The sequence below is a fragment of the Pseudoalteromonas sp. UG3-2 genome, from assembly GCF_037120705.1.
Classification (GTDB): Bacteria; Pseudomonadota; Gammaproteobacteria; order Enterobacterales; family Alteromonadaceae; genus Pseudoalteromonas.
Map to the genome: position 1 here is coordinate 2,802,843 of NZ_JAWLJU010000002.1, position 115,343 is coordinate 2,918,185.

The 115,343-nt window shown below is 45.8% G+C and carries 107 protein-coding genes, 1 tRNA gene and 1 riboswitch (2 of these 109 cut by a window edge); of the genes, 65 read left to right on the top strand and 43 right to left on the bottom strand.

The genetic code is table 11. The annotated features are described in order from the left end of the window. The 6 genes from R3P39_RS15635 to R3P39_RS15660 all read left to right on the top strand — a co-directional run. Positions 1-466 carry the 3' portion of an ornithine carbamoyltransferase gene (locus R3P39_RS15635; RefSeq protein ID WP_336568620.1) on the top strand. 455 nt of this gene lie to the left of the window's left edge, so 466 of the gene's 921 nt are visible here — the last part of the coding sequence; its start codon lies off the left edge, out of view; its stop codon occupies positions 464-466. 9 nt (positions 467-475) lie between these two features. After that, positions 476-1,687, top strand: coding sequence for an argininosuccinate synthase (locus R3P39_RS15640; protein WP_336568621.1), 1,212 nt, complete (start codon positions 476-478; stop codon positions 1,685-1,687). A 14-nt stretch (positions 1,688-1,701) separates the two neighbouring features. After that, positions 1,702-3,567, top strand: coding sequence for an argininosuccinate lyase (gene argH, locus R3P39_RS15645; protein ID WP_336568622.1), 1,866 nt, complete (start codon positions 1,702-1,704; stop codon positions 3,565-3,567). Between the two features lie 156 nt (positions 3,568-3,723). Beyond that, complete coding sequence (locus R3P39_RS15650; RefSeq protein ID WP_336568623.1) at positions 3,724-3,879, top strand: hypothetical protein; 156 nt, start codon at positions 3,724-3,726, stop codon at positions 3,877-3,879. A 23-nt stretch (positions 3,880-3,902) separates the two neighbouring features. Next, positions 3,903-4,415, top strand: coding sequence for a hypothetical protein (locus R3P39_RS15655; RefSeq protein ID WP_336568624.1), 513 nt, complete (start codon positions 3,903-3,905; stop codon positions 4,413-4,415). 12 nt (positions 4,416-4,427) lie between these two features. Further along, positions 4,428-4,994 carry a hypothetical protein gene (locus R3P39_RS15660; protein ID WP_336568625.1) on the top strand — a complete coding sequence of 189 codons (567 nt, stop codon included), beginning with the start codon at positions 4,428-4,430 and terminating at the stop codon, positions 4,992-4,994. Here R3P39_RS15660 and R3P39_RS15665 read toward each other — a convergent pair. Both R3P39_RS15665 and coaD read right to left on the bottom strand, forming a co-directional pair. Beyond that, on the bottom strand, positions 4,966-6,324 hold the full coding sequence (locus tag R3P39_RS15665; protein WP_336568627.1) for a capsule assembly Wzi family protein: 1,359 nt from the start codon (positions 6,322-6,324) through the stop codon (positions 4,966-4,968). The genes R3P39_RS15660 and R3P39_RS15665 overlap by 29 nt on opposite strands. Then, positions 6,321-6,803, bottom strand: coding sequence for a pantetheine-phosphate adenylyltransferase (coaD, locus tag R3P39_RS15670; protein WP_336568628.1), 483 nt, complete (start codon positions 6,801-6,803; stop codon positions 6,321-6,323). The genes R3P39_RS15665 and coaD overlap by 4 nt, the downstream gene beginning before the upstream one ends. A gap of 191 nt (positions 6,804-6,994) precedes the next feature. Between coaD and R3P39_RS15675 the strand changes: the two genes are divergently transcribed. Next, positions 6,995-7,651 carry a TetR/AcrR family transcriptional regulator gene (locus R3P39_RS15675; RefSeq protein WP_336568629.1) on the top strand — a complete coding sequence of 219 codons (657 nt, stop codon included), beginning with the start codon at positions 6,995-6,997 and terminating at the stop codon, positions 7,649-7,651. Between the two features lie 336 nt (positions 7,652-7,987). Then, positions 7,988-9,445, top strand: a complete 1,458-nt coding sequence (thiI, locus tag R3P39_RS15680; RefSeq protein ID WP_336568630.1) for a tRNA uracil 4-sulfurtransferase ThiI — start codon at positions 7,988-7,990, stop codon at positions 9,443-9,445. Here the strand turns inward: thiI and R3P39_RS15685 are convergent. Then, positions 9,426-10,337, bottom strand: a complete 912-nt coding sequence (locus R3P39_RS15685; RefSeq protein WP_336568632.1) for a ketopantoate reductase family protein — start codon at positions 10,335-10,337, stop codon at positions 9,426-9,428. The genes thiI and R3P39_RS15685 overlap by 20 nt on opposite strands. Next, a complete protein-coding gene (locus tag R3P39_RS15690) occupies positions 10,330-10,680 on the bottom strand; it encodes a VanZ family protein (protein WP_336568633.1) in 351 nt (116 codons plus the stop codon). Before R3P39_RS15690 ends, R3P39_RS15685 begins: the two co-directional genes overlap by 8 nt. Before the next feature lie 157 nt (positions 10,681-10,837). On the opposite strand from R3P39_RS15690, the gene R3P39_RS15695 reads away from it, so the two are divergent. Then, positions 10,838-11,320 carry a YajQ family cyclic di-GMP-binding protein gene (locus R3P39_RS15695; RefSeq protein ID WP_336568634.1) on the top strand — a complete coding sequence of 161 codons (483 nt, stop codon included), beginning with the start codon at positions 10,838-10,840 and terminating at the stop codon, positions 11,318-11,320. Positions 11,321-11,415: 95 nt separating this feature from the next. Continuing rightward, positions 11,416-11,580, top strand: a riboswitch (cobalamin riboswitch). 47 nt (positions 11,581-11,627) lie between these two features. Beyond that, the gene (locus R3P39_RS15700) at positions 11,628-13,490 is read left to right on the top strand and encodes a TonB-dependent receptor domain-containing protein (RefSeq protein WP_336568635.1); all 1,863 of its coding nucleotides are present in this window, start codon (positions 11,628-11,630) and stop codon (positions 13,488-13,490) included. A gap of 36 nt (positions 13,491-13,526) precedes the next feature. Here the strand turns inward: R3P39_RS15700 and msrA are convergent, their stop codons facing one another. The 3 genes from msrA to R3P39_RS15715 are packed head-to-tail and all read right to left on the bottom strand — an operon-like array spanning position 13,527 to position 18,214. Then, a complete protein-coding gene (gene msrA, locus R3P39_RS15705) occupies positions 13,527-14,057 on the bottom strand; it encodes a peptide-methionine (S)-S-oxide reductase MsrA (protein WP_336568637.1) in 531 nt (176 codons plus the stop codon). Further along, positions 14,058-17,156, bottom strand: coding sequence for an efflux RND transporter permease subunit (locus R3P39_RS15710; RefSeq protein WP_336568638.1), 3,099 nt, complete (start codon positions 17,154-17,156; stop codon positions 14,058-14,060). A gap of 5 nt (positions 17,157-17,161) precedes the next feature. Continuing rightward, the gene (locus R3P39_RS15715) at positions 17,162-18,214 is read right to left on the bottom strand and encodes an efflux RND transporter periplasmic adaptor subunit (RefSeq protein WP_336568639.1); all 1,053 of its coding nucleotides are present in this window, start codon (positions 18,212-18,214) and stop codon (positions 17,162-17,164) included. 228 nt (positions 18,215-18,442) lie between these two features. On the opposite strand from R3P39_RS15715, the gene R3P39_RS15720 reads away from it, so the two are divergent. The 5 genes from R3P39_RS15720 (at position 18,443) to R3P39_RS15740 (ending at position 22,598) form a co-directional block, all read left to right on the top strand. After that, the gene (locus R3P39_RS15720) at positions 18,443-19,144 is read left to right on the top strand and encodes a DUF2982 domain-containing protein (RefSeq protein ID WP_336568640.1); all 702 of its coding nucleotides are present in this window, start codon (positions 18,443-18,445) and stop codon (positions 19,142-19,144) included. Positions 19,145-19,168: 24 nt separating this feature from the next. After that, the gene (locus tag R3P39_RS15725; RefSeq protein ID WP_336568641.1) at positions 19,169-19,501 is read left to right on the top strand and encodes a hypothetical protein; all 333 of its coding nucleotides are present in this window, start codon (positions 19,169-19,171) and stop codon (positions 19,499-19,501) included. Between the two features lie 17 nt (positions 19,502-19,518). Further along, positions 19,519-21,210 (top strand): Lcl C-terminal domain-containing protein, encoded by a 1,692-nt coding sequence (locus tag R3P39_RS15730; RefSeq protein WP_336568642.1) that lies wholly within the window; start codon positions 19,519-19,521, stop codon positions 21,208-21,210. A gap of 9 nt (positions 21,211-21,219) precedes the next feature. Then, positions 21,220-21,723, top strand: a complete 504-nt coding sequence (locus R3P39_RS15735) for an Lcl C-terminal domain-containing protein (protein ID WP_336568643.1) — start codon at positions 21,220-21,222, stop codon at positions 21,721-21,723. Positions 21,724-21,827: 104 nt separating this feature from the next. Then, positions 21,828-22,598 carry a YggN family protein gene (locus tag R3P39_RS15740; RefSeq protein ID WP_336568644.1) on the top strand — a complete coding sequence of 257 codons (771 nt, stop codon included), beginning with the start codon at positions 21,828-21,830 and terminating at the stop codon, positions 22,596-22,598. On the opposite strand, the gene R3P39_RS15745 is transcribed toward R3P39_RS15740, so the two are convergent. The 7 genes from R3P39_RS15745 to R3P39_RS15775 form a co-directional block, all read right to left on the bottom strand. Then, complete coding sequence (locus R3P39_RS15745) at positions 22,593-23,426, bottom strand: amidohydrolase family protein (protein ID WP_336568645.1); 834 nt, start codon at positions 23,424-23,426, stop codon at positions 22,593-22,595. The genes R3P39_RS15740 and R3P39_RS15745 overlap by 6 nt on opposite strands. A 12-nt stretch (positions 23,427-23,438) precedes the next feature. After that, positions 23,439-24,167, bottom strand: a complete 729-nt coding sequence (locus tag R3P39_RS15750; protein WP_336569334.1) for an SDR family NAD(P)-dependent oxidoreductase — start codon at positions 24,165-24,167, stop codon at positions 23,439-23,441. A gap of 2 nt (positions 24,168-24,169) precedes the next feature. Next, the gene (locus tag R3P39_RS15755) at positions 24,170-24,658 is read right to left on the bottom strand and encodes an FKBP-type peptidyl-prolyl cis-trans isomerase (RefSeq protein ID WP_336568646.1); all 489 of its coding nucleotides are present in this window, start codon (positions 24,656-24,658) and stop codon (positions 24,170-24,172) included. A gap of 82 nt (positions 24,659-24,740) precedes the next feature. Continuing rightward, positions 24,741-26,261 carry a LysM peptidoglycan-binding domain-containing protein gene (locus tag R3P39_RS15760; RefSeq protein ID WP_336568647.1) on the bottom strand — a complete coding sequence of 507 codons (1,521 nt, stop codon included), beginning with the start codon at positions 26,259-26,261 and terminating at the stop codon, positions 24,741-24,743. A gap of 20 nt (positions 26,262-26,281) precedes the next feature. Next, positions 26,282-27,253 carry a hypothetical protein gene (locus R3P39_RS15765; protein ID WP_336568648.1) on the bottom strand — a complete coding sequence of 324 codons (972 nt, stop codon included), beginning with the start codon at positions 27,251-27,253 and terminating at the stop codon, positions 26,282-26,284. After that, positions 27,250-27,531, bottom strand: coding sequence for a cell division protein ZapA (locus tag R3P39_RS15770; protein WP_336568649.1), 282 nt, complete (start codon positions 27,529-27,531; stop codon positions 27,250-27,252). The genes R3P39_RS15765 and R3P39_RS15770 overlap by 4 nt, the downstream gene beginning before the upstream one ends. Continuing rightward, complete coding sequence (locus R3P39_RS15775; RefSeq protein WP_336568650.1) at positions 27,531-27,758, bottom strand: DUF904 domain-containing protein; 228 nt, start codon at positions 27,756-27,758, stop codon at positions 27,531-27,533. Before R3P39_RS15775 ends, R3P39_RS15770 begins: the two co-directional genes overlap by 1 nt. A gap of 238 nt (positions 27,759-27,996) precedes the next feature. On the opposite strand from R3P39_RS15775, the gene R3P39_RS15780 reads away from it, so the two are divergent. Next, on the top strand, positions 27,997-28,839 hold the full coding sequence (locus R3P39_RS15780; protein WP_336568652.1) for a 23S rRNA (adenine(2030)-N(6))-methyltransferase RlmJ: 843 nt from the start codon (positions 27,997-27,999) through the stop codon (positions 28,837-28,839). 29 nt (positions 28,840-28,868) lie between these two features. Here the strand turns inward: R3P39_RS15780 and R3P39_RS15785 are convergent, their stop codons facing one another. Beyond that, complete coding sequence (locus R3P39_RS15785; protein WP_336568654.1) at positions 28,869-29,582, bottom strand: substrate-binding periplasmic protein; 714 nt, start codon at positions 29,580-29,582, stop codon at positions 28,869-28,871. 191 nt (positions 29,583-29,773) lie between these two features. On the opposite strand from R3P39_RS15785, the gene R3P39_RS15790 reads away from it, so the two are divergent. Beyond that, positions 29,774-31,054 carry an EAL and HDOD domain-containing protein gene (locus R3P39_RS15790; RefSeq protein WP_336568656.1) on the top strand — a complete coding sequence of 427 codons (1,281 nt, stop codon included), beginning with the start codon at positions 29,774-29,776 and terminating at the stop codon, positions 31,052-31,054. Here R3P39_RS15790 and R3P39_RS15795 read toward each other — a convergent pair. From R3P39_RS15795 to R3P39_RS15805, 3 genes are all read right to left on the bottom strand, one after another. After that, the gene (locus tag R3P39_RS15795) at positions 31,051-32,529 is read right to left on the bottom strand and encodes a Ppx/GppA phosphatase family protein (protein WP_336568657.1); all 1,479 of its coding nucleotides are present in this window, start codon (positions 32,527-32,529) and stop codon (positions 31,051-31,053) included. The genes R3P39_RS15790 and R3P39_RS15795 overlap by 4 nt on opposite strands. 16 nt (positions 32,530-32,545) lie before the next feature. Next, the gene (gene ppk1 / locus R3P39_RS15800; RefSeq protein ID WP_336568659.1) at positions 32,546-34,633 is read right to left on the bottom strand and encodes a polyphosphate kinase 1; all 2,088 of its coding nucleotides are present in this window, start codon (positions 34,631-34,633) and stop codon (positions 32,546-32,548) included. A 119-nt stretch (positions 34,634-34,752) separates the two neighbouring features. Next, on the bottom strand, positions 34,753-35,259 hold the full coding sequence (locus R3P39_RS15805; protein WP_336568660.1) for a glycine cleavage system protein R: 507 nt from the start codon (positions 35,257-35,259) through the stop codon (positions 34,753-34,755). Between the two features lie 306 nt (positions 35,260-35,565). On the opposite strand from R3P39_RS15805, the gene R3P39_RS15810 reads away from it, so the two are divergent. The 10 genes from R3P39_RS15810 to R3P39_RS15855 all read left to right on the top strand — a co-directional run bounded on the left by R3P39_RS15810 (position 35,566) and on the right by R3P39_RS15855 (position 46,472). Continuing rightward, the gene (locus tag R3P39_RS15810) at positions 35,566-37,800 is read left to right on the top strand and encodes an ABC transporter permease subunit (RefSeq protein WP_336568661.1); all 2,235 of its coding nucleotides are present in this window, start codon (positions 35,566-35,568) and stop codon (positions 37,798-37,800) included. Between the two features lie 15 nt (positions 37,801-37,815). Then, a complete protein-coding gene (pstA, locus tag R3P39_RS15815; RefSeq protein WP_336568663.1) occupies positions 37,816-39,465 on the top strand; it encodes a phosphate ABC transporter permease PstA in 1,650 nt (549 codons plus the stop codon). A 27-nt stretch (positions 39,466-39,492) separates the two neighbouring features. Continuing rightward, on the top strand, positions 39,493-40,320 hold the full coding sequence (pstB, locus tag R3P39_RS15820) for a phosphate ABC transporter ATP-binding protein PstB (RefSeq protein ID WP_336568664.1): 828 nt from the start codon (positions 39,493-39,495) through the stop codon (positions 40,318-40,320). 24 nt (positions 40,321-40,344) lie between these two features. Continuing rightward, positions 40,345-41,046 carry a phosphate signaling complex protein PhoU gene (gene phoU / locus R3P39_RS15825; protein WP_336568665.1) on the top strand — a complete coding sequence of 234 codons (702 nt, stop codon included), beginning with the start codon at positions 40,345-40,347 and terminating at the stop codon, positions 41,044-41,046. Positions 41,047-41,188: 142 nt separating this feature from the next. Beyond that, positions 41,189-41,866 (top strand): TIGR00153 family protein, encoded by a 678-nt coding sequence (locus tag R3P39_RS15830; protein ID WP_336568666.1) that lies wholly within the window; start codon positions 41,189-41,191, stop codon positions 41,864-41,866. Between the two features lie 37 nt (positions 41,867-41,903). After that, the gene (locus R3P39_RS15835) at positions 41,904-43,172 is read left to right on the top strand and encodes an inorganic phosphate transporter (RefSeq protein WP_336568667.1); all 1,269 of its coding nucleotides are present in this window, start codon (positions 41,904-41,906) and stop codon (positions 43,170-43,172) included. A gap of 263 nt (positions 43,173-43,435) precedes the next feature. After that, complete coding sequence (locus tag R3P39_RS15840; RefSeq protein ID WP_336568668.1) at positions 43,436-44,344, top strand: hydrogen peroxide-inducible genes activator; 909 nt, start codon at positions 43,436-43,438, stop codon at positions 44,342-44,344. Positions 44,345-44,477: 133 nt separating this feature from the next. Further along, positions 44,478-45,017 (top strand): RNA polymerase sigma factor, encoded by a 540-nt coding sequence (locus R3P39_RS15845; RefSeq protein WP_336568669.1) that lies wholly within the window; start codon positions 44,478-44,480, stop codon positions 45,015-45,017. Then, positions 45,010-45,585: a hypothetical protein gene (locus R3P39_RS15850; RefSeq protein ID WP_336568670.1), complete on the top strand. Its 576-nt coding sequence runs from the start codon at positions 45,010-45,012 to the stop codon at positions 45,583-45,585. The genes R3P39_RS15845 and R3P39_RS15850 overlap by 8 nt, the downstream gene beginning before the upstream one ends. Beyond that, positions 45,582-46,472, top strand: coding sequence for a hypothetical protein (locus R3P39_RS15855; RefSeq protein ID WP_336568671.1), 891 nt, complete (start codon positions 45,582-45,584; stop codon positions 46,470-46,472). Before R3P39_RS15850 ends, R3P39_RS15855 begins: the two co-directional genes overlap by 4 nt. A gap of 54 nt (positions 46,473-46,526) precedes the next feature. On the opposite strand, the gene R3P39_RS15860 is transcribed toward R3P39_RS15855, so the two are convergent. After that, on the bottom strand, positions 46,527-46,724 hold the full coding sequence (locus R3P39_RS15860; protein ID WP_336568672.1) for a hypothetical protein: 198 nt from the start codon (positions 46,722-46,724) through the stop codon (positions 46,527-46,529). Positions 46,725-46,899: 175 nt separating this feature from the next. Further along, positions 46,900-49,389: a GGDEF/EAL domain-containing response regulator gene (locus R3P39_RS15865; RefSeq protein WP_336568673.1), complete on the bottom strand. Its 2,490-nt coding sequence runs from the start codon at positions 49,387-49,389 to the stop codon at positions 46,900-46,902. 303 nt (positions 49,390-49,692) lie between these two features. Between R3P39_RS15865 and queA the strand changes: the two genes are divergently transcribed. From queA to R3P39_RS15905, 8 genes are all read left to right on the top strand, one after another. Further along, positions 49,693-50,730, top strand: coding sequence for a tRNA preQ1(34) S-adenosylmethionine ribosyltransferase-isomerase QueA (queA, locus tag R3P39_RS15870; RefSeq protein ID WP_336568674.1), 1,038 nt, complete (start codon positions 49,693-49,695; stop codon positions 50,728-50,730). Between the two features lie 199 nt (positions 50,731-50,929). Further along, positions 50,930-52,069 carry a tRNA guanosine(34) transglycosylase Tgt gene (tgt, locus tag R3P39_RS15875; RefSeq protein ID WP_336568675.1) on the top strand — a complete coding sequence of 380 codons (1,140 nt, stop codon included), beginning with the start codon at positions 50,930-50,932 and terminating at the stop codon, positions 52,067-52,069. A gap of 20 nt (positions 52,070-52,089) precedes the next feature. Then, positions 52,090-52,428 carry a preprotein translocase subunit YajC gene (gene yajC / locus R3P39_RS15880; RefSeq protein ID WP_336568676.1) on the top strand — a complete coding sequence of 113 codons (339 nt, stop codon included), beginning with the start codon at positions 52,090-52,092 and terminating at the stop codon, positions 52,426-52,428. Positions 52,429-52,452: 24 nt separating this feature from the next. Continuing rightward, on the top strand, positions 52,453-54,312 hold the full coding sequence (gene secD, locus R3P39_RS15885) for a protein translocase subunit SecD (protein ID WP_336568677.1): 1,860 nt from the start codon (positions 52,453-52,455) through the stop codon (positions 54,310-54,312). Between the two features lie 9 nt (positions 54,313-54,321). After that, on the top strand, positions 54,322-55,266 hold the full coding sequence (gene secF, locus R3P39_RS15890; RefSeq protein ID WP_336568679.1) for a protein translocase subunit SecF: 945 nt from the start codon (positions 54,322-54,324) through the stop codon (positions 55,264-55,266). Between the two features lie 108 nt (positions 55,267-55,374). Then, positions 55,375-55,902 (top strand): hypothetical protein, encoded by a 528-nt coding sequence (locus tag R3P39_RS15895; protein ID WP_336568680.1) that lies wholly within the window; start codon positions 55,375-55,377, stop codon positions 55,900-55,902. A gap of 120 nt (positions 55,903-56,022) precedes the next feature. Then, on the top strand, positions 56,023-57,801 hold the full coding sequence (locus R3P39_RS15900; protein ID WP_336568681.1) for a bifunctional diguanylate cyclase/phosphodiesterase: 1,779 nt from the start codon (positions 56,023-56,025) through the stop codon (positions 57,799-57,801). Positions 57,802-57,872: 71 nt separating this feature from the next. Further along, positions 57,873-58,673 (top strand): substrate-binding periplasmic protein, encoded by an 801-nt coding sequence (locus tag R3P39_RS15905; protein ID WP_336568682.1) that lies wholly within the window; start codon positions 57,873-57,875, stop codon positions 58,671-58,673. Here R3P39_RS15905 and R3P39_RS15910 read toward each other — a convergent pair. From R3P39_RS15910 to R3P39_RS15925, 4 genes are all read right to left on the bottom strand, one after another. Further along, positions 58,670-59,290, bottom strand: coding sequence for a hypothetical protein (locus R3P39_RS15910; RefSeq protein ID WP_336568684.1), 621 nt, complete (start codon positions 59,288-59,290; stop codon positions 58,670-58,672). The genes R3P39_RS15905 and R3P39_RS15910 overlap by 4 nt on opposite strands. A gap of 390 nt (positions 59,291-59,680) precedes the next feature. Then, positions 59,681-61,312: a methyl-accepting chemotaxis protein gene (locus R3P39_RS15915; protein WP_336568685.1), complete on the bottom strand. Its 1,632-nt coding sequence runs from the start codon at positions 61,310-61,312 to the stop codon at positions 59,681-59,683. A 138-nt stretch (positions 61,313-61,450) separates the two neighbouring features. Then, on the bottom strand, positions 61,451-62,161 hold the full coding sequence (locus R3P39_RS15920) for a pseudouridine synthase (RefSeq protein ID WP_336568686.1): 711 nt from the start codon (positions 62,159-62,161) through the stop codon (positions 61,451-61,453). Between the two features lie 23 nt (positions 62,162-62,184). After that, positions 62,185-62,514 carry a 5-carboxymethyl-2-hydroxymuconate Delta-isomerase gene (locus tag R3P39_RS15925; protein WP_336568687.1) on the bottom strand — a complete coding sequence of 110 codons (330 nt, stop codon included), beginning with the start codon at positions 62,512-62,514 and terminating at the stop codon, positions 62,185-62,187. 83 nt (positions 62,515-62,597) lie between these two features. Here R3P39_RS15925 and R3P39_RS15930 point away from each other — a divergent pair, with 83 nt between their 5' ends. From R3P39_RS15930 to R3P39_RS15950, 5 genes are all read left to right on the top strand, one after another. Continuing rightward, positions 62,598-63,392 carry a hypothetical protein gene (locus R3P39_RS15930; RefSeq protein WP_336568688.1) on the top strand — a complete coding sequence of 265 codons (795 nt, stop codon included), beginning with the start codon at positions 62,598-62,600 and terminating at the stop codon, positions 63,390-63,392. Continuing rightward, the gene (locus tag R3P39_RS15935; RefSeq protein ID WP_336568689.1) at positions 63,373-63,996 is read left to right on the top strand and encodes a LysE family transporter; all 624 of its coding nucleotides are present in this window, start codon (positions 63,373-63,375) and stop codon (positions 63,994-63,996) included. The genes R3P39_RS15930 and R3P39_RS15935 overlap by 20 nt, the downstream gene beginning before the upstream one ends. Beyond that, complete coding sequence (locus R3P39_RS15940; RefSeq protein ID WP_336568690.1) at positions 63,996-64,496, top strand: gamma-glutamylcyclotransferase family protein; 501 nt, start codon at positions 63,996-63,998, stop codon at positions 64,494-64,496. Before R3P39_RS15935 ends, R3P39_RS15940 begins: the two co-directional genes overlap by 1 nt. A gap of 65 nt (positions 64,497-64,561) precedes the next feature. Beyond that, entirely contained in the window at positions 64,562-66,124 is a 1,563-nt protein-coding gene (locus tag R3P39_RS15945) for a serine hydrolase (RefSeq protein ID WP_336568691.1), read from the top strand. Between the two features lie 98 nt (positions 66,125-66,222). Further along, positions 66,223-67,143, top strand: a complete 921-nt coding sequence (locus R3P39_RS15950; protein WP_336568693.1) for a histone deacetylase family protein — start codon at positions 66,223-66,225, stop codon at positions 67,141-67,143. Between the two features lies 1 nt (position 67,144). On the opposite strand, the gene R3P39_RS15955 is transcribed toward R3P39_RS15950, so the two are convergent. Further along, entirely contained in the window at positions 67,145-67,447 is a 303-nt protein-coding gene (locus tag R3P39_RS15955; protein ID WP_336568694.1) for a DUF4144 family protein, read from the bottom strand. Positions 67,448-67,524: 77 nt separating this feature from the next. Between R3P39_RS15955 and R3P39_RS15960 the strand changes: the two genes are divergently transcribed. Further along, positions 67,525-70,041: an EAL domain-containing protein gene (locus R3P39_RS15960; protein ID WP_336568696.1), complete on the top strand. Its 2,517-nt coding sequence runs from the start codon at positions 67,525-67,527 to the stop codon at positions 70,039-70,041. Here R3P39_RS15960 and R3P39_RS15965 read toward each other — a convergent pair. The 4 genes from R3P39_RS15965 to purH form a co-directional block, all read right to left on the bottom strand. Continuing rightward, positions 70,014-70,835, bottom strand: a complete 822-nt coding sequence (locus R3P39_RS15965) for a DUF2797 domain-containing protein (RefSeq protein ID WP_336568698.1) — start codon at positions 70,833-70,835, stop codon at positions 70,014-70,016. The two genes, R3P39_RS15960 and R3P39_RS15965, sit on opposite strands and share 28 nt — an antisense overlap. Positions 70,836-71,095: 260 nt before the next feature. Further along, positions 71,096-72,379, bottom strand: coding sequence for a phosphoribosylamine--glycine ligase (purD, locus tag R3P39_RS15970; protein WP_336568699.1), 1,284 nt, complete (start codon positions 72,377-72,379; stop codon positions 71,096-71,098). A 15-nt stretch (positions 72,380-72,394) separates the two neighbouring features. After that, positions 72,395-73,231 (bottom strand): class I SAM-dependent methyltransferase, encoded by an 837-nt coding sequence (locus R3P39_RS15975; protein WP_336569335.1) that lies wholly within the window; start codon positions 73,229-73,231, stop codon positions 72,395-72,397. Between the two features lie 99 nt (positions 73,232-73,330). Beyond that, a complete protein-coding gene (gene purH / locus R3P39_RS15980) occupies positions 73,331-74,917 on the bottom strand; it encodes a bifunctional phosphoribosylaminoimidazolecarboxamide formyltransferase/IMP cyclohydrolase (RefSeq protein WP_336568700.1) in 1,587 nt (528 codons plus the stop codon). Between the two features lie 540 nt (positions 74,918-75,457). Between purH and R3P39_RS15985 the strand changes: the two genes are divergently transcribed. From R3P39_RS15985 to R3P39_RS16000, 4 genes are all read left to right on the top strand, one after another. Continuing rightward, entirely contained in the window at positions 75,458-75,634 is a 177-nt protein-coding gene (locus R3P39_RS15985) for a hypothetical protein (protein ID WP_336568701.1), read from the top strand. Between the two features lie 67 nt (positions 75,635-75,701). Beyond that, a complete protein-coding gene (locus R3P39_RS15990) occupies positions 75,702-76,697 on the top strand; it encodes a hypothetical protein (RefSeq protein ID WP_336568703.1) in 996 nt (331 codons plus the stop codon). Next, a complete protein-coding gene (locus R3P39_RS15995) occupies positions 76,687-77,952 on the top strand; it encodes a hypothetical protein (RefSeq protein WP_336568704.1) in 1,266 nt (421 codons plus the stop codon). The genes R3P39_RS15990 and R3P39_RS15995 overlap by 11 nt, the downstream gene beginning before the upstream one ends. A 759-nt stretch (positions 77,953-78,711) precedes the next feature. Then, complete coding sequence (locus R3P39_RS16000; RefSeq protein WP_336568706.1) at positions 78,712-79,146, top strand: hypothetical protein; 435 nt, start codon at positions 78,712-78,714, stop codon at positions 79,144-79,146. A gap of 176 nt (positions 79,147-79,322) precedes the next feature. On the opposite strand, the gene fis is transcribed toward R3P39_RS16000, so the two are convergent. The 8 genes from fis to rsmD form a co-directional block, all read right to left on the bottom strand. After that, positions 79,323-79,613: a DNA-binding transcriptional regulator Fis gene (fis, locus tag R3P39_RS16005; RefSeq protein WP_010374122.1), complete on the bottom strand. Its 291-nt coding sequence runs from the start codon at positions 79,611-79,613 to the stop codon at positions 79,323-79,325. Positions 79,614-79,659: 46 nt separating this feature from the next. Next, entirely contained in the window at positions 79,660-80,625 is a 966-nt protein-coding gene (gene dusB, locus R3P39_RS16010) for a tRNA dihydrouridine synthase DusB (protein ID WP_336568717.1), read from the bottom strand. Positions 80,626-80,926: 301 nt separating this feature from the next. Then, positions 80,927-81,799: a 50S ribosomal protein L11 methyltransferase gene (prmA, locus tag R3P39_RS16015; RefSeq protein WP_336568719.1), complete on the bottom strand. Its 873-nt coding sequence runs from the start codon at positions 81,797-81,799 to the stop codon at positions 80,927-80,929. Positions 81,800-81,880: 81 nt separating this feature from the next. Further along, entirely contained in the window at positions 81,881-83,728 is a 1,848-nt protein-coding gene (rpoD, locus tag R3P39_RS16020) for an RNA polymerase sigma factor RpoD (RefSeq protein ID WP_336568720.1), read from the bottom strand. 122 nt (positions 83,729-83,850) lie between these two features. Continuing rightward, a complete protein-coding gene (dnaG, locus tag R3P39_RS16025; RefSeq protein WP_336568721.1) occupies positions 83,851-85,590 on the bottom strand; it encodes a DNA primase in 1,740 nt (579 codons plus the stop codon). 195 nt (positions 85,591-85,785) lie between these two features. After that, a complete protein-coding gene (locus R3P39_RS16030) occupies positions 85,786-86,232 on the bottom strand; it encodes a GatB/YqeY domain-containing protein (protein WP_336568723.1) in 447 nt (148 codons plus the stop codon). Between the two features lie 20 nt (positions 86,233-86,252). After that, positions 86,253-86,468 carry a 30S ribosomal protein S21 gene (gene rpsU, locus R3P39_RS16035; RefSeq protein ID WP_010362466.1) on the bottom strand — a complete coding sequence of 72 codons (216 nt, stop codon included), beginning with the start codon at positions 86,466-86,468 and terminating at the stop codon, positions 86,253-86,255. Positions 86,469-86,637: 169 nt separating this feature from the next. After that, complete coding sequence (gene rsmD / locus R3P39_RS16040; protein WP_336568727.1) at positions 86,638-87,225, bottom strand: 16S rRNA (guanine(966)-N(2))-methyltransferase RsmD; 588 nt, start codon at positions 87,223-87,225, stop codon at positions 86,638-86,640. 258 nt (positions 87,226-87,483) lie between these two features. On the opposite strand from rsmD, the gene ftsY reads away from it, so the two are divergent. The 7 genes from ftsY to R3P39_RS16075 all read left to right on the top strand — a co-directional run bounded on the left by ftsY (position 87,484) and on the right by R3P39_RS16075 (position 95,129). Beyond that, positions 87,484-89,508 (top strand): signal recognition particle-docking protein FtsY, encoded by a 2,025-nt coding sequence (gene ftsY / locus R3P39_RS16045; protein WP_336568729.1) that lies wholly within the window; start codon positions 87,484-87,486, stop codon positions 89,506-89,508. Positions 89,509-89,638: 130 nt separating this feature from the next. Further along, positions 89,639-90,316 carry a cell division ATP-binding protein FtsE gene (ftsE, locus tag R3P39_RS16050; RefSeq protein WP_336568730.1) on the top strand — a complete coding sequence of 226 codons (678 nt, stop codon included), beginning with the start codon at positions 89,639-89,641 and terminating at the stop codon, positions 90,314-90,316. Continuing rightward, positions 90,313-91,299, top strand: coding sequence for a permease-like cell division protein FtsX (gene ftsX / locus R3P39_RS16055; RefSeq protein WP_336568732.1), 987 nt, complete (start codon positions 90,313-90,315; stop codon positions 91,297-91,299). The genes ftsE and ftsX overlap by 4 nt, the downstream gene beginning before the upstream one ends. A gap of 266 nt (positions 91,300-91,565) precedes the next feature. Next, positions 91,566-92,423, top strand: a complete 858-nt coding sequence (rpoH, locus tag R3P39_RS16060; RefSeq protein ID WP_336568733.1) for an RNA polymerase sigma factor RpoH — start codon at positions 91,566-91,568, stop codon at positions 92,421-92,423. Between the two features lie 175 nt (positions 92,424-92,598). Next, positions 92,599-93,312 (top strand): 1-acylglycerol-3-phosphate O-acyltransferase, encoded by a 714-nt coding sequence (locus R3P39_RS16065; protein WP_336568734.1) that lies wholly within the window; start codon positions 92,599-92,601, stop codon positions 93,310-93,312. Continuing rightward, positions 93,312-93,647 (top strand): ribonuclease E inhibitor RraB, encoded by a 336-nt coding sequence (gene rraB / locus R3P39_RS16070; protein ID WP_336568735.1) that lies wholly within the window; start codon positions 93,312-93,314, stop codon positions 93,645-93,647. The genes R3P39_RS16065 and rraB overlap by 1 nt, the downstream gene beginning before the upstream one ends. A gap of 213 nt (positions 93,648-93,860) precedes the next feature. Next, entirely contained in the window at positions 93,861-95,129 is a 1,269-nt protein-coding gene (locus tag R3P39_RS16075; protein WP_336568737.1) for an HD-GYP domain-containing protein, read from the top strand. Between the two features lie 390 nt (positions 95,130-95,519). Here R3P39_RS16075 and R3P39_RS16080 read toward each other — a convergent pair whose 3' ends face one another. Then, the gene (locus R3P39_RS16080) at positions 95,520-95,834 is read right to left on the bottom strand and encodes a hypothetical protein (protein WP_336568738.1); all 315 of its coding nucleotides are present in this window, start codon (positions 95,832-95,834) and stop codon (positions 95,520-95,522) included. A gap of 446 nt (positions 95,835-96,280) precedes the next feature. On the opposite strand from R3P39_RS16080, the gene R3P39_RS16085 reads away from it, so the two are divergent. Continuing rightward, positions 96,281-97,540, top strand: a complete 1,260-nt coding sequence (locus R3P39_RS16085) for an OmpP1/FadL family transporter (protein ID WP_336568739.1) — start codon at positions 96,281-96,283, stop codon at positions 97,538-97,540. A 75-nt stretch (positions 97,541-97,615) separates the two neighbouring features. Here R3P39_RS16085 and mutS read toward each other — a convergent pair whose 3' ends face one another. Further along, the gene (mutS, locus tag R3P39_RS16090) at positions 97,616-100,213 is read right to left on the bottom strand and encodes a DNA mismatch repair protein MutS (RefSeq protein WP_336568741.1); all 2,598 of its coding nucleotides are present in this window, start codon (positions 100,211-100,213) and stop codon (positions 97,616-97,618) included. Between the two features lie 24 nt (positions 100,214-100,237). Here mutS and R3P39_RS16095 point away from each other — a divergent pair, with 24 nt between their 5' ends. From R3P39_RS16095 to R3P39_RS16110, 4 genes are all read left to right on the top strand, one after another. Continuing rightward, positions 100,238-100,729: a CinA family protein gene (locus R3P39_RS16095; RefSeq protein WP_336568744.1), complete on the top strand. Its 492-nt coding sequence runs from the start codon at positions 100,238-100,240 to the stop codon at positions 100,727-100,729. 65 nt (positions 100,730-100,794) lie between these two features. After that, positions 100,795-101,853 (top strand): recombinase RecA, encoded by a 1,059-nt coding sequence (gene recA, locus R3P39_RS16100; RefSeq protein ID WP_336568746.1) that lies wholly within the window; start codon positions 100,795-100,797, stop codon positions 101,851-101,853. Between the two features lie 303 nt (positions 101,854-102,156). Continuing rightward, positions 102,157-103,473: an adenylosuccinate synthase gene (locus tag R3P39_RS16105; RefSeq protein ID WP_336568748.1), complete on the top strand. Its 1,317-nt coding sequence runs from the start codon at positions 102,157-102,159 to the stop codon at positions 103,471-103,473. A gap of 239 nt (positions 103,474-103,712) precedes the next feature. Further along, entirely contained in the window at positions 103,713-104,309 is a 597-nt protein-coding gene (locus R3P39_RS16110) for a tetratricopeptide repeat protein (RefSeq protein WP_336569336.1), read from the top strand. A 43-nt stretch (positions 104,310-104,352) separates the two neighbouring features. On the opposite strand, the gene R3P39_RS16115 is transcribed toward R3P39_RS16110, so the two are convergent. Further along, positions 104,353-106,212, bottom strand: coding sequence for a cation:proton antiporter (locus tag R3P39_RS16115; RefSeq protein WP_336568750.1), 1,860 nt, complete (start codon positions 106,210-106,212; stop codon positions 104,353-104,355). A gap of 746 nt (positions 106,213-106,958) precedes the next feature. Here R3P39_RS16115 and proB point away from each other — a divergent pair. Together proB and R3P39_RS16125 are read left to right on the top strand one after the other, a co-directional pair. Next, the gene (proB, locus tag R3P39_RS16120; RefSeq protein ID WP_419147032.1) at positions 106,959-108,065 is read left to right on the top strand and encodes a glutamate 5-kinase; all 1,107 of its coding nucleotides are present in this window, start codon (positions 106,959-106,961) and stop codon (positions 108,063-108,065) included. Between the two features lie 3 nt (positions 108,066-108,068). Continuing rightward, positions 108,069-109,316, top strand: coding sequence for a glutamate-5-semialdehyde dehydrogenase (locus tag R3P39_RS16125; protein WP_336568754.1), 1,248 nt, complete (start codon positions 108,069-108,071; stop codon positions 109,314-109,316). Positions 109,317-109,443: 127 nt separating this feature from the next. Here the strand turns inward: R3P39_RS16125 and R3P39_RS16130 are convergent. Then, positions 109,444-109,519, bottom strand: a tRNA-Ala gene (locus R3P39_RS16130). A gap of 129 nt (positions 109,520-109,648) precedes the next feature. On the opposite strand from R3P39_RS16130, the gene R3P39_RS16135 reads away from it, so the two are divergent. Next, positions 109,649-110,047, top strand: coding sequence for a hypothetical protein (locus R3P39_RS16135; RefSeq protein ID WP_336568756.1), 399 nt, complete (start codon positions 109,649-109,651; stop codon positions 110,045-110,047). Next, entirely contained in the window at positions 110,044-110,550 is a 507-nt protein-coding gene (locus R3P39_RS16140; protein WP_336568758.1) for a prolyl-tRNA synthetase associated domain-containing protein, read from the top strand. The genes R3P39_RS16135 and R3P39_RS16140 overlap by 4 nt, the downstream gene beginning before the upstream one ends. On the opposite strand, the gene R3P39_RS16145 is transcribed toward R3P39_RS16140, so the two are convergent. Then, positions 110,515-111,648, bottom strand: coding sequence for an MFS transporter (locus tag R3P39_RS16145; protein WP_336568760.1), 1,134 nt, complete (start codon positions 111,646-111,648; stop codon positions 110,515-110,517). The genes R3P39_RS16140 and R3P39_RS16145 overlap by 36 nt on opposite strands. A gap of 188 nt (positions 111,649-111,836) precedes the next feature. Here R3P39_RS16145 and R3P39_RS16150 point away from each other — a divergent pair, with 188 nt between their 5' ends. The 4 genes from R3P39_RS16150 (at position 111,837) to R3P39_RS16165 (ending at position 114,871) form a co-directional block, all read left to right on the top strand. Continuing rightward, a complete protein-coding gene (locus R3P39_RS16150; RefSeq protein WP_336568761.1) occupies positions 111,837-112,373 on the top strand; it encodes a DUF2058 domain-containing protein in 537 nt (178 codons plus the stop codon). 72 nt (positions 112,374-112,445) lie between these two features. Continuing rightward, on the top strand, positions 112,446-112,769 hold the full coding sequence (locus R3P39_RS16155; RefSeq protein WP_336568762.1) for a c-type cytochrome: 324 nt from the start codon (positions 112,446-112,448) through the stop codon (positions 112,767-112,769). A 150-nt stretch (positions 112,770-112,919) separates the two neighbouring features. Next, a complete protein-coding gene (locus tag R3P39_RS16160) occupies positions 112,920-113,687 on the top strand; it encodes a class II aldolase/adducin family protein (protein WP_336568763.1) in 768 nt (255 codons plus the stop codon). A gap of 8 nt (positions 113,688-113,695) precedes the next feature. Beyond that, on the top strand, positions 113,696-114,871 hold the full coding sequence (locus R3P39_RS16165; RefSeq protein ID WP_336568765.1) for a mandelate racemase/muconate lactonizing enzyme family protein: 1,176 nt from the start codon (positions 113,696-113,698) through the stop codon (positions 114,869-114,871). A gap of 73 nt (positions 114,872-114,944) precedes the next feature. On the opposite strand, the gene suhB is transcribed toward R3P39_RS16165, so the two are convergent. Next, positions 114,945-115,343 carry the 3' end of an inositol-1-monophosphatase gene (gene suhB / locus R3P39_RS16170; protein WP_336568767.1) on the bottom strand. It continues 405 nt past the right edge of the window, so only the last 399 of its 804 coding nucleotides appear in the window; its start codon lies off the right edge, out of view; it ends in the stop codon at positions 114,945-114,947.

The following is a 115,343-nucleotide window of genomic DNA, read 5'->3' on the forward strand; positions in this document are numbered from 1 at the left end:
CTATTTAGGTGAAGGCAATAATGTCACCCACTCATTAATGCTACTGGCTGCAACTCTTGGCACTGACTTTGTTGCCGTTTGCCCTAAAGGGCACTCGCCTGATGCACAAATTGTTAAGCAAGCGGAGCAAATTGCCGCTGTTAATGGTGCATCTGTGTTGGTAAGCGATCGAGTGGAAGCGGCGGCAGGTGCCAATGTGCTGTATGCCGATACTTGGGTATCTATGGGCGACCAAACGCCATTGGAGCTGGTGAAAGACACCTTTATGCCCTACCAAATAAATCAGCAGCTGGTGGATGCTAGTGGTGCGCAAACCATATTGCACTGTCAGCCAGCCCACCGTGAATTTGAGATCACCTCTGAAGTCATGGATGGGCCTAAGTCAAAAATTATCCAACAAGCCGAAAACCGCATGCATGCGCAAAATGCATTGCTGGTATCGCTGTTAAACCAAGATTACGTTTGAGGTAAACACATGAGCAAAATTAATAAAGTGGTACTGGCTTACTCTGGTGGACTCGACACATCAGCTATTGTGCCCTGGTTAAAAGAAAACTATGAATGCGAAGTGGTGGCATTTGTGGCCGATGTTGGCCAAGGCGAAGAGGAGCTGGCTGGGGTGGAAGAAAAAGCCATCGCTTCGGGCGCCAGCGAGTGTTATATCGTTGACCTGAAAGAGCAAATGGTAAGCGATTACATTTACCCCACGTTAAAAACCGGCGCGGTGTATGAGGGCACCTATTTATTGGGCACCTCAATGGCGCGACCCATTATCGCTAAAGCGCAAGTGGAAATTGCTAGAAAAGTAGGTGCCGATGCTCTGTCTCACGGCTGTACTGGTAAGGGCAATGATCAGGTGCGCTTTGAGTCTTGTTTTTCGGCTCTCGCGCCGGACTTAAAGGTAATTGCGCCTTGGCGTGAATGGTCATTAACCAGCCGGGAGTCCTTGTTGGCTTATCTGGCTGAGCGTGACATTCCTTGTGCGGCGTCAGCAACCAAAATTTATAGCCGTGATGCCAATGCTTGGCATATTTCTCATGAAGGCGGAGAGCTTGAAGACCCTTGGAATGAGCCCAGCGAACAGGTGTGGACGATGACCAATTCGCCAGAAGCGGCGCCGGATCAACCTGAGTACGTTTCAGTGGTGATTGAACAAGGCGAAATCATTGCCATTAATGGTGAGCAATATACGCCGTATCAATGTTTATTAAAGCTTAATGAGTTAGCGGCGCCTCATGGGGTTGGACGGGTCGATATTGTTGAAAACAGGCTGGTGGGCATGAAGTCTCGGGGCTGTTATGAAACCCCTGGAGGCACCGTCATGATGGCGGCATTACAGGCCATTGATGAACTGATTTTGGACAAGTCTTGTCGCAAATGGAAAGAGTCATTAAGCAGTGAGTTTGCTCACCTGGTTTACGATGGCCGCTGGTTTACGCCACTGAAAGACTCTATTTTAGCGGCGGCAGAGTCCCTCGCTACGCAAGCCACTGGCGAGGTGGTACTGAAGCTCTATAAAGGCCAAGTGCAGGCGGTGAAAAAGCAATCGGTTAACAGCTTATACAGTGAAGACTTTGCGACCTTTGGTGAGGACGATGTTTATGACCAGTCCCATGCCGAGGGCTTTATTCGGTTATTCTCGCTTTCCAGCCGCATTGCGGCACTGAACAAGCAACAGCAATCTTAAGGTAGGAGGATAAAATGGCATTATGGGGCGGCCGTTTTTCATCTGGTCCAGATGAGGCATTTAAACAATTTAATGATTCGTTACCCTTCGACTACCAGCTGGCGGAGCAAGATATTATTGGCTCGATTGCTTGGGCCGGAGCACTGCGTCAAGTTGACGTATTAACTGAGTCGGAGCACCAAACACTCACTGGGGCGTTGCAGCAACTATTAGATGAAGTCATCGCTGAGCCACAGAAAGTGGCGAGCGCTGGGTATGAGGATATTCACTCTTATGTTGAAGTAAAGCTGATAGAAAAAGTCGGTGATTTAGGTAAGAAACTGCACACGGGGCGCAGTAGAAACGACCAAGTGGCGACCGACTTTCGGCTTTGGAGCCGGAAAACGGCGCAGCAACTGCTTGGTGCTTTGGCGAGTCTGAAACAAGCGCTAGTGCAACTCGCTGAGCGGGAGTTAGGCACGATTTTACCAGGCTATACCCATCTGCAACGTGCTCAGCCGGTGTTGTTTAGCCATTGGTGTATGGCGTATGTGGAAATGCTAGAGCGGGATGAGTCGCGTTTAAATGATGCCCTGGCGCGATTAAATGTTTGCCCATTGGGATCAGGAGCGCTCGCTGGTACCGCCTATGCTATCGACCGAGAAAAACTAGCTGCCGATTTAGGGTTTCAACGTGCTTCGCGCAATAGCCTAGATGCTGTTTCAGACCGTGATTTTGTTGTCGAATTGTTAAGTTGTGCCTCAATTTCCATGATGCATTTATCCCGTTTTGCTGAAGACTTAATCTTTTATAACTCCGGCGAATCGGGTTTTATTGAGTTGGCTGATAGCGTAACTTCTGGTTCTTCGCTGATGCCACAAAAGAAAAACCCCGATGCTTTAGAGCTGATCCGAGGCAAAACCGGCCGGGTGTTTGGCGCCTTTAGCGCCATGATGATGACGCTAAAAGCACTGCCACTGGCTTACAATAAAGACATGCAAGAGGATAAAGAAGGCTTGTTTGATGCTATGCCTACGTGGCTAGCCTGTATTCATATGGCTGAGGCGTGTGCCAAAGGCATTAAAGTTAACGCTGAAAAAACCTTAGCTGCTGCCAAAGGTGGACACGCTAACGCCACTGAGCTGGCCGATTACTTAGTGGCGAAGGGAGTACCGTTTCGGGAAGGCCATCATATTGTTGGTGAGCTGGTGCAGTTGGCCATTAGCAAAGGAGTCAATCTTGAGGAGTTAAGCTTGGCAGAGTTTCAACAGGTGAGTCCAGTGATTGCCGCTGATGTTTATCCGGTATTAGAAATCGACGCTTGTATTGCCGCTCGCAAGGCATTGGGGGGCACCTCTTTGCCGCAGGTTACTCAGGCCATTAAAACGGCAAAAAAAAAGCATAAAATTCTAGTGCGGGATGCCAACCTTGATGACGTGGAGGCCATTGCTGAGCTGATCCAATACTGGGCTCGGGTCGGGGAGAACCTTCCGCGTGCTAAAAGCGATATGATCCACAGCATTAATGAGTTTGCTGTCACTGAAGTGGATGGCAAGGTAACCGGCTGCGCCTCTTTGTACATCTATGACACTGGCCTTGCCGAGATCCGCTCCCTTGGGGTCGACCCTAAGAGTGAAGCAAAAGGGCAGGGACAGCTGCTGGTAGAGCATTTGCTCATTAAAGCCAAAAAATTGGCACTGAACCGCGTGATTGTACTCACTCGGGTACCAGGCTTTTTCACTAAGCAAGGATTTAGTAACTGCACCAAGGACAGTCTGCCGGAAAAAGTGATGAAAGATTGCGAGCTCTGCTTAAGAAAAGATAACTGCGATGAAATAGCAATGGATTTTATTATCAATCAAGTGGTTAGCCTTAAAATTCCGTGCAAATTTGTTGCCTGATTAAATTGTTTTTAAACAACATAAAGCGCCAATTTGGCGCTTTTTTTATATTTTTTAAAGGATGTAGAGAAAGTTGGCATAGGGTGTGCTTATAAATTCACCGTTAATTTAAAGGACTACTTTCGCGTAGTCAGACACTTTATTGAGGGAAACACAATGCTAACTAAAATTTTATATAAAAAGAGTGCAGCGAAAACCGCTGGTCAAGATAAGTCGCTTTCTGGTAAGGTTATTCTAACTAAAAGTAACCTAGAGATGGTATCAGGTGCTCGTGGTAGTGGCTACGTTCCTAAAGAAAGAGGAAAAGACTAGCACCCTGGCCAACATGATGTGTAATGTTTGTATATGACATTTTTGGTATGAGTATCGGAGCCCTAGTTATCTGGGGCTTCTTAATGGCAACTTTACTTCATTTTTTCTTTAACTATTTGAAGCTTAAAAGAACCCCTCAGCTTCTTTCTTCTGCATTGATTTTATTCATTTCATATTTTACAAGCGACATGCTCGTTATGTCATATGAAAACTCATCTATTATATTTGGAGTTTTTTCTTTGTTTGATTTGGTGACTTTAACTCTAGTTATTTTGGTTGCTAAGTGGTTAAGCAAAAGCGATGGTTATGAAACTGGAACAGTATATGTCTTTGCTGGTTTAGCTATCAACACCAGTCTATTCTTTTTTATGTTTTTAGACACCTACCTACTTGAGAATGTTGAGCCATGGTTTCTTTGGTATTTCTATTCATACACTGTCGTTATCGTCGACTTTATAATGGTTGCGGCATTACTTCTTAATAAAGATTTTCTAAGGATTAGATACACGGTTAATAGAATGATGGCCCCAAGCTAGAGGGGGGAAGTTTTGTTATCATTTGATGTATCACTGTCGCTGGCAAATTTGCAGATATGGCTGCTGTTGCTTACGTCGTTGTATTATTGGGTAAAGTATACCAGTGGCGATGACTGTGTTGATGCCTTAAAGCTTACGGCGCTTGTGACCGTTTCTTATAGTTTAACTATTTTTGTCCACCCCATACTGGCAAAACTGAATATGCTCAGTGTGATGTATGGCAGTGTCTTCTACCTTATTTATTTACTGATGGATTTGGTGACTTTAGCGCTAGTGATTCGTTTTAGCCGTAAGCTAGTCGCTCGAGCTGATAAGGTGAGTAATGCTTATGTGGTGTTGGTATTGGTGGTCAATAGTGCGTTATATAGCTTACTGTTATTTGAACTGTACTATTATTTTTACCTACAAGATAGAGGTTATAGTAATTGGGTGGTTATGCTGTATCAATATGGCATCAATACTATGGATATGATGTTGGTAGTGGCGCTACTAACAAGAAAAGACTTCCTAGGCTTTTACGCCATGATAAAAGAGCGGCGTTGGCCGCTCGTTAAAACTGATACTCCAAGCTCATCGTAAGAGCTGCGTGGGTATCATCCTCGCTTTGCGATTGTTGTTGCCAAGCAATCACTCCGGCTTTCGCCAACAGCCCAAATACACCACGTTGATAACCAAATTCTAGTTGATTACGCTGGGCGTCTTGGTCTTCAAACTCAACACGTTTTAGCTTGGCATAGGCACCAACGCCTTGAGTACTAAAATAATCAACGCCTAGGGTGTAGCTTTTAGCTGCCAGGCCCATACTGGCTCCTAACCATAAATCACGCTCGCGGTAGCCGTTACTATCGAGGCTGTTATCACGTGGACATAGGCTGACTGTGGTTTCATCTTGGCAGTCGATGGTGGTATCAGAGTACTCAACGAAGCCTTTTAAGCGGTAATTATGGCTGCCCCAAAAGCTTTCCATACCCAAGGTAAACATGGGGGCTTGTGGCAGTGCGCCACTGTCGTTACTGCCAGCGGCTTCGGCATACACGGCAATAGGGCGACTGGCCAGTCGAGTGGAATACTTAGCATCGATACTGGTTAAGCGTTGCTGGTGTTGTTCGGCGTCTGAGTTCGTTTGTTGATAGACAAAGTCGCTGTAGCTGGTGCTAAATCCAAGTTCTAAACCCGGAAGTGGAAAAGCCGCGGCGCGAAAGCCCCAAAAATCACCATTTTTATTACTGTTTAAAGAGGGGCGCTGTTTCGCCATCATGGCATTGATTTGCCAAGGCCCAATAAACGAGAAAAAGCTGGGACCACTGTAGTTATTATTTGCGCGGCTCAAGCGTACGGCTGTCATAGGCGCAGCATTATTAGACAGCAATAATGCGTTCTCGTTACCTGGCCCCCACCAGTAGCTTAAGCGCTCAGCACTTAAAGACCAGTTACCAAACAGCACCGCAAGGTGACTGCCGTGATGATTTATTTGTTTGCCATCTTGGCTATCGTCGGCGTAATTTACGGCCACTTTGGCACTCACCGAATCACCAGTAATAACACCATAACTTTTGAGGCCGGAGCGTTGTTGGCGGCGCTCACCAAAACCATTGCTGCGCACATCAGCGCCATTAAAATGGGCTTTTACGCTGCTGTAGCGGCCGCGCTTGGCTTGTTTTAAGGCGTGACGTAGATGCGCTAGGGCAAAACTGGCTGATGGCGACAGAGTTTGTTCCTCTATGGCCGCCAAATCATTGACGATGCCACTCCACAGCAGTGGATATTGATTGACTGGGCGGTTAATCACTCCCTCAGCAACCAGCATATCGATACTGTGTTTGATTTCGCTTTGTGCCACGTCTATCCATGGTGAAGCGTGCACTTGCGCGCTCAATAAGGTGGCAAGGGGAAATAGCAGTTTTTTCATCCGTGTAGTTTTTCCTCTAGGGCGCGTGCCACCAATGGGTGGACAAATTCACTGACATCGCCGTTATGTATGGCGACTTCTTTTACCAAGGTGGATGAAATAAACGAGTTGCGTTCAGAAGGCGTCAAAAATACGCTTTCTAACTCGGGGTGAAGGCGGCGATTCATGTTGGCTAGCTGAAACTCGTAGTCAAAATCGGATACCGCGCGAATACCGCGGATCAACACATTGGCATTTTGTTGTTTCGCCAGATCGACGAGCAATCCCGAGAAACCGATGACTTTGACGTTTTTTAGCGGCTGTAAAATTTCTTCAGCTAGGGCAACGCGCTGCTTTAAATCAAAGCAGGGTTGTTTACTTGGGTTATGCGCAATCGCTAAAATAACCGTATCAAACATTTTTGCTGCGCGTTTGATCAAGTCCTCATGGCCATTGGTGAGCGGATCAAATGTACCTGGGTATAGGGCAACAACCTTCATATTAATTTCTTTGTTGGAATTTTTTTGTATGGTAACAAGGTTTTTTTCAAAAAACACTGGTCAGCTTTGTCTGACTTGCGCTTATATCTCATCGTGTTTAGTGTTATTTTGAAGCCTCGTTCCAACACTTGCCAAGTCAAGGGCTCTGCAGCATCAGTGTGTCATCAAACCAACAGCAATAGAGAATCGCAATGAATACCAAGGAAAAAATCATCCGCACCAGTATCGCGTTATTTAATCTGCATGGAGAGCGAGCGATTACTACCAATCATATCGCGTCGAGTTTGGGGATAAGCCCTGGTAATTTGTATTATCACTTTAAAAATAAAGAAGACATCATTCGCCAGATTTTTTCACTCTACAGTGAGCATTTGAATGAGCACTTTAAGCCAATGGCGCAGCAGCAAGGTGCGTTAGAGCAGTTAACGCAATATCTCGACTCTTTATTCGATTTAATGTGGCGTTACCACTTTTTTTACGACAATCTCACCGACATTCTGGCCCGTGATGAAGAGCTAAAAAAACAATACATCGCTTTTCAAGCGAGGTTATTAGAGCAGGTTAAAGCGGTGGTTCTAGGTCTTAGAGACAGTGATATTATCGCCATCTCTGATGCCGATGCCATGGAAGTGGCGCATATGCTGAAGATGACCGTAAGCTTTTGGACACCTTACGTAAAAGCGCGCAGAATGACTGGGGTGCTGGAGCAGCAAGATATATACAATGGCATCGTCAAAGTATTAATGTTGTTTAAGCCCTACGCCACGCCATCTAGTGCGCCTGAGATTGCGCGTTTGCAAGCACATTACCAAAATTTAGCAGAAACCAGCCTACCCAGTATTGCTTAGTTATACCAATCCACATTAATACTTGCTCAATTTGAGGGAGCAAATTCGACGCTAACTGCGTTAAAAATTTCTTATTTAGAACAACTAAATAGCAAAGTTTTTGCCTAGTTATCGACAGAGTTTTCTTGCCTCAAATAGACCACTTAATTAAGCGAATTGGTATTAATGACGCTGCGTTTGCGGCTCTACAAACTGTTTATTTCCTAATCGCCCGCTAATTTGCTATACTCGCGCGCCCGAACTGTCTTTCGGTCTGTGTGTGCGTTGTTGCTGTCTTTTGCTGGCTAGCAGCTGTGTTATCGCGAGCCGACAATCGAACCAACTAGAGTAACTTGTATGTTGAAATTTATCGTCAAATTGCACCCTGAAATTGCAATTAAAAGCAAATCCGTCCGTAAGCGTTTTACCAAGGTACTAGAAAAGAACATCAAAATGCTACTGGTGCGCGTTGACGAAAAAGTAAAAGTCAAAAACAACTGGGATAATATCTCAGTTGTGAGCCAGTTGGATGACGAGAAAACGCGCTTAGCGCTTATCGATAACCTTAAGCGCACGCCAGGTATTGTGCAGTTTATTGAGGTACAAGAAACTCAGTTCGAAAGCTTAGACGATATTTACCAACAAACCATTGCTTTAGTTGAGCCGCTGATCACCGGCAAAACCTTTTGTGTGCGTGTAAAGCGTCAGGGCAACCACGACTTTACTTCCAGCGATGTTGAGCGTTACGTCGGTGGGGGCCTGAATCAGCACGTAGCTGGTGCCAGCGTAAGACTGAAAAAGCCCGATGTCACCGTTAAAATTGAAATTAAAGACGACAAAGCCTACATCGTCCGTCACCAACATTTTGGTTTAGGTGGCTTCCCGTTGCCAACTCAAGAAGACGTACTCTCTTTGATCTCGGGTGGTTTTGACTCGGGAGTGGCAACCTATCAAATGATGCGTAAAGGCGCCCGCACGCACTTTTTATTCTTTAACTTAGGTGGTGCGGCCCATGAAATCGGCGTAAAGCAAGTTAGCCATTATTTGTGGAAGCAATTTAGCTCAACCCATAAAGTAAAATTTATTACGGTTGACTTTGAACCTGTGGTGGCTGAAATTCTCGAAAACGTTGAAAGCGGCCAGATGGGCGTAGTGCTTAAGCGTATGATGATGCGTGCAGCCGCAACCGTGGCGGAGCGCTTAGGGATCCCAGCGATTGTAACCGGTGAAAGCATTGGTCAGGTCTCAAGTCAGACGCTAGCAAACCTCAATGTTATTGACCGGGTGACCGAAATGCTGATTTTGCGCCCACTTATTCAACACGATAAAGAAGAGATTATTCGTATTGCCAGAGCCATTGGCACCAATGAGATGGCGGAGTCGATGCCAGAATACTGTGGTGTGATCTCGAAAAAGCCTACGGTAAAAGCACAGTTAGATAAAATTCAGGCTGAAGAAGCTAAATTCGACTTTGATGTTTTAGATACTGTGGTTGGCAATGCCACGGTGAAAGACATACGTGATATTGAAGTAGAAGCAAAAGAGGAAGTCAAAGAGGCGGAATCGGTTAGTGAACTGCCGGCGAATGCTGTGGTATTGGATATTCGCTCGCCAGAGGAAGAAGATGCAAACCCCTTGGAGTTAGAAGGCACAGAAGTGATCCACCTACCATTCTTTAGACTGGCCACCAAGTTTGGCGACTTACCACAAGATAAAGAGTATTTCTTATATTGTGCCCGAGGGGTAATGAGTCAGTTGCAAGCCTTGATCTTGCACGAAAATGGCTACGCCAACGTTAAGGTGTATCGCCCTTAAGCTCACCACTCACCTTCATTACTCGCTGTAACAGTGCTTCATTTTGTGGGGCGCTGTTACCTTGTTGCCGCGCTTTGGCGACAATAAAGCCACACATGGCATCGATTTCAGTTTGCCGCTGCTTGGCGACATCTTGTGCCATAGAAGAAAAGTTGGCCGCGGTTTGCGCCATCACGGTGTAGGCCAAATGTAAAATATCGGCTAAAGGTAAGTTGACCCCTGAACTTGCCGCCACCACTTGCACTTCATTTAATAACGCTAAAATCTGGCGACTATACTGCGGCTGGAGTAACTGACCATTATTGACCTGAGCTAGGGCAGTAAGGGGGTTAATGGCAATATTCACCGCTAATTTTTGCCACAGCTTAGTCATAATATCAGCGCAAGGCTCAGCGTGTTCCAGGTTGCTAAATAAACGGCTAAACACAGCTTGGTAGTTGTCTGTTGCGGCGTCATTGAGCGGTCCAAACCAAGAAGCCCCTTGACCGGTATGATGCACGGTGTGTGCGGTTTTATAGCCGGCCATGGCAGTACTGAAAAAATAGGCCGATTGCTGCCCCTGCAGTTGCGCTAGGGCACTTTGCCAATCCAACATGCCATTATGGCTGATGATAAGGTTAGCATTGGCACTGAGCTTGGGCAGAAACTGCATAAACGCTTCTTGGGCTTGATAGGATTTCACTGGCATGAGCAGCAGATCGATGCTGTTATCGGCGATGGACTCCTGTTGGCAAGTTGCCACCTCAAGTGGCTGTGTATGCCCTGCATCGTGATAGTAGTAGCGCTCAGAGTGAGCTTTACGGGTAACCAGCGTCACAGCAAATTGTTGGCTAAGGTGCTTTGCCAACAATAACCCAATGGCACCATCACCAACAATATACAGCTTAGGCATGCCGCCCCCGGCGCCAATAATCCCAAAGGTAATACAGCGCAAAGTAACAAAGTGCACCGGCAATATCGGCAATAAAATCGGCCGTTGAGGCTTGGCGGTAAGGCAGTGTGTGCTGCATCCACTCTATTCCTGCACCATAAAGTGAAAGTAGCGCAAGGTGTAGCCAGAGCTTAAACTTAAAGGCGTGATGCGAAATAAACGCCAAGGTAAAAAAGACAGCAAAATGCGCAACTTTATCCACGTGAGGGAAAAGCCGAGGTGATAAACTTATTTCTTTGGCAAAAAGCACAGTACAAATAATTAAAGCGATAATTAATAGGGTTTTATAAACACGCCTTGTCACAATACATCCTACTTCTGTATGAGTGAGCCAGCAGTATAACATTGAAAACTGGCTATTGGGTGAACATCCTAAAGTCGTAGGGCAAAAATAAAAATAATCGCCACCAGTACAGCCACGCAGTGCTATAATCGGGGCAAAATGAATTGAGGAGAAGCAGATGCCTTCATTTGATATTGTGTCTGAAATTGACATGACAGAAGCAAGAAACACAGTCGATAACGCCACCAGAGAGCTCGAAACGCGCTACGATTTTCGTGGTGTGGATGCCGAAATCTCATTAAGCGGTGAAGTGATTAACCTTAAAGCAGAAGCCGAAAGCCAAGTGATGCAGTTATTCGATATGTTAGTGGCGAAAGCGGCTAAGCGTGGCCTTGATGTGGCCAGTTTTGAGCTAAAAGACATTGAGCGTTCGGGCAAAAATGTATCGCGCAAAGTCACGTTAAAGCAGGGCATTGATAAAGACATGGCTAAGAAGCTGGTTAAGCTTATTAAAGATTCTAAAATCAAAGTTCAAGCGTCAATCCAAGGCGACACGGTACGAGTCAACGGTAAGAAACGCGATGACTTGCAAGAAGTGATGCAGTTGGTGCGTTCAGGTGAGTTGGGTCAACCTTTCCAGTTTAAAAACTTCCGCGATTAATCCCCCATAGTGAGCACCTTGCTAAATAAGGTGCTTCTAGATTTCTAGACGTCCATTGACATTGTTCCCGAAACCCCAGACAATAGCTGCGAATTTCCAAGGTGCTATACACAACCTAGCTGGGTTGCCAAATGTATAGATAATCGGGAAGTTGGTGCGAGTGAAAAGGAAAGTCATCGAGCTCAAGGCCAACGCTGCCCCCGCAACGGTAAAGTGAGTCTGCTGTTTAGCGCTTACTCAGCCCGGAGACCGGCCTTGGAGTGGTCACTATTTGTTCTTGTACGGTGGGTACAAGTTAGGGGAATCCATGGTTAATAAAACTGCTATTAGCGCAGCCGTTGCTGCCATTATCTCGTGTTCGGCGACCGCTGAGCAAAACATAGAACACATTCGTGTTACTGCGAATAAATTTACGCAATCCTTACCGGACACACTGGCGGCCGTGACGGTGATCCAGCGTCAGGACATTGAAAAAAGCAATGCCTTAGATGTGATTTCGTTGCTTGATACCGTGGCTGGTATTCAAGCCGTGCGCAATGGTGGCTTGGGCCAGAGTGTCAGCCTATTTTTGCGTGGCAATGATGCCAAGCACACCCTAGTGTTGGTCGATGGTGTGCGCGTGTCTGACGCTAATTCCGGTGCGGCCTCATTAAGCAATATACCGCTCAATAGTATTGAACGTATTGAAGTGATCCGCGGCGCTAAAGCGGCAATTTATGGCTCAGATGCCATTGCCGGAGTGATCAATATCATCAGTCGTAAAGGCAGTAAAAACACCCTTGCTGTTACTTCTGGCAGCAATAATTACGCCGACGTTGAAGGGACTCTGCATTATAAAAAAGAGTTGCTGAAGGTGTCGGCCAATGCTGGGTATGTCGAGACGGATGGCTATGATGTCATCGCTAAAGATCCGGCCTTAGCAGCCAGCAAAAACCACGACCGCGATGGTTACCGCAATAGCAATATGGGCGTTAATATCAGTTATGGCGATCGGGCCACAGGACTCTTCTCGCTGCGCTCGCAGTACAGTGAAGGCAAGGGCGAGTATGATGCCTTTGGCAGTGATGAATATCGCTTTCAAAATTACACCAATAAACTGAGTTGGCAAAGAAGTCATGATGCCTTTTCTCAGCAGGTGGCATTTAGTAATGGCCAAGAAGAAAATAAACAAATCGGTAGCAGTAGCGATGACAACGCGTATGTGACTAAGCGCAGCCAATTTGAATATCAGTCACAATTTCACTTCAGTGATGCGCTGTTATTTACTGGTAACATCACCTTTCTAAACGAAGATGTTGGTGCCTCAACGGCAAAGTTTTCTGAGTCGCAACGAGATAACCTCTCGGTTGCATTAGGTGCATTTTATAATGATGACAATTGGCTTGCAGAAGTGGCGCTGCGTAGCGATGATTATGACTTTCACGGTCGTGCCAACACCTACACCCTAGCCATTGGCAAAAGGCTGAGCAATGATATTAGTATCAAGCTAAATCATGGTACGGCGTTTCGGGCGCCTTCTTTATCGCAAGCCTTTACCATCGATAGCCCTTATTACTTACCTAACCCCAATATCGCTCCGGAACAAGCTACTAATAATGAACTGATTGTGAGCTACTCTGGTGCAGATGTTCGTGCTGAAATTGCACTCTATGACAATCGAATTTCCGATAAAATTGTTTACCAGCAAAACGATGCGTGGAAATACGTACCATACAATATTGAGCGCGCAGACTTCAGCGGTGCAGACTTGAGTGTCGCTGTGAATGATGGTTTTGGCTTCACCCATACCGTCAATGCCAGTTATACCCGAGCCGAAGACGCTGCTAGTAATGAGCAGCTACTGCGCCGTGCTAAACGAACCTTTACCTACTCACTCAGCAAACAATGGCATAAATTAGACGCTACATTAACCTTGCTGCACCGTGGTAAACGTAATGACAATGTTTGGGGAGCGGGTGGCGCTTATGTTGCTGAGTTGCCCGCTTATACCGTGATTAATTTGGCTGCCAACTATCAGCTATTAGAGGATATAAAGCTCACCGCCAGATTGGAAAACCTTGGCGATAAGCAGTATTTCAATGCCACAGCGGGAGAGGCAAGCGATGGTACCTTGCTGGGTTATAAGCCACCTGGCCGTGAAGCCTATGTGGGTGTCAGTTACACCTTTTAATTGCCGTTTAAAAGCAGCGCTCACCGCGCTGCTTTTTTACTTAAGGTAGGCGGCAAACTGCTTAGAAAACTTTTCCACCTTAGGGGCAATTAAAATACTGCAATAGCCTTGGTTGGGATTGGCCGCATAGTAGTCTTGGTGGTATGACTCAGCGGCATAAAATTCCGCTGCCGGACTCAGCTCGGTGACAATCTCAGCATCATAATTGGCCTGTAACTGCGCGATATAATCTGCAGTTTGTTGCTGTTGCTGGGCATTATGATAAAACACTACACTGCGGTATTGGGTGCCAATGTCGTTCCCTTGACGGTTTAATTGGGTGGGGTCGTGAAGGGTAAAAAACATCTCTAACAACACCGCAAAGCTAACCTGCTCAGGATCGAAATGCAGTTGCACTACTTCGGCATGACCACTTTCGCCAGTACAGATATCTTGATAGCTGGGGTTGTTGATGTGACCGCCGGTATAGCCGGATTGCACCGATTCTACGCCTTTAACGCGGCGAAATGCCGCGTCGATACACCAAAAGCATCCGCCACCTAAAGTGGCGACTTGAGTGTCTGCCATTTATCTCTCCTGCTCTGGAAATTGCTGCGATTGTGCTGCCAACTGCTTAGCGGTTACCTCTGGCGAGCGTGTGTTTCTGGCCAGCAGGGTGTAAGCCGTTGGGATCACAAATAAGGTTAGTATGGTCGCCACACTCACGCCAGCGAAGATCACAATACCAATCACCATGCGGCTTTCAGAGCCCGGGCCCGAAGCCAGCACCAAGGGGATTGAGCTCATCACGGTGGTTAACGAGGTCATAATAATCGGTCGTAAACGTTGTGCAGCGGCATCTATCACCGCCTGTTCAAATGCCAAGCCTTTATCGCGCAGTTGGTTGGCAAACTCCACAATAAGAATGCCGTTTTTAGCGCTTAAGCCGATCAACATAACAATACCAATTTGACTGTAAATATTCAGGGTACTGTCGGTTAGGAAAAGCCCATACATGGCACCGACCAACCCAAGCGGGACCGTGAGCATGATCACCAGCGGGTGAACAAAGCTTTCAAACTGTGCCGCAAGTACTAAGAAGGTCACTGTCAACGCTAAAATAAACACGTAGGTCATGGCCGAAGCGCCTTCATAAAAGAGTTGTGATTCGCCCTTGTAGTCAACGGCACCATCGATATCGTTCTCTTCAGCGGCGACCTTATTAAGAAACTCTAAGGCTTCCGCTAAGGTATAATCACCAGCGAGATTGGCTGTGATGGTGATGGCTCGCATGCGGTTGTAACGGTTAAGGCGCGATGCCGTGGCTTCTTCTTTTATGCTGATCAAACTGTCTAATGGCACTAACTCTGCAGTGCGGGATTTGACATAAATATCGGCAATATTATTAGGGGCGGCAAAGTCACTCTTGGTGCCTTTAAGGATCACGTCGTATTCTTCCCCGCGGTCGATAAAGGTAGTGACACGGCGTTGGCCCAACATGGTTTCCAATGTTTGCCCGATGGCACTGACCGACACACCTAAATCAGCAGCTTTGGTTTTATCGATGCTGACTAAAAATTGCGGGAAAGTTTCCTTGTAGTCATGGTCGAGACGAACCAAGCCTTTGTTCTCTCTGGCACGTTCTAAGATGCGGTCACGCCAGTCAACCAGCTCATCGTAATCGTTGCCTTGTAAGACAAACTCAATGGGGCGTGAGTTGCCTCCGCCACCGATACCACGGCGCATAATCGCGAAAGCACGAATATCGGTGATGCCTTGCATTTTGCCGCTGATCTCACCCATGACTTCCCAAGTAGAACGTTTGCGTTCATCCCAATCAGGCATGCCCACAATAGCCACACCACCTTGGCCACCCCAACCGGGTACGCGCACTAAAACGCGGCTCAGCTCTTTTGATTCAACATAGGGCAGCAATTGCTGTTCGATTTTAGCCATATTGGCGGCGTTATTCTCATAGCTGGCGCCCTCTGGCCCGTTCATCATCACAAAGAAAGTACCACGGTCTTCTTTTGGAGTCAGTTCCGAGGGGATCTGCTGGAACAAACTGTAGCTGGTAAAACCGGCGAGAATGAGCATTACAATGAGGCTATATTTACGCGTTAAATTGTCTTGTAAAACGCGGCGGTAGCCTTGTTCTAGACGCGAAAATTGACGGTCCATCCACTGACTAAAGCGGCTTTCAGAGCTACTGGGTTTGAGTACTTTAGAGCACAATGCTGGGGAGAGAGTTAATGCCGTAATACTAGAAAAGAGCACTGCAGCACTCACTGCAAAGGCAAATTCAGTAAATAACGCACCAATACGACCGTCCATAAACACCAGTGGGATAAACACTGACACCAGCACTAGGGTCGTGGCAATAATGGCAAAGCCAACCTCCCGAGCGCCGCGGTAGGCCGCCAACAATTTCGGCTCTCCCAGTTCAATGCGGCGATAAATGTTTTCCAACATTACGATGGCGTCATCCACCACTAAGCCGATGGCTAATACCAGCGCTAGCAAGGTCAATAAGTTAATTGAATAGCCCATGGCAAGTAAAAACATAAAAGTAGCAATGAGCGCAACGGGCACCGTGACGGCTGGGATCAGGGTGGCGCGAATGTTACCCAAGAAAATATAGATAACCAGCACTACCAAAGCCATGGCAATGGCCAAAGTGCGGTACACTTCGGTAATGGATTCGCGAATAAACACCGAAGAGTCGTAGCTGTCTTGAATGGTGGTGCCTTCTGGTAGATTGCGCTTAATCTTTTCTAGCTCTTTTCTGGCGTTATCCACCACTTCTAGGGTATTGGCTTTGGCTTGCTTCACTATCCCCATGCCAATCATATTACGGCCATTACCACGAAAAGTACTTTCATCGTCGGCGGCTTCAAGCTGCACGTCGGCCACTTCTCCTAAGCGCACCAAATAGCCTTGTTCACCACGCTTAATCACCAAGTTATCGAAGTCTTTTTGGGTTTTGTAGCTGCGGGCGATGCGCACCGAGAAGTCACGATCAATCGATTCGATTTCACCGGCGGGGAGCTCGACGTTTTCACGGCGCAGTACTTGTTCTATATCGCCACTGGTGATCCCCCGAGCGGCCATGGCCTTGCGGTCGAGCCAGATTTTCATAGCATACTGGCGTTCACCGCCAATGCGCACATTCGATACACCATCGACTACCGCCAATCGGTCGACAATAAAACGCTGGGCATAATCAGACAGTTGTAAGGTATCCATGGTTTCGCTGTTCAGTACAAACCAAGCAATGGGGCTTTCATCACTGTTCGACTTAGAGACTTCTGGCGGTCTTACTTGCTCTGGTAGTCGGTCTAGAGCGCGTGATACCCGCTCACGGACATCGTTCGCGGCGGCATCAATGTCACGAGAGATAGTGAACTCAATGGTGATATTAGAGCGACCATTGCGGCTACTAGAGGTGATGCTTTTTATCCCTTCGATACCGGAAATACGATTTTCTAGCACTTGGGTGATTTTGGTTTCTACTACCTCAGCAGAGGCCCCCGTATAGTTAGTACTGACACTCACTATTGGGCTTTCTATGTCGGGGTATTCCCGCAGTGGTAACATTGAAAAGGCGACTAAGCCAAAAGTGAGTAACAGTAAGTTAATTACAATGGCGAAAATGGGGCGTTTTACGGCTGTGTCTGTGATCCTCACTGCGCTTACCCCTTGACCTTAACTTTTGAGCCAGAGCGGATTTTCAATGTGCCCTCGGTGACAACTTGCTGGCCTTCTTGTAAGCCCTTATTAATTGCCACCCAGCCACTAAAGCGGGTTTGCAGTTGCACTTCACGCTGCTGCGCCGTGCCTTGCTCATTAATAACAAAAACAAAATGCTTGTCTTGACGCGGGATGATGCTTTTTTCTGGGATTAATAACGCCGTCAGTGTCTCCAGTTCAAGTGCCACATGCAGCAGCATACCTGGGCGCAGACGGTGCTCAGCGTTGTCAAAACTGGCGGTGACTCTGACAGAGCGAGTTTGTTCATTAATGCGTGGGTCGATATGTGATACTTCGCCGCTGAACGTTTCTCCTGGGTATGCTTCACTGGTGGCATTCACTTGCATGCCTATGGCCAGTTGCGCTAGGTACTTTTCTGGAACTTGAAAGTCGACCTTAATGATGCTGATGTCATCAAGGGTGGTGAGCACGGTGTTATTATTAACGAAGCTACCAATGGAGACATTTCTAGTGCCCAGTAAGCCATCGAATGGCGCGTAGATAGACAGTTCAGCCAATTTGGTTTTGGTCGCTTCTAACTGCGCCGTCAACATATCCACTTTTGCCGATTGTGCTTCCAGTTGTGAGCGCGCCGCAGATTGAGTTTGTGCCAGATTCTTAAGTCGCTTAAGTTGGCGGATCTCTTCTTTGAGCGTCACTTTCAAGGCTTTGATGTCGAGCTGCTCTTCGTCATCTCTGAGTTGAGCGAGCTTGTCGCCTCGCTTAACCACGTCACCATCATCAAAATACAAGGCGGTAATGTAATCGCTTTGGGCGCTGGTGACATTTATCGCTTGATTTGCCCTAGCTGAGCCAATAGAGTTGACCGCAATGGTGCGCTGCTCGGTGGTGACCGTGTGTGCCTTAACTGCCGTAGCAGAGCCACTCCCTCGAGTAGGTTGACCTTGTGATTGTGGTAAATACAGATAGCCGCTTATGGCAATCAGCACAACGATAATAAAAGGGAAGAGTGCTTTTCCTGTTTGATGACGCATAGCTTTAACCTAGAATTTAGTTTGACTCTAGTTTACAAAATTAAACGATATCAGAGTCTACGGCGTATCCTATTAATTTGTGTGTTTGACGAAAATATCACTAAACTGGGGAGCTTGTACCAAATTTGAGTAATATGAAATCGAGCAATTCTTGCAAACAATGCATGACAATACGAAGGTTAGTTGTCTGGGCGATCATCATGTACCTTTTCTACTGTTGGTATACCTATGCTTGAAGCGAAAATAAGGGCCACCGCAGACCGTCATGGCGCCGAATTTATGCTGGTGGGTGGCATTGGGTTGGTAGTGATCATGCTATTTGTCAACCTGCGCGGCACAGGGATAACCATTCTAGAGATTTTTCTTGCCAGTGCCATGTTGGTGGCTATTTTTATTGGCTTTTTAAAAAGCCAGCAACCTTATTACAGTTTATATCTTACAAAACATACGGTTAGATATGTGCACAAATATGGGTATTGGTGTATTGCTCACGATAACTTACACTCTTGCGGTATTCCTAAAGCACATCAAGGGCTTGAAACACTTGAGTTAAATGCAGTTGGTATTAAACTTAATAACATTGATGAGTTTCTAGCAGACTTAACCCCTCGGTTAGCGGGAAAATTATTAATAGAACAGCGGCATATTTTTTTACAAGCTGTTAAAATGCATTGCGAAAATGGCAACTGCCCGTCCGAATGGCTTATTGAAGAAACGACATACCGTTCCAAAGCTGGCGTAGAATATACTGGACTGATGGCAATGTTTGCGAATCGAATGGACAATTTAAGAACAGTGACAGGTTATGACCTTTTGGTCCCGGCTGCAGCTTTAGATAGGGACATTTGGCGATTTTCAGCGTTGTTAAACCGCTGGAAACTTAATCCAGAAGAGGTGGTAAAAACATTGGTAGAAGAATCAACCACCTAAGAAGATGTAACAGGAATCACTAACATGAGCATAGAGTCTTCCTACATTAAAAGTGGGCGAAATACGCTTATCCACAAAGACAAAAAATTAGATCTTGTAATCGTTAATGGCGAAAATCATCCAAAAATTAAGGTCACTGCTACCGGGTTGCAACCATTTAAAGAAGAGTTACCGAAAAATCGTCGTGAAGCAAAAGAGCGCTATCTAGAAATTGTTCATGTCTCTAGTATTGATGTGTTTGGTGAAGTGAAACGTCTGTTATTTATCCAGTCACTCGATGGCCGTGAATACAAAGTAGACTACAGCAAGGTGGGTACTAAACTATTTGTCAGGATACACCAAGAAAGCTATTTATAAATATTATAAGGAGCGGTATGAATGCACTAAGGTGGAGTAGTGCCATTTTACTGGTTAGCATCCTAAGTGGGTGTGGCGGTAGTGGCGGTTCCAGTGACGATAGCGTTGTTGAAGTAAGCGCTTCTGTGAATGCCGGTGCCGATCTCCAAGTGGTGGAAAAATCTGAGGTAACTATCACAGCTCAGGCTTCGCCAGCAGAAGGCAGTTTCAACTGGCAAATCATCTCGGGCCCGAGTGTTGAAGGCTTTCCAATTACCGAGTCTCAAGCGGTGTTCACCGCCCCAGATATCAAAGCAGACGTTGAGCTTGTGATTCAAGTAAGCTATACCGCGCCTAATGGCAGTTCTGCATCCGATCAAGTTACGGTTGCCATTCAATCTCAAAACCAATTACCAACTCCAATCGTTACCCAGATCGCGCCAGAAGGCACGGTTAAGTATCAAGACACCATAACTCTCAGTGCCCAAGATTCAGTGGATCCCGATGAAAATGGTTTTATTGCTTCATATCAGTGGCAGCTTCTTCAGGGGCCAGAAACCGTTCAAGCAGATAACGTAAACCGGGAAACCCTGAGCTTTACCCATCCATTGCTTGATATGGCACAAGCTGCTGTTTGGCAGTTAACGGTTAGCGATGATGAAGGGGGCAGTGCCAGCACTCAGTTTAGTGTCGGCTTAGTGGCAAACCCCGAGGTTATCATTGCAGACGCCGGAGAGGATAAGCAAGTCCAAGAGTTCGACGCCGTTACCCTTGATGGCAGTAATAGCGATACCGTATCTGGGCAAAAGCAATGTTTTTGGAGTCAGCTTACCAGTGGTGAGCAGGTTGAACTGCAAAATGCCGATAGCTGCATAGCTAGGTTTACTGCACCGGATCAAAATCGCCAGAGCGAGTTGCAGTTTCAGTTGCAGGTTAGCGATACTCAAAACCGCACCGCGAGCGACAACATTACCGTTGCAATCGACGCTAAGCCATTGGGTAAAATAAACGATACTGGGCAAACACAGTGTTTTAATAACACTGAGGCTACCACATGTAGCGAGAGCAGCTTTACGAGGCAAGATGCCCAGCGTGGGCGAGACTTTTATGCCGCAGTGGTGGCCAAAGAAGGTCGTGGAGATGCGGGATTTGATTTTACTAAACTAAATCGTTTTGCCGACGAGCTTCCTGATGATGCCAGTGATTTTGCGTGTGTTAGAGACAATGTTACTGGGCTTATTTGGGAGGTCAAAGAGGCTTCTGCCGGTACCCTTCCTAATACTTCTCAGCGCAACGCTCAAAATAGCTATAGTTGGTCATTACGTGCCAGCGGCAGTGACATTCAAAGTAGCTATGAAGCCCCTGCGAATACCATTTGTCCTCAAGACAGCCATTGCGGCATTCAAGCCTTGATTGACGAAGTGAACAACCCTGCAGCAGGTGAGCAAAGTTATTGTGGCGGTAACAACTGGCGGTTACCTACTTACACTGAGTTGCTGAGCATTATGGATTATGGTGCTGATGGTAACGTGCTTCTCGACCAGCAGTTTTTTCCTCACCTTCCTAGCCAAAGTGTACTAGGGCACCTTTACTATTGGACTGCACAATCAAGCATTGACGGCCTTAATGGTACCCAGCGTCGTGCTTTCGTGCTGGACATGGTGACCGGCAATGACTTTGCCATTGAAAAGTCCAGCGCCGCCTTTGTTCGCTTAGTAAGAAACCCATAGGAATGAGCGATGAAAGTACTTATCCATTTTAGTCCCCTGCTGTTGTTAGCAACGAACGTGTGGGCACAAACTTGTGTCGATGTTAATGCCAATACCGATCGATTTACCACCAATAGCGATGGCACGGTGGCCGATAGCGTGACTGGTTTAATGTGGCAGCGTTGCAGTGTCGGGCAAGTGTATAATTCGCAAACACAAAGCTGTGATGGCACAGCGCAGCAACTGACTTGGCAGCAAGCCTTGACCGCTTCGCAACAAAATAACTATGCGGGCTATGAGGATTGGCAAGTGCCTAATATTAAAGAGCTTGCCAGTATCTTACAACAGCAGTGCGTTGACCCAGCGATAGACATAAATGTGTTTCCACAAACCTTAAGTAACAATTACTGGTCTGCAACCACTCAAACCGCAGAGCCGAGCTTTGCCTGGGTATATCAATTTGCCGATGGCAAAAACAATCCCACCAACAAGAACGCCGCGGCTTTTCTCCGTTTGGTGAGGTATTACCGCTAGCTTCAGAGCAATCAGTTGGTTGGTCTAAAACTGCTTTGGGATCAGAGAAACTTTTGCTACTCTTCTGAGCATCCCTAGATCAGCCTGTTGCATTTGGAGGCCTTATGAATCGTTTTCTTAGCGCTGTGGCGTTATCTTGCTGTTTATTGAGCACAGCAGCAGTGGCGAAAAGCAAATGCGATGTTGAGTTGGGGCACGGTCTCATCATTACCGATAATGAAATTCGTATTGTTGATAACGGCCAGACCCGGATCCAAATTAACAACGATAATCAACTCTTTATCTTGGGCCGCTGGATTGAGCTCGACCAAGCAGGAGAGGCGGTTGTGGCAGAGTACGCCAACGGTATTCGCGAAACGGTTCCTGAGCTAGTGAACTTGGCAACCGACGGTGTCAACTTGGGGCTAAGTGCCATCGAGCAAGTGGTCGAGGGCATGTCTGATAAAGAACCTGAGGTGTTAAAAACGCAGCTGCAATACGTTGAACGGGCGTTAATGGATAAGTTTAAACGAGGCGACGACTTTTTCTTTATTGCGCCGCAGTCCTTATCAAAAATTGATGACTTTTTTACCAAAGAAATCAGCCAAAAGATCCATTCCGCTGTGCATGGCTCATTGGGGTCCATTTTAGTGTCTTTAGGCGATGCCTTTAAATCTCGCGAAGGCAACATTGAAGATCGCATTAATGACATGGGACAGCGAATGGACATTATTTCTAAAGAAATCGATAAGTCGTTGCAGAAAAAAGCATTTCAGCTGGAAGAAAAAGCGGAAGAATATTGCGAGTGTCTTAACTCCTTGGATCAAACCGAAGAGAAGTTGCAAAAAATAGTTCCTGAGCTGGTTCCCTATGATCTGGTTCAGATCCGCTCATAAACCATAGCAGCGCTTTGCGTTAGTCTGGCTGAGCTTTTCCCAAGTGCTAGAGTGGCCGAGCGCAGCTAAGTAGTCCTGCCACACCTGCCAATACTCTTTGGCGCTTAACACAATAGGAAAATTTGATCCTAGCATTAGGCTGTCTTCACCAACCTGTTCGAGTAAATGCATTAACCACTGTGAGGTGGGTTGCGGCTGAGCGAGCATTTCATTGCCACTGCACTTTAGCATCACATTAGGTAGCGCTCCACAGCGCCGCAATAGCGATGTGGCATGGTGGTGGCGGTCTATGAAGCCAGCATGATTAAACACCACTTTAAGATCAGGGTTGGCTTCTAGTCGTTGCAAAAACGCATCGCACAGCTGGGTTTGGCTAAACTCCAGTTGCGCTTCAAAGTGCAGGCCAGCACGGTTAAGCTGCTGGATATTTTCTATTACCTGAGGGGAGAGTAAACGGCAGCCGTCAGAGCCTTGGGTAATGTCACGAATAGCCACTAGGCTGCGGTGTTTTAGTGCCGCCAAAGCCGTTGCAAATTGTTCCGGTGGGGCATCAATGTGAGCATGACTTACGGCTTTATAGGGCACTGAGGGTTGTGTTTCAGCCAACCAGTTCAGCTCGTTAACTGGGGCATGATTATCAAACCCAGCTTCGACATGGATAAAGTGGCTCAAGGTAAATTGGCTAGACGGTGGAATAGTGGCCAAACTGTGGTTTTGCTGAATACGCGATAGGTTTGGCCAAGCAGGCGCAGAGTGCTTGAGCCATTGATATTGCCCCTTGTCCAACGCAAAAAAATGCAAGTGACTATCAATGACTGCAAGGCTCATGCTTCGCTCCGGTTACTGTGCGGTATAACCGCCATCAATGCTTTGCAAACTGCCGGTTATAAAGCTTGCTTCATCACTCAATAAGAATGCCACTAAGGCGGCCACTTCTTGAGGTTGGCCTAGGCGACCAAGCGGTTGCATGCTGGCTTCTTCGGCAACCACCTGTGCTTTGTCTGCGCCACTACGCTTACAGTAACTATCAATAGCATGATGAAACAGTGGCGTTTCTATTGTGCCTGGACAGACCGCATTGGCACGGATATTAAATTGGGCATAGTCAAGCGCGGTGGTTTTTGCCATCGAAGCCAGTGCTGTCTTGGTTAGGTTGTAGGCAAACGAGCTGGGCTTGCCGATTAATGCTTGATCCGAAGACATTAACACTATGCTGCCACCTTGCTGCTGCTTCATCACTGGCAGTACTGCCTGAATTGCAGCATAAGCGCCTTTGACATTCAGCGCTAGCATCGCATCTAAGGTCGCTTCATCGGTTTGCTCTATGGTGGCGCTGAGGTGCTTTCCGGCATTTGAAACCAAGGCATCAATTCGCCCTTCTTGGCTAATGATATCCTTGATAACTTGGTGTACTTCAGCAACTTTACTGACATCACAATAGCGATAAACGCCAAGGTCACTGGAGTGGATGTCGAGGTTATACACCTTATATTGAAGCCCCTGTAAGTGTTTTACTATGGCTGCGCCAATCCCTAAACTACCACCGGTTACAATTGCGACTTTTTCCATCATTAGTGTCCGCAACCTCCTGCGCCATGGACATGGCCGTGGGCAATTTCTTCATTGCTCGCGGCTCTCACAGCCACCACTTCAACATCGAATGTTAGGGTTTTACCTGCAAATGGGTGGTTTAAGTCACAGTCAGCATTGAAGCGGCCAACCTTGATTAGCTTTACTTGATGGCGACCTTGATTGGAGTCGACAATGGCCGTCATGCCTGGCTTCCATGCTTTGCTGTCACCAAGGCCTTGCAAGTGCTTAAGCGGAATACGTTGCACCATACCCTCTTGATACTCACCATAGCCATCGGCAGGCGTTAACGTCACAGAAAAGCTATCACCGGCCGTTTTTCCCTCTAGCTCACGCTCTAAACCTGGCAACATGCCTTCACTGCCATGAAGATACGCTAAGGGTTCAGCGCTTTTGCTGGATTCAATTTGGTTATCGCCTTCATGGAGGGTGTAATGAAATTCAACGACTGTGTTTTTTGCAATCTGCATCACTCTTGGCCTTAATATAATTGTTTAGCAGTGTAAGATAAAAGGAGTCTGCCAAAACTCGTAGTGTACGTGACGTCACTTCTTAGAAGCAAGCTTGGGCTTCGCATTCCACCAACTCACGACCAAAAATGGCATTAATATGGCCATAACTGCCCATTCCTGTGGCTCGCTTGAGTGGTGTTTTGTTGTCGTTGGACTCTGCATTAGGCTTAGGAGCGCTAAGCAGCAACCGTAACTCATCGCCTGGGCGCAATACGGCCTTAGCCGTTAACTCATTCCAATCGAGCAGATCTCTCACCGTCACTTGATATTGACGGCTGATGGTCCATAACGACTCGCCGCGACTGACGGTATGCTGGTGCTCCACCTTGGGCTGCTCTTTGGCAGCAGTATTTGGTTGTTTAATGTAAGGGCTGACTTCGTAGTCGACCACTAAATCCAGCTGGTCATTGCCTTGCGAAATCAATAATGTTTCGCCGACGCGGATAAGATCGGAGGTTTTATTATTTAGAGACTTTAAAGCCGTAACACTCATGCCTGCTTTGCGGGCAATACCATACAGAGTATCGTTTTTTTGCACGATGTAGCCTTGGCTAAAATTGTTACGAAAAAAGGCACTTTTTAATAACGCTTGCTCTGACATGGGCAACAATATGGTGTGCGGCCCCTTAGGCGAGCTGCGATGCTGTAAAAAGCCAGGATTTAATTGATATAGCTGACGTTTTTTCACTCCAGTTAACTTGGCTAACTGATCGAGGTCGAACTGTTGGCCAACGTCTAACAGCGCTGTGGTGGCCTTGTTTGGCAGCTCCGGAATGGTAAATTTTGCCGGCGCCGTTTTTAATAAATGACTCAATGCTAGGAGTTTTGGTACGTATTCCGAGGTTTCTTGCGGTAACTTTAAGTGCCAAAAGTGAGTCGGTTTTCCTTGCCTGCGATTTTTTCGAATCGCTTGTTTTACTCGAGCCTCACCACTGTTATAAGCGGCAATAGCATGCAACCAATCACCGTCAAAACGCTCATGCAAATAACTAAGGTAATCCAGTGCCGCATCGGTTGACGCTAACACATCTTGGCGGCCGTCGTACCAAGCATCTTTTTTAATGCCAAAATGATAAGCCGTGGCATCAACAAGTTGCCACACACCTACGGCATTTTGACTGGACTTGGCGGTTGGTCGAAAATCGCTTTCCACAAACGGTAATAATGCCAGCTCCATAGGTAAACCCCGGCGTTCAATTTTTTTTACCACATGATAAAAATAGGGAGCTGCACGACGGCTCACGACATTAAGGTAATGTGGTTGCGTTAAATACCAGTCGATGCGTTTTTTTAGCCGCGGATGGGGCGCAGTATTAAAGTAGAGCTTATTGCGAACGTAGTGCCATAAGTTTTTTTCGCTTTTTGGCTTACGGGTCACAGGCTTTGCTTGCTCGGCTTGGGGGGCTGAGGCGCGTTCAGAGGCGACTTCTTTTGCAGGCACGTGTGTGATCGCAGACAAGATAGCCTGACGGTCGACCTGAGGGGGCGCTGTGGACTGACAGCCTGCTATTAACAACAGTACGCTGAGGATGTTGAGCAGCTGTATTAATCGTGTGTTCATTCCCTAATTATATCGGGCGCTTAAATTTTATTCAAAGATTCTCTAGTTTGCCATTGCTGCCACCGCCTCAATGCTTGCAATTGCATATTGGGGTTTGAATAGAGTGCTTTGAGTTGAGCTCTCACTTGTTGCTCATCTGATTGAGACAATAATGAGAAAAACTGCAGCGGCTGGTGCAGTGCTTTTGCTGGGAAAGGTTTTCCTGACGCCGGTAAAATCCAACTGACTCGACTGCTATGCAATTGCTTTAGGGCATCTTGCCATGGCTGCCAATTACTGTGATTTAAAGGCGGTACTAAATCGGCGCTGTAGCCGGCAATAATACCATTGGCTGCGGGTAACTGGATGAGCAAGTCCTGTTTTGAGTAAGCGCTGGTTGGGCTAATGGTGAGCAGGTGTTTGCCAAGATCAAGTGATATAGCGTCACTGACAACCGACTGCTCAGTCACTATGGCCTGGCTTAATTGTGACCACCTTGAAACCCGTGCCTGAGCTAATTTGAGTTTTTCTTGCCAACTAGGCTGTTGCGCCTGAGGCAGTGCAGCCACTCTGGTTTGGCTAAGCGAAATGCTTTGCTTAAAGAGTTCGAGCTGACGCTTAAAAGCGTGTTGTAATGTGCTTGAAGAAACGGCGTTTGGCGTCAGCCATTGGAGATTTGGATAGGCTTGCTGTAACAGCACAATGGCGCTTTGCTGTTTCACTTCAGAGTGCAATGACACGGCGTAACACAAGGGCACTGATAGACGTTGTTTTAGCTCATCAATCAGTGCCGTCATGGCAACCCAGTCGGCATGAAGACCGGCCAGCAAAGCACACTTTGAGCCAACCAGTAGCGCCTGATTCGGTTGCGGACTGGCTTGCTTACCAGTAATGAAAAAAACCTGTTCAGAGACCTGGTAAAAGCGATTGGCCTTTGTGGCGTTGGCGCCAAAGCTTAACAAACCCAGCATTAGGTAACAGCAAACTAGGTAGGCTTTGGCGTTCAGGGTCATGGGGTATCGCAGGAGAGCTTAGCGACTAGCTGTGCCAGTTGCTGTGCTTGCTGTTGCTGTTGCGACTCTAAAGCTTGTAAGTCATGACACAAATGCAAAGCGGCAAGCAGCAAGGCATTGTGATCGTTACGCACAGTAGAGCGTTGACGCATTTCTTCGACCCGTTTATCCAGCAGCGCTACAGCATTGTGTAGCGCTTCTTCTTGATCTGGAGCACAGGCAAATTGATGTTCTTTGCCAAGTAACGTGACGGTTACTTGGTTATTTTGCTCTGACATTAGCCAGCCTGTTGTGATTGCAACTTATCTAATAGACCAGACAGTGATGAGCTAAACTCTTTTTGCTTTTCTTCACTTTCTAGCATTTCTAGCTGTAGGGTTTCGTTTTCATCAATCAGTTTTTGGTTTTGCTCTTTTAAAGCGGTTACTTCCGATTTTAACTGATTATTTTGACTTAAAAGTTGGTCAATCAACTGGTCGAGTTTTTGGAGATCTTGATTATTCATAAATGCGCTCTTGAGACTGTGATTTGTCATGCAAATGTAAAACAAAGCAGCCCAGGATGCTAGTGTTTACGCGACTTTATGCTGATTTTTATTGGCATTTAAGCGATAATAGCGAGATTAGCTTATTTTGTTCAGAAGTGGTTCAGGCTAAAATAACTTAATGAGTAATTTATATACAATTGGTCATTGAGGTATATTAGTTTCACTCATTATATATTAATTTATCCAAGGCGATATTATGCTCAGTTATCGACACTCTTTTCATGCTGGCAATCCAGCAGATGTGATTAAACATTTAGTCCTTGCTGAGGTATTGGCCTACCTTACCAAAAAAGACAAACCGTTTGATTATATCGACACTCACTCCGGTGCTGGTTTTTTCGAACTTGGTGGTCAAGATGCGCAAAAGAACCAGGAGTTTATGGCTGGTATTGCTAAGCTTTGGGATTATCAAGGCAAAGTGGCTGCCATAAGCCGTTATCGTGACCTGATCGAAAGCGTGAATCGCAATGGTCAGCTTGAGTATTACCCAGGCTCGCCAAAGGTTGCTGAGCAGTTTTTACGTCGCCAAGACAATGGTTGGTTCTTTGAACTGCACCCTCGCGATTTAGCATTACTGCAGCAAAACACCAACCATAAGCGTTCTTTGCGAGTTAATGGCAGTGATGGTTTTAAAGGCTTGCTCGGCTTAGTGCCGCCAGCATCACGACGAGCTTGTGTTTTGATGGATCCGCCATATGAAATTAAGTCGGATTATGAAAAGGCCGTGGCCAGTATTGTTAAGGCGCATAAAAAGTTTCCATCCGGTGTGTATATGATTTGGTACCCAGTGGTTGAGCGTGAGCGCATTGATGCCATGGAAGCCAGCTTAGTTGACTCTGGCATTCGAAATATTCAATTATTTGAATTAGCGACTCGTGCAGACACCGAAGAAAAAGGCATGACGGCGTCGGGGCTAATAGTGGTAAATCCGCCTTATACGTTAATGCAAACTATGTCGGAGGTGCTTCCTGAGCTGGTTAGTTTATTGGCGGAAGACCAAGGAGCTGGTTATCGCTGTTTACAGTTAGTCGATGAGTAGGCTTGCATAACGTAGCGATATCGTCGCAATCAAAGAGCATGACGGTATCGCTGTTCAATGCTTGCTATTAACCCTGATGCTTGCAGCTGAGCAATGGCTTGATTAATGTTTGCAAGCAGGTTCTGGTGCTTCGCCAGTAGCCGCAGGCGAAGCTTTCCTTGCGAATGTTTGTAATTGAAACTAAAACGAATATTGAGCTTTTTAGCCCAGTACAATGCCGGCAAATCGCCAATAATGATTTGTTCGACTCGGCCTCGGTGTAGCGCTTGTAACAGTTCTTTTTCTGAAGCAAAGTCCACCCGCTTAAATTGCTCATCGTCATGATAATAGTAGCCTCTCACTGTGCCCACCTCTAGGCCATAAAGGCTGCTTAGTGGCCGAGTTGGAGTGCGGGTGACAACATACTCATTCACTTCTAATAAAGGGTCGGAATAAATAAAGCGAGCGTCTTTACGCTGCTTTTCGTTGAGCCAGTCAAGACTGATGATATCAAAATCAATCAGTTTATTTTCGAGGTAGTAATTGGTGCGCTTGGCAGGTAAAAGTAGGTTTTCGCCATCAATCTTGGTGGTGACGAGGATCGCTTGCACAATTTCCACTAATATCCCAGGTGCCTGTTGCTGGTGAGTATAGTAAGGCTGAAAGCTCCCAGAGCCACTTAAGCTATATCGTAACTGTGGCTTTTCAGAGGCGCAAACAAGGCAGCTGATGGTCAATAAGCCTAGGATTAAAATTTGCTTCATGCTTCCATCTTAGCCTAACTTTTTTATAACGGCGATAACAAAGTAACAGCTTTGAGCATGTTATTGTTGGCAAAGCACTCTGACATAAATTAAACAAATAAGGTAAACTGTTTTAACTTTTTATTGCCCGAGTTGTGGGCATATTATAGGCTCGTAAGTAGAGCGTTTCTTTCTCAGCGAAAATGGTCAGAATGTTAATGAGTGGTTCGGTAACCAAAATAAGTAAATCTGGGGTGCAATACATCGCACGTCAGGCCATTATGGGGCCTGACCAAGAAGTATTTGCCTACGAATTACTGTACCGTGATTCTGGTAATAACGCCTTTCCTGTTGGTGTGAGTGATAGCCAAGCAACAGGGCGGTTATTTTTTAACTCACTGATGTTTATTGGTGTTGAGCGTCTTGCTGCCGGTAAAACCGCTTTTATTAACCTTTCCGATGAGTCTCTCTTACAAGAACTTCCCAAGCTGTTATCACCCAAAAAAATTGTCGTTGAAATTGTCGAGCGGGCTAAAGACATTCCTTCTTTGGTGAATATCGTTACCAAATTAGTGGCCAAGGGTTACCGCTTTGCGCTAGACGACTATGATGGCGACGAGCGTTGGCAGCCTTTGTTGGCATTAGTTCAGTATGTCAAAATTGAGGTTCAGCACCCCATTATTAAAACCAACATGATGGTTAAAAAGCTCAAGCGCCAACACCCACATCTTAAAGTGATTGTCGAGCGTATTGAAACCAAGGAAGAGCTTGAGCTGATAAAGCCCTCTGGCTGCGATTATTTTCAGGGGTATTTTTTCGCCAAACCTGAAATGCTCAATCATGGCAATGTGGAACCAGGCAAATTGGTGGTATTCCAGTTGCTGCAAGCCACAGCGAAGAAGTCATTGTGCTTTAAAGAAATCCAAAGCCGGATCAGCAAAGATCTGAGCTTAACGGCCAGGTTACTAAAACTGGCCAACGCCAAAGCCGGTGAAGATCGCATCGAGATTAAATCGATTTCGCAGGCGGTGGTGTATCTCGGGGAAGACGCCATTCGGCAATTTGTTAAAGTGCTGGCATTAAGTGAACTGGGCTCTGATAAACCCAGTGAGCTCACTCGCATGGGACTGACTCGAGCTAAGTTTGTAGAAACCTTTTTACAGCCGGGTGGCGAGGAAATGGCCGAAAACGGCTATTTACTGGGGTTAATGTCGATACTGGATGTGATATTAGAGGTTGAGCTTTCTGTGATTGCCGCCGAGTTCTCCCTCGATGACTCACTCTCGAGTGCCTTGCTTGATTACGATGGCTTAATGGGCGGCGCGCTGCGCTTAGCGTTTGAGATTGAGCGCAACGAATGGCAAGAGGCCGAGCTTATTTTGCAGGCAATTAGACCAGCAACCCCTAAGCACTTTTTGTATGATATGGCGCTGGCTAGCCGTGAATATGCTGACGAAGTACTCGAAATTGTAAAACCAGACCAGCCAGATTAAAACAGCAGCTGAATGTTTAATGTCTTTAAGTAGTTGCACTCTTGTTCCAGATCGGCATAAAACAGAGAATGGGAATCGAGCCACTCGGGGGCAATGTCTAGTCGCAACGTTTGCGCCAGGGCAATGACATTAAACTTTGGCAGCTGTTCTTGTTGGCGCTTTTGATTCAGTAAAATAGCCAGCCGGAAAATCGTTAGGCAACGGGCAAAATGAGGCAGCTCTTCGCAGGCAATCAGCTCCTGTAACTCTTGTAGCTTTATCTTCTTGCGGTAAAAGCGCACCAAGGCACTTAATTGTAGTTGCTGTGCTTGGGTGAAACCAGGTAACTGACTATGACGGACAATATAAGCGCCGTGTTTATGCATGCCGGATGAGTTTATTGCCAAGCCTACTTCATGGAGTTTGGCGGCCCAACAGAGCATTTCAACATCGTTTTTACTTAGCTGCCAACTGGGTTTACTCAAGCTCACCAGCTCCTCGATGGTGCTGCAAATACTCACAGCATGTTGTTTGTCGATGTTGTAATTATCACTGAAGGCATTAATGGTTCGAGTGCGCAGGTCATACTCATCGCTTTGATGCATTTCAAACAGCAACCCTTCCCGTAAGGCATAGTCGCTAAACCGCAGTGCGGTGATCCCCAGTTGACGAAACAGCGCAGTAAGAACAGCGAGGCCACCGGCAATGCTCACCTTACGTTCATCAGCCAGCGACTTAAACGCTATGTTATCGATATGACCTGCAGCTATCATGCTGTCTTTTATTTGTTGCAATGCTGGCCCAGTGATGGTGTCATCTCCTGTTAATTCTGCGCATAGTTGTGCCAGTGTTTTTATGGTACCAGAGGTGCCAATCACGGTTTGCCAACCAAGTCGTAAAAAGCTGGCGGTGATCACTTCAATTTCTTGTTCAGCCTTAATTTCGGCCTTTTTAAAGCGCTTGGCACTGAGCTTACCGTTAGCGAAACACGCCTTTGTCATCGTCACGCAGCCAATGTTACGACTACTGAGTAATTTATGGGTCAAGTGCTGACCAATTACCAGCTCAGTGCTACCGCCACCAATATCGATGACTAATCGGTTATGGCTATCGTGCTCGTAGTTGGCAACGCCTTGATAAATAAGCCGAGCTTCTTCCTGCCCAGAAATAACATTAATAGGGTAAGGAAATACGGTTTTTGCGCGGGCCAAAAACTCAGTTAAATTTTTACAGTTTCGCAAGGTGTAAGTGGCAACGACCTGCACTGACTCGGTGGGGAAACCATGCAAGGTGGTGGCGAACTGCGATAAGGTATCCATGGCTCGGGCCATGGCGGCTTCATCAAGGTTTAAGCGTTTATCTAGGCCAGCTGCCAGGTAAACGCGTTTTTTTTCTTTATGAAGAATTTGTAGGCGACCATCCACTTCCCTGGCAACGACTAAGTGAAAGCTATTTGAGCCCAGATCAACCGCTGCAATAGTAGGGTAGTCGCGCATTGTGTATCCTCAACCGTTATTCTTTGATATCGCTTGCTTCAAGCTTCTTTAAATAATCATAAATGGCAATCTGAGAACGAATTTTTTTACGATTACCTCGGCGAACATATAAGTTCTTCTGTTCAGCGTCAATAATCCGCGCTTTGGTTTTGTCTTTAAATTGCAGATCCATGATATCGATGATCATTTTTTTCAGGTGTTCAGCATAAATAGGGGTGCCAACCTCAACGCGATGGTCGAGGTTACGGGTCATCCAGTCAGCCGAAGAGATAAACACCTTAGGGTCGCCGGCATTTTCAAACACCATCACCCGGGGATGCTCTAAAAAGCGATCAACAATACTGATAACTTTTATATTATCGCTAAAACCCGGCAGCCCTGGGACTAATGCACACATACCACGAACAATCAGCTTTATTTTTACTTTCTGACGGCTTGCTTCATAGAGCTTGTCGACTAAATCCTTGTCGACCAGGTTATTCACTTTTATTGCTACTTTAGCGGTTTTACCTTGCTTGGCATGGTTAATTTCTTGTTCGATAAGGCTAATAATGCGCGACCTAGCATTGAGCGGCGAGATCATCAAGTGATCGAATTCAAAGGGCAGGTAACTATTTTCGATAAAACGAAAGACATTATCACACTCTTCGGTGATTTCTGGGTGCTTAGTGAATAAGCTAAAGTCAGTGTAAATTTTGGCTGTTTTTTCGTGGAAGTTACCGGTGCCAATGTGAGCGTATTTAACAAACTTGCCTTTTTCACGGCGGTGCACAACACATAACTTGCTGTGTACTTTTAATGATGGGATCCCAACCATCACCTTAATGCCATATTCACTCATCATTTTTGCCCACTCGATGTTATTTTGTTCATCGAATCGAGCTTTAAGCTCAACCATTACGGTGACTTTTTTATCGTTTTTGGCAGCGCTAATAAGTGAGCCAATCAATCGTGACTGTTTTGCCACGCGGTAAATATTGACTTTTATTTGACTAACTCTGGGGTCAAAGGCGGCCTGACGAATGTACTCCAACATGTGGTTGAAGGTGTGATATGGGTAATAGAGTAAAATATCTTGTTCGCTGATGGCACGAAACACACTGCTGTATTTTTTAAATGCCGCACTTCTTAACGGCGGCAGTGGTTTATTCTCAAGGTAGCCGCGGCCGACATTGGGAAAGGAAATAAAGTCCCTAAAGTTGCGATACCTGCCTCCTGGGATCAAAGCATCTTGTGTGGTTACTCCAAGGCGCTTTTTCATCAGCTTTTGCAGCTCTTCAGGCATAGACTCTTCATAGACGAGGCGCACTGGCTCGGCATAGAGGCGTTGTTTAAGGCCCTTTGACATGGTATCGAGCACCCCTTCTTCTAACTCGTCGTCGAGGTTATACTCGGCATCACGAGTCATTTTCATTGAATACGCGGCAATCTGCTCAAATTGAAAAAAGCTTCTAAAGACATCGGCGATGTAATAGCGAATAACATCATCAAGTAAGACAATGGTTTTGTGCCGTCGCGTTTTTTCGGGGGGCAGTTGCACAAAGCGATTGAGGCGGTCGGTGGGCACTTCTAAAAAGGCATGGTGATTTTTATCGCCTCGCATCTCAACAAACAGGTGAGTCATGGTGTCGTTGATATTATCGGAGTAGTCTTTGCTTTCGGTGATCATCATCGGCAGCAAATGGGGCAATACCTGATCTTTAAAGTAATCGGCTAGCCATTTTTGGTGGAACTCAGACAGCGCTTCGGGCAATTCAACGTGAATATTGTGCTCATTTAAATCGGCTAAAATTTGCTCGTAGATAACATTGAATTTCTTTCCCAGTTCTAACACTTTCTTTTGAATGTCAGCGAGTAAGGCTTCGTCTTCATCAAAGTTAGTATCAGGTAAATTATTGAGTAGAATACGGCGTTTGACATCCGCGACCCGAACTTGGAAAAACTCATCTAAGTTATTAGAAAATATGCCTAAAAAACGAATTCGTTCGATAATAGGGTTGCTGGGATCTTTGGCTTCTTGAAGCACTCTTTCGTTAAATGATAGCCAGCTTAACTCTTTGGCGAAGTAGGTAATGGTGGTGTTAGTGGGAGAAACTGCTTGCATGACTCTTTCCATAGGTACCGCTTTAAACACAGCTTAAGCAGAGGGTGTGACACTAATATGACAAACACGGCGCGCCTGCCGTGTTTGCCAGCTTACTTCCATTTAGTGTAGTGAAGAAATTAGTTCTCTTCTATGTCCACGATCAAATCACTGGTAATGGATTCTAAGGCATCGATGACATTCTCGCGCACCATGCCGGCTGGGAGCGTCACGGTAGCAAAAGCACTAAAAATGGGCAGTCCCCAGTTTGGTGCACTCCGTTGTTTCGAGTTCAGGTGCGTAATATTCGCGCCTTTGTGACGGATCACGCTGGCGAGCTCTTGGACAATGCCAGGCCTATCATTACCGGTAATGATTAGGTTGATGGTCTCAGGCTCGTCCTGCTCGACTAAGTTATCTCCAGACTCTATTTTAACTTCAAGACCCTGTAACGCATGTAAGGCCTCTTGTATTTCTTGCAAGTGCTCTTCGGCGACTTCTATTTGAATTATCCCGGCAAAATGCCCTGCAAGGTGGCTGAGGTTACTGGTAAGCCAATTGCCGTGATGAGAAAGGATAGTGGAGGAAATGTTCTCAACGAGACCCGGCTGGTCCTTACCTATTATTGTTAATATCAACTGCTTCATAGTTTGTCTCTTTGTAAAGTGGCGCCCGTAGGCGATAAACGAAATCGGCGCATGATTTAGACTAGTCTAAAACCACCGTTTGTCCAGCGCTTCACGACGCTTAATGTAAAGATTTGCAACGAGAATTTCGCCTTTACTTGAGGCCCTTAGTTTGACCGAAAAGCAATCAGTTTAGTTCTAGAATTGGAATAATTCAAAAACATGAAAATTTATCTTTAAAGAGTCGCTGGCGTTTGAGTGTTTGTCATACAACTGTCATCTTGATGAAATATACTCCCCACAATTTTAAAACCAAAGGGTATATTGATGACTTCCAATCCGCAAAAGCCATCCTTTAAAACGGATAGAAGCCGTCTATTCAAAGACAGGTTTGCACAATTTGGCATTACCTCAGGCGGGGTAATGGTCTTAGTCGCATTATTGCTGATCTTCTTCTACCTGTTGTACGTGGTACAGCCGGTGTTTGAATCAGCAACCGTTGAAAAGCGTACCAACATTCAGCTTACTCAAGGTAAGTCCTATCAAGGTATTGGTCTTGAAGAGCAGACTGAAATCGCATACTTGCTAGGTGAGCAAGGCAGCGTTGATTTTTACCAAATTAAAGGTGAAAACGCGGGCAAAAAACTTGATAGCTTACAAGTTGAACTTGAGGGTAACGTGACTGCGTTCGCACAGAGCATGCCTTTCCTTGGCCTATATGCATACGGCCTAGATAATGGTCAGGTGCAATTAGTAAAACCCATGTTCAAGGTAAGTTTTCCTGGCAATGAGCGTGTGCTCACACCACGATTAAGCTATCCGCTTGATGCCAAGCAGCTGATGGTAGACGAGCAAGGCCAAGCCATTCGCCAGTTTGCCTTTAGTCATTATGAAGATAAAACCGCAGTAGTGGCACAAACGGCGGATAAACGTCTGATCTTCGCTTCTTTTGTTGCCGAAGAGAACATGTTTACCGGTGAAGTTGAGTGGTCCGTTGAGCGTACTGAATTAAATATCGATGGTCGAGTCGATGAGTTGCTGATCTCACCAGACACCACTCGCACCTTTATTCGTTCAGCTAACCAAATTTATGTTTATGACACGCGTTATGCGTCAGAGGTTGAGCTATTTCAATTGCTTGCAGCCAATGAAGAAAATGCGAACTTAGTGGATATGAACCTGCTGGCTGGGGCAAACTCGTTAATGTTGGCGAACGATAACGGTGAGGTATCGCAATGGTTTGAAGTAAATAATGACGAAGGCCGTGCCTTTGCCAAGATCCGTGCGTTTGCAACCTCAAAAAGCGCACAAGTGAATCTGTATAGCGAATACTACCGCCGCACCTTCTTTACTACCAATGGTGATGGTGAACTTGGTCTTTATTACACCACCAGTGAAGCGCATTTATGGCAGGGCAAGGTAACCGATAAGCCAGTAGAGAAGTTTGCTATTGCGCCACGTGCCAATGCTGCGTTATTACTGGCCGACGACACCATGACGGTAATCGAGATTGAGAACGAGCACCCAGAGGTGACTTGGTCGGCATTGTGGCAAGAAGTCTGGTACGAAGGTTACCCAGAGCCGGCTTACACTTGGCAGTCAACATCAGCCAGTGATGATTTCGAGTCAAAATTCTCACTGGTGCCAATTTCATTCGGTACCATTAAAGCGGCCATGTACGCCATGCTGTTTGCTGTTCCAATTGCAATTGCATCGGCTATTTACACCGCTTACTTTATGTCGAGCGAGCTGCGCCGAGTGGTGAAGCCTACGGTTGAAATTATGGAAGCCTTACCAACAGTAATTTTGGGTTTCTTGGCCGGATTGTGGTTGGCGCCATTAATCGAAACGCACTTACCGGCCATTGTCGCCTTACTGGTGCTGTTACCGGTTGCCATGATAGCTACGGCGTTTGGTTGGACTAAATTACCGGCTAAAATCAGACACTTTGTACCAGATGGTTGGCACTCTATTTTACTTATTCCGGTGGTGCTTATCGTAGGTTGGATTTCGTTTGGCATGAGCAATGGCGTCGAAGACTGGTTATTTGGTGGTAACGTGCGTCAATACCTTACCAATGAACTAGGCTTGACCTTCGACCAACGTAACTCGCTCGTGGTCGGTATTGCTATGGGCTTTGCGGTTATACCAACGATTTTCTCGATTGCAGAAGATGCCGTATTCAGTGTACCTAAGCATCTATCGAACGGTTCATTAGCGCTTGGCGCTACCCAGTGGCAAACCCTTATTCGCGTGGTGCTGTTAACGGCCAGTCCAGGTATTTTCTCTGCCGTGATGATGGGACTTGGCCGCGCCGTGGGTGAAACCATGATAGTCCTGATGGCCACCGGTAACACGCCAATTATGGACTGGAGTATTTTCCAAGGCATGCGTACTTTGGCTGCCAATATTGCGGTGGAAATGCCAGAGTCAGAGGTCGGCAGTTCACACTATCGGATTCTGTTCTTAGCAGCCTTTGTATTGTTTATTTTTACTTTCATATTTAACACGCTAGCCGAGTTCGTTAGACAGCAGCTACGTGAAAAATACAGCTCAATGTAATTGGAGTGACATGACATGATAAAACAGTGGTTTAAGTCAGGTTCTCCGTGGATCTGGATGACAGGTGGCGCGGTCAGTATCAGTTTGATATCGGTGATCGGCCTGCTGGCGATGATCGCTTGGAAAGGACTGAGCTTTTTCTGGCCATCTCAAGTGGTAGAGATGCAACTAGAAGGTTCGGTGCCTAAGCAAACCGTGATTGGTGAAATCTATGACCGTGAGATGGTACCTAAGTCTCGACTGGAAGCGGCTGGTTATGATTTATCTGACTACAAAGATGAATTTGTTGAACGCTTGCTACTTAAAACGGGTAACCGTGAATACGTTGAGCTGGATTTTCGCTGGGTGCTTTCAACCGATATTCAAGCGCAAACAACGCCTGCGGAGTTAGCGGTATTTGAGCGTAGTAAAAACGGTAACTTCTACGGTTATGTAGTGCGCGTTATTGAAGACGGCAACCTAGTGACAGACAACAAGGTAGATCGCCTGCATGAATTAGTTGAGCGCGCAGTTGACCTCAATGAAGAAGCACTAGACCTACAAAACAGTGAAATCGGCCATATTAACTACGAGCTAGAGCGTATTCGCTTAGAAGAACGTGCCTATGAGCTAGACAACGAACTCACAGATGAAAAGCTTGCCGAACTTAATGCTCGCCGTGCTGAACTGCGGGAAGAGTATAAGGTACATGAAGCGCGCCTGTTTGAGCTGCGTAAGAAAGCTAAGCGTGATCAAGTGGTTGTTCGTGACATGCGTGGTGAGGAAGTGACCTTGCCGTTGTATCAAGTGTTGGATGTGTGGTTCCCCAATGACATGGGCTTTTTTGCCAAGTCGGGCCATTATTTGGTGCAAATTGGTAAATTCATTAGCGATGATCCTCGTGAAGCCAATACCGAGGGCGGGGTATTCCCAGCTATCTTTGGTACGGTGTTTATGGTGATGCTGATGGCCGTTATCGTCACCCCATTTGGTGTGGTGGCGGCGATTTACTTACATGAATACGCGGCGAAAAACGCCATTACTAAAATGATCCGCATTGCCGTGATTAACTTAGCTGGTGTACCTTCTATCGTTTATGGTGTATTTGGTTTGGGCTTCTTTGTTTATATGCTGGGTGGCTCTATCGATGAACTGTTCTATCCTGAAGCGTCACCAAGTCCAGTATTTGGTACCCCAGGTGTTATTTGGTCGGCACTGACATTGGCTATTTTAACCTTACCTGTGGTTATCGTATCGACAGAAGAAGGTCTATCACGTATTCCAAGTTCTGTTCGCCATGGCTCACTGGCCTTAGGCGCCACCAAAGCAGAAACCCTGTGGCGTATTATTGTGCCGATGGCAAGCCCTGCCATTATGACTGGCTTAATCCTTGCCGTAGCCCGTGCTGCTGGTGAGGTAGCCCCTCTGATGTTGGTGGGCGTGGTAAAAATGGCTCCGACGTTGCCGCTTGATGGTAACTTCCCCTATATTCATTTAGATCGTAAATTTATGCACCTAGGTTTCCATATTTACGATGTTGGCTTCCAAAGCCCGAACGTAGAAGCAGCAAGACCTTTGGTTTACGCCACCGCATTCTTGCTTGTTACGGTGATCATTGCGCTGAACATTACAGCCATCGGTATCCGTAACCACTTACGTGAAAAGTTCAGATCACTAGAACATTAATAGTAAAGATTTTTAATAGGTAGAAACATGATTACAGTAGCGCCAGAAGTCAATCAAGCAGCAGCAAACAACAAGCTTGATTTAGAAAACTTAAGCCCGGAACTCACTGCACTAGAGATCAAAAACCTAGATCTTTACTATGGTGATAATCAGGCTCTAAGTAACATTAATATGTTAATTCCTAAAGGCCAGGTAACCGCGTTTATCGGTCCTTCAGGTTGTGGTAAATCAACCCTATTGCGTTGCATTAACCGCATGAATGACCTAGTGGATAGCTGTCGTATTGAAGGTGAAATTAAGCTTAAAGGCCACAATATTTACGACAAAAACGTTGACGTTGCAGCACTGCGCCGTAACGTTGGCATGGTATTCCAACGCCCCAACCCATTCCCAAAATCCATTTATGAGAATGTGGTTTATGGTTTGCGTCTACAAGGCATTAAAGACAAGCGTAAATTGGATGAGGTGGTTGAGAAATCATTGCGCGGGGCTGCACTGTGGGATGAAGTAAAAGACCGTCTACACGATAGCGCCTTTGGCCTATCAGGTGGTCAGCAGCAACGTTTGGTTATTGCTCGTTCGATTGCGATTGAGCCTGAAGTACTGCTATTGGATGAGCCCACCTCAGCGCTGGATCCTATTTCAACCTTAGTTATTGAAGAGCTGATCAGCGACCTGAAAAACAAGTATACTGTGGTTATCGTTACTCACAACATGCAACAGGCCGCACGGGTATCAGACCAAACCGCATTTATGTATATGGGTGAGCTAATTGAGTACGCGGACACCAACTCACTCTTTACTACACCGGCGAAGAAGAAAACAGAAGACTACATTACGGGTCGTTACGGTTAAAGCGCGCTTACGAGGAGACACACTATGGAACACAATATTAATAAACACATCTCTGGCCGCTTTAATGAAGAGCTGGAGAGCGTAAGAAATCATGTGTTAAGCATGGGCGGTCTAGTTGAGCAGCAGCTCAATACCGCATTGGATGCCGTGAATAGCAATGACGCTGATAAGGCTAAAAAAGTCAGTGAAAACGACTACCAAGTGAATGCCATGGAAGTCAACATTGACGAAGAGTGCACGCGGATCATTGCAAAACGTCAGCCTGCTGCCAGTGACTTACGTTTAGTGGTGGCCATCGCTAAAACCATTGCCGATTTAGAGCGCATTGGGGATGAAGCAGAACGTATTGCTAAAGTAGCGCTGGACTCGTTCACCAAAGATCAGCAAGACTTGCTGGGCAACATCGATAACATGGGTCGTCAAGTGTCACAGATGCTTCACGATGTGTTAGATGCTTTTGCTCGTATGGATGCGCAAAAAGCGTTTGAAGTGCACAAAGCGGATGCCAAAGTAGACCGTGAGTATGAAGCATTAACACGTCAGATCATGACTTACATGATGGAAGATCCGCGTTCTATTCCTAAAATCATGGACTTGATTTGGTCTGTACGTTCTTTAGAGCGTATCGGTGACCGCTGTCAGAACATCGCTGAGTACGTCATTTACTTTGTTAACGGCAAAGATATTCGCCATACTTCTCAAGAAGATATAGCGAAAACTCTGTAACTAGCAGGAAATTATTGCGCGCCTTTGGCGCGCCATTTCAGTACCTGTTCAGCGAAACTTGCAATAAAACCGTTCACAATGGCGTTTAATGCTGTAAAATTACTCGTTGCACATGCATACAAATATGATTTAAGGGTCAGTTATGCCTAGTAACGCGTTTTTAGGGGTTTTTGCTAAATCACCTATTAAGCCAATTGAAGAGCATATAAAAATTGTCCATCAGGCCAGTGCGGCTTTGATCCCATTTTTTAACCATGTCTTCAAGGGGGAGTGGACTGAAGCGGAAGCAATCCGTCTCGAAATCCGTAACCTTGAGCGTGAAGCAGATGATTTAAAGCGTGAAGTGCGCTTACAGTTGCCTCGCGGTCTATTCATGCCAGTAGAACGGACTGACTTACTGGAACTTATCACCCACCAAGATAAGATTGCCAACAAGGCCAAAGACATCGCAGGTCGCGTTGTTGGTCGTGAAATGGTGATCCCTGAATCTATCCAAGAAGACTTTCTTGCTTATGTGACTCGTTGCGTTGACGCAACTAAGCAAGCATCGAAAGCCATCAACGAATTCGACGAACTACTTGAAACTGGCTTTAAAGGCCGTGAAGTAGCGCTGGTTGAAAAGATGCTGGTTGAGCTGGATGCCATTGAGCAAGATACCGACGATATGCAAATCAAGATCCGCCAAGAGCTTCGTCAAGTTGAAGCTGACTTAAACCCGATTGATGCCATGTTCTTATATAAGATCATCGAGTGGGTAGGTGGCCTTGCTGATATTGCAGAGCGCGTTGGTTCTCGTCTTGAGCTGATGTTAGCTCGTTAATAAAAATCGATCTTTTTAAAATAAAGTAAGGTTTCCTATGGATATCATTGCATCCTACGGCACAGTCTTGGTTCTAGTTGCCGCGGCAGTTGGTTTCTTTATGGCTTATGGTATTGGCGCGAATGACGTGGCTAATGCTATGGGTACCTCGGTAGGCTCAAAAGCGCTTACCATTAAACAAGCAATTATTATTGCTATGATCTTTGAGTTCGCTGGTGCATACCTTGCCGGCGGTGAAGTAACATCAACAATCCGTAAAGGGATTATTGATTCTACTCCATTTATTGCTATACCGGAGCTGATGATACTGGGGATGATCTCAGCGTTGTTTGCTGCTGGTACTTGGTTATTGTTGGCGTCAATGCTAGGTTGGCCGGTTTCTACCACGCACTCTATTATTGGTGCCATCATTGGTTTTGCACTGGTTGCCGTTGGCAGCGAAGCCATTCAGTGGGGCAAGGTTGCTGGGATTGTCGGCAGCTGGGTAGTCACTCCTGCCATTTCGGGCTTTATCGCTTACCTTATTTTTATGAGCGCGCAAAAGCTGATATTTGACACCAAAAACCCGCTTGAAAACGCCAAACGCTTTGTGCCTATTTATATGGGTCTAGCGGGCTTTGTGATGGCATTGGTTACCATCAAGAAAGGCCTTAAGCACATCGGTATTCAGATGGGCACCGCAGAAGGTTTTGCTCTTGCTATTGGTATTGCGGTGGTGATTGCGATTATTGGTAAAATTGCCATTGCTCGCCTTAAAATTGATCCAAATGCTGACAAGCAAATGCACTTCAACAACGTTGAGAAAGTATTCGCCATCTTGATGGTGCTTACAGCGTGTTGTATGGCGTTCGCTCACGGCTCTAACGACGTGGCTAACGCCATTGGTCCATTAGCCGCTGTAGTGAGCATTGTTGAGAATGACGGTGAAATCGTTAAGAAGGCAGCACTGGCATGGTGGATTTTACCGCTAGGTGGTATTGGTATCGTTGCCGGTCTTGCCATTCTAGGTAAGAAGGTCATCAAAACCATTGGTGAAGGCATCACGCACTTGACGCCAAGTCGTGGCTTTGCCGCTGAACTTGCCGCTGCTTCTACTGTGGTTATCGCTTCCGGTACAGGCTTGCCGATTTCAACTACGCAAACGCTAGTTGGTGCGGTATTAGGTGTTGGCATGGCTCGTGGTATTGCTGCGCTTAACCTGGGCGTTATCCGAAACATTGTAGTTTCTTGGGTAATTACATTGCCAGTTGGTGCAGCCCTTGCTATTGTTATATTCTACATTTTGAGATTAGTGTTCGGGGTTTAATCGAGCGCTAGCTTAGAAAGACAGACTTTTAGCTTGAAAAGATCTCAACACCTGTGGTGTTGGGGTCTTTTTATTTGTGCTGTTGAATAGCATACCGATCCGAATAAATACCAGCTCATCTGCGAGTTGCGTGAGCGCATTTGGCGCTAACAGCGCAATAGTGATTAGCTGGAGAGTGAGAGAAACTTCCTATACCTAAAATAGCTCACGCAATAAAACGAATTGGTCTTGCTGTTGTTGCTATCAACTGAAGAGTAAAGCTTGTGACAAATTTACCCAGTATTAAACAATTACAATATCTGTTAGCGGTGCACCAGCATCAACACTTTGGTCGCGCTGCCGAAGCGTGTTTTATTGGTCAATCGACACTCAGTAGTGCCATTCAAAACCTCGAAGAAACCTTAGGGTGTCAGCTAATTGAGCGAGAAAATCGCAGTTTAATGTTTACTGATATTGGGGAAGAAGTGGTGGAGCGGGCGCGGAAGATTATTGACGCCACCATGAGTGTGAAGGAGTTGACGAAAAGTTATAAAAACCCGCTGTCAGGAAACTTAACCTTGGGTGTGATCCCAACCATTGCCAGCTTTATTGCGGCGCCGTTGTATCAAGCATGCAAGCAGGAGTTTGCTGATCTTAATTTGGTATTAGTGGAAGACACCAGCGACAACTTATTAGACAAGCTAGAACATGGCCACATTGATATGGCGATGCTGGCATTGCCGTATCAGACAGAGAAGTTTCATACTCAAGTGTTAGCGAAAGATCATTTCAGCTTAGTACGCCATCAAGATTACCATGTACCAGAGCCACTGGAAGACTTCAACTTACTGCCCGAGCAAAGCGTGTTTTTGTTGGAAAAGGAGCACTGTATGACAGGTCATGCGCTCAGCGCTTGTCACCTTAACCGCAGCGCCTGCATCAATCCATTTGAAGCGGCTAACTTACATACTTTGCTGAGCATGGTTGAGTACAAAAATGGCGTGACGTTCTTACCGCAAATGGCCATTAATGCCGGAATATTGCAGGGCAAACCGCTGGTGGCAATGCCACCTCAGCCCCATGCTTATCGCGAAATCGGCTTAATTTGGCGACGCACTACTGGGCGGATAAGGGATTTTCGTTTGTTTAGCGAGTTTGTCGGCAACTATATTGCCGAACAATGTCGTGAATAAAAAACCATGACAGAACAAGAAAAGCACCGCATTTTGTGGTGCTTTTTTGTTTTCGCAAAAAAAACTCTCTGCTGCACACAACTTTTTCATCATTGACTACGATTAACTAAGAAAAGCCAGCAAGAGTGGAGCCGTGTTTTTTACCAGTGAAAAGCAATTAATTAAACGTGCGCAGCAAGGCAGCGAAAAAGCATGGTTGTCGCTCTGTCAGCAACATCAGTCAAGGGTATTTAACCAGTGTTTACGGCTGGTGGGTAATAGCCAAGATGCGGCCGATATTTGTCAGGAGGTCTTTGTCAGTGTGTTTCGCAACCTCCACAGCTTTAATGGCAGTGCCAAGTTTTCTACTTGGGTGTTTACCATTACTCATGCGCGGATCGTAGATCATATGCGCAAGCATCATTTGCAGAGCGTCACGACGGATGAGCCACAAGCTGTCAGTGACGGTCCAAGCAGTGGTTTGCAGCAACAGCAAAGTAATGCTGAGATCCACAATGCGCTCAGGGAGCTGCCGTTTGAGCAGCGACTCATTGTGGAGTTAAAGTTTTTTCAGCAATACACCTTTGCTGAAATAGCAAACCAATTAGACTTATCCATTAATACCGTCAAAGCGAGGCTATACAGTGCACTTGGAAAACTTAAAGGACAACTTGAGGTAGACCATCATGGCTAATTTAGACACACTTTTTGAAAAGTGGCTCGATGATCAAGCGTTAAGCGAAACTGAAATGGCAGCGCTACAGGGCAACAGTGATTACCGTGAAATGATGGCAGCAGCTGAGCAATGGCGAGCACGAGCGCGGCAATATCAGGAACAAACTGTGCCGCGTCACGTCGCTGTGAACTTACCTGCAGCGGCTAAAACCTCGTATACCATGGTTGCAGGCTGGTTGGTGGTGGCATTAGGAGTGACAGGGCTGTGGTTGCAAAATCAAAGCTTACAGCAGCAAATACAGCAACAACAGCTGCAGGCGAGCAAGCAGCAACGCAGCATTCAGCTGATGTTGGAGCAATTACAGCAGTCGCGTAGTTTAGAGCGTGATGCCTTGGCACAGTTGGCAACTAAGGTGGTGGAACAAAGCCGCAAAGAGCGCAACTTAGCGATTGCTAATGTCGTCGACCTCATTCAAGCACAACGAGCGCAAGATCAGGCTTTATTACGGCTACAGTTAGATGAAATTACACAACAAGTTGAGCAAACTCCGAGTCCAAGGCTCGCTCAATATCGAGGAAAACCATGAAACTATTACCTTATTTTTGCACCGCACTCGCCGCTTTTAGTGCCAGCCTGGCCGCCACAGAAGTGCCAGAGCCGGCAATGAAGCGTGAGGTTGCCATTTTTGAGCGGGTTCTGAGCAGCGCGCTGAAACACGATACTCAGGATCAGTTGGTTGCCGTATCAGGGTATTATTTACGGCAACAAGGCGTCATTTTTAATTTATCCCTCAAGCACCGCCATTCGCTTCCTTGGTTAGGAGAAATAGACAGTATTCATACCATGGCTGCAATCGGTGAGTTTGATTTGCCTGAATTTGATATCAATATAGCCGAAGCTGAAATTGCAGAGCCCATCGCCGAGGCCTTCTCAGAAGCATACTCGGCAGCGGCAGAGCAAGTGCAACACAGTGCCGAAAAAGTCCGAGAAGCGATCGCGCAAGAGCGGGAAAATCGCATTAAATTGCGCGAGTTAGAACGTGAAAAAGCGGAGCTAGAATTTGCTCAACGTCATGACACTGAGGAACAAGCGCGAGCGCTAGAAAAGAAACTGAACAAGATTCAATTGGAAATCAATGATTTGACACACCGCGGCGATAAGTTAGAGGCGTTAAAACAGCAGCTGAAAAGCCATTTAGAAGCGTCTCGTGCTCAACGAGAAGAACAGCAAAAGCGCAAGCAACAGGCATTTCAAGAGCAATTACAACAAAGCATTGCACGCAGTTTATGTGACTATGGTGGTGGGCTTAGAAGTTTACCCAATGATGAGCATATTAGCTTTGTTTATGCCATTATCAGTGAGCCGCAGCAAAAACAAATACTGATCTACCGTAAGCAGCAAGTAGAGCAATGTGTACAAGGCAAAATTACGGCCGCTGACATCATTGATTCTGCCGAGCAATATCGGTTTTAGGCTTTAGGTTATACGGTCTTTTCTGCGAAAGCGTCTAGGGACGCTATCGCAGTATTAGGTTTGCTCGATGTTTTTAGCGGTTATGAGATTAGGTAAAAACAGTAGGTAAACCCACACCACAAGGTTGAAATATGGAAGCAACCCCAGCGCTGTGAACAGTTTTACCGGATAGCCTTTAGTGCTGGCGTAGCGATAGCACTGGTAAGCAATAGCCAAATTTGCAAAGAGTAAAAACAGCGATAGTGACAACATAGTGCCTCCTTTGAAGTCCATAGCAAGATGTAACTCAATCCTTTGAATGTCAGCAAAAATAAGGTGTTACCTTATTATCTGGTGACATTTTAAACCGATAACACTAATTATAGTGGACTTTGCAAGAAGTAAAAGTGGTCTTTAGTATAAAAATGTTACTGTGCTGTTTTCTCAACTAAAATAATTTTAAATCTAAATCCAGCTGCTCAACGGGTTTGGGACGGGAAATAAAGTAGCCCTGACCATAGTCCACACCTATCTCCTTAAGTGTATGAAAAATATCGGAGTTTTCCACATATTCAGCCACCGAACGCTTGTCTAAAGAGTGGCTAATGTCATTGACGGCTTTAACCAGTGCCAAGTCAATTGGGTCATTCACCATGTCGCGAACAAACGAGCCATCAATCTTTACATGTTGAGCTGGCAACTGTTTTAAGTAGCTAAAGGTACTAAATCCTGTACCAAAATCATCAATAGAAAAATGACAGCCCAGATCGTTAAGGCGCTTAATCATCGATTGCGTTGCACTGAGGTTATTAATGCTGGCCGATTCGGTGATTTCGAAAATCACACAATGGGCAGCAACACCGTACTCGTGAAGGCATGCTTGAATATGAGGGAGTAACCTGTCGTCCAAAAACGAATGAGCCGATAAGTTAATGGCAATTTGCTGGAACACGTCATGCTCAGCCAATGCTTTGATGGCTGTGCGAATAACACATTGATCCATTAAGAAAGTGTCGTTCAGTAACTCTAAAGCGGGAATAAACTGGTTGGGGTAAATTAGCTCATCGTTAATCTTTAAGCGTAATAGGGCCTCAAAGTAAGCGACTTGCTCCTGCTTAAAATCCCAGATGGGCTGATAATGGAGCTCAACATCGCCATTTTGCAGAGCTTGTCTCACGCTGTGTCCCCACTCTAAACCAATTTGCAAAGTTTGATTCTGTTGATCTTCTTTGTTGTAACAGTGCACTAGGTTACGACCGAGATCTTTGGCGATGTAAAGCGCTATATCGGCTTGCTTTAAGCACTCATTGGGATCTTTATTTTCTGAGGTAATTTGTGTCAGGCCAATGGAGCAGCTGATGGAGTAGGCATTGTCTTCAAAATGAAACTTATGGTCTTCAATGGCGACACAGATGCTTTCGGCGTACATATGGGCATCAAGCAAGGTGGTGTGTTTTAGCAGTACCGCAAACTCATCTCCACCAATACGGAAAAACAAATGCTGCTTACCAATAATGCCAACAAACAGCTCAGAAATCTCTTTTAACACGATATCACCTTGCTGGTGACCTTTACTGTCATTGATGATTTTGAAGTGATCTAAGTCGATATACAGCAGCGCGTGCTCTTCACTTGGATTGGTTGCTGCTTGAGAACAAAGTTGCTGCAGCTGTTGATCGAAATAGTAGCGATTATGTAACCCGGTTAAGGTGTCATGCAGTGCCAAGTGACGAAGTTTAAATTCAGCCTGTTTGCGTTCATGGATATTATCCAGTGTGGCAGTGATAGCCACAGAGCTGGCAGTATTTTTAATCAGTTGTAAGCGACACTCGACCCAGACTAAATGCCCGGCTTTATGGCTTAGCTGTATTTCAATCTGAGCGTAATGGCGTTCACCGGATTGAATCTTTTCAATAACATCGTTGACGGTGTTAAGATCATCCTTGGCAATATAGTCTTGTAACTGAGTATTCAGGCTGGTTTTAATACCATAGCCAGACAAGGATTCCCACGCCGGATTAATAAAGCGTATTGTGCCTTTAAGATCAAGCTCGACCACCACCGTGCGCAAATGCAGCAGTATTCTTTGGTGGGCTGAAAACAGATCTTTATAGCGATTCTCGCTGCGACTGAGCTGTTCGACTTTGTTGGCAAACTCGGCATAACTGACCATAAAGTCCTCACGTCTAGCTGCATGGTCGCAGACCTTACTTAAAAACGGCAAATCATAAGGGGCTCGGACGAAATCAGTGACACCAAGCAACAGTAATTGCTCAGCATGATCAGCATCGCGTTTATCAATGATAGTCACGATGGCTTGACTGGGTTTATGCTTTAATATTGTGGCAACTAAGCCCTCAGCGGAGCCACTGAGATCGGCCGTAGTATCCATTAATACAATGGCAAAGTTGCCCTGCAAAAAGGCCGCTAAGGCTTTATCGGCTGAGGTGACATGGCTACAAACAAAGTTTAATGATAAATGCTCACATATTTCTTTGGCACGGTGTTGGTCAGGCTCTAGCAGCAGTAAATTTAAGCGGCTACTTTTTTCTAAGTGGGTTGAAAGAACATTGGCCAGAATTTGTGGCAGCATATCTTGGCGTTCAAACGGCAACACGGCATCAATGCTGTAACTGCGTGCTGTGGTTTCTGCTATGCGTTCACAATACGTTGGCGGAATAAGTACGATGGGTGTGTGCTTAGGAGTGGCAAGCAAACCGGAGCGGATCATTCGAGAAAAGCGCCATCCATCAATCTTGCCCACATCTAGGCCGGTGATCACTAAATCAACGGGTTCTGACTTCAACAAGCTTAAGGCATCCTGTGAGTCTGCCTTTGTAATAATAGTAAAGACATCCAGGGCATTAAGCGTTTTCACTAAAGTGTGTTGTTCTGAGTCGCTGGCATTAACGATGAGTAACGTTAGTTGTCTTGACACTGTTGAAAAACCTCATGCAAATACTGCAGCAATTAAAATCATAGATGGCACACACTGATATTACTAAGCACTTCGCCATTTCCTGCAATGATCGCTGAAGCACTGATGCTCTGACCCCTAAGTTACTGTTAAAGCTTATAGAATATTTAGTTGGCGAAGTCGCAATGGCAAAGAACATTAATACCTATTATAACCACGCTGCTAGAAACGCTAGATTAAAGGTATTTAGGTAAGGTTACAAGCACTTGATTTCACCGAAACAGCGCACTAGACTTGGCAAACTTTTTTTATTGAGGCCCTTGTATGCGCGTAGCTGACTTTAGTTTTGAGCTCCCTGATGAGTTGATTGCTAGACATCCCATGAAGGAGCGTTCCAGTAGCCGACTTCTTACTTTAAACGGCAACAGTGGCGAGATTGGACACAAGGTATTTAAAGATATCTTAGACCTTATCAGCCCGAACGATTTGCTCATCTTTAATAATACCAAAGTGATCCCGGCGCGCATGTTTGGCCAAAAGGCCAGTGGCGGTAAACTTGAAGTATTAGTTGAGCGTGTGGTGGATGAGCATACTGTGCTTGCGCACATTCGTGCCAGCAAGTCGCCTAAGCCTGGTACGCAGATTGAGCTTGAAGGCCAAGCAACGGCTGAAATGGTACAGCGTCATGGTGAACTGTTTGAGTTAAAGTTTGCCGGTGAAGAAAATGTCTTGGCTATTTTAGATAAAATTGGTCATATGCCTCTACCGCCTTACATTGACCGCCCTGACGACGAAGAAGACAAAGAACGCTATCAAACCGTTTATGGAGAAAAGCCAGGCGCTGTTGCGGCTCCTACTGCCGGACTGCACTTCGATGACGAGCTGATGGCTAAGCTGAAAGACAAAGGCGTAGAGATGGCCTTTGTTACGCTTCATGTGGGGGCGGGTACATTCCAACCGGTGCGAGTCGACTCAGTAGAAGAACACGTTATGCACTCGGAGTATATTGAGGTCTCTGAGTCAGTTGTGGCTGCCATCAAAGCGACCAAAGCCAGAGGCGGGAGAGTCATTGCGATTGGTACCACGTCTGTGCGCTCATTGGAGTCGGCAGCTAAGGCCAATGGCGGTGAAATTGCGCCGTTGTACGGTGACACCGATATCTTCATCTACCCAGGCTATCGATTTAACGTGGTGGATGCCATGGTGACCAACTTTCACTTACCTGAATCAACTTTGATTATGTTGGTGAGTGCGTTTGCCGGTCAAGAAAACATCATGAAGGCTTATCATACTGCCATTGAGCAACGATATCGTTTCTTCAGTTATGGCGACGCTATGTTTTTAGAAAAACAAGATAATTAATCTGCTTTTCTAGAATGCCTACCTTACCAATGCCCAGCTCTGCTGGGCATTTTGCGTTAGCACCTTTTGATTTAGATTTTTGGCCCAATATTAGAATTGCGCAGGTATTCTTGGTAGAATCGAAAGATCGCTGCTCTGGATGCTGGGGTAGCCTGTTTTTTAGTCAAAGTTGGACTGTTTTTCCGACAACGAGGTAACCATGAAATTTGAACTGGATCGCAAACAAGGCAAGGCTCGCCGAGGCCGCTTGATTTTTGATCGCGGAGTTGTAGAGACACCTGCATTTATGCCAGTGGGCACATATGGCACTATTAAGGGCATGACGCCAGACGAAGTTAAAGACACTGGCGCGCACATTTGTTTAGGTAATACTTTTCATTTGATGCTTAGACCTGGCACTGAGATCATCAAGCAACACGGCGATCTGCATGACTTTATGAATTGGGATAAACCCATTTTAACCGATTCAGGTGGTTTTCAAGTATTCAGTTTAGGCGCGATGCGCAAAATTTCTGAAGAAGGTGTGCTGTTCAAATCACCGGTAAACGGTGAAAAAATCATGCTATCGCCAGAAAAAGCGATGCAGGTGCAACGTGATTTGGGCTCAGATATTGTCATGATATTTGACGAGTGCACGCCTTACCCTGCGACGGAAAAAGAAGCGAAAGACTCAATGGAGCTGAGCCTAAGATGGGCTAAGCGTTCTAAAGAAGCGCATGGTGATAATCCTGCAGCCCTGTTTGGTATTATTCAAGGCGGCATGTACCCAGAGCTCCGGGCCGAGTCACAGCAAGGGCTGGAAGAAATTGGTTTTGATGGCTATGCCTTAGGCGGCCTGTCTGTGGGCGAGCCCAAAGAAGACATGGTGAACATTTTAGACCACTGCGCTTACAAGATGCCGGAAAATAAGCCGCGCTACTTGATGGGCGTTGGTAAACCAGAAGATTTAGTGGAAGCGGTGCGCCGGGGCATCGACATGTTTGACTGCGTAATGCCTACCCGTAATGCTCGTAACGGTCACTTATTTGTAACCGGTGGCATTGTTAAGATCCGTAATGCCGTGCATAAAACCGATACTAGCCCATTAGATGCAGAGTGTGATTGCCACACCTGTAAGAATTACTCTCGAGCGTACCTGCATCATTTAGATAAATGTAATGAAATCTTAGGTGCGCGACTCAACACCATCCATAACTTACGTTACTATCAGCGTTTAATGGAAGGCATGAGAAAGGCCTTATCAGAAGGTACATTTGACGATTTTGTCGCCGATTTCTACGCGCGCCGCGGTATTCCGGTGCCGGAATTAGCTGACGTTGGTTTAACAGAAAATAATTAATTTATAAACGAGGAAGTGAAATGAGCTTTTTTATCTCAAACGCGCACGCTAGCAATGCAGCTGCCGCTCCAGCGGGTGGCGGCATGGAAATGCTTATCATGTTGGGTATTTTTGGTCTGGTATTTTATTTTTTAATCTACCGTCCACAAGCCAAGCGTGTAAAAGAGCACAAAGACCTAATGTCGGCATTAGGTAAGGGCGATGAAGTGCTTACTCAAGGTGGCTTGGTTGGCAAAATCACCAAAGTTGCTGATGACAAAGACTTTGTAGTGATCGCTCTGAATGATCAAACCGAAGTAACTGTGCAAAAGTCAGCAGTTTCAGCAGTACTTCCTAAAGGTACTATGAAGTCTCTATAAGAACAAAAATAAAGGGATAGTCCTGTGTTAAACAAGTTTCCAATGTGGAAGTATTTACTTGTTCTAACGGTGCTTGCTATCGGTATCCTTTATGCCACACCAAACTTGTATGGCCGCGATCCGGCCATTCAAGTTTCTGGCACCAAAGGCGCAGATGCAACACTGAGTGTGTTAGACCAAGTCAATGAAACCCTACAAAAAAACAACCTAACAGTAAAATCATCAGCACTGGAAGATGGCCAAGTGTTGGTGCGTTTCAAAAACGTTGAAGATCAATTAAAAGCACAAGATATACTGCGTAACACCCTCAGCGATGATTATATTTCCGCTATCAATATGTCTCCGGCACAACCTGAGTGGCTGAAGAATATTGGTGCTAGCCCAATGAAGCTGGGTTTGGACTTAAGTGGTGGTGTGCATTTTACCATGGAAGTCGACATGGCAACGGCCATGGACAATGCGCTGGAGCAAATGGAACAAGATTTCAAGAGCGATTTGCGTGAAGAAAAGCTGCGCTACCGCAGTGTTCGCCGAGTCTCAAACAGCGATCGTGTGCAAGTAAAAATGCGCTCGGAAGATGACAAAGACGCGGCCATGGACTTTTTGCAAAAGCGCTACCCAGGTAATAACTTTTTGAATGACAGCAGTGACAGTTTAGCCTTCTTCTCAAGTCTGAGCGACCTGAAGTACAAAGAGTTACGCGAATACGCCATTAAGCAAAACGAAACCATTATTCGTAACCGTATTAACCAGCTCGGTGTTGCTGAGCCTAATGTGCAACGTCAAGGCGGTGAGCGCATTATCGTTCAGTTACCAGGTGTTCAAGACACGGCACGGGCGAAAGAAATCCTAGGTGCTACGGCGACCTTAGAGTTCCGTGAGGTGGATGAAAACGCCGATGTTCGTGCGGCAGCCCAAGGGCGCATTCCGCCGGGCACCGAAGTCATTCCACATAAAGATGGTTTCCCAGTGGTACTGAAAAAGCGAGTGATCCTTGAAGGCACACACATCACTGGGGCGCAATCTGGTATGGATGAATATCAACGTCCCCAGGTGAACATTAAGCTCGACAGCAAAGGCGGAGCAAAAATTAGTGCCTTTACTAAGCGCGCCATTGGTAAACGCATGGCCACGGTGTTCATTGAATATAAGCCGTCGGGCGAAAAAGATGAAAACGGTAAAGCACTGCCGCCAATCAAAGTGGAAGAAGTGATTAACGTCGCAACCATTCAGTCACGTTTGAATGGCGCATTCCGTATTACCGGCATTGATAGCCCAGCTGAAGCCCATAACCTGAGCTTATTATTACGCGCAGGTGCATTGGTAGCGCCTATTCAGATCGTGGAAGAGCGCACTGTGGGACCAAGCCTAGGTCAAGAAAACATTGAGGCCGGTATGACCGCAGTGGTACTTGGCTTTGCTTTTGTGCTGGCGTTTATGCTGCTTTATTACAAAGGCTTTGGTTTAGTGGCGAACCTTGCCCTGGCAGCAAACTTAGTCATGATAGTCGGGGTAATGTCGATGATCCCAGGGGCCACGTTAACGCTACCTGGTATTGCCGGTATCGTATTGACGGTAGGTATGGCAGTTGATGCTAACGTACTTATCTTTGAGCGTATTCGTGAAGAGTTATTGGAAGGCAGAAGTCCACAACAAGCCGTACACCACGGTTATGACAGCGCCTTTAGTACGATTTTTGATGCCAACATCACTACCTTGATTGCCGCGGTGATCTTGTTCTCAGTGGGAACTGGCCCAATCGCTGGCTTTGCCGTTACCTTGGCTATCGGTATTCTTACCTCGATGTTTACCGCAATTATCGGTACGCGTGCCGTCATCAATGCAGTTATTGGTGGCAAACGTATTACTAAGCTATCAATCTAGGAGACGGACATGCAATTATTAAACTTGAAAAGCACTATCCGTTTTATGTCAGGTCGCAAGTTGGCGATGGCCTTCTCGGCGTTGCTCATTCTTGCCTCGATTGGCTCGTTTATGGTGAAAGGCTTGAACTTTGGCCTCGATTTCACCGGCGGTACTGCGGTAGAAGTGGGCTTTTCGCAACCTGCGGATTTAGCCAAAGTTCGTAAAGTACTGATTGAGAATGGCTTTGCCGATGCATCCGTACAGCTGTTTGGCTCAAGCCAAGATGTATTGGTGCGTTTGGCACCTCGTGGTGATGACGTTAAAGCAGAGGTATTGGGTAACCAGTTGGTTACCGCGCTGAAAAAAGCCGATGACAGTGTGGTAATGCGCCGTATTGAATTTGTCGGCCCAAGCGTTGGTGAAGATCTTAAAGAGCAGGGTGGCTTGGCCATGCTGACGGCACTGATTTGCATCTTGATTTATGTTGCCTTCCGCTTTGAATGGCGTTTTGCCGTGGGTGCTGTGGCAGCGTTATTTCACGATGTTATTCTGACAATGGGGTTGTTCTCTATTTTAGGTCTTGAGTTCGACTTAACCATCTTAGCGGCGATACTCGCGGTGATAGGTTATTCACTCAACGATACCATAGTGGTATCTGACCGTATTCGAGAAAACTTCCGCAAAGTGCGTATTGATGACACTCTAGAGATTATCAATATTTCACTTACCCAGACCTTAAACCGCACCTTAGTGACGTCAATCACAACCATCTTAGTACTGATAGCCCTGTTTGTTTGGGGTGGCCAAACCATCCACGGTTTTGCTACGGCTTTGCTGTTTGGTGTGTTTATTGGTACTTACTCATCGGTTTATGTTGCCAGCTCAGTAGCAGTTGCTATGGGTGTGAGCAAAGAAGATTTGATCCCGGTAGAAGTGGAAAAGGAAGGGGCCGATTTAGACCCAATGCCTTAAATTTGTTCCGGTTCGATACGAAAAAAGCGGCTATATTAGCCGTTTTTTTTATTTCTAAAATATGACAGGGGTGTATAATGATAATCGTTATCAGTAAAGGAGAGCGTTATGCGTAAACTCATTATCACTTTAGGGGCGCTGTCAGTGCTCACCGCTTGCTCAAAACAGCCTGAGTTAGAGCAACAAAATCAAGCTGAGAAAAAAACAGCAAACACGGCGCTTGCACAATACAAAACACAAGCAGAATCATTGCTGGCGGACATTCGAATTGAACAACAGGCGCCACAATTAGCACAACAATCGGCAGAGCTTGTGACCTTATCTCGCAGTTTATTGAAAGACTTTGTTGCTAAGTATCCACAATGTCAAACCTATCTTGATGCCTTAGATAAAGCGGCCGACATTATTCCAACTTTGCCACTGGAAGAGATCGAAACTGGTTATCATGCCGATGGCAAGTTGCCAAAGTTTGACGACCCAGTGTGCTATCACGCCAAGGATTTGTTGGTGCACCCAGCAACTGTCCAAGCGATCGCCATAAAGGGCTTTAACAGCAGTGAAGATTATCAAAGTGCAGAAATGGAAATGGTTGAAGTGATCGCGCATTTTGATCAAGTAGAGCGAGCGCTAAAATAAACACACCATGAGGATGAATAATCCTCAATCACTGACCGGTTAGATTTCACCCGGTTGACATATATATGTCATACACAGTTGTTAACGTTCGCGAATATCTTCATAGAGTGATACACCATTGTGGGATTTTCGCGAACCGAACTACTTAACAACATAATAAAAGAAAAAGCGATTTTCACGCTATTTCAACCTATTTATGCTTTGAATCGCCGGCAAATTTTAGGCTTTGAAGCCTTGAGTCGAGGTAAAGCGGGCTCAGAGCTGGAAATGCCTGATGCGCTGTTTGCTACGGCGGCACAATGTGAACGCTTATCTGAGTTAGAGATTGTTTGCCGGGAATCGGCGATAAAAAACTTTGTGGCATTACAGCTGCCGGGCAAGTTATTTCTTAACGTTAGCCCAAAAGCCTTATTGGATCCTGCCCATCCCAAGGGCGAAACTCGTCACCTCACTCAGTTGTATGGCTTAGACCCCAGTCGCATCGTCATTGAGGTTACCGAGCAAGATAAAGTAGATGATGCCGACCTGTTATTAACCACCATTATTCACTACCGTGATTTAGGCTTTCATATCGCCATTGATGATCTAGGGGCCGGGTATTCTGGTTTAAGAAAGTGGTCAGAACTTGCACCGGATTATGTCAAAGTGGATCGCTACTTTATTGATCATTGCGACCAAAGCGTGGTTAAGCGCGAGTTTTTGAAGTCCATTATCGAATTAGCCAAAGTCACAAACACCCAAGTAATTGCAGAAGGGATTGAGCGTATGGAAGAGCTCAAATTACTGGAGCAGTTGGGCATTGTAAATGCTCAAGGTTACCTCCTAGCCAAACCACAACAGCACCCCGATACTGAGCTTAAGCTGCTGCAATCACAGCAGCAACCACGTGAGCCACGCAGCGAACTAGAACAATCTATGGCGATTGGTTGGCTCGCCAAAGCCGTGAACGCAATTCATACCTGTACCCAATGTATCGATGCTCATCGGCTATTTGAGCAAGACCGCGAGTTAACCAGCTTAGCTGTGGTGAACGATCAACGTGAGCCGGTAGGCCTGTTGCACCGCGATCAGCTGACAGAGGTATTTGCAGCCCCTTACGGTCACGCATTATTTGATAAAAAGTCGGTGACCAAATTGATGGACAAGCAGCCATTAATTGTTGATGAGCAAGAGCCGCTAGACAACGTTAGCAAGCAAATCACCGACTATGAATTCGACATTCGTCGCCATATTATCATTACCCGCGAAGGGCGATATTTAGGCCTGGCACCGCTACGAGATATTCTCAGGCATATTACTGAGGAAAAGATCCGTCATGCGCAGCATGCGAACCCGCTGACGATGCTGCCGGGTAATGTGGCTATCAATGAAGCCATTGAACAACGCCTTAGAGGCGGTCATGAGTTTTCACTTGCTTATGTCGACTTAAACCATTTCAAACAGTTTAATGACTTATACGGTTATGCCAGTGGTGATAGTGTCATTAAGTTGTTGGCTGAAGTGACCGTTGCGGTATGCTCTTCGTCGCCAAGTTTTGTCGGTCATATTGGTGGTGATGACTTTATGGTGGTGTTTGATACTGATGAAGCGAAACAGTTATGTCATAACATTATCACCGAGTTTGAACGTCAATCAAAAGCCTTTTTTACCCCAGAGCATGTTGATGCCGGTGGCTATTGGGCCACTAACCGAGAGGGGCAAAAGCAGCTTGTGCCCTTGTTGACTTTGTCTATCGGCCTAGTAAAACCAGACTTAAAGCACTGTGTGAATTCCCATCAAGTGGCGGCCTTAGCCACCGATGCCAAGAAAGAGGCGAAGCGCTACCGCAATAGTTACTTGTTTGTCTGTAACCGTCGCAAGCCAACTGTTGCCACGGTGCAATTGCAACAAACAGGTTGACTAAGCAGGCTCGCACGGTATTGATAAACTCAAATAGATCTGACATTTATCAGTTTATCTAGGTGATTATTATGGGCATGAGGTTGGTGGCGATATTTTTGTCAGCATTAGCGGCGAGCTGGGTCGCCACACAGGCAAAAGCGGCACAACTGATTTATGTGGCAAAAGAATCGCGAACACTTTACGATCGTGATTTGTATCTTTATGAGTTACTGCGAGCCGCGCTCGACGCTGCTGAATTTGAGGCCAAGTTCGAGCATGTAAAAGTGCACCCCCATCAACAACGCACCTTGATGGCACTGAGTCGCGGTAAAGTGGATCTGCATTGGTCAATGACCAGCCCTGTGCGTGAGCAAATAGCCATTGCAATCAAGGTTCCTTTATATGGTGGTCGAATTGGTAAGCGGGTGTTGATGGTCCATAAAGATATTTATCCGGCTATAAAAAATGTGCGCTCTGTAGAGGATTTAAAGCGCTTTACTGCGGTTCAGGGTCATGATTGGCCGGATACCAAAATACTCAGTTATAATGGCTTAAAAGTGCGTCCTATCGCCGATTATCAGGTCATGTTTAACCTCATCGCGAATAAAAAAGGCGATTACTTTCCCCGCTCTGTGATAGAGGCACAGTCTGAACTGATTGCACAAGCGCAAAGCCAGCTGATGATAGTGCCTGATTTCCATTTATCCTACCCAAGTGCCTTCTATTTTTTCGTCAATAAAGAGAAAAAAGAACTAGCACAGGCGTTACGTGACGGGCTCACAAAGATGATGGCGACAGGTGAGTTACAGGCATTACAACAAAAGTATGGCGTGTTAAAGCCACTGCAGAGCGTGGCTATTGAGTTGGCTAATCCATACTTTAGCGATTAACGCCTTTTTCTCAAACTCGGCAAAGCGTAGTCGTATGCTTCTTTGTATTTGATTGCAGTTAGCACCGTCAGCACTCCGATATTGGAAGCGTAGATAATATAGCCTGCGACATCAAAGCTGTAGAAGAAAATAGTGCTATTAACGCCTTTAGCATGGCGTAAATAGTTTTCCACTAAGGCTGCAAAACTAATAAACACCCCAAAAATAGCTAACCATGGCAGAACTTGATCGGCAAAGGTAAACTTTACTTGTGATTTCGGAAACAGCTTTTTGGTTATCTCAACTCGATAGGTGAGGGGGATAACAACCGTGAGATTAATTAAGAAATGGATGCCAAAAATAATGCTGTTTTGCACTAAACGACTGTTTTCACTTGAAGATAAACTGACAAGACCGGATGAGAATATCACCACCTCTAAAGTGAAAGGGATCACCACTAAAACAGCGAGGGTACAAATGTTTATGTCTTTTAATCGCGTACCAACCACTAACAGCGCTGACACAGACATAAGGTAAATTAAAAAGAAGTGATAGCGAATATCATACAACACAAAAAGACCTACCCCGATCACTGCATACGGTAACAGTAGGTCTTTAATAGAAAAGTTTTTTTTCATAGCGTACTGCGAGGAGCTTAGTCCTTCTTCGCTGAGTCTGCTGATTGTGGATGATCAGGTTCAAAGATACCGCCGCCAGACACTTTCTTACATTCTTTTAGATTAAGTTTTTGCATTTTCATATTCCTTATTGAGTAGGCTTGAGTAGTTCAAGCAATCGAACATGGTTTGTTGGTATTTTATGATAATTACAACTTAATAGGTGCATAACGACAAAACTGCAAGGCACACACTGAAGTGAGTAATACTATCGTTTATACTTCCTATAGATATAAACTTAACACTAAATAAACACAAGGTGAATAATAAATTAAACAATTTAATGTGTTATTAGTGTCATAAAGTTTACACTAGCATAAGACGCTGACTTATATAATAAATTTAAGAAGTTTATATTTTGAATTTGGCCATCTCAGCTTCTAGGTTACCAGAAAGCGACTTTATGGTGTCTGTTGCTTGGTGCGCCTTAGCTGAAACTCTGGCGGTTTTATCTGCCGTGTCAGAGATGATAACCACGCGTTGTGCGGTGTCCTCTCCGGCATCCAGCTGCTCTTTTGCGGCATGGGCAATTTGATGACTCATCTGCGAAATCGACTTTAACGAGTCTGCTACTTGGGCTAATGCCTCAGAAGCTTTGGTAGACATGGCTACGGTCTTCTCACTGGTGGTGATGCTGAGGCTCACCGAGGCTTTGGCATCTTGGGTTGCCCCTTGCAGCTTGGTTATCATGGTGTGTATTTCCTCGGTACTGTTTTGCGTGCGCTGTGCAAGCTGTCTGACTTCATCGGCCACCACGGCAAAGCCACGACCTTGCTCACCAGCGCGGGCCGCTTCTATGGCGGCATTCAGTGCCAATAAATTGGTTTGTTCGGCAATGGATTGGATCACCGTCAGAACGTTAGCAATATTTGCCACCTCTTCATCGAGTACCTGAATGTTATTACCAGCGCTGTCAATTTGTTGCTCAAGCAGGGCAATTTCATTGGCAGCCTGCGCCGTTAATTTATCTGCGGCATCACCTTGTTGCTCGGCATCGTTGACAAAATCGGCTGCTTGCTCAGCGTGCTCAACAACGGCTTGCGCTGAGGCGGTAAGCTCAGTAATGGCGGAGGCAACCATTTGGGTTTCTGAACTTAAGCTTTTGGTGAGTTGCTCTAGTTCCTCGGAGCGAATTTCGCTGTCATGGGATTGGCTTTGCAGTGCTTGGCTCGCTAGCTTTAAGCCTTCAACGACACCTTTTAAACCATCTTGCATATACGCCATAGCAGCGAGAATACTGTAGTCTTTGCAGTGATTGGTGGCTATGGAGCTGGTCAGGTTACCGCGTGAGACTTGCTTCACAATCGCTAACACGTCATTGATTTCAGCGCCAAGCTTATTGTTAAGGGACAAGCCAAATCTTGCCAGTGCAAAGGTCAGTGCTACGGCTACCACGAGGGATAAAGCGACTAACCAAATCGCAGTATCCCAATAGCGTTCATTGACCTCTTTGTAGCTTATTCCGGTGCCGACGTACCAGCCAAATCCTGGCGTTTTTTGCACCACAGAGGTGAGGTCGACCACTTCGCCTTGTCGTTCAGAATTCCAGTTATAAGTAATGATCTGTCCTACTTTATTACCAACCAGGCGCTCTACCATGGCACCTATGCTGTTACCGTTGGCATCTTTAAAATCGTTAAAGCTGGTGCCGTGAAGCTGTGGGTCATGGGGGGTGGCGATAAAGTCTAGTTCGGTATTGACGACATAAACATACTCAGAATCATGATATTTATTCTCGCGAAGAACTTGCGTAGCCAAGGACTTAGCTTGGCTTTCAGTGAGCTTACCTTGGCTGGCAAATTGCTCAAATTGCTCAACAATATTGACGGTGCTTTTCATTAATTGATTGATACGCGCAATATTGTCGCTCTCACTGGCGTGGCGCAGTGATTGCAGCCCGACAAAAGCAACGGCCAATAACGAGAGAAAAATGGCGCTAGCAAAAGTGATTATTTTTGTTTTTAAGGTAAGTCGAGAAAACACAAGTATGCCCCCTGAAAATGCTACTGTTTTATGATTTAGCATGTTTAGGGGCAAGTTGTAAGTAGCGTGGGGCGTCTAAGCCCCAGTTTCGTGATGATATTTACTCATGAAGGCCCTATATTAGAGCCGCAGAGTGGCTTAGTTGCCGTTGATGGTCGCAACTTCGGCATCGCTTAATGGCCGATATTCGCCCGCCGCAAGGTCTGGATCTAGCTCAATGTCGGCTATGCTTTCTCTATGAAGTTCAACAACTTGATTGCCAACTGCAGCCAACATTCGCTTCACTTGGTGATACTTTCCTTCGCAGATAGACAAGCGCAATGCATACTTATCAAGTTGCTCAACCTTTGCCGGCAAAGTGGGGTGCTTTTCGCCGTGAAGCTCAACTCCTTGTTGTAAATCAAGCAGTGCCTCAGGCGTCAGCTCATCACGGCTTTCTAACACATAGGTTTTAAATTTTTGTTTTTTAGGGGCGGTGATTTGATGCGACCACTCGCCATCGTTAGTAATAAGTACTAATCCTGTGGTGTCTATATCTAAGCGACCTGCGACATGAAAATCTTTTAAGTTCGGCTCGTCCAACAAATCAAACACGGTTGGGTATAAATCGTCCTTATTGGCGCACACATAACCGGCTGGCTTATTGAGCATGAAATAGCGTAAACCAAGGTACTCTAGCCGTTCGCCGTCCAGTGTTATACGGTCTTCAGCACGTACCTGAATGTCGCCTTTTTTGACGGTTTCGTCGTTGACGGTAACCCGCCCTTTTTTAATAATTGCTTTTACTTTGCTGCGCGGTAACTCGGCAACATGGCTCAAAAATTTCTCCAATCTACATGGAAACTTCATAATCAATTAACTCGAATAAAAAATTAGTTTTTGCGGTATATCTCGGGTAATAAATCGTAGCAATGCACCGATAACGCAAATTGTTCAGGGACCTTAGCCTGTAACAACTTAAGTGCGGCCTCTGCCAAATCTTGTTTTTGCGCCGTGGTTCTGCCCGCCATTAAATGAATTTGCAAATGAATAAAACCTTGCTTGTCATTTCCTAATTGAAAATCACCAAATGCCATGGCGCGAGTTTTTACTGAGGCTGGGTCAAACAGGCCATAAGCACAAGCAAATTGTTGCACTTGTGAAACCAATGCTGCGGTTTCAATAGGTAAGTTATCTGAATGTTCGAGCACAAAGTGGGGCATGTTCTACTCCCGAGGTTTTGCATTGAGATCAGAGTTTATGCTATTTATCAGGGGTTATTCCAGAAAAGACTGAATTATTAGCTATGTTATCTCTATTTAAATCTTCGCCTTTGTTAAGTGAAGAGGAAACCCAGTGGCTTATTGATACTTTTGTGTGGGCGTTTGAACACTTTGATGGTGAGTATTTTCTTAGCCAAAGCAAGATCATTACACCCACAGTAGAGTGTTTTCCTGAGCCGGTTTCTAGCATTGAAGAAATGGCAAGCGTAGTGTTTGCCCGGGTTAAAAGCTATGCGGGGTTGCAAAATTGGCCCATACAGGTTGTCAGTCCGGCGCAAATGAGTGCGGCAGGAGCCATGCCAAAATTGCAGCTGGGGACGCCATTAAGAGGTGAAAACGCTCAAGTTGCAGGGCCTGCGGACGCCGTAAAGGTGTCGTTTAATCCTAATCAGATTAATCAACCCCAGGACTTAGTGGCCAGTTTTGCCGGTGCCCTTGCTAGAGTACTCATTTATCAGCGTGGCGTGTTGCCACCGGGGGGCGAAGCACAAATCGATGCTGCGTGTGATGTCTTGGCAAGCTTTTTTGGTTTTGGTGTTATGGTATCGAATACGGTGTACCATTTCCGCGGTGGTTGTGGCTCATGTTATAACCCTTATGCTAATCGGCAAGCGGCTTTGACCGAGCAGCAAAGTGTTTTTGTGCATGCCTTGGTGTGTTACTTCAAAGGGGAGAAGCACGGTCACAAGCATTTAAAGTCGCATTTAGTCGGACAGTTTAAAAAAGCCACTAAGCAAATTCGCAGCCTGATTAACAACTCAGAACGCGGTGACTTGTTAGCCTTACAGGAGCACGCCCATGCTCGCTTACCTGGATGAGTTTATTTTAATCGCTCTGGCGCACTTTTTTGCCGTTGCCAGTCCAGGTCCTGACTTTGCAATAGTTCTAAAGCAAAGTGTCCAGCAAGGTCGAGCCAACGCGCTGTGGACCAGTGCTGGAGTTGGCGTTGGCATACTCGTGCATGTCAGCTACTGCCTCTTAGGTGTGGCGTTGTTGTTATCACAGTCGCCGTTGTTATTCACCAGTGTACAGTATTTAGCGGCAGCGTATTTAGCTTACCTAGGTGTGCAAGCGTTGCGCACGGCTAAACCGCAGCCGCAACAAGCAAACACGGCTAAAGCTGCGGCTATTGAGTCACATTGGCTGGCGTTTAAACGCGGCTTTTTGGTTAATGCCCTAAACCCAAAAGCAACGCTGTTTTTCCTTTCACTTTTTACCCTAGTGATTGAACCCAGTACGCCCACTGGGGTGCAGCTGTTTTATGGCCTTTATATGGCGCTGGCGACTTGGCTGTGGTTTTCGTTTTTGTCTTTAATATTATCTAAGCAGCAGGTGCGGGCGTTTTTTCATCGTGCAGGGCATTGGTTTGACCGCGGCATTGGTGTGATATTGTTGCTGCTTGCAGTAAGATTGGTGGTGTAATGACGGATAGAAATATAATTAACTTTAGTTTTGGCTCGAATATGTCAACCGCAAGGTTGTTAGCGCGTCTACCGCAGGCGCAGCTGTTGGGGGTCGGCAAACTGAGCGGTTACCGCTTAACCTTTGATATGCTCAGCACCGATGGCTCAGCTAAGTGCAGTATTACTACTTGCCATCCTAGCAGTGAAGTGTATGGCGTGCTGTATGCGCTAAATCATGCTGAAAAACGCCGTCTCGATGAAATTGAGGGCAGTCGCTATCATTGTCGCAATTTAGCGGTTGAGCATCTGGGTTACGGCCATGTCGAGGCATGGTGCTATATTGCCAATACGTTTATTGAGCAGCAGCTGCCATATGACTGGTATGTGCAGCATGTTTTGGCGGGAGCCAGAGAGCACCAACTGCCGAGTGACTATATTAACGCGATTGCAGATCAGCAACACCATATAGACCCTGATACCACTAGGCGTGCAAGGGAGCTGGCAATTTATAACTTTTAATGACCATGGTAAGTTGCCGAAATGAGGCAGTGCCATATCATCTTAAGCTTACTCAAGGATAAACAATGAAAATAAAAAAATGGTTACTATCATCTGGGCTGCTGGCTGTTAGCGCTCTAAGCACGGTGGCCAGTGCCACGGTGATTCAACAAGATGTCGATAAGGCTGTCAAGCAGGCTATGGAGCGCTTTGATATTCCAGGCCTGGCGATTGGTATCGTGGAAAACGGCAAGGTTGTTATGACCAAAGGGTATGGTGTTACCCACTTAGCCAACCCCACGGCGGTGAATGCCGATACTTTATTCGGTATTGCTTCGAATACCAAAGCATTTACCGCGGCGGCACTGGCAATGTTAGTGGATCAAGGCAAGCTCAACTGGGATGATAAAGTGATTCAACACATCCCTGAATTTACCCTTTATGATGCCTATGCAACGCGAGAAATGACCATTCGCGACTTATTAAGTCATCGCAGTGGATTGGGGCTTGGGGCCGGTGACTTAATGATTTGGCCTGATACCGATAAGACCATGGCCGAGTTAATTGCTGGCATTGCTAAGCTAAAACCCAGCTCAAGCTTTCGCAGTCAATACGCCTACAACAACTTAATGTTTGTTATGGCAGGGGAGGTGGTAAGCCGAGTCAGTGGCAAAGATTGGCGTGATTTTGTTGAGCAAGAAATGTTTGTGCCCTTAGACATGGATGACTCCAAGGCTGGTTTTTCACGTATTCCCAGCAGCAATACCAACTGGGCGACTGGCCATATTCCAATGGACGGCGAGCTGACGCCGTTTTTTGTTAACTATCTCGAAGATTTTCGTGGCGCAGGTGCCATTGCCTCCAATGTTGATGATATGACTAAGTGGTTACAAACTCAGTTAAATCAAGGAGTCATGCCATCTGGAAAGGTGCTATTCAGTGACAATCAGCAACGGCAAATGTGGCATCCGCACATTATGCGCTTACCCTCAAATAAAGCGGCAGCAACGTACCAACAACAATTTAAAGGCTATGGCTTAGGCTGGGGCATTGAAGACTATTTTGGCTATAAGAAAGTAGGCCATGGCGGCGGCATTTTGGGCATGGTGTCACAAGTGGCGATGATCCCTGAGAAAAAGCTAGGCGTGGTGATATTGTCGAATCAGCAAAAATACCCAGCGTTATCGGCTATCGTTAATGAGGTGTTTGAAGACGCCCTTGGACTGGAAGAGAAAGATTGGGTCACCCTGATCGCCGATGACTATTTTGCCAAGCGCGAGGAGCTGTATGCTCAAGCCGGCGTTATTGAGGTTGCCGAGCCGCAACCGGCCTTACCACTACAGCACTACACCGGCACATTAATCAGCGACTGGTACGGTGATGTGGTTATTGAGTTATTGGATGGTGATTTACGCATTGATTTCACTCATACCAAACAGCTCAAGGGGACCTTGCAGCATCACAGTGGCAATACCTTTGTGGTGCGCTGGGATGAACCTTTACTCGAAGCAGATGCCTACATCAACTTTACTGTTGATAAGTCGCAGCAAGTGAGTACTGCCGAGATGGAGTTTGTGAACCCTAAGATCAGCGATTTTAGTTTTGATTTTCATGATTTGGCGCTCCATGCCAAAGACGTTGGTCATTAACGCGACCAAAGTAGCAAAGCCCGTCTGTACGGGCTTTGCTATAGTTAGCGCAGGTAATCTGTTTTATAGGACTGCAAAGTCAAAGGACCAAGCTCATCATGCGCACTGCCATTATTACCCACCCGAATTGTAGAAAACATAAGATGATTGCCGATCACCCTGAGTGTCCGGCACGGCTAGATGCTATTTCCGATCGTCTGTTGGCTTCGGGGTTGGATATTGCTCTGGAGCACAAAAGTGCACCGAAAGCAGAACCTGAGCACTATGCTTTGGTGCACGACCAAGCGATGATAGCCGAAGTGATGAATAAAGTTCCTGAGCAGGGACTGGCTGAGCTTGATGGTGATACTTGGCTTTGCCCCGATTCATTTAAAGCCATTGAGCGTGCTGTGGGGGCTGGATTGCTGGCTGTGGATGAAATACTGGCCGGAGAGTTAGAAGCGGCATTTTGTGCTGTGCGCCCACCTGGCCACCATGCTAATCAAAGCACCTCATCTGGGTTTTGTGTTTTTAATAATGTCGCGATTGCCACAGCCTACGCCAAAAGCAAAGGGGTAGAGCGGATCGCTATTTTAGACTTTGACGTGCACCATGGGAATGGTACCCAAGATATCTTTAACCAAGATCACAGTGTGTTATTTTGTTCACTGTTCCAATACCCCTTTTACCCTAATACCGCCATCGAAAATCACCAATCGTTGATCAACTCACCTTTGCCGGCAGGCGCCGGTGGTGACGATCTAAAAGCGTTATTTTTACAACAGTGGCTACCGAAGCTTGAAGCCTTTGCGCCACAATTGATTTTTATCAGTGCCGGCTTTGATGGCCACTTGGAAGACGAAATGGGTGGTTTGCAGTTTGTCGAGCAAGACTACCACTGGTTTACCGAGCAAGTCGTGGCGTTTGCCAAGCAGCACGGTTGTTTGGGGATTATTTCTTACCTTGAAGGTGGCTATGATTTTTCGTCTCTGGGTCGTAGTGCTGTAATGCACCTAAAAGCGCTGGTGGAAGACAGCTAGTTTACGCCCATTCAGACAGCAGGCTAAACGCTTGAGAGACATCTTGTAGCTGCAGTTTACTGACACAGCACTGGCCTTCGGCAATGAGTTGTTGCTGCACTAAGGCTGTCAACTCCGCCATTCCCAGAGTGGTGACCTTATTCCCTGCCAAATCAAAACATTGACCGTCTTCTAAGATATAAAAGGTATCACGCTTAGTCGCTTCATCAAGGCCGTGTAGACTATCGAAAAACGCGGCTTCAGAGTCAATAAACTCAATACTTTGGTCTAATACCAGCAGTCGTGGGTAGGTTTTTTTGGCCATAATTTGTTCTCAGTCAAACTCCATATTGGGAGCTGTCAGTATACTGCAAAGCTCAATAATATTGCGAGAGTGTGCTTATGGTTGGTGATTCGCGCCAGTTACAGATTAAAGAAGTGTTTACCAATGAGCTGTTGTGTTGTGATGAACAAACCAGCTTATACGATGCGGTGGCAAAAATGCGTGCTAACCGAGTGAGCTCTATCTTTATTACTCAAGATGACAACATCGTCGGGATCTGGACGGAGTCGGATTGTGTTAAGTTAGACTTTAACGACAAAAACTTTACCCAACGCGCCATTAGAACCGTGATGACCACACCGGTTCAGCGTATCACCATCGATAAAACCCTCAGTGAAGCCACGGTAAAATTCCATCAGCTTGGGATCCGTCATCTGCTGGTGGTCGATGACCAAGGTAAGCCATGTGGTGTGGTTTCCCTGTCTGATATTGTCCGCAGCCAAGGTCTTGACCACTATTTACACTTTCGCCCTATTGAACAGCATTATGATGCCAATGTCATGATCCTCGACAGCGAAGAGTGCGTTTCTGTGGTCATTGCCACTATGCGCGAGCATAAGCTCACTGCGGTGCTGATCTACAATAAGGCGTTAGACGAATACGGGATCATCACCCAGCGCGACATTGCCTATATTATTCTTAATCCCGATTGGCGTCAGCCATGCTGGCAATTAGCCAGTTACCCTATGCTTGCTACTACCCCCAAAGACAGCTTATTTGACGCTTACCGCTTAATGACGGTTAATTCTATCCGGCATTTAGTGGTTAAGTGCCCTGATACAGAGCAAGTGATTGGCTTGCTAGCACTGAAAAACGTGTTGACCGAAATAGAAACGGCCTATTGCAGTGAACTGGAAAAGGTTTTGGTACAGCGTGATATTGCATTGCAAAAATCGCAAAAGAACCTGTACCTCGCGAACCGTATCATTGATGCTTCCTTAGATGGCATTATGATCACCAAAAGCAATGGCGAGATCATGCAGATCAACCCTGCTTTTACTGCCCTTACAGGTTATAAAGACTACGAGGTGATTGGCAAAAACCCCAATATGTTAAGCTCGGGACTGCATGATGAAACCTATTATGAACAAATGTGGCAGGCGCTGAAAAGCAATGGCGTGTGGCAAGGGGAGATCTGTAACCGCAGAAAAAATGGTGATGTGTATGTTGAGTGGTTGACCATCATTGAGATCAGAGAGCCCTCTAGCGAAGAAGTATTGTATGCGGCGATTTTCAGTGACATTACCGAGCGTAAAAATGCCGAAGAGAAGATAGCACGGCTAGCTTACTTTGATGAATTAACTGGCTTACCGAATCGACGTTTATTCTATGATCGGCTCTCGATGGCGCTGGCTTCGGCACACCGTTACCAGCAGCAACTTAGCGTTATGTTCATCGATCTCGACCGCTTTAAAGAAGTCAATGATTCCCTCGGCCACAGTGCTGGTGATGAGCTATTAGTGCAAGTCAGCGAGCGAATTAAAGGGATCTTAAATGAGGGTGACACCCTAGCGCGGTTGGGCGGCGATGAGTTCGTGGTGTTGCTCACCGAAGTCAATGGCATGTCAGAGGTCACAGACTTTGCTGACTCGGTTTTGATGGCGCTCTCGGCGCCATTCCAATTAGGAGATATGCAGGTGGCTGCCACCGCCTCCATGGGCGCGGCAATTTACCCCGATGACGGTCACGACTCTGAAACCTTGTTAAAACACGCGGATGTTGCCATGTATCGCTCCAAAGAAGTGGGGCGCAACTCGTTCCAGCTGTTTGAAGCGTCAATGAATGCCCGTTCGTTTGAGCGCTTGTCGATGTTAAGTCGCTTCCAAAAAGCGCTTGAGAACAACGAATTTGAACTGCACTTTCAACCGCTTCAGTGTCTTAGCAGTAGTCGAATTGCCAGCGTTGAGTGTTTGCTGCGGTGGCAGGATCCCAATCTTGGTACGATTTCACCGGGGCAGTTTATTCCCTTGGCTGAGGAGCTTGGGCTTATCATTCAACTGGATCAATGGGTGATTAATAAAGCCTGTCAGCACCTAGCGCAATGGCAACGAGATGGCATCGATATTGAGCGTATTGCCATTAATATCTCCGCCTCTCATGTTAGTCAGGGGGATCTTTATGGCTGCATTCTCGAGGCCTTGAATAAACACCAGGTGGAAGGTAAATACTTGGAACTGGAACTCACCGAGAGCAGCTTTATAAGTAACTTACATGAAGCGAAATACACCCTGAAGAAATTAAAAGAGCTGGGCATCCGCCTCGCCTTAGATGATTTTGGCACCGGTTATTCAGCGTTGAGTTATTTAACCAAATTACCCATTGATACTTTAAAAATAGACGCCAGTTTTATTGCCAAAATCCCTGATGAGTACGGCAACAGCGAAATTGTCAGTGCCATTATTGCCATGGCCAAAGCGCTGAAATTGCATGTGGTCGCTGAAGGGGTCGAAAAGGCGGTGCAGAAGCGTTACCTGCGCAAGCTCGGGTGTCATAGCATTCAAGGGTACGTCTTCTGCAAGCCGTTGGCAGAAGACGCATGGAGTGAGTTTTACGAGTCAGAGAAAGTGATTTCGTAAGAGGTAAACTTACGAATATTAATGACGCCATTATCAAAAATAAGATATTGGCCCTTAATACCTTGTAACACGCCGCTGACGACAGGATCTTTATCAAAGTTAAACGAGGTAATTTTGCTGGGGTGCTCAGTTACTGGGAAGGTAAGATCCACCACTTCCTCATCTAAAACCTCAATGGCGGTGGCGCCAAATAACTCCGCCAGTTCGTCGAGTTTGCCCTGAATGTGTGGGATTAGCTCGGCGGCTTTGGCTTTTAAGTCTATTTCGGGGTTTATGCCTTTTAGCATGTTGCGCCAGTTGGTTTTATCGGCAATAAACTCGGCCAGTGCCACTTCAACTAAACCAGATTGATGACGGGTTTGTACTTTAAAAATCGGCAGTGCTTGTGTCGCTCCTTGGTCAATCCAGCGCGTAGGAACTTGTGAGTGGCGGGTGATCCCCACTTTCAGTCCTGAGGTATTGGCAAGGTAAACATAGTGGGGGATCATGCAATTTGCTTCTCCCCACTCAGGCTCGCGACAAGTGCCTTGATCAAAGTGACAAGTCTCAGGTTTCATAATGCACATGTCGCAGCTTGCCAGCTTTCTCATGCAGACAAAGCAATGGCCCTGAGAGTAGCTTTTCTTGGTTTTTTTACCGCAATTACTGCAAAAAATATTGCCGCTAAAGGTTAAGGTAATGTGTTTACCAAAGTAGTCATTCAGTGGAACCAAATCCTCGCCAACTGGGAGTTGGTATTGAACCGGTTCAACCAGCTCGGATTTGAGCTTTTTAAGTGTGCCTTGAACTTGCATCTGTGCCCCTAGTGATGCTGATAGCAATCCGGATTAATACTTGCTCAATTTGACGGAGCAAATTCGACGTTAACTGCGTTAAAAATTCCTTATTTAGAACAACTAAATAGCAAAAATTTCGCCTAGTTATCGACCGAGTTTTCTTACCTCAAATAGAGCTTTTAATTAAGCGGCTTGATATCAAAAGTCGTAGCATAGCAGATCTAAAAAGGCCAGCATAGTTGCTGGCCTGATGTTAGTTTGGGGGTTAGCGCTGTTGCTTAGCTTTCCCGAACAACCGCACGGTGAGCGATATCAGTACGATATTCTACGCCATCCCAGTGAATGTCTTTCACCAAAGAGTAGGCGCGTTTTTGCGCTTCAGTCACGGTGTGTCCAAGTGCCGTTGCACATAGTACACGGCCACCGGCAGTAACCACGTTCTCGGCATCGGTTTTGGTACCCGCGTGGAATACTTTTTCGCCTTCAGGGTAGTTGACCTGTAAACCTGAGATAACATCGCCTTTAGGGTAGCTACCAGGATAGCCTTTAGCCGCCAATACTACGCCTACTGCAGCGCGAGGGTCGAAGTCGATGGTGGTTTTGTCCAACTCTTCACGGTTCGCCGCTTCAATTAGCTCAACTAAATCAGACTGCAAACGCAGCATGATAGGCTGGGTTTCTGGGTCGCCAAAACGACAGTTGTATTCGATCACCTTGGGTGTACCGTCAGCGGTGATCATTAAGCCTGCGTATAAAAAGCCAGTGTATGGATGACCTTCAGCAGCCATACCCGCTACGGTTGGGTTGATCACCTCTGCCATAATGCGGTCGTGAACCTCAGGGGTTACTACTGGGGCAGGAGAGTATGCACCCATGCCACCTGTATTTGGCCCTTCATCGCCATCATAAGCGCGTTTGTGGTCTTGGCTAGTGGCAAATGGCAGAATATTTTTACCGTCAACCATAACGATAAACGAGGCTTCTTCACCTTCTAAAAATTCTTCAATTACCACGCGGCTGCCAGCTTCACCAAAGGCATTACCAGCCAGCATATCGCGGATAGCGGCTTCAGCATCGGCTTCCGTCATTGCCACAATAACGCCCTTACCAGCGGCTAAGCCGTCGGCTTTAACGACAATGGGAGCACCTTGTGCTTTGACATAGGCAATGGCTGGCTCGATTTCTTCAAAGGTTTGATAAGCCGCCGTAGGAATATTATGGCGAGCTAAAAAGTCTTTGGTGAAAGATTTTGAACCTTCTAACTGCGCTGCCGCTTGGGTTGGACCAAAAATGGCCAGACCCGCTTCACGGAAGCGGTCGACCACACCCAGTACTAACGGGGCTTCAGGACCCACAATGGTAAGCTCTACTTGCTTTTGCTGAGCAAAATCAATTAATGCATCAATGTCTTCAACGGCAATTGAGACATTTTCTAACTTAGGTTCTAGGGCTGTACCAGCATTACCTGGTGCAACAAACACTGTTTTCACAGCGGGGTTTTGTGCGGCTTTGAACGCAAGCGCGTGCTCACGTCCGCCGCTGCCAATGACAAGTACATTCATGGCGAAGTTTTCCTATTAAAGCTTTTTGAATTTTAAGGTCATGCGGTCGCTTTCCCCAATCGCCTTATATTGCGCCGCTTTTTCTTCTCCCAGTGCTAGACGAGGAGGAAGTGTCCATACCCCTTTAGGGTGGTTGGCGCTATCTAGGGGGTTGGCGTTAATGTCGCTGCTTTCTACTAATTCAAATCCAGCTTGCTTTGCAATATCAATCACATAACTTTGTTTCATGTAGCCTGATGATTTTTGATCAGCCAGTTTACGATGCTCTGGCAAGCGGTGTTCAACCACACCTAAAATACCACCTGGCTTGAGGGCTTTATTAAACGCTTGAAATGCGCTTAATACGCCTTCATCGCCTTTGCCCATATACCAGTTATGAACGTTGCGGAACGTCAACACCATATCGGCACTGCCAGCTGGGGCAATGTCGGAGTGGCTTACCGGTGCAAACTCGGTGATCTTCACTTCACTGAAATCAGGGTTAGTGGCGACCTTTTCTTTATAGCCTTTCAGCGAGCGCTGATAATAACCAACCTCAGAGTCCGCAGGGAAGTGGGCGGCATAGTAGGTGCCTTGGCCTTTTACTAATGGTGCTAGGATTTCACTATACCAACCGCCGCCAGGGGCGATTTCAACCACTGTCATGCTGGGAGTAACACCGAAAAACGCCAGCGTTTGGGCTGGGTTGCGATATTGGTCGCGGGCGCGATAGTTGTCGCTACGGTTATCGTTATCGACTGCTTTAACAATAGCGCTTGGTAGCTGTGCAGATGTATCTGATTGCGTCGCTTGGCATCCTACTAGGGTAGTAAAAACCGCTGCAGCGATAAGAGACTTAATACCTAGGTTCATCATTAGTTTCCTTCATTCTGTTATGATTATGCTATCACCAGAGTACTGGAAATGAGTGAAAACAAAAAGCGCGAAACGGTGAGTTTCGCGCTTTAATGTTTAGTGGCGGAAGTGGCGCATGCCAGTAAAGACCATGGCCATGCCCGCTTCATCAGCGGCAGCAATGACTTCTTCATCTCGCATTGAGCCGCCGGGCTGAATAACCGCCGTAATGCCGGCCTCTGCCGCGGCATCGATGCCATCGCGGAATGGGAAGAAGGCATCTGAAGCCATTACCGACCCCGGCACTTCTAAGTTTTCATCAGCCGCTTTAATACCGGCTATTTTAGCCGAGTAAACGCGACTCATTTGACCCGCACCCACACCAATGGTCATGCCATCACGGGCATAGACAATGGCATTGGATTTAACAAATTTAGCGACCTTCCAGCAGAACAACAGATCTTTTAACTCTTGTTCAGTAGGCTGGCGTTTAGAAACCACTTTCAGGTCATCTAACCCCACCATGCCTTGATCACGGTCTTGCACTAAGATACCGCCATTGACGCGCTTGATGTCAGTGCCGGTGGTTTTGGTTGACCATTGGCCACACTCTAGTAGGCGTACGTTCTTCTTCGCTGCCACGATCTGTGCCGCTTCTTCAGAAATGCTTGGAGCAATAATCACTTCTACAAACTGGCGCGCAACAATGGCTTCTGCGGTATCGCCGTCTAGCTCACGGTTAAAGGCAATAATACCGCCAAACGCTGAAGTAGGGTCGGTTTTAAAGGCACGGTCGTAGGCGGCAAGAATATTGTCATCTACCGCAACACCACACGGGTTCGCGTGCTTCACAATAACACACGCCGGTTGCTCAAATTCTTTCACGCATTCAAGCGCGGCGTCAGTGTCGGCGATGTTATTGTAAGATAACGCTTTACCTTGTAGCTGCTTCGCGGTGGCAACTGAGGCCTCTTCAATGTCGTTTTCAACATAGAAAGCGGCGTCTTGGTGTGAGTTTTCACCGTAGCGCATGTCTTGCTTTTTGGTAAATTGCATATTGATGGTGCGTGGGAACTTGGTTTCCTCGGCAGCTTCTTCGGTGTGATCTGGTACCATCTTGCCGAAGTAGTTGGCAATCATGCCATCGTACTGTGCGGTATGCTCATAGGCGGCAATAGCAAGGTCAAAGCGGGTTTTATAAGTAGTTGAGCCCTGGTTGGCTTTCATCTCATTGATTACGCGGCCATAGTCTTTGGCATTAACCACAATGGTAACGTCTTTGTGGTTTTTTGCTGCGGCACGAACCATAGTTGGGCCACCAATATCAATATTTTCGATAGCGTCTTCCAGTGAGCAGTCAGCTTTCGCAACTGTTTGTGCGAAGGGGTATAAGTTGACTACTACCATGTCGATCGCTGAAATATTATTTTCAGTCATCACGTCTTCGTCTTGGCCGCGACGTCCTAGAATACCGCCGTGAACTTTCGGGTGAAGTGTCTTTACGCGACCATCCATGATCTCTGGGTGGCCAGTGTAATCAGAAACTTCTGTTACCTTAATGCCGTTGTCTGCAAGGAGTTTACAGGTACCGCCAGTTGATAAAATTTCAACGCCTTGGGCTGCAAGGGCTGAGGCGAATTCAACGATACCGGTTTTGTCTGACACGCTTAATAGGGCGCGACGAATTGGACGATGTATATCCATGATGGTTCAGGTTTCCTCAATGATTAGTTAAGGGCTAGCTTAGAAAGACGCTATTTTAACGCATTATGGCGCAGAAGACGATGCATATTGCCGTGATAAAGGTGAGAAAAAAGTGATAAAGAAAGGATAAATGTCCGTTTTATAGCTTTTTGTCTGGGCTATTCAGTTACTTTGCTGCAAATTGTAAGGGGTTATTGACTGTGCTTCGGCTAAGAGCAAGTCCAGAACATCCAAGTGTCACGCAGCGACATATTAGGTTTGATAGTTTCAGTAGGCACCAGTGGTAAGCTGGCCAACGGTGCAGCGATCTTAAAAAATTACTTAGTGAGTCAATACGAGTGCAGCTTTATAACCATGCATCGCGCCTGGTCTAAGCTTAATCCGCTTAATTAGTTTAGCTTGTTTATGTGGTGTGTTTAATTGATGTTAACAGTTGTTGCTTTTGTGTTTTTCTGTTGTTATGTTGGTCGTGTTGCTCATTTAATGAGTAGCTTTACAAATATATAAGTTCTACAACAGAATTTTTTTAAGGAATATACAATGTCATTTATTTTAAAACATAGAGAACATTCAGAAGCCGCTTTCCAAGAATTGCACGCTGAGGAATTAGAGAAAATTGCTGGTGGTGCGGCGCAGCAAAAGGCTTCAATGAATACTTATACCACTGGGGATAAGGATGGAGATGGAAATATGGATTTTGATGGATCCGATGATTAATTTATCCATTTGACTAGTTACTTCCGATAGTTTTTTGTTGTTATCGGAATTTAGAAGAAGTTTACATATGAGCAACTTAGACAGAGCAATTCTAATACTTGGCACGGAGGACGATCCTCATGTATCCAGAGTGTCCAAAAGACTTCAAAGCCACTTTAAAGCAAACGTAATAACGCTAGATTATTTGAATGGAGTAAAGTTTTCTTGCTCATTAAATCAGCATAATGAGCTAAAAGTTGTTATTGATGGTCAAGTTCTGCCTAAAAAGCTTTTGATTTGGGATCGAGATAAAATTTTACCTGGCACTCACGCCTACTTAAAGGGTGATGATAATAATAGTAAACACTGGGCAGCAAGAGAGTGGAAAGCTTTGTTTAAGCTACTTTCAGGCTTTAACAAAAGCTACACTATTAACACCTTAGAGGCTAAAAGTTGCCTATTAAAACCTTATCAGCAGATTATTGCCCATGACTCAGGCTTTTGCACTCCCACCACGTTAATCACAAACCATAAGCAGGATTTAATTCGTTTTTCTGAAGAGAGTCAAAGCGGTTTGATCATGAAGTCTCTTTCGGGTGGAAATTTTGTCAAGGTACATGATGATGGCAGTGAGTCCTATCAAAACGTGATGACCATGCGTGTGTCCGAATCAACTATAAGAGAGCTAGATGAACAAGATTTACAATATCACCCTCATTTTTTTCAAAATGAAATTGATAAAGAGTATGAACTTAGGGTTGTTGTGATTAACCAAGATATCTTTGCTTTTTCAATAAACTCTCAAGAAAGCTCTTTAACAGAGTTAGATTGGAGAAGAGGTATATCTAAGCTAGATTACGAGCTAATTAAGCTTCCGGAGAGTACTATCAGTTGCATCAATAAATTTATGAAAAATATGAAGCTCTTTACGGGTAGTTTAGACTTGATAGTTGATAAAAAAGGCCAGACATTTTTTATCGAGTGTAACCAAGATGGTGCATGGGGCTGGCTGGATGATGTTTTATCTGGTGATATTGCGAATTCATTTGCGAAGAATATTTTTCAGAGATTAAGTGAACTTTAAGCGTATGCTGTTTTGTTTTGCAAATAGGTATTTAACTTTTACAATTTTTATTATACTTCTTAGCTGTTCTTTCAGCTGTTTTTCCACACCCCTCCAAGAACAGAAATTTAAAGCTGCATTTCAAAAGCACCAAGCAATTCCATCACTAGAAAATTATATAGAACTAAGAAATAGCTATTCATTAATCGATAGAGAGCAGACTGACTTGCAAAAGCGGTGGATGTTTGCTCAGCAGATAGCTGCAGTAGACACATTTTATGGTCGATACATAGATGCTGAGAGTAGGTTATATAAAGTAAGGCCTAACTATGGTAAGGCCAAACAGTGCCCAGGCGATAGCGACTCAGCTGTAGCAGCGATAGAGACTCTAAGCACACTTTTAAATGACACTGAGCTACTTTTAATTAATGAGTCTCATACGCGCTTATCAACTCGAAGTTTTAACTTAAGAATATTAAGTATGTTAAAAGGAAGTGGGTTTACCCACTTAGCTATTGAAGCTCTTTCTGATCGAATTGAGACAAGTCAGGTGTTAAGAAATTGGGTGCCTCAAGCAAATGGTGATTTCGGTTACTACACGAGTGAACCTTTGATGGCCGAAATTATCAGGGAAGCGCAGAAATTAGGCTTTGTTCTAATTGCTTATGATGATTTCCCCAAAGGAGGCAGAGAAGCACGGGAGGAGTATCAGGCGACATCTATTGCAAGTATAGTTAATGACAATAAAACGGCCAAGGTTGTGGTGTTAGCTGGTTATTCTCATATTTACCGTAATAACGGTTGGATGGCTGAGCGGTTGGTGAGAAAGATTAACAAAAAGCTTCTATCGGTAGATCAAGTAAGGTTTTTAAATGGCTGCTCTAATTTTGAGCAAAGCATCCGCTTCCCTTATTTTATTCAGGATAAAGAAGGGAATATTTGGAGTGATAGACCTGATAGGGTTGATGTAAGTGTGATCCATAAAACTATTATTGATCCACAAACTAGAAGGCCCTCTTGGTTGGGCTTAAATAAAAAATACAAACCAATAAAGGTAGATAAAAGAGAGTGTAATAATAGCTTTCCATGCTTAATTTCAGTGTATTATTCAAATGAAAGTAACACCGCCACTCCTGCCGCAAAAAGATTTTTGGAAAGTGAGAATGACTCTAGTTGGATTTTTCTCGCTCCAGGAAAGTATAGATATAAAATTGTGAATAATGATGGAAGAGTAAAACGCCGAGTTTTTTCAGTAGCTTATACAGGGGGAGAGTGAGGGAAGCAAAACTCTGTTTCAAACGATAACGCCTAAATATCTATGTATTTATTTAGAGGAGAGTATCAAAGTAGGTCGCCTACTGCGATAATACCATGTTTCAATTTTGGGTTGGCATTGTCAAGCTTTCAACGTATGCACTGTCCCAGTATAAAGCAGTTTCATCAAGCCACTTTCACTAAGGAACCGTATTTAGTTTTGTTAAGTTAAGAAAGTTAAGGGCGCTGTAACCTTCCAGAAAATCGGGGCTGTTATTAGTAGAGAGTTCTGATGTAATAAAAATAAAGTAATGGCATTTTCTATGCGCAAATCATGATATCTAGACAGTCAGCTCCTGCGATGTTGAAGCAGAAAATGATACTGCTGTATACCTAGCTAAATAAGCCTACTAAGAACACTTACAACGAACTTTTTAACAGCACAGTTCGTCATGCATGTCGCCACGCACTAGATTTACATGCGTTAAGTAGGCACAAAAACTTGCTAATGAATGAGTTTGAATATATAACAACGAAAGGCCAAATTATGGCCATTGGCTGGATCCCACCCAAGTTTTTAACGAAAGCGGTTCACTAGTTCTACTAATAACTGCTGCTTAAAATGGGGAAACTACAATTCCGCTAGTCCTACTCACTAAAAGTATGTTTATATCCAAACTAGTTTTTTAGTTTACGTCATAAATCAGGGATAGCGTTATTTAACTATTTTTTATGGCTAACACTAAGCGTAGATTATTAAGACATTTTATTTAGAGGTTATATGAAAAAAATCGTTGCAGCAGTGCTCACTCTGGGTTTATCAGGTTGTGCTAGCACGCATATTCAAAAGGGAGTTGATGTCTCAAAAAAAAGCAGTTTCGCGGTGATAAAAACAGAGACAGAAAAGGAACATACGTTTTTAACCGGGCTCGATCAGCGTGTTGTAATAAAGTCTCTTAATGGAGAAATGTTAGCGCTTCCCGGGAATGTTTATCCTGCCCCAGATGTTTTAAATGTTGCAAGCGGTGTCCACAAGGTAGAAGTCCAATATCGCTATAAGAACTCATACGCAAACGGCTGCGTCTGGATAGATGCTAAAGCAGGCAATAGTTACTTGATAAGAAGAAAGCTTGTAAACTATGCAGTGACGTTCTGGGTTGAAAATACAGATACCAACGAAGTGGTAGGTGGTATTTGCGGTACGGAGCCTACATAAGCTTTATTTAGGAAGTTTGCTTGGAGTGAACTCAATTGATATAAAGGACTACTAATTAAGCTAGATTGAATTCAGCTGATGATTCTTATTAAGAAGCTGTTGATCTGTATATTCGCCGGATTCGTTTGAGCATCGGGCTTTAAAAGATCAACAGCTCTAGTATTATTTAGCTAGCTCTAGTTCATGCCGTATTTTTTCAACTTCTTGCGCAGTGTGCCACGGTTGATACCTAGTAGGATCGCCGCACGCGTTTGGTTACCACGAGTGTAAGTCATCACCTCTTCTAACAAAGGTGCTTCAAGCTCAGAAAGAACTAACTCATAAACGTCTTGCACGTCTTGACCATTAAGCTGCTTCAAGTAGTGGTGCACAGCTTTTTTTACTGCATCGCGCAAAGGTTGCGGTTTCTCTTGTGACTGAACGTGAGCGTTAGTAATGAATGGAGAAGTCACATTTTGTTCAAACATCGTTATGTCTCTTTCTTAGTTAGCCTGTAGGGGAAAGTGGTGTTACTTACCCCAATGTTTCAAAATAGTTTTCTAATGCTTGGACTTGCGCTTGTGGCGTTTCCAAGGCATTGAATACCCGCCTAAATTGACCTTCGTGGTCATGGGCTTGCAAATACCAAGACACATGTTTGCGTGCGATACGCGCTCCCATTGGCTCACCGTAGAATTGATGAAGGTTCACTAAGTGCTCCATCATTATTGCCTTCACCTCTGCTATCTCAGGTGTAGGCAAGTGCTCTCCGGTGCGCAAATAGTGGTCTATCTCTCGGAAAATCCAAGGACGACCTTGGGCGGCTCGACCAATCATGATGGCATCTGCGCCCGTATAATCCAAAACCTGTTTGGCTTTCTCTGGCGACGTGATATCACCATTAGCAACCACAGGGATAGATACTGAACGTTTTATCTCTCTTATCGTGGCGTACTCCGCTTCCCCTTTGTACATGCATTTGCGCGTACGGCCATGTACGGCAAGCGAGGCAATACCTCGACGTTCAGCAATTTTCGCAATCTCAACCCCATTACGGTTATCGGTATCCCAGCCAGTACGAATTTTCAAAGAAACTGGTACATCAACAGCATTCACGACTGCTGTTACAATTTCTTCTACTAACTCGGGATACTGTAATAATGCAGAGCCTGCGAGTTTTTTGTTCACTTTCTTAGCGGGACAGCCCATATTGATATCTATGATCTGCGCGCCATTTGCTACATTAAACTGAGCCGCTTGCGCCATCAGCTCTGGATCAGCGCCAGCTATTTGCACCGAACGTATGCCCGACTCACCACTGTGATCCATGCGATTTTGCGACTTATCGGTTTTCCACACTTTTGGATTTGAAGACAACATTTCCGAAACCGCCAGCCCGGCACCAAGTCGACGACATAACTGCCGAAACGGTCTGTCGGTGATCCCAGCCATGGGCGCTACGATAAGATTGTTTTCAAGTTGGTATGGACCAATTCGCACTTCAGTTTAATCCGCCTTTCTTCAAGGGGCGCTAAGTTTACGGTTTTTTTTGCAAAAATCAAAGGTTATAAATTGAACATAATTGTTTTTTTTTTGAGCTTGATGGGTTGACTTTTGATAACAACCTGAGAGTAATGATGATTTGCTCTAAAAATATACAAAGTTGACTTTCTGTGGACTTTCTGTCTGCAAAAAATGGCCTGTAAAAAATGCGTAAAGCCTGTTAAATACAGGCTTTACCAGTTATAAACTACTAACTTTTTGCGGTTGTGCGAGATTGCAATTTTGAGCCGTGATTGCGTTACTTTTTCACTCCGCTCACCCGAGTCCATTCGCCTTCTTGAGCCACCTCATCCAAATTCAGGAAAGGGGCATACACATCAGCAACGCTTTGTGCTTGCTCTGCTAGGATCCCTGACATGGCAATCTTACCGTGTTCACCTAAGAAGCCTAAGATCACTTGGTGGAGCTCACGTAGTGGCTGGGCAAGAATATTGGCGACAACGATGTCGGCGGTAAACTGCGGCTGGTTTTCTGGTAAGTACACTTCCAGTTGCTCGGCAACGCCATTGCGTACGGCATTATCACGACTAGCGAGCAATGCTTGGGGGTCAATATCAATACCGATCACGCGCTCGGCGCCCAGCTTAATGGCAGCAATACCTAAAATGCCGGAGCCACAACCAAAGTCGACCACGGTTTTGCCGCTGAGGTCTTGTTGTTCTAACCACTGTAAGCACAGTGCCGTGGTGGCGTGTGTGCCGGTGCCAAACGCAAGACCTGGGTCCAACAGCACGTTAACGGCGTCAGGCTCGGGAATATCGCGCCAGCTCGGGCAGATCCATAAACGCTCACCGAACTTGATAGGGTGGAAGTTATCCATCCACTCGCGTTCCCAGTCTTTGTCCTCAAGCTGCTCTAACTTGTATTTTAGTGATTTATCATGCAGAGCTTGTAGATAGTCAACCACGGCTTGCATATCGTGACTGGCATCGAATAAACCAATAACTGTGGTCTCTGGCCATAAAATGACTTCGCCGGGCTTAGGTTCGTATACCGGGTTATTTTGGCTATCCATAAACGTGACCGAAGGACAGCCAACGTCCATCAGTAGGTCGCTAAGGGCATCGGCATCGGCTTTATCAGCATCAATTCGGATTTGGATCCAGGCCATGAGTGTTTACCTTTGTGTTGCGGTTACTATTAACTATAAAAAAGGCCGCTACATAGCGGCCTAGTCTTATTCTGCTATCTGTTAGCCTTTAACATCTAAAAAGCTCTTTAACAGATCTGAGCGTGATGGGTGGCGTAGCTTACGCAACGCTTTGGCTTCAATCTGACGAATACGCTCACGGGTAACGTCAAACTGCTTACCTACCTCTTCAAGCGTGTGGTCGGTGTTCATGTCGATACCAAAACGCATCCGTAGTACTTTGGCCTCACGTGCTGTTAGTCCTGCTAACACCTCGTTGGTGGCACCACGTAGGCTCTCCATGGTGGCAGAGTCAATTGGTGAGTCGATAGTGGTATCTTCAATGAAGTCACCAAGATGTGAATCTTCATCATCACCAATGGGCGTTTCCATGGAAATTGGCTCTTTGGCGATTTTCAGCACCTTACGGATTTTGTCTTCTGGCATCACCATGCGCTCTGCTAACTCTTCTGGGCTAGGCTCACGACCCATTTCCTGTAGCATTTGACGAGAGATACGATTGAGTTTGTTAATCGTCTCTATCATGTGTACTGGGATACGGATGGTTCTTGCTTGGTCAGCAATCGATCGAGTAATTGCCTGACGGATCCACCAAGTAGCATACGTTGAAAACTTATAACCACGACGATATTCGAACTTATCTACCGCTTTCATCAGACCGATGTTACCTTCTTGGATCAAGTCCAAGAACTGTAAGCCACGGTTGGTGTATTTTTTCGCAATGGAAATAACCAGACGTAAGTTGGCTTCAACCATCTCTTTCTTCGCGCGGCGAGCTTTCGCTTCACCAATGCTCATACGACGGTTGATGTCTTTAATGCGCTCGATACTCAGGCCTGTGCCTTCTTCAAACGCTTTCAATTTATTAATGCAACGCTCAATTTCAGGTTTCACTTCAGCTAGTTTTACTGAGTGTTTCTCACCTGATGCGATTTCAGCATCGATCCAAGCAGTATCGGTTTCGTTATTAGCAAAATGCTTAACAAACAGTTTCTTTGGTAGCTTCGCTACTTGAACCGCTTGTTTCATGATGATGCGCTCTTGTACACGCACTTTGTCCATCATGTCACGCATGTTATTGACCATGCGATCGAACTGCTTCGGTACTAGTTTGAAGGTACGGAAGTGATCACCGATTTCTTTAATCGCGGCTTGTGCATCTGGGTGTGAACGGCCTTTGCTGGCAAAGATTTCACGGGCATTGTTATACAAAGAACGCAGGCGCTCGAAGTGTTCACGAGCTTCTTCAGGATCTGGGCCTGAATCGCCTTCTTCTTCGTCGTCATCGTCATCGACGTCGTCATCTTCGTCTTCTAAATCTTCGTCACTTAGCTCAGAGCCAATGTGAGTTGCCGAGATAGGAGCATCACCATCTTCCACGGCATTAGGATCAAAGAAACCAGAAACAATGTCGCTTAAGCGCATTTCTTCGGCTTCAAATTTATCCCACTGCTCAAGTAGGTAAGTGATCGCTTCTGGGTACTCAGCAACAGAAATTTGTACTTGGTTGATCCCTTCTTCAATGCGTTTTGCGATTTGGATCTCACCTTCACGCGTCAGAAGCTCAACAGTACCCATTTCACGCATGTACATGCGAACTGGGTCGGTAGTGCGGCCAATTTCTTTTTCTACTGTAGCTAGAGCCGCAGCGGCTGCCTCGGCAGCGTCCTCATCTGTTGTGGTTTCTTGCATCATCAACTCGTCAGCATCAGGCGCATTTTCAGAGACCTGAATACCCATATCGTTGATCATGCTAATGATGTCTTCTACTTGATCTGAGTCAATGATGTCTTGTGGAAGGTGATCGTTAACTTCTGCAAAAGTTAAGTAACCTTGCTCTTTACCTTTCTGAATCAGAAGTTTGAGTTGTGACTGAGGAGTTTGATCCATAGAGAAATTTGCTTCCACTCTGAAAAGTTGATACAACAGGCGCCAGCTAAAACACAGCTAAAATTTTGATGACGCAGTGAATAGAACAGTATAGCACCGAAAATCTTGATTGACTAGGGCTTCTAGCGTTTTAGCGCTTGTGTTAACAAGGCCAGCTCAAGCCGTTCCTCTTTGTTTAGTCCTTCGGTTTTGTCCTTAATAGATAAGGTCTCATGACGGTAATTTAAACACTGATCTTCAATAAATTGAAAAGTATCTTTAAATTCTGCTTCCAGTCGCTCTTCACTGACCCCATGTTGCCATACCGCTAACTTTTGCAAGGCACTGAATTCGCTTTGTTCACGAAAGTACTCCAGTAACTGTGCTGTCGTGAGCTGTTGGTTTTGTATACACAGTGATTGCAATTTTAACAACAGCTCAATTCCTGGGATGGCCATTTCAGCCAGCTCTGGCATATATTCCACTTGCCTACCTAGCTGAGGGTGCTGTAACAGTAGGCCAATTGCGCGGCGCATGGGGGTCACTTTAAATTGCCGTTCAATTTTGTGTTGGTGTTTATTGCTTGCCAGCTTAGCGCTCAGTTGTTCACGAGTACGACCGATTAACCGTGCTAGGGTCTCCAGCAGGGTTTCTTGATAATAGTCACTGGGAATTTTATTAATCAGTGGGATCGCATCACTTAATAACTTGGCTTTGCCGGCATCGTTAGTTAAGTCGCACTGTTCACGGAGCTTATTAAAAATGACTTGGGTGTAATCGGTGGCATCTTCGTAGCGGGCTTCAAATGCCGCTTTGCCTTCTTGTTGCACTAAGGAGTCGGGATCTTCGCCGTCGGGCAGAAAGACAAATTGCAGTGACTTACCGTCTTTTAAGTTGGGTAACGCGTGCTCCAATGCTCGCCACGCGGCATCTCGACCTGCGCGGTCGCCATCATAACAGCAGATCACACGATCGGTATTGCGAAACAAGGTTTGCATATGCTCAGCCGTGGTGGCAGTGCCTAGCGCAGCAGCGGCATAATCAATGCCTTGTTCAGCCAATGCCACGACATCCATATAGCCCTCAACGATTAATACTTTTTCGAGGTTTTTATGGGCTTGTTTTGCTTCATAAAAACCATAAAGCTCAAAGCTTTTATGAAAAATACGGGTTTCCGGTGAGTTGAGGTATTTTGGCCCTTGTTCATCGCCCATAATACGTCCGCCAAACGCCACCACGCGACCGCGCTTATCTCGGATTGGGAACATTAAACGATCGCGAAAAAAGTCAAATTGACGACCAGGGGTTTTCTCTGATGCTAACTTTAAATCCAGCAGTTGTTGTTTGTGCTCTGGCTTGCGAGCCACTTGTTGGCATAACGACTCCCATTCTGGCGGTGCGTAGCCAATCATAAATTTTTGTACCGTTTCACCACTTAGCCCACGACCTTTAACGTAGTCGATGACGGCGGCTGCATTGCTGTGGTGTTTTAGTTGGTGCTGATAGAACTTGGCCGCCTGTAACATCAAATCGTAGTCAGATTTTTTTTCTTCGAATGAACGCTGTGGCCCTTGAGGCGCATTTTCTCTGGGAACCTCAAGGTTCATTAGGGCGGCAAGCTCTTCAATGGCATCGACAAATTCGAGCTTTTCATACTCCATCATAAAAGTAATGGCGTTACCGTTGGCGCCACAACCAAAGCAGTGATAGAACTGCTTTTCTCGTGAAACAGTAAAGGAAGGCGTTTTTTCATTGTGAAAAGGACAGCAGGCTTGGTAGTCTTTTCCTGCTTTTTTTAATCCTACACGGCTATCGATTAACTCGACAATGTCTGCTCTTGCCAGTAAGTCATCAATAAATTGTCTAGGGATTTTACCTTTCATGTATGTTCCGTTGTCGACGCTAATTGTTCGACATTATACCAAGTATCAGAAATAAAAAATCAACTTCTCATTATTTGCCAGATAAAATGTCGCAGATAGCAAAGGTGAGTTGGGTTTCAGGGGGAGATGGCCCAAAAACGAAGAAACCGAGCACTGGGCTCGGTTTGCTAAATCTATCATACTTCAGTATGTGGGTTAGGCAGTTAGTCTTTGCTTAATTAAGCCAGACAATTTGCCCATGTCAGCGCGACCCTCGGCTTTAGCCTTGATGGCGCCCATGACTTTACCCATGTCTTGCATGCCAGATGCACCAGTTTGTGCAATCACAGCATCAATAAGCTCAACCACTTCTTCGTCACTTAAAGGTTGTGGAAGAAAGGTTTCTAGTACGCTGATTTCGTTAGCTTCAATTTCGGCTAAATCTTCACGACCAGCTTCAGTATACTGGTTATAAGAGTCGCGACGTTGTTTAACCAGCTTCACCAAGACGGCGGTAATACCGGCGTCATCGAGTGTTACTTGATTGTCGATTTCTCGCTGTTTAATTTCAGCAAGTACCGCACGAACAGCACCAAGACGAGTTTTGTCTTTGGCCTTCATCGCTTCTTTTTGTGCATCTTTCAGCGTAACTAATAAGCTCATTGCAGCAAGACCGTCACTGACTAGTATAATTTAACGCGACGTGCGTTTTCGCGAGAAAGCTTCTTCATGTGACGCTTTACTGCAGCCGCTTTTTTACGCTTACGCTCTGCAGTTGGTTTTTCATAGTGCTCGCGACGACGAACTTCTGAAAGGATACCTGCTTTTTCACATGAACGTTTGAAACGACGTAGTGCAACGTCAAACGGTTCGTTTTCTCTTACTTTAATAACTGGCATTAAAAATTCACCTACCTAATTAATGAGCTAAGCTCTAATTTGGCTACAAAATAGCCAATTGGTTCAAAAATGGTGCGGTATTGTAATCCGAAGCAATAGCGCATGTAAAGTCTAAATTATAGCTAAAACCCGAGCGCCTGTCACATCCGCAACTCGGGCATAACCTAAGTTATGTTCTGCGGTATAACCGACATGTCACTTGGCCTGCTTGTTTTTCTTTTACAATCGTCCAGTTAGCTGGGAACTGGGGGTGAGCCTCGCGCTCAAATTCAACATAAATAAGGGCCTGTTCGCCAAGCCAAGCCTGGCTTTCTAGCAGCTCGCAACAAGGTGCGAGGAGGTTTTTTCTAAATGGTGGATCGAGAAACACTAAATCAAACTGTTGCGCAGAACGATTATGGCCAAGCTCGGTTAATGCATCAGCGTTGATAATGTTGGCATTAGTTAACTGCAATAATTCACTATTATTTTGCAGTTGCTGGGCGGCACAGCGGTCAAGCTCAATAAAAGTGGCCTCAGCAGCAAACCGTGACAGCGCCTCAAATCCCAAGCTTCCGGCACCAGCAAAGCAGTCCATCACCTTGGCATCGCGGACATCCATCATCAACCAATTGAACAGGGTTTCTTTTACTCTATCGGTGGTGGGTCTGAGTCCTTCGATATCATGCACAGGTAGCTTACGACCGCGGTATTGACCGCTGATTATGCGAATAAACCCTGTTGCTTTGCTATGTTGCTTCGGCTTTGTTCTTCTCATGTTAACGTTACTGTATTAATAGCTGTGGTTTATTGCTTCAGGATTTTTCATCCTCGAGGATCGTGGTACACTTGCTGGCAATTTTATCATACATATTTAGGTTGCCACTGCTGGCAATCTCTCGAGCCCAAAACAATGGTTATGCCGGTCTTGCTGCCTTAGAGCAACTGATGAGTCCGGAAACGATGAGTAGTGTATCAATATCAGCGCAACTTTGCTTTGGGTTTATGCAATTTAATAACACGGTCAGAAGTGAATATGGGAAAGAAAAATAAGTTTTTATCTTGGTTAGGTTTTGGTAAGTCAGATAAAGCAGAGCAAGAAGCTGAACGCCAAGCACAGCAAGAGCAGCAACAGGCCGAACAACTAGCGCAGCAAGCCAAAGAACAAGCTGAACGTGAAGAGGCAGAGCGTCAGGCACAGCTGGCCAAAGAACAAGCTGAACGTGAAGAGGCAGAGCGTCAAGCACAGCTGGCCAAAGAACAAGCTGAGCGTGAAGAAGCAGATCGTCAAGCACAGCTGGCGAAAGAACAAGCTGAACGTGAAGAAGCAGAACGTCAAGCGCAGCTGGCCAAAGAACAAGCTGAACGTGAAGAAACAGAACGTCAAGCACAGCTGGCGAAAGAACAAGCTGAACGTGAAGAAGCAGATCGTCAAGCACAGCTGGCCAAAGAACAAGCCGAGCGTGAAGAAGCAGAGCGTCAAGCACAGCTGGCCAAAGAACAAGCTGAGCGTGAAGAAACAGAACGTCAAGCACAGCTGGCGAAAGAACAAGCTGAACGTGAAGAAGCAGATCGTCAAGCACAGCTGGCCAAAGAACAAGCCGAGCGTGAAGAAGCAGAGCGTCAAGCACAGCTGGCCAAAGAACAAGCTGAGCGTGAAGAAGCAGAACGTCAAGCGCAGCTGGCGAAAGAACAAGCTGAGCGTGAAGAAGCCGAGCGTCAAGCGCAGCTGGCCAAAGAACAAGCTGAGCGTGAAGAAGCACTACGTCAGGCACAACTGGCGAAAGAGCAAGCCGAGCGTGAAGAGGCAGAGCGACAGGCTCAGCTGGCCAAAGAGCAAGCCGAGCGTGAAGAGGCAGAACGTCAGGCACAGCTGGCGAAAGAGCAGGCCGAGCGTGAAGAAGCCGAGCGTCAGGCACAGTTGGCGAAAGAACAAGCTGAGCGTGAAGAAGCAGAACGTCAGGCTCAGCTGGCGAAAGAGCAGGCCGAGCGTGAAGAAGCCGAGCGTCAAGCTCAGCTGGTGAAAGAACAAGCCGAACGTGAAGAAGCAGAACGTCAGGCACAGCTGGCGAAAGAACAAGCTGAACGTGAAGAGGCAGAGCGTCAGGCACAGTTGGCGAAAGAGCAAGAAAAGCCGAAAAAAGCAGGCTTTTTTAGCCGATTAAAACAAGGCTTATTAAAAACCAAAGCCAACATTGGTTCTGGTTTTGCTTCCGTATTCAAAGGTAAGAAAATCGATGATGAGCTGTTTGAGGATTTAGAAACTCAATTATTAACAGCCGACATTGGTGTTGAAACCACCATGAAGCTAATTGATAGCCTCACTGATGCCGCTGACAGAAAGCAGCTTAAAGATGGTGAAGCCTTATATGAGCTGATGAAAAAGGAAATGGCGGAGATTTTAAAAACGGCTGAACAGCCATTAGAGATCCCAGCAAATAAGAAGCCTTATGTGATTTTGATGGTTGGCGTTAATGGCGTGGGCAAAACCACCACCATAGGTAAGCTGGCTAAGCAGTTCCAAAGCGAAGGCAAATCGGTCATGTTAGCTGCCGGCGATACATTCCGTGCTGCAGCCGTTGAGCAGTTGCAGGTCTGGGGCGAGCGCAATAGCATTCCTGTGGTGGCCCAGCATACCGGTGCCGATTCTGCTTCAGTGGTGTTTGATGCCTTTCAGGCGGCACAAGCCAGAGGTGTCGACGTATTGATTGCCGACACGGCAGGGCGATTGCAAAACAAAGATAACTTGATGCAAGAACTAGAGAAAATTGCTCGAGTAATGAAAAAACTGGATCCAGATGCACCACATGAAGTGATGTTGACCATTGATGCCGGCACCGGGCAAAACGCCATTAGCCAGGTGAAGTTATTTAATCAGGCGGTGGGCTTAACAGGGATTGCGCTGACTAAACTGGATGGTACTGCGAAAGGTGGGGTTATCTTTGCGGTGGCCGATCAGTTTAAAGTGCCCATTCGCTACATTGGTGTAGGCGAAGGCATTGATGACCTGCGTACTTTCAAAAGTGACGACTTTATAGAGGCATTGTTTAGCCAAGAGTAATGAGTTACACAGCGGGCGTTAGTGCCCGTTTTGTCTTATGGGTGCAGCAACAACAGCGACAGGTAATCACTAAGCAAAGTCTTAGAGCGGAACGAGTTACCGTTAGGCATAATAATGATAAGAGGCCAAAATGATTCAGTTTAACGACGTGAGCAAGACCTATCCCGGCGGCCATAAAGCACTCGAAAAGGTCAGCTTTGAGCTTGGCAAAGGAGAGCTGGCCTTTTTAACTGGTCATAGTGGGGCAGGAAAAAGTACCTTATTAAAGCTTATCAGTGTGATGGAGCGACCATCGGCAGGAAAGGTGGCGATCAATGGCGTTGACTTAAATACGGTACCGAATCGCAAAATTCCTTTTGTCCGTCGCGATATTGGCATTATTTTCCAAAACCACCGTTTGCTTGAGCGTTACAACGTATTTGATAATGTGGCGTTGCCATTGGTGATTGAAGGGATGCACCATAAACAAATCAGTAAACGGGTTCATGCCGCACTTGATAAAGTAGGGCTACTAGACAAAGTACGTTGTCATCCTAGTGTGTTATCAGGGGGAGAGCAGCAGCGGGTGGGAATTGCCCGAGCTATTGTAAACTCTCCACCTTTGTTACTGGCGGATGAGCCTACAGGGAACCTTGACCCTGAGTTGTCGATGGAGATCCTCAATTTGTTTGAAGAATTTAATCAACATGGTACTTCCGTGCTCATAGCAACCCACGATTTAGGGTTAATTGCGCGTATGCGTTATCGCAGCTTAACCTTGAATCAAGGCAAGCTAATGCAAGATCCGTTAGCAGAGGGAATGCTATGAGTTTGCTATTTAAAGGTCACAATGGCCAGTCGCAAAAAACAGATAAATCCATTTTCCATCACTTTTACTTTTTTTGTTTGATGATAATTCGCCAAGGAGTACAAAGCCTTGGCGAAATGTGGCGCACCCCATTGGCGTCGATGATGACAATTCTAGTTTTGGGGCTAAGCTTAACTCTGCCTGCCACGCTTTATGTGGTGGTTAAAAATGTGCAGCAAGTCAGTAGTGGCTTTAAAGAGGCCTCGGAGATTTCGCTGTTTGTTAAAGAGCACATGACTGCAGCCCAAACGCAAACTCTGGTGAAGCGTTTAGCACTCTACTCTGAGGTAGATAAGGTTGTATTAATCGATAAACGTGCTGCGCTGGAGGAGTTTAAATCCATGTCTGGCTTTGGCCAAGCGCTCGATTATTTAACAGAAAACCCATTGCCAAACGTGGTGTTGGTCACTCCAACAAGTCGTTTTAGTAAACCGCAAGCGGCAGCCGAGTTATTAGAAAAACTCGAAAAAGAGCGTGAAGTTGAGTTTGGCAAGCTGGATATCGAGTGGTTAGAGCGCTTAAACGCCTTGCTCGCCTTATTAAAAGAAAGTGTTATTACCGTGGGCTTTTTGCTGCTCAGTGCGGTGATCTTAATTATTGGTAATACCATAAGGTTATCGATTATGGATAAAAAGGAAGAGATCCAAGTATTAAAGCTAGTTGGCGCAACCAACGCCTTCATTCAGGCGCCGTTTCTGTGGACTGGTATATGGTATGGCATTGTCGGTGGCTTAGTTGCTTTTATTTGCGTTGCTTTAATGCTGTGGTGGCTGGAGTCAGCTGTGACTATGGTGGCCGGTGTCTACCAAAGTGACTTTACCTTACAAGGGCTAGCTGGCAATGAGTTGTTGGTGCTACTAGCGACTGCTGTGGTGCTCGGCTTTGTGGGGTCATTTCTATCGGTTTATCGCTACATCAAGGAAATAGAACCAGAAAAGGTGTGATGACTGCAATTAGTGCTAATTTAGCATGGCTTTATTGCCGTTATTAGCACTGCACTTATTAGGTTTAGCACTGTCATAAAAAAATAATAACCTAAATAAAGTACTTTGAATCTCAATTTTATTGTTTAAAAACAGGGTTTTATGTTCTTTCCTTGTTTGTGTCTTTTAGCACTTGATTTTAAAAATCAAATAAAGTAGATTGCATTTAGCACTCTAGATGTTAGAGTGCTAAATATACACGAAACGCTTTATCACTGAGGTGAAACATGAGTAAAGATTTATACGCACTAGCACTAACTGGACAGCAAAGCGCAAGCATTGAAGGCTACCTTCAGTCGGTTAGCACTATCCCTATGCTTGGTGCCGAGGAAGAAAAGCGCTTAGCGACCCGTCTTCAGGAAGAAGGTGATCTTAATGCTGCAAAGCAACTCATTATGTCGCACTTGAGATTCGTCGCTCACATCGCGAAAAGTTACTCTGGTTATGGTTTGCCACAGGCCGACCTAATCCAAGAAGGTAATATTGGTCTGATGAAAGCCGTTAAACGTTTCGACCCAAGTGTTGGTGTTCGCCTAGTGTCGTTTGCAGTACATTGGATCAAAGCAGAGATCCACGAGTACGTACTGAAAAACTGGCGTATCGTGAAAGTCGCGACCACTAAAGCACAACGTAAACTGTTCTTTAATCTACGTAAGAATAAAAAGCGTCTAGGTTGGTTTAACCAAGACGAGGTAAGCACCGTTGCTAGTGAGCTAGGTGTGAGTGAAAAAGAAGTACGCGAAATGGAATCTCGTATGGCGGGGCAAGACATGGGCTTTGATCTGTCTGCTGACGATGATGATAACCAATCTAGCACCTTTTCACCGGTACAATACTTAACTGACACCAGCAGTGATGTGGCAGAAGAAGTGGAACAAGCGCAATGGCAAGAGCAATCACATAACCGCTTGTTTGCAGCATTAAAAACCTTAGACGAGCGTTCTCAAGACATTGTTAGTGCACGCTGGCTTGCCGATGAAAAAGCCACTTTGCAAGACCTAGCACAAAAATACGACGTTTCAGCTGAGCGTGTTCGTCAGTTAGAAAAGTCAGCAATGAAGAAGCTGCAAAACGCCATGAGCTAGTTTTCTTAGGCTAAAAATTCGTGTATCCAAACAATGCCGCTATTTAGCGGCATTGTTGTTTTTGCCTACAATTCAACGATTTCCAAGACTAAGAGTCGATCTAGTTAAAACTGAGCTTACAAGTGTTCGCTAATTTGATTATAATGCCGCTGTTTTTATAGTTGGAGCGATAAACTTGATTGCGGTCATTCGAATCATTTTATTAACCCTATTTATCGTGGTTAGCGCCACCATGGGGTTATTGTTATGCATTGTGCGCCCATTTCACCCTAATAATGTTCATATTATTTCAAGGTGGTATGGCTCAATGTCGCGACTTATAGGCGTCGAGTTGGTCATTACTCAGCACCCAGACACGCTCGAGTTAGCACCGGTAATGTACGTTGCCAATCACCAGAATAATTATGACCTATTTACTTTACCGGCCGTCGTACCAAAGAATACGGTGAGCATGGGTAAAAAGAGCTTAAAGTGGATCCCATTTTTTGGTCAAATGTATTGGCTTTCTGGCAATATTCTTATCGACCGAGGTAATCGCAGCAAAGCTATGGATACCCTAAGTCGTTCTGCCAAAAAAATCATTGAGACGCAGCTGTCTGTGTGGATGTTCCCTGAAGGCACGCGCAGCTATGGTCGTGGGCTACTGCCATTTAAAACCGGCGCATTTCATACGGCCATGAATGCCAAAGTGCCTGTGGTACCGGTTTGTATGAGCTCAACTCATAATAAAATTAAACTTAACCGTTGGAATAACGGTAAGGTGTATATTGATATCATGGCGCCAGAATATTTGGATGCGGATTTACCTGCAAGAGAACATGCAGCGCGGATCCATGCTAAAATGGCAGACAGAATAGCGCAATTAGATGCAACAGCGAGAGATGAATAATGGAAGACTGGCGTGAAATAAGCGAAGACATTGTCTCTTCATTACTGGAAGATGGTTCTAACCCAGAAACCCTCTATGAAGTAGAACACCACTTTGTTAGCGAAGATTTTGAAAAGCTTGAAGCGGCTGCCTTAGCTGCCTTCAAACTAGGCTACGATGTTGAAGAGCCTGCAGAACTAGAGCTTGAAGACGGTGAGAAGATCTGGGGCTTTGATGTTGTGGTTGAAGCTGAGCTTGATACCGATGTCATCATGGAGGATGTGGTCAAGTTGGAACAAGTAGCCACTGATGCTGGAATTGAATACGACGGCTGGGGCACTTACTTTCAAGAGTAATGGCTAACACTGTGATCGTGGTTGTGAGGTAAGTCGCTTACCTCATGACTCTTGTTTTACTAACCACATACCTTTTTCCTCTTTCGCACTTTCCTAAGCCACTAAGCAGCAAACACTTACCATACCTTTGTGCGAATTTTTCTTAAAATTATGGTCTTTTTTCGGGTTCAATGGTATTAATATTTATTGGCCCAACCACGTTTTAAAAGACTTATGCAGATTGTCCTCCCCATCGAAGATCTTCAACCTGGTATGTTTGTGGACAGCGTTCATAGACATAAGTCTGATGCTGGGGTCAAAATAAAATCTCGCGGCATGGTGCGAGATAAAGCCATCATTCAAAAGCTAATCGAAAAAGGTGTATTGGAACTGAAAATCGACTTTACCCAAAGCGATATTCCGGTACCTGAAAAGTATCAACAACCTGAGCCCGACAAAGAGCCGCAACCTGGGGCTGAAACAACAGCCAAAAAAGGTACGGATGGCAGCCTCTCTACTGCAAAAAGTCGTATAAAAAACAAAGCCAAGAGCACATCAAAAGAGCAATCGTTGCAGCAAGAATTTGCTGTGGCAATGCAAAAGTTTGAGAAAAACAACCGCCAAATTCAAAGCCTCTATGGTGATGTCACCTCGGGGATGAAAGTCGATATTTCGTTGCTTAATGAAGTGAGTAAAGACATCGTGGCGTCGGTGCTGCGCAACTCCAATGCCATGGCTATCTTAACGCGAATTAAAGATAAAGATGCCTACAATTGGCGCCATATGACCAACTGTGCCATTTTAATCACCGTGTTTGCAAAGCACCTGGGGCTGCAGCAGCACATTATTGAGCAGCTCGCAATGGGGGCCATGTTACACGATATTGGTCACGCTAAATTGCCCCAGGGGTTAATTAACAAACCTGGCCGCTTCACTGAGCTGGAATATAAAGCCGTTAAAAAACACGTTGCTCAGTCTTTAGGGATGAGTAAAGGCGAAGCCGGTATTACGCCCATTATGTTGGATATGATCATCAATCACCATGAACGTTTAGACGGCACTGGCTATCCACGCAAGATAAAAGGTGACGCCTTGAGTACGGCGGCGCGAATGATGGCCATTGTCGATGTCTATGATGCCATCACCGCCGATCAGCATCATAAAGAGGCTGATGAACCCATCAATGCGCTTCGTTATCTGCTGTCGAATAAAACTCAGTTTGACCCTATCTTAGTGCAGCGGTTTATTAAATGCATGGGCGTGCACCCGGTTGGCACCATCGTAAAGTTAACTAATGAACGTTTAGGGTTGGTGCTCGAGGGCAATAAAGGCGCACCTACAGCGCCTATGGTGCGCGTTTTTTATAACACCAAACACCTGCACCATGTGACGGCGAAAGATTTAGATCTTAGTCACTCCGATGTCAAAGTTATTGCCAGTGTAAGGCCTCTGGATTATCAGATTAATTTATCGCGGCTGCTTAAAGAGCAGTTGTTGGTGTAGTTGTCTTTGTGGAGAGTTTTGGTGTTTGTTCTCGTGACGGGGTTCTGCGCCCGTCCATGGGCGCCGACTGACTTTTCTTTGTCGCCCAAAGAAAAGTAAGCAAAAGAAAGGGCGCTCCCAACATCACACCGGGAACCTCAAGTAACCAGCCAATGTTAACGTTACCAGCATGTAAGGGCCATCCTTGGCCCTGACATGCTTTTTCGCGCTATCCCGGCGCTAAATAAGTTAATTGGCTGCTGACTTGAGGGTGTGATGAGGGAGGGGGTGGTGCTGCTGGTTGCTTTTTTATTCTGATAGCTATTTTATTGCTGGTAATGTTAACGAGGTTAGTGCTTTGGCTGTAAAGCAGTTTTCCTTGCAGTGATGGTATTCTGTGGAATTACCGCTTTACTTGCTTACTGAGGTGGTAAAAAGGCTGTTTTTACAGCGCTGTTTAAGGTGCTGCCAGCGCTCAGAGAGTAATGCTCCAGCGAGAGTGCTGGCCATCATTAATAGCCAAATCAGAGTGCCGGTTTCGCTGTGAAAGGCGAGGCAACAAAGCAGTAGCGACACCATGGCGCTGGCGATGGCGACGAGCCAATAGCGACTAACTGGGTTGTCACATTCGCCAGCATGCTTGCAGGCGCAGTAATTGGCTTTACACAGGGTATACACACTTAGGCCGCAAAAGCATAATGCGGCTAAAACGAATAGCAATAACATACTTCACTCCCTAGTTGGTATCACCACTAAAACTCACTCTAACCCTTGGTAAACAGTAAATTACTTAACACCCACAGACTTGCTATGGCAAACACGATAGTAGTTTGTTGCCAAGTGTTTAACCCCAAGGTGTAGGTAAGTGTATCGGAAGGCGGTGAATATGGCAATGAAATTGAGAATTAATATCATTTGGGTGGGTGTTACCTCCTCCGATGAGTTTATAAAGTGCATAATTTGCTCGATAAATGTCCACTTAATCACCTAAAAATCGCAAAAAAGAAGATTTCTCCATAACTTTTAGGTAGGGTGTCGTGAATTTATTATTTTGCCAACAATATGGAAACAAACAGTTTAAAAATGAGTAGTTACTCAGCGCTGTGAGTTTTGGTTTTGCTGGCATTGCAGTGACTAATTACACAGTGACTGAATTACAGGGGATCTTGAGAATGAATAAAGTACTAATGGGGATCATCGCTTCGGGCGCTATCCTATCTTCTTCACACGCCGTTGCTGCGGCATTTCAGTTAGCAGAGCAGAATGTATCAGGTTTAGGTCGTGCCTATGCAGGTGAAGCGGCTGTTGCAGATGATGCTTCAGTGGTTGCCCGTAACCCAGCGTTGATGTCAAAGCTTGAAGGTACTCAGGTTTCAGCGGCGCTAATGTATGTCCAGCCTGATGTCAGCCTAACAGGCACTAGTACTAACAATGGCGTTCCGGCTGCAGCCCTAAACGATAATAGCATTGCGCCAAGCGCGGTGATCCCAGCGGTATACGCAACACATAAATACGACGATAAATGGTCAATTGGTGTTGGCTCGTATTCACAGTTTGGTCTGTCAACTGAGTTTGATGAGGACTATGTTGCCGGCCAAATCGCCGGTCAAACTGAAATTGTTACCATCAATACTGGGATCTCAGCTTCTTATCAGGTTGATGAGCAGTGGAGTGTGGCATTCGGTATTAACCATGTCTATGCTGACGCAAAAATCGTCCGTAACCTAGGTGCCACCAATACGCCATTGCCTGCCAGCACTGATGCTGTGTACCTAGAAGGTGATGACCAAGGCTTTGGCTGGAACCTAGGTGTGGCTTATCAAATTGATGACGCTAACCGCCTTGGCTTTCATTACCGCAGTGAAACGGACATTACCTTTGAAGGCAGCTTTAGCAACCAGTTACCCGCAGCACTAGGCGGCTTAGCTGGCCAGTCTCTACCCGGCTCGGTTGACATTACCCTGCCTGCAATTGCTGAAATCTCAGGTACTCATCAGTTAAACCAACAAACGAACCTCCACTACAGCGTATTATGGACGGGTTGGAATAGCTTCGACGAGCTTGCCGCAGAGGTAGGTGGTGCAGGTACTGTATTCACTAAAGAAGAGAACTTCTCTAACTCTTTGCGTTTTGCTGTTGGCGGCGATTATCAACTTAGCGAGTCGGTAAAGTTACGTGCCGGTTTAGCTTATGATGAGTCTCCTGCCGATCAGGATCACCTATCTATTTCCATTCCAGACACTGACCGTACTTGGTACTCATTTGGCGCAGAATACACTATGGCTAACCAAGCGACATTAGATGTGGGTGTGAGTGTGTTACGCGGTAAAACTCAACATTTTGTCGAGCAAGATAAATCAGGCAGCGAGTGGGGCTTCCGCTCTAAAGGCCATGCGACCATCTTTGGTGTGCAGTACAACCATAAGTTCTAATCGAGCTAATTGCTTTAACATAGTAAAAAGCGGCTGTGATTTCACAGCCGCTTTTTTGTTACTTTCGTTGTTGACTTACAGTAACGATTTTAACTGATATAACAGCGCATGTGCTTGTTTTGGCGTCATGTCATCGGGGTCTACTTCTGCCAGCATAGACTCAACTTCCGATGGCTCAGGCTCAGGAGCCAATGCTAAGCTTTGCTGCTGCGGTACGTTGGCGACATTATTGCCATCGCTCACCACGCTTTGATGTTGCTCTAGCAGTGCCAGCTTTTGCTTTGCCATTTTGATCACCGCTTTAGGTACCCCCGCCAGTCCAGCCACTTGTAAGCCAAAGCTTTTACTCGCCGCGCCTTCCATTACCGTATGCTTAAAAGCAATGGTGTCGTTGTGTTCAATGGCATCAAGGTGGACGTTTACCAGTCCAGACTGTTGCTCTGCTAACTCCGTAAGCTCAAAATAGTGCGTAGCAAATAAGGTTTTCGCGGCAATATTACTGGCTAGATAATCTGCTGTGGCATAGGCCAGCGATAGGCCATCATAGGTGCTGGTGCCACGACCAATTTCATCCATTAAAACCAATGACTGTGCCGTGGCATTATTTAATATGGTTGCCGTTTCGGTCATTTCTACCATAAAGGTTGAGCGTCCCGAGGCTAAATCATCGCTGGCGCCAATGCGGGTGAAAATGCGATCAACGATGCCTATTTTAGCGGCACTGGCGGGCACATAACTGCCAATATGCGCCATTAACACAATCAGCGCTGTTTGCCTCATGTAGGTCGACTTACCGCCCATGTTCGGGCCGGTAATAATAAGCATTTTACGTGCTTGGTTTAATTTTACCGGATTGGCAATAAAGGGATCTTTACTGACTTGCTCAACCACGGGATGACGACTGTCTTGCAAGTCAATTTCGTTACCCTCGGTCAGTTGCGGCTTGCAATAATCCAATGTTTGCGCACGCTCGGCAAGGGTGTTGAGCACGTCTAAATCGGCAAGCGCTGCAGCCATAAGCTGTAACTGCTCAATGTAAGGGGCGATGAGCTCAAAGAGCTCTTCATACAGGCGTTTTTCCAGTGCCAATGCCTTGGTTTGACTGCCTAGTACCTTATCTTCATGCTCTTTAAGCTCAGGAATAATATAGCGCTCATTGTTCTTTAATGTTTGCCGGCGAATATACTCCGGTGGCACTAAATGTGAATTGGCGCGACTGATCTCAATATAAAAACCATGTACTTTGTTGTAGCCAATTTTGAGCGTGCTGATGCCGGTGCGCTCACGTTCCCGTAGTTCGAGCTTTTCAAGTACGTCAGTGGCACCAGCACTGAGTGCTCTGAGTTCGTCGAGCTCACTGTTGTAGCCCTCAGCAATAACACCGCCATCACGGATTAGTACCGGCGGGTTATCAATGACGGCACGTTCTAGCAGATCTTGTAACTTGGGCAGTGCCGGAGAGTGCTTAACGATGGCTTGAATACGCTGGTCGTCACTTTGCTGCAAAATGTCATGCAGTGGTGGTAAGGCCTGTAAAGCACTGCGCAGGCGCGTTAAGTCACGGGGGCGAGCATTACACAGAGCCAAGCGTGCCACCACGCGTTCAATGTCGCCGATGTCTTTGAGTGCTTCATACACTTCAATACAAAGGTGCTGCTCAATTAAGCTGGCAATGGCATTGAGTCGCGAGTTTAGCTCTTGTCGTTCGCGAATGGGGGTATGAATGCGACGCTTTAGTAAGCGCGAGCCCATGGCGGTAGAGGATTTATCCAGTATCTGTGCCAGAGTATTTTCGACTCCCCCAGAAAGGTTGGTGGTAAGCTCGAGGTTTTTCCGCGTTGCAGCATCTAGGATCACCACATGTTCGTTTTTCTCCAGCGTGATCGCTCGAATGTGTGGCAAGGCGGTACGTTGGGTATCTTTAACGTATTGCATGACGCAGCCGGCTGCAGTTAGGCCCAGTTTGGCGTTTTCTACCCCAAAACCAACCAGATCGCGCGTTTCAAACTGCTGGCAAAGTAGGTGTTTGGCGGTGTCTAAATCAAATTCCCAGTCTGGGCGCCGACGACTGCCTTTGATTTGCTCCAATGCCAATAAGTTTTGGAATGACTCAGGGTACAATAGCTCCGCAGGTTGCAAGCGCTGCAGTGTTGAGCTCAGGGCCTCATCGGTTTGCAGTTCAACAATATTAAAGCGCCCGGAGTTAATGTCTAGGTATGCAACGCCGTACAGGCCTTGCTTCGGGTGCTGATACACCGCAGCGAGTAAATTATCTTGGCGCTCCTGCAGTAACGCTTCATCGGTAACCGTACCTGGGGTGACAATGCGCACCACTTTACGCTCTACAGGGCCTTTACTGGTGGCAGGGTCGCCCACCTGTTCACAAATCGCAACAGACTCACCAAGCTGTACTAAGCGCGCTAAGTAGTTTTCCACTGCATGATAGGGCACACCAGCCATGGGAATTGGGTTACCGCCGGCTTTACCACGGTATGTTTGTGAAATATCTAACAGTTGCGCGGCGCGGATAGCATCGTCAAAAAACAGCTCGTAAAAATCTCCCATGCGATAAAACAGCAAGATCTCTTGGTGCTGAGCTTTAATTCTCAGGTATTGCTGCATCATTGGGGTTTGTTGGTTTATAGTGTGTTCTGAATATAGATCTGACGACATTGTTGATACCTAAAAGGTTTTCCTATGGAGCACTACAAAGAGATAGCCGACTATGCGGCGCAATTGGGCGCTATTCTAACGAATAAAGGCTTAACAATCACTACCGCCGAGTCATGTACCGGTGGCGGCGTAAGCTATGCTCTAACTGACACCCCGGGCAGTTCAAATTATCTAGACCGTTGTTTTGTGACATACAGCAATAATGCTAAACATGAGCTATTAGGCGTTAAGCTTGAGACCTTAGCACAGTTTGGTGCGGTAAGTGAGCAAACAGTAGTGGAGATGGCACAAGGAGCGCAACGGGTTGGCGCTGCAGACATTGCCATCGCGGTATCGGGCGTTGCCGGACCTGGTGGTGGCAGTGCGGAAAAACCCGTGGGTACTGTATGGTTTGCCATTGCTGTTGCTGATAAAGTAGCGACATTTCACCAAGTATTTACTGGCGAGCGTGCCGAAGTTAGGTTGCAAGCCATTGAATTTTCATTAAAAAATACAATTAAGCTAGTAAATTCATAAAATTACACTTGATACTGTAATTCCATACAGTATACTAGGGTCATTACGCTGAATTGGAGAAGCAAATGAACGATAACAAGCAAAAGGCACTAGACGCAGCATTGTCACAAATTGAGCGTCAGTTTGGTAAAGGCTCAATCATGAAACTGGGCGAAAATAAAGCCCTAGACATCGAAGCCGTTTCTACTGGCTCACTGGGTTTGGATATTGCGCTTGGTATCGGTGGTTTGCCTACCGGTCGTATTGTAGAAATATACGGTCCGGAATCTTCTGGTAAAACAACTTTAACCTTACAGGCTATTGCAGAAGCACAAAAGCTTGGCAAAACCTGTGCCTTCGTTGATGCAGAACACGCACTTGATCCAGTTTATGCTGAAAAACTTGGCGTTAACGTCGATGACCTATTGGTATCCCAGCCAGACACGGGTGAACAAGCTCTAGAGATCTGCGATATGTTGGTTCGTTCTGGCGCAGTTGACGTTGTGGTGGTTGACTCCGTGGCGGCCTTAACACCAAAAGCTGAGATTGAAGGTGATATGGGCGACTCACACGTTGGTTTGCAAGCGCGCCTAATGTCGCAAGCGCTGCGTAAACTTACGGCTAATATCAAACGCTCAAATACACTGTGCGTATTCATTAACCAAATTCGTATGAAGATTGGTGTGATGTTTGGTAACCCTGAGACCACCACTGGTGGTAACGCACTTAAGTTCTACGCCTCAGTTCGTTTAGACATTCGTCGTATTGGCTCGGTGAAAGAAGGCGATGAGGTGATTGGTAACGAAACCCGCGTCAAAGTGGTGAAGAACAAGGTTGCACCACCATTTAAGCAAGCCGAATTTATTATCATGTACGGTGAGGGTACCTCAAAGCAAGGTGAACTGATTGACTTAGGTGTTAAGCATAAGCTGGTTGATAAAGCAGGTGCTTGGTTCAGCTACAACGGCAGCAAAATTGGCCAGGGTAAAGCAAACTCAATTAAGTTCTTAAAAGAAAACGTTGAGATTGCCAACGAGATTGAAGGTAAGCTAAGAGAAATGCTTCTAGCACAAGCCAAAGTTAAGCCTGAAGATGGCGAGGACAAAGGCTTAGCGGCAGAAGTGGAAGATGACTTAGAACTATAACTCACCACTTCATATTTAAATAAACATCGCCCAGCATTTAGCTGGGCGATTTCTTTTCTCTTAGGCAGATTGCCAACTACACTCTATAACTAAGCCTGTTGTGAATGATTGCGGTTTTCAAAGTCACTTTCAGCGCAACGTGCTTTTCTTTTATTAATCATCATTTTCAAGAGGTTATATTTCTTCCTTTGCGGTTGTCGCAGAATAGCGAGGCTGAAAGAGGAAAAAATAGCCAAATTGGGATGATCTTGGTGTGGGTTTTCTGATAAAATCTGCGCCTAATTTTTTCTAAGTGAATTTGCAATGGGTAAAAACGTCGTTGTATTGGGCACCCAGTGGGGTGACGAAGGTAAAGGTAAGGTAGTTGATCTACTTACAGACAGAGCTTCTTTAGTTGTTCGTTATCAAGGCGGACATAACGCGGGTCATACATTGGTAATTAACGGTGAGAAAACCGTGCTGCACTTGATCCCATCAGGTGTATTACGTGAAGACGTAAAATGTGTGATTGGTAACGGTGTAGTATTAGCACCTGACGCACTAATGACAGAAATTAACATGCTTGAAGCGCGTGGCGTACCGGTACGTGAGCGTTTGCTAATTAGTGAAGCATGTCCTTTGATCTTGCCTTATCATGTTGCTTTAGACAAAGCTCGCGAGCTTGCTCGTGGTGAAAAAGCAATCGGTACAACAGGCCGTGGTATTGGTCCTGCCTACGAAGACAAGGTAGCGCGTCGTGGCCTACGTGTTGGTGACCTATTCAATCCCGAGCAATTTGCTGCCAAATTAAAAGAAGTGCTTGAATTCCATAACTTTGCACTAGTTAACTACTACAAAGTAGAGCCAGTCGATTTCCAGAAGACTTACGATGACGCGATGGAAGTGGCGAAAATCTTGAAATCGATGATCGTTGACGTCACTGAGCTTTTAGATCAAGCACGCAATGCCGGCGATCACATCTTATTTGAAGGTGCACAAGGTACATTGCTAGACATCGATCACGGTACTTACCCGTATGTAACTTCATCAAACACCACGGCTGGCGGTGTTGCAACGGGAGCTGGTTTTGGCCCTCTTCACTTAGATTACGTACTTGGTATTGTTAAAGCATACACCACGCGTGTGGGTTCAGGTCCATTCCCGACTGAGCTATACGATGGCATTGATAAGCAAGACCCAGTAGGTAAACACCTTGGTGACAAAGGCCATGAATTTGGTGCTACCACAGGTCGTTTACGTCGTACTGGTTGGTTTGATGCCGTGGCTATGCGCCGTGCAGTGCAGATCAACAGCATCAGTGGTTTCTGTTTAACTAAACTTGACGTGTTAGACGGCTTAGAAACCGTGAAAATCTGTACAGGCTATCAGTTAGAAGACGGCACAGTTACTAATGTGACCCCATTGGCTGCGGAAGGTTATGAGAAAGTCACCCCAGTTTACGAAGAAATGCCAGGCTGGAGTGAAAACACGTTCGGTGCAACTTCGGTAGAGCAGTTACCAGAAGCGGCAATTAACTACATTAAGCGTCTTGAAGAGATCACTGGCGTGCCAATTGATATTATCTCAACGGGTCCAGACCGAGTAGAGACCATGATTGTTCGTAATCCATTTACTGAATAATCACTAAAATAATGAAAAAAGCTGCTACGGCAGCTTTTTTTGTGCCCATCGTGCTACATTTATTGTCAGTGCTGCCGATACAAAACCATTAGAATCGAAAGCAATGTAATACTATCCTAGCTTAATCGTGAGCCATGCTCAGGATTTAATTGAGCAAAATGGGATAACGAACACCCTAGCACTAAAATGGGACAGCAATGAATTATCTACGTCGACATATTATCACGCCACTGCTGAGTATGGGTTTTGGCATGGCTATAAGTCTACCTGTGCAGGCTGAAGAACAAATCGAAGCCGTACCTTTATACACACAGCAAGAGCTAATTGCCCTGATTAATAACAATCAGCATCTCGCCCGAGTCAAAGCAGACGAGTGTCAGCTGGTGAAAGACATTGAAGCACGAGCTGAGATCATGGCTTTGCCTTCTTATCAGTTTTTATATGGCGATATGCTGGCTTATGCCGTGTGTGTCGACCGTGACGTTGAGCTTGGCTTGTACTACATGAAAAGTGCGGCTGAGCAGGGACTTGCGGCTGCACTGGAGCAATTGGGGCGGTATTATGACAAGGGCCAGTTAGTTCAGGCAGATAAAGCCTTAGCGGTGACGTATCTTAGAGAAGCCGCTGCGCTGGGCAACTTAAAAGCCCAGATGCGTTTAGTCGACTTGTTTAACCGTGGTTTTGGCAGTCCAAGAGACTATGAGGATGCTTACCGCTGGCTATTTCATTCAGCAGTGGCCGATAAGCAACTGCATCAACAAATTCAGACATCGCTTGCTAAACTGGCAGAAAAAATGCCTGATAGCGTCGTTAAGCGTGCGAGGTTGCCAATTTAAACTAAGCGGTGAGGCTATCACCGCTTATGCTTATGCAGGTAAGCTAGTTACTTAGCTTATCGCCAATTTGTCCTTCCTTACTGTTATTCGGATCTTTCAGCACGCTTAACTTAGGTGGTTGTAAAGCAAACACTTTATCACCATCCGCAGGTGGTTTTTTCATGTTGGAAGTAAAAGGTCGTACCAACAACGGCTCTTCATCTTTGCTTTGCTCTGTAAGTATAAAAAGCGGTATCGCTTCGTTATTTACCTCTTGGTATTGCTGCCAGTCAAACTCTTCAGAAATACGCGTAACACTGACCTTTCCGCCTTTGGCAATCATACTACTGAGTTTGGCATAGCTGCCCTCTTCACCAAATAAAATCTGTCGTGATAGGAAGGTAGCACTGTCTTTATTTGCTTTGGCATGGTTGGTAGATGACTTCAGTGAGTACACCCATTGCTCGCCAAGCAAGTGAGAAAAATACTGAACTCCCAAGGCATTATGGTGGCGGTTGGGCGATAGGGCTAACACAAACTTCAAACTGGTTAGGGGTAAATAACGCTCAGCGTGTTCCGATTGCGGGTTGCCGTAATAACAGGGTAAGCCATCCATCCGAGCCATTTTGCAGTTTTCCCAAGCTGGGTCTGATAAACAAATATCAACGTTCTGCTCTTTTAGCCCTTTAGCGATGGCTCGAGCAACATGGTTCGCTCCAATAATCAGCAGGGTGTTGGGTTTCGGCTGACGTACCCCTAAAAGCCTAGCCAGTGGAGTTGCGGTGAGGCTTTGCAATACCACAGTGACAATGATCACGGTAAAGATCAGCGGCACCATCTTTTCCGCGCCCTCTATTTGTGATTTGCTCATACTCAAAGCAAACACTGAGCCCACTGCGGCAGCCACAATCCCGCGTGGTGCAATCCAGCTCAGTAGCAATCGCGATTTGATCGGCAAATCGGTGTTCAGGGTGGAAAGGAAGATAGACACTGGCCGCGCAATAAACAGGATAACGGCTAAAAAGATAAAGACATCGGTATCTAGCATCATTAAATCTTCTAGCTTTAAGCGCGCAGCAAGGAGAATAAATAAGCTCGATATCAATATTATCGAGAGGTCTTCTTTAAACTCAAGAACGGAGTCAATTTCCAAGTCATCTTGGTTGGCAAGCCAGATCCCAAACACCGTCACGGCAAGCAACCCTGATTCATGACTCAGGTGGTTGGAGATGGTAAAGCTGAATAACACCAACGCCAAAATGGCAAACTTGTGCAATTCAAATGGCAACCATTCTTTACGGATCAGGTAGCTGGTGATGATGCCAGAGACTAAACCTATGCTGATCCCCACCCCCACAGTGGACACCAATGCCCATAGTGTGTGGCTAAGTACGCCAGCATCGCCCACTAAGGAGACGGCTTCAAACACAATCACAGCGAAGAGCGCACCAATGGGGTCGATAACAATGCCTTCCCAGCGTAAAATGCGGTCTATGTCTTTATCGGGTCGCATGGAATTAAGCATGGGAGCAATAACGGTGGGACCTGTGACGACCAATACAGCACCCAGTACAGCGGCTACTTGCCAGTTGAGTTCTAGCACCAGGATGGCGGTGGTGGCGGTAATGGCAAATGTCGCCAACATCCCAATCGAGCAAAGGTTTCTCACCACCTTGCCAATGCCTTTTAACTCCTTGAAGTGTAAGGTTAAAGCGCCCTCAAATAGAATCACAGCAACGGACAATGAAACGACTGGAAAAAGCAGATCACCCAATAACGCGTCGGGGTCGAGCGTGCCACTAAATGGCCCAAGGGCGAGGCCAATTAGCAGTAAAAATAAGATGGCGGGTACTTTAAACGCCCAAGCAAGCCATTGAGCAATAACAGAGCAAACGGCAATTCCGGCAATATAAATTGCTGACATAGATTCTCCCGTGGCTGGAACATTCCAACGTAATATACCAACTGTATTAACTCTCCAAGCAATTTAAAGGGGGAGGTGTCTCAGTAGCAGCATGGATCACGTTGCTATTTAGAGCACTAGCGAGTAAGGTTTCTATCTTACTTGCAAGTCATTTCCCCGTTTTAACATAGAGTGTGTAATACCTTTGCTATTAATGAGTATAGCTAGGCTTGTGTTATAACACAGTGTTAAGGGTAGTAAAGTCAATAAGCAATTGAAAATATAGTATTATAAAATTCATTTATGACCGTCATAAAGAATTAACATGGTATTGGGTTGCAATTACTCACTCAGCGGGTTAAGGTATAAAACGTTCGAAGCGCAGGGCAACCTGTGCAGTCATTCACAATCTACTCTCTACGCAATTATTCATTGCGGTACAGTCTTTCCAGCCGCACCAAACCATGGTGGCCCTGTTGGAAACGGCTCGACGTCAAGGGGATGTTTCTACTTGGTGTCACAATCAATCTTCTATTAGTGAAATGTCAGACGGCAGTTAAAGTTTAATTGCTGTATCTGGGTTAAGCATGTGTGTATTTCCGATGGGACTATGGTCTTCGTTGTCGCACGTCTATTCGTCATATTTGCTCACCGATTAACCGGTGTAAAGCAATGCATTTTGTAATTTGTCTTCTAATAGAAGATCTTAGGTGTACCGTCGCGTTAAAGGGGTGGGGTAGCTAATTAATAGCAAAAAGCAGGAATTTATGTCGATGAAGCAGTCAAAACGTATAGTAATTAAAATTGGGAGTGCCTTAATAGCACCAGAGCAAGATGGATGTCGCTCTCGCTACTTGCTTAGCATTGCACAATATATTGTGCGTTGCCGTGCACGTGGCATTGAAGTGATCTTAGTCTCTTCAGGCTCAGTTGCAGCAGGGTCGCACTTGTTCCCAGATAATGAGCAGCCACCGATTGCCGTGAAAAAGGCAATGGCAGCAGCAGGCCAAACAGAAATGATGGCCACATGGGACCGTTTCTTTGACTTTCCGTCGGCACAGATCCTACTTACCCACGGTGACTTGAGAGACAGAGAAAGATACACCAGTATTCGTGAAACCATATTCACTTTACTCGACCATGGCATTCTGCCTATTATCAATGAGAACGATACGGTGACCACCGACGATCTGAAAGTAGGCGATAACGATAACTTATCAGCCATGGTAGCGGCTGCGGCAGATGCCGATGGACTAGTGATTTGTTCCGACGTGCGTGGTTTATACAACAAAAATCCAAACTTACACGCAGACGCTGAGCTGATCTCCGAAGTGGGAGAAATCACCGAAGAAATTTACGACATGGCAGGGTGCCCAACCAGTAAAGTGGGTACCGGTGGCATGAAAACCAAGATTGAAGCGGCAGAGAAAGCCACTTCTCATGGTATCGATACATACATAGTAAACGGCTTTGAAGAGCATACTTTCGAAGCGTTATTGGCGGGTGAAAACCCAGGTACGGTATTTACCGCTTACGATAAACCGATGAAAGAAAACGTCCACTGGATGACCCATACGGCATCAGAGCAGGGCGAGCTAGTAGTCGAGGCCGATTACGGCGATGGCGACGATGAAGAAGTTGGCCAATTAAGTGGTGATGCCATCACTGAGGTAAAAGGCGAGTTCTCGGTTGGTGACACGATATTAGTGCGCAGCGCCGATGGTAAGCGTCTAGCCAAAGCAACCACCAATTACAGTAGTTGTTTACTTAACTTTTTAACTGAACACGAAGAAAGCCCAATTAGCGATAAGATTCAAGATAGCATTGGTCCCGTGATTTCAGAACAAGATATAGCATTATTGGAGAAGTCTTAATTTATGAGTTTAATTACAGAAATTTCAGCACAAGCATCAGCAGCAGCGAAGCAGTTAGCACTTTTATCAACTGAGCAAAAGAACGCCGTGTTAGCTGATATGGCAAAAGAAATTCGTGATAATACTGATGCTATCATCAAAGCCAATGAAGCGGACCTTGCTGCAGCGCGTGATAACAAGTTAAGCGATGCCATGATTGACCGCCTAACGTTAAACCAAGAGCGTATTAACGCCATGGCAGAAGGCATTGAAACCATTATTGAACTTGACGATCCAGTAGGATCGCTAAGAGACATGGGTGTAAGACCAAATGGCATTAAAATCAGCAAAATGCGAGTGCCACTTGGTGTTGTGTGCATGATTTACGAAGCACGTCCTAATGTCACGGCGGATGCCGGTGCACTGTGCTTTAAATCTGGTAATGGGGTTATTTTACGTGGTGGTAAAGAAGCCTTAGGCAGCTCTCTTGAGATTGCTAAAGCGATGCACAACGCTTTAGAAAAGCACAATTTACCAACGGCTCTGGTATCAGTGGTGCCAAACCCTGACCGTGGCTTATTAATGGAATTGATGCAGCAAAAAGATTACATCGACCTGATTATCCCTCGTGGTGGTGAAGGCTTAATTAACTTTGTTACTGAGAACAGTACGGTTCCGGTTATCCAACACTTTAAAGGGGTGTGTCACCTATATATTGACAAAGAAGCCGATCTCGACAAAGCAATGGCACTGTTGCTTAACGGTAAAACCCAGCGTACTGGTGTATGTAATGCCCTTGAGGGTCTTATTGTGCACCAAGATGTGGCTGCAGAATTCTTACCAAAAGCGGCGGCCGAGCTTGCCAAGCGTGGCGTAAAAATCAATGCCTGTAAGAATACCGGTGGTTACTTCGATAACGCTGTAGAGCTTAACGATGATGAGTTTGGTGAAGAATATCTCAGCTTAGAAATCGCAGTTCGCCAAGTTGAAGATTTTACTGCGGCACTGGCACACATCGATCGCTTTGGTAGTCACCATACTGAGGTTATTTGTACTGAAGATAAAGCAGCTGCGGATTTATTCCAGCGTGGTGTTGATGCTTCTGTAGTAATGCACAATGCCTCATCACGCTTTAGTGACGGCTCAGCCTTAGGTTTGGGTGCTGAAATTGGTATCGCCACTACTAAGCTGCATGCCTATGGTCCTATGGGTCTGGAGTCACTGACTACTGAGAAGTTCTTAGTAAATGGTGAAGGACAGGTTCGCGAGTAAATCTCGCAACATTCGCAGGGCACAGCGAACAGTGTCTTGCGAGCATCACAATGACAGAATGACATAAGTAACTGCAAAGCTCGGGCCGCAAGGTTTGGGCTTTTTTCGTTTATATAGAGAGGGAAAGTGGTGGAGCTAAGCAGGATCGAACTGCTGACCTCCTGCGTGCAAGGCAGGCGCTCTCCCAGCTGAGCTATAGCCCCACATTCCAATTTGAACGAGGGAAAATTTAATCATTTTTATAAATTGAGTCAAGAGGGCTGAAAATTTTTTCGCTTTTTTTTTCGACTCTTTGTTACACTGCCCTTAAAACAAAAAAGCAAAAGTGTACTATGTCCACTCCCTATCGATTAATGGCAATGCTGTTTACTCTGGTATTGTTAGGTTGCGCCAGTCAGCCTGAAGCCCCGACTTTAGAGGTAGAGAAACAAACCTTACATCAGCGTACTTTGACCAATGGCGAACAAGAGTTTGCTTTTATTGTCATTGTAGCCGCAACCCCTGCCATGCAGCTTGATACCAGCAAGCCTATCTCTCGTAGAACCCTAAAAGCCTACGCCGAGTTTGAGCGCATAGAAGACTCATCGAGCTTAAAACTACGGTTAGAGGAGCGTGCGGTAGAGTTGTTAGGGCCGGCATTGGCAGCCGAGAATTATTGCAATCAAGGCCATTCCATTACGGATGTCTATTGGCGTCAGCGCAGTGTGCAGCTAAGAGGTAAGTGCTTGTGATCCGTAACAACCCACAACAGCTCAATGCTTGCTTGGCGCAATTAGGGATAGACTATATTGCGTATCAACATCCTGCTCTTAATACCTGTGCCGACGCAGACCGTTTAGCGTTAGAGCGCCAAGGTACCCGATTAAAAAACCTATTTTTACGTGATAATTATGGCAAACGCCATATTTTGTTTATTGTCCCTGCAGAAAAACAGCTAGACCTAAAACACCTGTCTAAGGCGCAACAGGTGTCGCGCTTAGGGTTTGCTTCAACCGCGCGGTTAGGCAAATATTTAGGAGTAGAACAGGGTTGCGTATCGGCTTTAGCATTGTATAACGACGATCAGCAAGCGGTAGAGCTGTGGCTTGATAGTGAGCTTAAGAGCGCTGAGCTGTGGCAATGTCACCCCTTGGTCAATACCCAAACCTGGGTGTTGAGCTATGCCTCTTTATTGCAGTTTTGGCAGCATACCGGCCATTCACCGCGCTGGGTGGAGGCCATTTCTAAAGCTTAAGGCTAAGCCACAAAGACACACCAAAAGTAATACCGCGGCAAAGTACTTCAACCCGCCATATTCATAAATCAACCCCGGTAGGTAAGACCCTAATACGCCACCGCTGTAGTAAAACGACACATACGCGCCATTAGTGACCGTAGCGGGAGCGCTACTGATACTGTTTGCCAAAGGAGCAGCAGTGGCATGAATAATAAACATGCAGGCGCAAAACAGGGTGAAAAGCAGGACGAATACACTGAGGTTGACTATTGGCATAAGGGCGATAGTGAGGGCGTAGATGGCAAACATGGCGCTAAGAAACCACCAAGTGGAGCTAGCCCGCCCCTGCAACCATGGGGTGATAATAGAGCCCAGCGCGCCAACCAAGTAGCCGGTGTAAACCCAGCCGACTTGACTTGGCGAGGTTAAATTAAAGTCGTATTTAAGAATAAAGGGTAAGAAGTTCAACAGCCCCGCAAAGCAAAAAAACATACAAAACACACTGCTGTATAAGCGCAGTAAGTGTGGTTGCTTGAGCGGTGTTAAATAGTCCCGCAGACGCGTTACCGTCGTGATTGTTGGGCTATGACCACGAGCACGAACGCTCAGCGCCAGTAAGGCGAGCAGTAGAGCGTTAATATAGTAAAAGCTTTGCCACTCAAACCACACGGCAACATTCGCCGCCAGCGTACGACCAAAATAACCGCCTACTATGGTGCTACCAATGTAGAGCGCCATATTTTTTTTCAGCGCCGTACCATCGAACTGTTGACCAATATAGCCTGTCATTGCAGTCAGTGCGGCAGGCAACAATAACCCTTGTAGTAGTCGCACCAACAACAGCCCTGAAAAAGACGTCATGCTCGCAAAGGCAATGCAGGAAAGGGCTAAGCACAGCATAGTCCACTTTAAAATTTTCAGCGGGTTAGCCTTGGCGAGTAATACACCATAGCAAATGGGGGCAATCGCCAGTGGTAGCATGGTTGCCGACATTAAGGTTCCCGCTTGCGAAGCGGAGACCGAAAATTGCTGCGCAAATTCCGCCAGCAAGGGTTGTGGCGCATACAAGACAAAAAAGATAAATATAGAGCACAGCAACAGATGGATGACGGGCATACCTAAAGAAAGCTTTTAGTTTTGGCAACTTGGCCTAAACTATATCAAATTAGTCCATCATTTTTTGCGCTATATCACAGTTTTAAATAAATAATTTGCTAGATTTGTGGTGGATCCTAGCTATCGTCTCTGGTCAATCGCGGTGGCTGAGTTAAAATAGTAAAAAGTCTATTTTACGGAGTGGTACCATGGGTTCATTGCAAGACCAGTTGCTCAAGGCAGGCCTAACAACCGAGCACAACGCTAAAGTGGCAAAAACACAAAAGCGTAAACAACAAAAGAAAAAGAAGAAGGGCGCAACCAGCGACCAATCTGATCTGCAAAAGCATATTGAGCAGACTAAGATAGAGCAGCAAAAGCGTGCCGAAGAGCTCAATAAAGCTAAGCAAGAAGAGCTGAAAGAAAAAGAGCAGGTTGCTCGCGTTAAGCAAATACTGGAGCACCACAACCAGGATGAAATTCGTGGTGATGTGACCTTCAACTTCACCTATCAAAATAAGGTGAAAGAGCTGGAAGTCAACGCGGCCACACAACAGGCACTAGCCAAAGGTCGACTGGCGATTTGCGTGTTGGAAGGCGTATTTTATGTATTACAGGACGAGCCGGCGAGAAAAATTGCCGAAGTGGATGAGAAGTACATTGTTTTCCATGTTGAAGACGATCAACAAAGTAATGATGACGATCCCTATGCTGAATTTGAAGTTCCTGATGATTTGATGTGGTAGTGATTAGGCCATAGGTTAAACTTTGGGCTACACTGACTTACAACGTTAACCGTCAATAAAAAGAGTAAAGATATGAGCAAGATGAAAAAACTACTAGTAGGGACTGCTGTAGCAGTATGTGCATTGAGTTCAGCCAGCGCCATGGCGGCGGATGGCAAAGCGCTGTATACCCAAAAAATGTGTCAAACCTGCCACGGTGCAGAAGGTAAAGCGCCAATTATGCCTTTGTATCCGAAAATTAATGGCCAAAACAAAGAATACCTAGTGGCGCAAATGAAAGACATTAAGTCAGGCAAGCGTAACAATGGCATGTCTTCTGCGATGAAAGCCATGGTTGCCAATGTCAGTGATGCCGAATTTGAAGCCATTGCCGAGTACCTGAGTAAAGTAAAATAAGCGGCTTTTACCTAATAGGCGCTAGCTCAAGCGCCGTATAACAGCAACAGACAAAACCACCGCTTGCGGTGGTTTTTAGTTGCAGACAGTTATAACTTAATTTAGACTTCTATACATCCAGATGTGGAAGTGTTGTATAAAGGATCTCCCATGTTCGAATTACCGCAATTAGATTTAAAAAACAAAGTCAGTGCTGAAGAGTGGCAGCTGCGCCTTGATTTAGCGGCCTGCTATCGCTTAGTGGAGCATTTTCGCTGGGGGGATCTAATTTATACTCACATGTCAGCAAGGTTACCGGGCACCGATCATTACTTGGTGAACGCCTTTGGCCTAAGCTTTGATGAAGTCACGGCATCAAACTTAGTGAAAGTCGACCTCCAAGGAAATATTTTGGATGACACACCATTTGAAATAAACCCCGCTGGTTTTACTATCCACAGTGCTATTCATGAGGTGCGGGATGATGCCCATTGCGTTATCCACTTGCATACCAAAGAAACCATTGCGGTGGCGAGTCTTGAGTGTGGACTGTTGCCGCTGAGTCAGCACAGTATGTTTTCACTGCCTTCTTTGTCGTACCATGGCTACGAAGGACTGGCTGTGAATGCTGCAGAAAAACAACGTCTGCAAGAGGATTTAGGTGATACTAATCATATGTTGTTGGTGAATCATGGTGGCTTAACCGTGGGGCCAACCGTAGGTGATGCGTTTATGCGTTTTTATGACCTCCAGCGGGCCTGTGAAATCCAAGTCGCCATTCAGGCAACAGGGCAAAAAGCCACCCCGGTACCACAGCCCATTATCGACAATATTTATAATCAAGCTAACGTTGTCCATAGCGGCAGCACTGGTGGGCAATTGGCGTGGCCTGCGATGCTACGTAAAGCCTACCGCTTAGACCCAAGCTTTGCTCAATAGGAGTCTTTATGAAAGTTAATCGCGTAGAAGTATTTGATATCCATTGCCCCGACAGGCCAGCGTGGACCCCAGTGTTTGTGCGTATTCACACTGATGAGGGTATCTCTGGCGTAGGGGAAGCGGGTCTGGCGTATGACCTTGGACACAGCGCGGCGGCGAGCATGATAAAAGAAATGGCCGAGGCATTTTTAATTGGCCATGACCCGTTTCAAACCGAGCTGTTGTGGTCGCGGATGCTGCGCGAGAGCTTTTGGGGACTCGGTGGTGGCCCGGTGGTCTATGCCGCTATGTCAGCTATCGATACCGCACTTTGGGATATTAAAGGCAAAGCACTAAAACTGCCGGTCTATCAGCTGTTAGGTGGTAAAGTGAACTCAGAGTTGCGTACCTATGCGTCGCAATTGCAATTTGACTGGGATCAGGAGTTTAAAGCGCTGGTTGAACCCCATGAATACGCTGAGGCGGCGCATAAAGCTATCGCAGAAGGCTATGATGCGGTTAAGGTCGACCCAATTCAATACGACAAGCATGGCAACACTTATTATGATCGCACGAAACTTATTTCTCGTGCTGAAATGAAACTCTACCGCGCTCGTATGAAGGCTATTCGCGAGGCCGTTGGCGACGAGGTTGACATTATCTTTGAGTGTCACAGTCTACCGGGTGCCACGTCTGCCATACAAATAGCCGACATCGCCGAAGAATTTGACTGCATGTACTATGAAGAGCCGGTTAATTACCTCAACCACTCTCTGCATGCTAAAGTCGCTAACAAGACGGCTGTGCCCATTGCCGGTGGTGAACGCTTGTACAACCGTTGGGGTGTTCGCCCTTATTTTGAAGATCAAAGTATTGACGTTTTACAGCCAGACATTGGTTTATGTGGTGGCTTTACCGAGACCAAAAAGGTATGTGATTACGCCGATATCTTTGATGTTCGAATACAAGCACACGTCTGCGGTGGCCCTGTAGCCACAGCCGCGGCGTTACACTTAGAAACCGCGATCCCGAATTTCTTAATTCATGAACACCATACTTATGCGATTAAAAAGTGGAACCGTGAATTATGCTTGCAAGATCCGCAGCCACACAAAGGCATCTTCAAAGTGTCTGAGGAACCAGGGCTTGGCATTGAGCTGAACGATGAAGTGGTGATGCGCTCCTCTCGAGTGGAAATTAAGTAACCCCCGAGCGTATTCAATAGAAACAAAAAAACCCAAGCTCAGGCTTGGGTTTTTTTAGTAGTAACTAGGTTTGTTATTTCAACAGAGACTCGGTTAATACTGGACGAATTTCTTTTACAATGGCTTGGCAAAGCTTAGGTGCGCCGCAAATGATGTTGCCACTGCGGTTGTAGTTAGCACCACCGGCAAAGTCAGTCACCATGCCGCCAGCTTCTTTGATTAATAGCTCGCCTGCCGCGGTATCCCAAGGTTTTAGGCCGATTTCGAAAAAACCATCCATACGACCAGCAGCAACGTACGCCATATCTAACGCTGCAGAGCCGGCACGACGCATGTCAGCAGTGTGTACAAATAGTGCTTTGAATGCCTCTAGGTAAGCGTCCATGTGGTGCTTTTGTTTAAACGGGAATCCAGTGCCGATAACAGTGCCTTGTAGCTCAATCGACTTAGAAACACGAATACGCTTGTTATT

Coding starts and splice junctions, on each gene's coding strand:
- R3P39_RS15640 (WP_336568621.1), top strand. CDS start 476: ATGAGCAAAATTAATAAAGTGGTACTGGCTTACTCTGGTGGACTCGAC.
- argH (WP_336568622.1), top strand. CDS start 1,702: ATGGCATTATGGGGCGGCCGTTTTTCATCTGGTCCAGATGAGGCATTT.
- R3P39_RS15650 (WP_336568623.1), top strand. CDS start 3,724: ATGCTAACTAAAATTTTATATAAAAAGAGTGCAGCGAAAACCGCTGGT.
- R3P39_RS15655 (WP_336568624.1), top strand. CDS start 3,903: ATGTTTGTATATGACATTTTTGGTATGAGTATCGGAGCCCTAGTTATC.
- R3P39_RS15665 (WP_336568627.1), bottom strand. CDS start 6,324: ATGAAAAAACTGCTATTTCCCCTTGCCACCTTATTGAGCGCGCAAGTG.
- coaD (WP_336568628.1), bottom strand. CDS start 6,803: ATGAAGGTTGTTGCCCTATACCCAGGTACATTTGATCCGCTCACCAAT.
- R3P39_RS15675 (WP_336568629.1), top strand. CDS start 6,995: ATGAATACCAAGGAAAAAATCATCCGCACCAGTATCGCGTTATTTAAT.
- thiI (WP_336568630.1), top strand. CDS start 7,988: ATGTTGAAATTTATCGTCAAATTGCACCCTGAAATTGCAATTAAAAGC.
- R3P39_RS15685 (WP_336568632.1), bottom strand. CDS start 10,337: ATGCCTAAGCTGTATATTGTTGGTGATGGTGCCATTGGGTTATTGTTG.
- R3P39_RS15695 (WP_336568634.1), top strand. CDS start 10,838: ATGCCTTCATTTGATATTGTGTCTGAAATTGACATGACAGAAGCAAGA.
- R3P39_RS15700 (WP_336568635.1), top strand. CDS start 11,628: ATGGTTAATAAAACTGCTATTAGCGCAGCCGTTGCTGCCATTATCTCG.
- msrA (WP_336568637.1), bottom strand. CDS start 14,057: ATGGCAGACACTCAAGTCGCCACTTTAGGTGGCGGATGCTTTTGGTGT.
- R3P39_RS15715 (WP_336568639.1), bottom strand. CDS start 18,214: ATGCGTCATCAAACAGGAAAAGCACTCTTCCCTTTTATTATCGTTGTG.
- R3P39_RS15720 (WP_336568640.1), top strand. CDS start 18,443: ATGCTTGAAGCGAAAATAAGGGCCACCGCAGACCGTCATGGCGCCGAA.
- R3P39_RS15725 (WP_336568641.1), top strand. CDS start 19,169: ATGAGCATAGAGTCTTCCTACATTAAAAGTGGGCGAAATACGCTTATC.
- R3P39_RS15730 (WP_336568642.1), top strand. CDS start 19,519: ATGAATGCACTAAGGTGGAGTAGTGCCATTTTACTGGTTAGCATCCTA.
- R3P39_RS15735 (WP_336568643.1), top strand. CDS start 21,220: ATGAAAGTACTTATCCATTTTAGTCCCCTGCTGTTGTTAGCAACGAAC.
- R3P39_RS15740 (WP_336568644.1), top strand. CDS start 21,828: ATGAATCGTTTTCTTAGCGCTGTGGCGTTATCTTGCTGTTTATTGAGC.
- R3P39_RS15745 (WP_336568645.1), bottom strand. CDS start 23,426: ATGAGCCTTGCAGTCATTGATAGTCACTTGCATTTTTTTGCGTTGGAC.
- R3P39_RS15750 (WP_336569334.1), bottom strand. CDS start 24,167: ATGGAAAAAGTCGCAATTGTAACCGGTGGTAGTTTAGGGATTGGCGCA.
- R3P39_RS15755 (WP_336568646.1), bottom strand. CDS start 24,658: ATGCAGATTGCAAAAAACACAGTCGTTGAATTTCATTACACCCTCCAT.
- R3P39_RS15760 (WP_336568647.1), bottom strand. CDS start 26,261: ATGAACACACGATTAATACAGCTGCTCAACATCCTCAGCGTACTGTTG.
- R3P39_RS15765 (WP_336568648.1), bottom strand. CDS start 27,253: ATGACCCTGAACGCCAAAGCCTACCTAGTTTGCTGTTACCTAATGCTG.
- R3P39_RS15770 (WP_336568649.1), bottom strand. CDS start 27,531: ATGTCAGAGCAAAATAACCAAGTAACCGTCACGTTACTTGGCAAAGAA.
- R3P39_RS15775 (WP_336568650.1), bottom strand. CDS start 27,758: ATGAATAATCAAGATCTCCAAAAACTCGACCAGTTGATTGACCAACTT.
- R3P39_RS15780 (WP_336568652.1), top strand. CDS start 27,997: ATGCTCAGTTATCGACACTCTTTTCATGCTGGCAATCCAGCAGATGTG.
- R3P39_RS15785 (WP_336568654.1), bottom strand. CDS start 29,582: ATGAAGCAAATTTTAATCCTAGGCTTATTGACCATCAGCTGCCTTGTT.
- R3P39_RS15790 (WP_336568656.1), top strand. CDS start 29,774: ATGTTAATGAGTGGTTCGGTAACCAAAATAAGTAAATCTGGGGTGCAA.
- R3P39_RS15795 (WP_336568657.1), bottom strand. CDS start 32,529: ATGCGCGACTACCCTACTATTGCAGCGGTTGATCTGGGCTCAAATAGC.
- ppk1 (WP_336568659.1), bottom strand. CDS start 34,633: ATGCAAGCAGTTTCTCCCACTAACACCACCATTACCTACTTCGCCAAA.
- R3P39_RS15805 (WP_336568660.1), bottom strand. CDS start 35,259: ATGAAGCAGTTGATATTAACAATAATAGGTAAGGACCAGCCGGGTCTC.
- R3P39_RS15810 (WP_336568661.1), top strand. CDS start 35,566: ATGACTTCCAATCCGCAAAAGCCATCCTTTAAAACGGATAGAAGCCGT.
- pstA (WP_336568663.1), top strand. CDS start 37,816: ATGATAAAACAGTGGTTTAAGTCAGGTTCTCCGTGGATCTGGATGACA.
- pstB (WP_336568664.1), top strand. CDS start 39,493: ATGATTACAGTAGCGCCAGAAGTCAATCAAGCAGCAGCAAACAACAAG.
- phoU (WP_336568665.1), top strand. CDS start 40,345: ATGGAACACAATATTAATAAACACATCTCTGGCCGCTTTAATGAAGAG.
- R3P39_RS15830 (WP_336568666.1), top strand. CDS start 41,189: ATGCCTAGTAACGCGTTTTTAGGGGTTTTTGCTAAATCACCTATTAAG.
- R3P39_RS15835 (WP_336568667.1), top strand. CDS start 41,904: ATGGATATCATTGCATCCTACGGCACAGTCTTGGTTCTAGTTGCCGCG.
- R3P39_RS15850 (WP_336568670.1), top strand. CDS start 45,010: ATGGCTAATTTAGACACACTTTTTGAAAAGTGGCTCGATGATCAAGCG.
- R3P39_RS15855 (WP_336568671.1), top strand. CDS start 45,582: ATGAAACTATTACCTTATTTTTGCACCGCACTCGCCGCTTTTAGTGCC.
- R3P39_RS15860 (WP_336568672.1), bottom strand. CDS start 46,724: ATGTTGTCACTATCGCTGTTTTTACTCTTTGCAAATTTGGCTATTGCT.
- queA (WP_336568674.1), top strand. CDS start 49,693: ATGCGCGTAGCTGACTTTAGTTTTGAGCTCCCTGATGAGTTGATTGCT.
- tgt (WP_336568675.1), top strand. CDS start 50,930: ATGAAATTTGAACTGGATCGCAAACAAGGCAAGGCTCGCCGAGGCCGC.
- yajC (WP_336568676.1), top strand. CDS start 52,090: ATGAGCTTTTTTATCTCAAACGCGCACGCTAGCAATGCAGCTGCCGCT.
- secF (WP_336568679.1), top strand. CDS start 54,322: ATGCAATTATTAAACTTGAAAAGCACTATCCGTTTTATGTCAGGTCGC.
- R3P39_RS15895 (WP_336568680.1), top strand. CDS start 55,375: ATGCGTAAACTCATTATCACTTTAGGGGCGCTGTCAGTGCTCACCGCT.
- R3P39_RS15905 (WP_336568682.1), top strand. CDS start 57,873: ATGGGCATGAGGTTGGTGGCGATATTTTTGTCAGCATTAGCGGCGAGC.
- R3P39_RS15910 (WP_336568684.1), bottom strand. CDS start 59,290: ATGAAAAAAAACTTTTCTATTAAAGACCTACTGTTACCGTATGCAGTG.
- R3P39_RS15920 (WP_336568686.1), bottom strand. CDS start 62,161: ATGAAGTTTCCATGTAGATTGGAGAAATTTTTGAGCCATGTTGCCGAG.
- R3P39_RS15925 (WP_336568687.1), bottom strand. CDS start 62,514: ATGCCCCACTTTGTGCTCGAACATTCAGATAACTTACCTATTGAAACC.
- R3P39_RS15930 (WP_336568688.1), top strand. CDS start 62,598: ATGTTATCTCTATTTAAATCTTCGCCTTTGTTAAGTGAAGAGGAAACC.
- R3P39_RS15935 (WP_336568689.1), top strand. CDS start 63,373: ATGCTCGCTTACCTGGATGAGTTTATTTTAATCGCTCTGGCGCACTTT.
- R3P39_RS15940 (WP_336568690.1), top strand. CDS start 63,996: ATGACGGATAGAAATATAATTAACTTTAGTTTTGGCTCGAATATGTCA.
- R3P39_RS15945 (WP_336568691.1), top strand. CDS start 64,562: ATGAAAATAAAAAAATGGTTACTATCATCTGGGCTGCTGGCTGTTAGC.
- R3P39_RS15950 (WP_336568693.1), top strand. CDS start 66,223: ATGCGCACTGCCATTATTACCCACCCGAATTGTAGAAAACATAAGATG.
- R3P39_RS15955 (WP_336568694.1), bottom strand. CDS start 67,447: ATGGCCAAAAAAACCTACCCACGACTGCTGGTATTAGACCAAAGTATT.
- R3P39_RS15960 (WP_336568696.1), top strand. CDS start 67,525: ATGGTTGGTGATTCGCGCCAGTTACAGATTAAAGAAGTGTTTACCAAT.
- R3P39_RS15965 (WP_336568698.1), bottom strand. CDS start 70,835: ATGCAAGTTCAAGGCACACTTAAAAAGCTCAAATCCGAGCTGGTTGAA.
- purD (WP_336568699.1), bottom strand. CDS start 72,379: ATGAATGTACTTGTCATTGGCAGCGGCGGACGTGAGCACGCGCTTGCG.
- R3P39_RS15975 (WP_336569335.1), bottom strand. CDS start 73,231: ATGAACCTAGGTATTAAGTCTCTTATCGCTGCAGCGGTTTTTACTACC.
- purH (WP_336568700.1), bottom strand. CDS start 74,917: ATGGATATACATCGTCCAATTCGTCGCGCCCTATTAAGCGTGTCAGAC.
- R3P39_RS15985 (WP_336568701.1), top strand. CDS start 75,458: ATGTCATTTATTTTAAAACATAGAGAACATTCAGAAGCCGCTTTCCAA.
- R3P39_RS15990 (WP_336568703.1), top strand. CDS start 75,702: ATGAGCAACTTAGACAGAGCAATTCTAATACTTGGCACGGAGGACGAT.
- R3P39_RS16000 (WP_336568706.1), top strand. CDS start 78,712: ATGAAAAAAATCGTTGCAGCAGTGCTCACTCTGGGTTTATCAGGTTGT.
- fis (WP_010374122.1), bottom strand. CDS start 79,613: ATGTTTGAACAAAATGTGACTTCTCCATTCATTACTAACGCTCACGTT.
- prmA (WP_336568719.1), bottom strand. CDS start 81,799: ATGGCCTGGATCCAAATCCGAATTGATGCTGATAAAGCCGATGCCGAT.
- rpoD (WP_336568720.1), bottom strand. CDS start 83,728: ATGGATCAAACTCCTCAGTCACAACTCAAACTTCTGATTCAGAAAGGT.
- dnaG (WP_336568721.1), bottom strand. CDS start 85,590: ATGAAAGGTAAAATCCCTAGACAATTTATTGATGACTTACTGGCAAGA.
- R3P39_RS16030 (WP_336568723.1), bottom strand. CDS start 86,232: ATGAGCTTATTAGTTACGCTGAAAGATGCACAAAAAGAAGCGATGAAG.
- rpsU (WP_010362466.1), bottom strand. CDS start 86,468: ATGCCAGTTATTAAAGTAAGAGAAAACGAACCGTTTGACGTTGCACTA.
- rsmD (WP_336568727.1), bottom strand. CDS start 87,225: ATGAGAAGAACAAAGCCGAAGCAACATAGCAAAGCAACAGGGTTTATT.
- ftsY (WP_336568729.1), top strand. CDS start 87,484: ATGGGAAAGAAAAATAAGTTTTTATCTTGGTTAGGTTTTGGTAAGTCA.
- ftsE (WP_336568730.1), top strand. CDS start 89,639: ATGATTCAGTTTAACGACGTGAGCAAGACCTATCCCGGCGGCCATAAA.
- ftsX (WP_336568732.1), top strand. CDS start 90,313: ATGAGTTTGCTATTTAAAGGTCACAATGGCCAGTCGCAAAAAACAGAT.
- rpoH (WP_336568733.1), top strand. CDS start 91,566: ATGAGTAAAGATTTATACGCACTAGCACTAACTGGACAGCAAAGCGCA.
- rraB (WP_336568735.1), top strand. CDS start 93,312: ATGGAAGACTGGCGTGAAATAAGCGAAGACATTGTCTCTTCATTACTG.
- R3P39_RS16075 (WP_336568737.1), top strand. CDS start 93,861: ATGCAGATTGTCCTCCCCATCGAAGATCTTCAACCTGGTATGTTTGTG.
- R3P39_RS16080 (WP_336568738.1), bottom strand. CDS start 95,834: ATGTTATTGCTATTCGTTTTAGCCGCATTATGCTTTTGCGGCCTAAGT.
- R3P39_RS16085 (WP_336568739.1), top strand. CDS start 96,281: ATGAATAAAGTACTAATGGGGATCATCGCTTCGGGCGCTATCCTATCT.
- mutS (WP_336568741.1), bottom strand. CDS start 100,213: ATGTCGTCAGATCTATATTCAGAACACACTATAAACCAACAAACCCCA.
- R3P39_RS16095 (WP_336568744.1), top strand. CDS start 100,238: ATGGAGCACTACAAAGAGATAGCCGACTATGCGGCGCAATTGGGCGCT.
- recA (WP_336568746.1), top strand. CDS start 100,795: ATGAACGATAACAAGCAAAAGGCACTAGACGCAGCATTGTCACAAATT.
- R3P39_RS16105 (WP_336568748.1), top strand. CDS start 102,157: ATGGGTAAAAACGTCGTTGTATTGGGCACCCAGTGGGGTGACGAAGGT.
- R3P39_RS16110 (WP_336569336.1), top strand. CDS start 103,713: ATGGGTTTTGGCATGGCTATAAGTCTACCTGTGCAGGCTGAAGAACAA.
- R3P39_RS16115 (WP_336568750.1), bottom strand. CDS start 106,212: ATGTCAGCAATTTATATTGCCGGAATTGCCGTTTGCTCTGTTATTGCT.
- proB (WP_419147032.1), top strand. CDS start 106,959: ATGTCGATGAAGCAGTCAAAACGTATAGTAATTAAAATTGGGAGTGCC.
- R3P39_RS16125 (WP_336568754.1), top strand. CDS start 108,069: ATGAGTTTAATTACAGAAATTTCAGCACAAGCATCAGCAGCAGCGAAG.
- R3P39_RS16135 (WP_336568756.1), top strand. CDS start 109,649: ATGTCCACTCCCTATCGATTAATGGCAATGCTGTTTACTCTGGTATTG.
- R3P39_RS16145 (WP_336568760.1), bottom strand. CDS start 111,648: ATGCCCGTCATCCATCTGTTGCTGTGCTCTATATTTATCTTTTTTGTC.
- R3P39_RS16150 (WP_336568761.1), top strand. CDS start 111,837: ATGGGTTCATTGCAAGACCAGTTGCTCAAGGCAGGCCTAACAACCGAG.
- R3P39_RS16155 (WP_336568762.1), top strand. CDS start 112,446: ATGAGCAAGATGAAAAAACTACTAGTAGGGACTGCTGTAGCAGTATGT.
- R3P39_RS16160 (WP_336568763.1), top strand. CDS start 112,920: ATGTTCGAATTACCGCAATTAGATTTAAAAAACAAAGTCAGTGCTGAA.
- R3P39_RS16165 (WP_336568765.1), top strand. CDS start 113,696: ATGAAAGTTAATCGCGTAGAAGTATTTGATATCCATTGCCCCGACAGG.